88 protein-coding genes and 6 pseudogenes are annotated in these 92,619 nt (G+C 72.3%); 29 read left to right on the top strand and 65 right to left on the bottom strand.

What is annotated here, in order from left to right; translation table 11 throughout:
• From BN2279_RS24530 to BN2279_RS24520, 3 genes are all read right to left on the bottom strand, one after another.
• Positions 1-919, bottom strand: a 919-nt coding sequence (locus BN2279_RS24530) for a DUF3492 domain-containing protein (RefSeq protein ID WP_159037324.1), incomplete at its 3' end; no start/stop codon positions are given.
• A 202-nt stretch (positions 920-1,121) separates the two neighbouring features.
• Positions 1,122-1,898 carry a DUF3152 domain-containing protein gene (locus BN2279_RS24525; protein ID WP_059013223.1) on the bottom strand — a complete coding sequence of 259 codons (777 nt, stop codon included), beginning with the start codon at positions 1,896-1,898 and terminating at the stop codon, positions 1,122-1,124.
• A 317-nt stretch (positions 1,899-2,215) separates the two neighbouring features.
• A complete protein-coding gene (locus BN2279_RS24520) occupies positions 2,216-3,181 on the bottom strand; it encodes an alpha/beta fold hydrolase (RefSeq protein ID WP_079032471.1) in 966 nt (321 codons plus the stop codon).
• Positions 3,182-3,316: 135 nt separating this feature from the next.
• Here BN2279_RS24520 and BN2279_RS24515 point away from each other — a divergent pair, with 135 nt between their 5' ends.
• The 7 genes from BN2279_RS24515 (at position 3,317) to BN2279_RS24485 (ending at position 7,922) form a co-directional block, all read left to right on the top strand.
• Positions 3,317-3,559 carry a hypothetical protein gene (locus BN2279_RS24515; RefSeq protein WP_059013222.1) on the top strand — a complete coding sequence of 81 codons (243 nt, stop codon included), beginning with the start codon at positions 3,317-3,319 and terminating at the stop codon, positions 3,557-3,559.
• A gap of 129 nt (positions 3,560-3,688) precedes the next feature.
• Positions 3,689-4,315, top strand: a complete 627-nt coding sequence (locus BN2279_RS24510) for a TetR/AcrR family transcriptional regulator (protein WP_059013221.1) — start codon at positions 3,689-3,691, stop codon at positions 4,313-4,315.
• 168 nt (positions 4,316-4,483) lie between these two features.
• Positions 4,484-4,711, top strand: a complete 228-nt coding sequence (locus BN2279_RS24505; protein ID WP_059013220.1) for a DUF3107 domain-containing protein — start codon at positions 4,484-4,486, stop codon at positions 4,709-4,711.
• A 126-nt stretch (positions 4,712-4,837) separates the two neighbouring features.
• Positions 4,838-5,776: a DMT family transporter gene (locus BN2279_RS24500; protein WP_059013219.1), complete on the top strand. Its 939-nt coding sequence runs from the start codon at positions 4,838-4,840 to the stop codon at positions 5,774-5,776.
• Positions 5,773-6,375, top strand: coding sequence for a suppressor of fused domain protein (locus BN2279_RS24495; RefSeq protein ID WP_059013218.1), 603 nt, complete (start codon positions 5,773-5,775; stop codon positions 6,373-6,375). The genes BN2279_RS24500 and BN2279_RS24495 overlap by 4 nt, the downstream gene beginning before the upstream one ends.
• Before the next feature lie 42 nt (positions 6,376-6,417).
• Entirely contained in the window at positions 6,418-7,056 is a 639-nt protein-coding gene (locus tag BN2279_RS24490) for a DUF6758 family protein (RefSeq protein WP_059013217.1), read from the top strand.
• Positions 7,057-7,079: 23 nt separating this feature from the next.
• Positions 7,080-7,922: a PHP domain-containing protein gene (locus tag BN2279_RS24485; RefSeq protein WP_059013216.1), complete on the top strand. Its 843-nt coding sequence runs from the start codon at positions 7,080-7,082 to the stop codon at positions 7,920-7,922.
• Here the strand turns inward: BN2279_RS24485 and BN2279_RS24480 are convergent.
• Together BN2279_RS24480 and BN2279_RS24475 are read right to left on the bottom strand one after the other, a co-directional pair.
• Entirely contained in the window at positions 7,912-8,796 is an 885-nt protein-coding gene (locus tag BN2279_RS24480; RefSeq protein ID WP_059013215.1) for an alpha/beta fold hydrolase, read from the bottom strand. The genes BN2279_RS24485 and BN2279_RS24480 overlap by 11 nt on opposite strands.
• Positions 8,797-8,927: 131 nt before the next feature.
• Positions 8,928-10,619, bottom strand: a pseudogene (locus tag BN2279_RS24475) (DEAD/DEAH box helicase); the annotation flags it as partial.
• Positions 10,620-10,929: 310 nt separating this feature from the next.
• Here BN2279_RS24475 and BN2279_RS24470 point away from each other — a divergent pair.
• Positions 10,930-11,667 (top strand): ferritin-like fold-containing protein, encoded by a 738-nt coding sequence (locus tag BN2279_RS24470; RefSeq protein WP_059013214.1) that lies wholly within the window; start codon positions 10,930-10,932, stop codon positions 11,665-11,667.
• Positions 11,668-11,701: 34 nt separating this feature from the next.
• Positions 11,702-12,163: pseudogene (locus BN2279_RS30860) on the top strand (hypothetical protein); the annotation flags it as partial.
• A gap of 117 nt (positions 12,164-12,280) precedes the next feature.
• Here the strand turns inward: BN2279_RS30860 and BN2279_RS24465 are convergent.
• The 3 genes from BN2279_RS24465 to BN2279_RS24455 all read right to left on the bottom strand — a co-directional run bounded on the left by BN2279_RS24465 (position 12,281) and on the right by BN2279_RS24455 (position 15,107).
• Complete coding sequence (locus BN2279_RS24465) at positions 12,281-12,712, bottom strand: sec-independent translocase (protein WP_079032470.1); 432 nt, start codon at positions 12,710-12,712, stop codon at positions 12,281-12,283.
• A 100-nt stretch (positions 12,713-12,812) separates the two neighbouring features.
• Positions 12,813-14,024 carry a S1C family serine protease gene (locus BN2279_RS24460; RefSeq protein WP_079032469.1) on the bottom strand — a complete coding sequence of 404 codons (1,212 nt, stop codon included), beginning with the start codon at positions 14,022-14,024 and terminating at the stop codon, positions 12,813-12,815.
• Between the two features lie 300 nt (positions 14,025-14,324).
• Positions 14,325-15,107 (bottom strand): hypothetical protein, encoded by a 783-nt coding sequence (locus BN2279_RS24455; RefSeq protein ID WP_104531111.1) that lies wholly within the window; start codon positions 15,105-15,107, stop codon positions 14,325-14,327.
• A 116-nt stretch (positions 15,108-15,223) separates the two neighbouring features.
• Between BN2279_RS24455 and BN2279_RS24450 the strand changes: the two genes are divergently transcribed.
• The gene (locus BN2279_RS24450) at positions 15,224-16,402 is read left to right on the top strand and encodes an Mrp/NBP35 family ATP-binding protein (RefSeq protein ID WP_059013213.1); all 1,179 of its coding nucleotides are present in this window, start codon (positions 15,224-15,226) and stop codon (positions 16,400-16,402) included.
• Positions 16,403-16,484: 82 nt separating this feature from the next.
• Here BN2279_RS24450 and BN2279_RS24445 read toward each other — a convergent pair whose 3' ends face one another.
• From BN2279_RS24445 to sigE, 3 genes are all read right to left on the bottom strand, one after another.
• Positions 16,485-17,153: a hypothetical protein gene (locus BN2279_RS24445; RefSeq protein ID WP_059013642.1), complete on the bottom strand. Its 669-nt coding sequence runs from the start codon at positions 17,151-17,153 to the stop codon at positions 16,485-16,487.
• A gap of 565 nt (positions 17,154-17,718) precedes the next feature.
• Positions 17,719-18,552 (bottom strand): anti-sigma factor family protein, encoded by an 834-nt coding sequence (locus tag BN2279_RS24440; protein WP_059013212.1) that lies wholly within the window; start codon positions 18,550-18,552, stop codon positions 17,719-17,721.
• Positions 18,549-19,349 carry an RNA polymerase sigma factor SigE gene (gene sigE, locus BN2279_RS24435; protein WP_199827789.1) on the bottom strand — a complete coding sequence of 267 codons (801 nt, stop codon included), beginning with the start codon at positions 19,347-19,349 and terminating at the stop codon, positions 18,549-18,551. The genes BN2279_RS24440 and sigE overlap by 4 nt, the downstream gene beginning before the upstream one ends.
• Positions 19,350-19,452: 103 nt before the next feature.
• On the opposite strand from sigE, the gene BN2279_RS24430 reads away from it, so the two are divergent.
• Positions 19,453-20,163 carry an O-methyltransferase gene (locus tag BN2279_RS24430; protein ID WP_079032467.1) on the top strand — a complete coding sequence of 237 codons (711 nt, stop codon included), beginning with the start codon at positions 19,453-19,455 and terminating at the stop codon, positions 20,161-20,163.
• 87 nt (positions 20,164-20,250) lie between these two features.
• Here the strand turns inward: BN2279_RS24430 and BN2279_RS28160 are convergent, their stop codons facing one another.
• Positions 20,251-20,418 carry a DUF3117 domain-containing protein gene (locus tag BN2279_RS28160; RefSeq protein WP_019434894.1) on the bottom strand — a complete coding sequence of 56 codons (168 nt, stop codon included), beginning with the start codon at positions 20,416-20,418 and terminating at the stop codon, positions 20,251-20,253.
• A gap of 207 nt (positions 20,419-20,625) precedes the next feature.
• On the opposite strand from BN2279_RS28160, the gene BN2279_RS24425 reads away from it, so the two are divergent.
• Complete coding sequence (locus BN2279_RS24425; protein ID WP_059013640.1) at positions 20,626-21,411, top strand: enoyl-CoA hydratase-related protein; 786 nt, start codon at positions 20,626-20,628, stop codon at positions 21,409-21,411.
• Positions 21,412-21,436: 25 nt separating this feature from the next.
• On the opposite strand, the gene BN2279_RS24420 is transcribed toward BN2279_RS24425, so the two are convergent.
• Complete coding sequence (locus BN2279_RS24420; RefSeq protein WP_324612862.1) at positions 21,437-21,799, bottom strand: DivIVA domain-containing protein; 363 nt, start codon at positions 21,797-21,799, stop codon at positions 21,437-21,439.
• A 153-nt stretch (positions 21,800-21,952) separates the two neighbouring features.
• Here BN2279_RS24420 and folP point away from each other — a divergent pair, with 153 nt between their 5' ends.
• Complete coding sequence (gene folP, locus BN2279_RS24415) at positions 21,953-22,813, top strand: dihydropteroate synthase (RefSeq protein ID WP_059013210.1); 861 nt, start codon at positions 21,953-21,955, stop codon at positions 22,811-22,813.
• Positions 22,814-22,837: 24 nt separating this feature from the next.
• Here the strand turns inward: folP and BN2279_RS24410 are convergent, their stop codons facing one another.
• Together BN2279_RS24410 and dapE are read right to left on the bottom strand one after the other, a co-directional pair.
• Complete coding sequence (locus BN2279_RS24410; RefSeq protein ID WP_059013209.1) at positions 22,838-23,581, bottom strand: LOG family protein; 744 nt, start codon at positions 23,579-23,581, stop codon at positions 22,838-22,840.
• 59 nt (positions 23,582-23,640) lie between these two features.
• Positions 23,641-24,753, bottom strand: coding sequence for a succinyl-diaminopimelate desuccinylase (gene dapE / locus BN2279_RS24405; RefSeq protein ID WP_059013208.1), 1,113 nt, complete (start codon positions 24,751-24,753; stop codon positions 23,641-23,643).
• A gap of 58 nt (positions 24,754-24,811) precedes the next feature.
• Between dapE and BN2279_RS24400 the strand changes: the two genes are divergently transcribed.
• Both BN2279_RS24400 and BN2279_RS24395 read left to right on the top strand, forming a co-directional pair.
• Entirely contained in the window at positions 24,812-25,744 is a 933-nt protein-coding gene (locus BN2279_RS24400) for a VldE C-terminal domain-containing protein (RefSeq protein WP_079032465.1), read from the top strand.
• 284 nt (positions 25,745-26,028) lie between these two features.
• Complete coding sequence (locus BN2279_RS24395) at positions 26,029-26,439, top strand: hypothetical protein (protein WP_059013207.1); 411 nt, start codon at positions 26,029-26,031, stop codon at positions 26,437-26,439.
• Positions 26,440-26,509: 70 nt separating this feature from the next.
• On the opposite strand, the gene dapC is transcribed toward BN2279_RS24395, so the two are convergent.
• Both dapC and fdxA read right to left on the bottom strand, forming a co-directional pair.
• Positions 26,510-27,607: a succinyldiaminopimelate transaminase gene (dapC, locus tag BN2279_RS24390; protein WP_059013206.1), complete on the bottom strand. Its 1,098-nt coding sequence runs from the start codon at positions 27,605-27,607 to the stop codon at positions 26,510-26,512.
• Positions 27,608-27,699: 92 nt separating this feature from the next.
• Positions 27,700-28,026, bottom strand: coding sequence for a ferredoxin (fdxA, locus tag BN2279_RS24385; protein WP_059013205.1), 327 nt, complete (start codon positions 28,024-28,026; stop codon positions 27,700-27,702).
• A gap of 127 nt (positions 28,027-28,153) precedes the next feature.
• Here fdxA and BN2279_RS24380 point away from each other — a divergent pair, with 127 nt between their 5' ends.
• Entirely contained in the window at positions 28,154-29,125 is a 972-nt protein-coding gene (locus tag BN2279_RS24380; RefSeq protein WP_079032464.1) for a GNAT family N-acetyltransferase, read from the top strand.
• A gap of 15 nt (positions 29,126-29,140) precedes the next feature.
• On the opposite strand, the gene BN2279_RS24375 is transcribed toward BN2279_RS24380, so the two are convergent.
• The 21 genes and pseudogenes from BN2279_RS24375 to BN2279_RS24270 all read right to left on the bottom strand — a co-directional run bounded on the left by BN2279_RS24375 (position 29,141) and on the right by BN2279_RS24270 (position 54,662).
• On the bottom strand, positions 29,141-30,061 hold the full coding sequence (locus tag BN2279_RS24375; protein WP_059013204.1) for a hypothetical protein: 921 nt from the start codon (positions 30,059-30,061) through the stop codon (positions 29,141-29,143).
• Positions 30,062-30,559: 498 nt separating this feature from the next.
• Positions 30,560-30,937 (bottom strand): DUF6113 family protein, encoded by a 378-nt coding sequence (locus BN2279_RS24365; protein ID WP_059013202.1) that lies wholly within the window; start codon positions 30,935-30,937, stop codon positions 30,560-30,562.
• Positions 30,934-31,812, bottom strand: coding sequence for an N-acetyl-1-D-myo-inositol-2-amino-2-deoxy-alpha-D-glucopyranoside deacetylase (mshB, locus tag BN2279_RS24360; protein ID WP_059013201.1), 879 nt, complete (start codon positions 31,810-31,812; stop codon positions 30,934-30,936). The genes BN2279_RS24365 and mshB overlap by 4 nt, the downstream gene beginning before the upstream one ends.
• Before the next feature lie 37 nt (positions 31,813-31,849).
• Entirely contained in the window at positions 31,850-32,038 is a 189-nt protein-coding gene (locus BN2279_RS24355; protein ID WP_059013200.1) for a hypothetical protein, read from the bottom strand.
• 183 nt (positions 32,039-32,221) lie between these two features.
• Positions 32,222-33,250 carry an ABC transporter ATP-binding protein gene (locus BN2279_RS24350; RefSeq protein WP_059013637.1) on the bottom strand — a complete coding sequence of 343 codons (1,029 nt, stop codon included), beginning with the start codon at positions 33,248-33,250 and terminating at the stop codon, positions 32,222-32,224.
• Between the two features lie 51 nt (positions 33,251-33,301).
• Positions 33,302-34,366: an ABC transporter ATP-binding protein gene (locus tag BN2279_RS24345; protein ID WP_059013199.1), complete on the bottom strand. Its 1,065-nt coding sequence runs from the start codon at positions 34,364-34,366 to the stop codon at positions 33,302-33,304.
• A gap of 11 nt (positions 34,367-34,377) precedes the next feature.
• Positions 34,378-35,364, bottom strand: a complete 987-nt coding sequence (locus BN2279_RS24340; protein WP_059013198.1) for an ABC transporter permease — start codon at positions 35,362-35,364, stop codon at positions 34,378-34,380.
• Between the two features lie 84 nt (positions 35,365-35,448).
• Positions 35,449-37,254, bottom strand: coding sequence for an ABC transporter substrate-binding protein (locus tag BN2279_RS24335; protein WP_059013197.1), 1,806 nt, complete (start codon positions 37,252-37,254; stop codon positions 35,449-35,451).
• A gap of 53 nt (positions 37,255-37,307) precedes the next feature.
• Positions 37,308-38,285, bottom strand: a complete 978-nt coding sequence (locus BN2279_RS24330) for an ABC transporter permease (protein ID WP_059013196.1) — start codon at positions 38,283-38,285, stop codon at positions 37,308-37,310.
• A 373-nt stretch (positions 38,286-38,658) separates the two neighbouring features.
• Complete coding sequence (locus BN2279_RS24325; RefSeq protein ID WP_059013195.1) at positions 38,659-39,702, bottom strand: ABC transporter ATP-binding protein; 1,044 nt, start codon at positions 39,700-39,702, stop codon at positions 38,659-38,661.
• Positions 39,695-40,805, bottom strand: a pseudogene (locus BN2279_RS31630) (ABC transporter ATP-binding protein). The gene BN2279_RS24325 and the pseudogene BN2279_RS31630 overlap by 8 nt, the downstream one beginning before the upstream one ends.
• Before the next feature lie 14 nt (positions 40,806-40,819).
• Complete coding sequence (locus tag BN2279_RS24315; protein ID WP_059013194.1) at positions 40,820-41,764, bottom strand: ABC transporter permease; 945 nt, start codon at positions 41,762-41,764, stop codon at positions 40,820-40,822.
• On the bottom strand, positions 41,757-42,680 hold the full coding sequence (locus BN2279_RS24310; RefSeq protein ID WP_059013193.1) for an ABC transporter permease: 924 nt from the start codon (positions 42,678-42,680) through the stop codon (positions 41,757-41,759). The genes BN2279_RS24315 and BN2279_RS24310 overlap by 8 nt, the downstream gene beginning before the upstream one ends.
• Before the next feature lie 5 nt (positions 42,681-42,685).
• On the bottom strand, positions 42,686-44,329 hold the full coding sequence (locus tag BN2279_RS24305; protein ID WP_059013192.1) for a peptide ABC transporter substrate-binding protein: 1,644 nt from the start codon (positions 44,327-44,329) through the stop codon (positions 42,686-42,688).
• Between the two features lie 191 nt (positions 44,330-44,520).
• On the bottom strand, positions 44,521-45,555 hold the full coding sequence (locus BN2279_RS24300) for an ABC transporter ATP-binding protein (protein ID WP_059013191.1): 1,035 nt from the start codon (positions 45,553-45,555) through the stop codon (positions 44,521-44,523).
• The gene (locus tag BN2279_RS24295; RefSeq protein ID WP_059013636.1) at positions 45,548-46,585 is read right to left on the bottom strand and encodes an ABC transporter ATP-binding protein; all 1,038 of its coding nucleotides are present in this window, start codon (positions 46,583-46,585) and stop codon (positions 45,548-45,550) included. Before BN2279_RS24295 ends, BN2279_RS24300 begins: the two co-directional genes overlap by 8 nt.
• Positions 46,586-46,613: 28 nt before the next feature.
• Complete coding sequence (locus BN2279_RS24290) at positions 46,614-47,606, bottom strand: ABC transporter permease (RefSeq protein ID WP_059013190.1); 993 nt, start codon at positions 47,604-47,606, stop codon at positions 46,614-46,616.
• Positions 47,599-48,528 (bottom strand): ABC transporter permease, encoded by a 930-nt coding sequence (locus BN2279_RS24285; RefSeq protein WP_059013635.1) that lies wholly within the window; start codon positions 48,526-48,528, stop codon positions 47,599-47,601. The genes BN2279_RS24290 and BN2279_RS24285 overlap by 8 nt, the downstream gene beginning before the upstream one ends.
• 94 nt (positions 48,529-48,622) lie before the next feature.
• A complete protein-coding gene (locus tag BN2279_RS24280) occupies positions 48,623-50,239 on the bottom strand; it encodes a peptide ABC transporter substrate-binding protein (RefSeq protein ID WP_059013189.1) in 1,617 nt (538 codons plus the stop codon).
• A 333-nt stretch (positions 50,240-50,572) separates the two neighbouring features.
• The gene (gene typA / locus BN2279_RS24275; RefSeq protein WP_059013188.1) at positions 50,573-52,441 is read right to left on the bottom strand and encodes a translational GTPase TypA; all 1,869 of its coding nucleotides are present in this window, start codon (positions 52,439-52,441) and stop codon (positions 50,573-50,575) included.
• 223 nt (positions 52,442-52,664) lie between these two features.
• Positions 52,665-54,662 carry an ABC transporter family substrate-binding protein gene (locus BN2279_RS24270; RefSeq protein ID WP_234348077.1) on the bottom strand — a complete coding sequence of 666 codons (1,998 nt, stop codon included), beginning with the start codon at positions 54,660-54,662 and terminating at the stop codon, positions 52,665-52,667.
• A gap of 228 nt (positions 54,663-54,890) precedes the next feature.
• Between BN2279_RS24270 and BN2279_RS24265 the strand changes: the two genes are divergently transcribed.
• From BN2279_RS24265 to BN2279_RS24255, 3 genes are all read left to right on the top strand, one after another.
• The gene (locus tag BN2279_RS24265; RefSeq protein WP_059013186.1) at positions 54,891-56,207 is read left to right on the top strand and encodes a hypothetical protein; all 1,317 of its coding nucleotides are present in this window, start codon (positions 54,891-54,893) and stop codon (positions 56,205-56,207) included.
• A gap of 61 nt (positions 56,208-56,268) precedes the next feature.
• Positions 56,269-56,475 carry an SPOR domain-containing protein gene (locus BN2279_RS24260; RefSeq protein ID WP_059013185.1) on the top strand — a complete coding sequence of 69 codons (207 nt, stop codon included), beginning with the start codon at positions 56,269-56,271 and terminating at the stop codon, positions 56,473-56,475.
• A gap of 160 nt (positions 56,476-56,635) precedes the next feature.
• Positions 56,636-59,035 (top strand): SpoIIE family protein phosphatase, encoded by a 2,400-nt coding sequence (locus tag BN2279_RS24255; RefSeq protein ID WP_059013184.1) that lies wholly within the window; start codon positions 56,636-56,638, stop codon positions 59,033-59,035.
• Between the two features lie 19 nt (positions 59,036-59,054).
• Here BN2279_RS24255 and BN2279_RS24250 read toward each other — a convergent pair whose 3' ends face one another.
• On the bottom strand, positions 59,055-59,807 hold the full coding sequence (locus tag BN2279_RS24250; protein WP_059013183.1) for a GntR family transcriptional regulator: 753 nt from the start codon (positions 59,805-59,807) through the stop codon (positions 59,055-59,057).
• Between the two features lie 227 nt (positions 59,808-60,034).
• Between BN2279_RS24250 and BN2279_RS24245 the strand changes: the two genes are divergently transcribed.
• Positions 60,035-60,979 carry a cation diffusion facilitator family transporter gene (locus BN2279_RS24245; protein ID WP_059013182.1) on the top strand — a complete coding sequence of 315 codons (945 nt, stop codon included), beginning with the start codon at positions 60,035-60,037 and terminating at the stop codon, positions 60,977-60,979.
• Positions 60,980-61,276: 297 nt separating this feature from the next.
• Positions 61,277-61,438: pseudogene (locus BN2279_RS24240) on the top strand (dienelactone hydrolase family protein); the annotation flags it as partial.
• A gap of 14 nt (positions 61,439-61,452) precedes the next feature.
• Here the strand turns inward: BN2279_RS24240 and BN2279_RS24235 are convergent.
• The 3 genes from BN2279_RS24235 to ychF form a co-directional block, all read right to left on the bottom strand.
• Positions 61,453-61,707 carry a Txe/YoeB family addiction module toxin gene (locus BN2279_RS24235; protein ID WP_059013180.1) on the bottom strand — a complete coding sequence of 85 codons (255 nt, stop codon included), beginning with the start codon at positions 61,705-61,707 and terminating at the stop codon, positions 61,453-61,455.
• Positions 61,704-61,985, bottom strand: a complete 282-nt coding sequence (locus BN2279_RS24230; protein ID WP_059013179.1) for a type II toxin-antitoxin system Phd/YefM family antitoxin — start codon at positions 61,983-61,985, stop codon at positions 61,704-61,706. Before BN2279_RS24230 ends, BN2279_RS24235 begins: the two co-directional genes overlap by 4 nt.
• 176 nt (positions 61,986-62,161) lie before the next feature.
• The gene (ychF, locus tag BN2279_RS24225) at positions 62,162-63,250 is read right to left on the bottom strand and encodes a redox-regulated ATPase YchF (RefSeq protein WP_059013178.1); all 1,089 of its coding nucleotides are present in this window, start codon (positions 63,248-63,250) and stop codon (positions 62,162-62,164) included.
• A gap of 216 nt (positions 63,251-63,466) precedes the next feature.
• Between ychF and BN2279_RS24220 the strand changes: the two genes are divergently transcribed.
• A complete protein-coding gene (locus tag BN2279_RS24220) occupies positions 63,467-63,943 on the top strand; it encodes a DUF6542 domain-containing protein (protein ID WP_059013177.1) in 477 nt (158 codons plus the stop codon).
• Here the strand turns inward: BN2279_RS24220 and BN2279_RS24215 are convergent.
• Complete coding sequence (locus BN2279_RS24215; RefSeq protein WP_059013176.1) at positions 63,940-64,923, bottom strand: 4-hydroxy-3-methylbut-2-enyl diphosphate reductase; 984 nt, start codon at positions 64,921-64,923, stop codon at positions 63,940-63,942. The genes BN2279_RS24220 and BN2279_RS24215 overlap by 4 nt on opposite strands.
• 71 nt (positions 64,924-64,994) lie before the next feature.
• Between BN2279_RS24215 and xseA the strand changes: the two genes are divergently transcribed.
• The 3 genes from xseA to BN2279_RS24200 all read left to right on the top strand — a co-directional run bounded on the left by xseA (position 64,995) and on the right by BN2279_RS24200 (position 67,207).
• Positions 64,995-66,227, top strand: a complete 1,233-nt coding sequence (xseA, locus tag BN2279_RS24210) for an exodeoxyribonuclease VII large subunit (protein ID WP_059013175.1) — start codon at positions 64,995-64,997, stop codon at positions 66,225-66,227.
• 5 nt (positions 66,228-66,232) lie between these two features.
• Positions 66,233-66,499, top strand: coding sequence for an exodeoxyribonuclease VII small subunit (locus BN2279_RS24205; protein WP_059013634.1), 267 nt, complete (start codon positions 66,233-66,235; stop codon positions 66,497-66,499).
• 114 nt (positions 66,500-66,613) lie between these two features.
• Positions 66,614-67,207, top strand: coding sequence for a malonic semialdehyde reductase (locus BN2279_RS24200; RefSeq protein WP_059013174.1), 594 nt, complete (start codon positions 66,614-66,616; stop codon positions 67,205-67,207).
• 27 nt (positions 67,208-67,234) lie between these two features.
• Here the strand turns inward: BN2279_RS24200 and BN2279_RS24195 are convergent, their stop codons facing one another.
• The gene (locus BN2279_RS24195; protein WP_234348076.1) at positions 67,235-67,822 is read right to left on the bottom strand and encodes a DUF4245 domain-containing protein; all 588 of its coding nucleotides are present in this window, start codon (positions 67,820-67,822) and stop codon (positions 67,235-67,237) included.
• A 178-nt stretch (positions 67,823-68,000) separates the two neighbouring features.
• Between BN2279_RS24195 and glpX the strand changes: the two genes are divergently transcribed.
• Entirely contained in the window at positions 68,001-69,032 is a 1,032-nt protein-coding gene (glpX, locus tag BN2279_RS24190; protein ID WP_059013173.1) for a class II fructose-bisphosphatase, read from the top strand.
• Between the two features lie 115 nt (positions 69,033-69,147).
• Here the strand turns inward: glpX and BN2279_RS24185 are convergent, their stop codons facing one another.
• The 5 genes from BN2279_RS24185 to BN2279_RS24165 form a co-directional block, all read right to left on the bottom strand.
• Positions 69,148-69,510 (bottom strand): WhiB family transcriptional regulator, encoded by a 363-nt coding sequence (locus BN2279_RS24185; RefSeq protein ID WP_407702315.1) that lies wholly within the window; start codon positions 69,508-69,510, stop codon positions 69,148-69,150.
• Positions 69,511-69,698: 188 nt separating this feature from the next.
• A complete protein-coding gene (locus BN2279_RS24180; RefSeq protein ID WP_059013171.1) occupies positions 69,699-70,355 on the bottom strand; it encodes a DUF1707 SHOCT-like domain-containing protein in 657 nt (218 codons plus the stop codon).
• Between the two features lie 33 nt (positions 70,356-70,388).
• Positions 70,389-72,326 (bottom strand): ATP-binding SpoIIE family protein phosphatase, encoded by a 1,938-nt coding sequence (locus tag BN2279_RS24175; RefSeq protein ID WP_407702301.1) that lies wholly within the window; start codon positions 72,324-72,326, stop codon positions 70,389-70,391.
• Positions 72,327-72,604: 278 nt separating this feature from the next.
• Positions 72,605-73,333 carry a cytidylyl-2-hydroxypropylphosphonate hydrolase gene (fomD, locus tag BN2279_RS24170; RefSeq protein WP_059013169.1) on the bottom strand — a complete coding sequence of 243 codons (729 nt, stop codon included), beginning with the start codon at positions 73,331-73,333 and terminating at the stop codon, positions 72,605-72,607.
• A gap of 66 nt (positions 73,334-73,399) precedes the next feature.
• Positions 73,400-74,797, bottom strand: a complete 1,398-nt coding sequence (locus BN2279_RS24165) for a class II fumarate hydratase (protein WP_059013168.1) — start codon at positions 74,795-74,797, stop codon at positions 73,400-73,402.
• A 727-nt stretch (positions 74,798-75,524) separates the two neighbouring features.
• Between BN2279_RS24165 and BN2279_RS24160 the strand changes: the two genes are divergently transcribed.
• Positions 75,525-77,267 (top strand): alpha/beta hydrolase, encoded by a 1,743-nt coding sequence (locus BN2279_RS24160; protein ID WP_059013167.1) that lies wholly within the window; start codon positions 75,525-75,527, stop codon positions 77,265-77,267.
• 36 nt (positions 77,268-77,303) lie between these two features.
• Here BN2279_RS24160 and BN2279_RS24155 read toward each other — a convergent pair whose 3' ends face one another.
• The 7 genes and pseudogenes from BN2279_RS24155 to BN2279_RS30850 form a co-directional block, all read right to left on the bottom strand.
• Entirely contained in the window at positions 77,304-78,848 is a 1,545-nt protein-coding gene (locus tag BN2279_RS24155; RefSeq protein WP_059013166.1) for an AI-2E family transporter, read from the bottom strand.
• A gap of 145 nt (positions 78,849-78,993) precedes the next feature.
• Positions 78,994-79,701, bottom strand: coding sequence for an aggregation-promoting factor C-terminal-like domain-containing protein (locus BN2279_RS24150; protein WP_059013165.1), 708 nt, complete (start codon positions 79,699-79,701; stop codon positions 78,994-78,996).
• A 521-nt stretch (positions 79,702-80,222) separates the two neighbouring features.
• Positions 80,223-81,560, bottom strand: a complete 1,338-nt coding sequence (locus BN2279_RS24145) for a PhoH family protein (protein WP_059013164.1) — start codon at positions 81,558-81,560, stop codon at positions 80,223-80,225.
• A gap of 296 nt (positions 81,561-81,856) precedes the next feature.
• Positions 81,857-82,624, bottom strand: coding sequence for an isoprenyl transferase (locus BN2279_RS24140; RefSeq protein ID WP_059013163.1), 768 nt, complete (start codon positions 82,622-82,624; stop codon positions 81,857-81,859).
• A gap of 333 nt (positions 82,625-82,957) precedes the next feature.
• Positions 82,958-83,731, bottom strand: coding sequence for a prepilin peptidase (locus tag BN2279_RS24135; RefSeq protein ID WP_199827805.1), 774 nt, complete (start codon positions 83,729-83,731; stop codon positions 82,958-82,960).
• A 370-nt stretch (positions 83,732-84,101) separates the two neighbouring features.
• The gene (locus BN2279_RS24130; protein WP_059013161.1) at positions 84,102-84,644 is read right to left on the bottom strand and encodes a DUF1990 family protein; all 543 of its coding nucleotides are present in this window, start codon (positions 84,642-84,644) and stop codon (positions 84,102-84,104) included.
• 196 nt (positions 84,645-84,840) lie between these two features.
• A pseudogene (locus BN2279_RS30850) lies at positions 84,841-85,056 on the bottom strand (DUF6174 domain-containing protein); the annotation flags it as partial.
• Between the two features lie 236 nt (positions 85,057-85,292).
• Here BN2279_RS30850 and BN2279_RS24120 point away from each other — a divergent pair.
• Together BN2279_RS24120 and BN2279_RS24115 are read left to right on the top strand one after the other, a co-directional pair.
• On the top strand, positions 85,293-86,477 hold the full coding sequence (locus BN2279_RS24120; RefSeq protein WP_059013159.1) for a serine/threonine-protein kinase: 1,185 nt from the start codon (positions 85,293-85,295) through the stop codon (positions 86,475-86,477).
• On the top strand, positions 86,386-86,859 hold the full coding sequence (locus BN2279_RS24115; protein WP_159037323.1) for a hypothetical protein: 474 nt from the start codon (positions 86,386-86,388) through the stop codon (positions 86,857-86,859). Before BN2279_RS24120 ends, BN2279_RS24115 begins: the two co-directional genes overlap by 92 nt.
• A 5-nt stretch (positions 86,860-86,864) precedes the next feature.
• On the opposite strand, the gene BN2279_RS24110 is transcribed toward BN2279_RS24115, so the two are convergent.
• The 9 genes and pseudogenes from BN2279_RS24110 to BN2279_RS24070 form a co-directional block, all read right to left on the bottom strand.
• Entirely contained in the window at positions 86,865-87,608 is a 744-nt protein-coding gene (locus BN2279_RS24110) for an OmpA family protein (protein ID WP_059013157.1), read from the bottom strand.
• Between the two features lie 9 nt (positions 87,609-87,617).
• Positions 87,618-88,229 carry a hypothetical protein gene (locus BN2279_RS24105; protein WP_059013156.1) on the bottom strand — a complete coding sequence of 204 codons (612 nt, stop codon included), beginning with the start codon at positions 88,227-88,229 and terminating at the stop codon, positions 87,618-87,620.
• A 35-nt stretch (positions 88,230-88,264) separates the two neighbouring features.
• Positions 88,265-88,780 (bottom strand): hypothetical protein, encoded by a 516-nt coding sequence (locus tag BN2279_RS24100; RefSeq protein ID WP_159037322.1) that lies wholly within the window; start codon positions 88,778-88,780, stop codon positions 88,265-88,267.
• A 62-nt stretch (positions 88,781-88,842) separates the two neighbouring features.
• Entirely contained in the window at positions 88,843-89,046 is a 204-nt protein-coding gene (locus BN2279_RS24095; protein WP_059013154.1) for a hypothetical protein, read from the bottom strand.
• A gap of 339 nt (positions 89,047-89,385) precedes the next feature.
• A complete protein-coding gene (locus tag BN2279_RS24090) occupies positions 89,386-89,709 on the bottom strand; it encodes a hypothetical protein (RefSeq protein ID WP_059013153.1) in 324 nt (107 codons plus the stop codon).
• Between the two features lie 14 nt (positions 89,710-89,723).
• The gene (locus BN2279_RS24085; protein ID WP_059013152.1) at positions 89,724-90,365 is read right to left on the bottom strand and encodes a hypothetical protein; all 642 of its coding nucleotides are present in this window, start codon (positions 90,363-90,365) and stop codon (positions 89,724-89,726) included.
• A 24-nt stretch (positions 90,366-90,389) separates the two neighbouring features.
• Positions 90,390-90,686, bottom strand: coding sequence for a WXG100 family type VII secretion target (locus BN2279_RS24080; RefSeq protein WP_079032459.1), 297 nt, complete (start codon positions 90,684-90,686; stop codon positions 90,390-90,392).
• 83 nt (positions 90,687-90,769) lie between these two features.
• The gene (locus tag BN2279_RS24075) at positions 90,770-91,657 is read right to left on the bottom strand and encodes a DUF5936 domain-containing protein (RefSeq protein WP_059013150.1); all 888 of its coding nucleotides are present in this window, start codon (positions 91,655-91,657) and stop codon (positions 90,770-90,772) included.
• Between the two features lie 10 nt (positions 91,658-91,667).
• Positions 91,668-92,474: pseudogene (locus BN2279_RS24070) on the bottom strand (type II secretion system F family protein); the annotation flags it as partial.
• Positions 92,475-92,619 lie beyond the last annotated feature (145 nt).

The following is a 92,619-nucleotide window of genomic DNA, read 5'->3' as shown; positions in this document are numbered from 1 at the left end:
CCGCCCGCCCGGCCCAGAGCAGCCCGGGCACGCCCTCGCCCGCCGCCCCCCGGAACCGCCCGGCACCGCACCGCTCCGCCCGGCGCCGGACCGGCGTGTCGCCCGGGGTGACGAACGCGGCCCTGGCGTACGCCTCCCGCGCCAGCCGCGCCTGGAAGGCGGTCAGCAGGGCACGCACGGCGGCGCCCGGCGCCGAGGGCGCCAGCCCCCCCGCGGGGAGGCGCGCGGCGTGCCGGGGGGCGCCGCGGGGGACCGGCGGCGGGGCGCGGGGGAGGGGCGGGCCCAGGCCCCCCGGCGGCGGGGGGGGCCCCCCCCCCCGGGGGGGGCCCCCCCCCCCGCCCGGGCCCCCCCGGGCCCCCCGCCAGTCCAGGGAGAGCGGGCGCAGCGCCCGCTCCAGCCGCCCGGCGACGGCCAGCAGGTCCGCGATCCGCGCCGCCCGCAGGGCGCGCGGCGCGCCCGGGGCGAGGCAGGCCGCCTCCAGGATCCGCACGGCCTGCTCCGAACCCAGCCACGCGCCGAGGCCGCCGTGCTCCGCCGCGAGCGCGGCCAGCCCGTACAGACCACGGGCGAAACGGTCCCCTGGCGCTCCGCTCCTCTCGTCCCCGGGCGGCTGCGGCCCGGGGACCAGCGCGGCGGTCAGCTCGGCGAAGCAGTCGGCGAACCGCCGAGCGAGCGCGGGCGGCACCGGCCCGGTGCCCACCGGCGGCCCCCAGAGCGGGGCCGTGCGCACCCGCCGCACGGCCGGGGGCAGCGGACGGCGGGGGCCCTCCGCCTGCTGACGGCTGCGGCTGAGGGCGTGCACGTCGAAACGGAGCCCGGGGTCGTGGCCGGCGAGCCCGTGCAGCAGCCGGTCGCACCAGGCCACCGACTCGCCCTGCGCGTACGGGTATCCACCCTCTGTGAGCAATGCGACGCGCACTCACGCACCCCCTGGTCTCCGTGTCCGTGACGGCAAGACGTTATGTCTACATGTGCCGGTCACGGCGGACGGTTGTCCGTCACACCACCGGAAGGGGTGAAGATTCGTGTCTTTCCACGGAGCTCAGTCGTTAACGCGCCGGACGCGCCACAAGTGGCCGCGCCCGGCGCCGTCGCTCAGGGGATTGCCGCTGGACTTCCGCTCAGTTCTCCGGATGCGGCCACGGGTTGGGGCGGCATGTCACGCCGTCCGACTCCAGGAACTTGGTCTGCTGCATCATCACCGGCGCCGGCTCCCCCTCGCCGGGGCACAGCACGTGCTGGTAGCCGAGCCGGTGGCCCACCTCGTGGTTGACGAGCATCTGCCGGTATCCGCCGATGTCGTCGCCGTAGGTCTCCGAACCCTGCGCCCAGCGCCAGGCGTTGATCATCACGCGCTCGGTGCTCGACGAGTTGCAGGAGACGTTGTCCTCGGTGATGTCCAGGCCCGAGCGGGCGCACCAGTCGGCCGTCGTGCCCGGGCTGGCCAGGGTGATCACGAAGTCGTACTCGCCCGCCGAGACCCGGGCGAAGGAACGCTCGCCGTCGTTGCCCCAGCCGCGCTCGTCGTTGAGGGTGCGGTGGACGACGTCCGCGAAGAACTCGGGGTCGAGTCCGAGCCCCTCCTCGACGTCCACCCGGTACCGCAGCACCGTGGCCGCGTCCGGATCGGGCGCGGGATCGCTGCCCGCGACGGGAACCAGCTCCCCCGAGCCGGTCAGCTCGGGATCCATCGCGAACTTGGTGCTCATCAGCTCCTCGAACGTCGGCTCGGCGCCCGCGGCTCCCGAGGGCGCCCCCTGCCCGGGCTCGGTGAGCACCTCACCGTCCCGCGGCTCCACGGCCTCCGCCGAGGGGCGCTCGCCGTCGGTCACGTCGCCGCCCGCCGCCTCCGGACCGGCCATCCGCACCGCGATCAGGACGGCCAGCGCCGTCACCACCGCGGCGGCGGCCCCCGTCAGCTTTCCGCCCCGGCCCCGCTTCCGCTCGGCGCGGTGCCGCGGGCCCGGCCGCCTATCCCCGGGCCCTGGCCGGCGGAGCGGCGCCTGGCCGCTCCCCCCGGCCGCCGCCGGAATCTGCCCCACAGGCGGGGGGTCGTGCCACCACCCTGGGTTCCGCTGTCCGGGGACGCGGCCTGGGTGGTGCGGATCGTCGAAGGCATCGAGGTACTCCTGACGAGGTCCATGGACAGGTGCGGGTGCCGCCGCTCCGGGCGGCGGTATCGGGGGGTCGCGGTGGTCCATCCGGCCGGCCTCCCCTAGCCGCCCTCTGCCGCGGCGGTCGCGACGACGAACTCCCGGAAGGAGCGCGCCACCTCGGCCGGGTACTCCATCATCGCCACGTGCCCGGCCTCGGGCATGACCACCAGCCGCGAGGATGGGAACGCCCGGCTGGCCCGCTTGGCCATCCTGAACGACACCAGCCGGTCCCGCACCCCGTACACCAGCAGCGTCGGCGCGAGTACCCGCTGGGCCTGACGCCACAGCGAGTGCTGCCCGGTCAGCGTGTAGGTGTTGACGATGCCGCGCGCGGTGCGGCTGAGCGAGTCCCAGAAGTACGGCAGCGCCTGCCGCCGTTCCAGCTCCGCCTCGGCCGCCGCGAACTCGTCCAGCGTGATCCGCGCCGGGTCGCCGTAGCAGAGCCGCAGCACCTGGCGGGCGCGGTGCGCGGCCGGCAGGTCCCGCGTCACGCGGCGCATCAGCCGCGGCATGCCCGGCATGCCCAGCAGACCGGTCGGCAGCGCGGTGCGCTGCGGCGGCAGCTCGGGGAGCGCGGGCGAGATCAGGGTGACGGTCCGCACCAGATCGGGCCGGAGCGCGGCGACCCGGGTGACGGCGGCGCCGCCGAGCGAGTTGCCGAACAGGTGGACCGCGCCGCGCCCGCTCGCCTCCAGGCAGCGGATGACGGCTCTGGCGTGTCCGTAGACGGAGTAGTCGCCGTTGTCGGGCGGCGGCGAGGCGCCGAAGCCCGGCAGGTCGAGGGCCTCGCACTCGACGTCGCCGGAGAGCAGCTCCATGAGCGCCGACCAGTTGCGCGACGAGCCGCCGAGGCCGTGGACGAAGAGGGCCGGTTCGAGGCCGTCGCACGCCGCGGCGCGGCGGCGCACCGCCAGCGTCATCCCGGGCAGCGCGACGGTCCGCAACGTTTCTCCGTCCCGGACCCCCGGCCAGCCCTCCGCGGCGGCGAGCGCGGCCTGGGTCCGCAGCTCCTCGGTGGTTGGCATGGGCGCAATATTACGAGCCCGTCACGCTCCTGACACGCACCCGTCGGCGTCCGGCGGCGATTCGTGAGTTCGCCTCCGCCCCGCCACCCCCCTACGCTTGGGTTTCCCCACCTGTTCCGCGGAGGTTCCGACGCCATGACCCAGGATCCGAAAGAGCCCGAGTCGTACGACGAGTTCCCCGACGAGGAGCGGGGGGACGAGCTGTTCGGCGAGGAGCTCGGCGACGAGGCGCCCGAGGCGGACACCGCCGAGCAACGCGCCGACCTGCTGCGACCGCGCGACACCCCGCTGACGGGCCCCGGGCCGGTCGAGGCGGATCCGGCCGACGCGGCCGAGCAGGCGCGGGAGGTCGACCCCGGTGACGACGAGTACCGGTGAGGCGCGGGCTGTCCACGGAGTGAAATCCTCCCTTCGCGCAGCACCCCGCGCGACTACTCGAAAGTAGGATGTCGCGAGGCGTTCGATCGGACGCCTTGTTCGCGCACACCACGACCACCGGGAGGCGGCGTGACAGCCACCGAGCACACGGAGGCGCGCCCACGCGGAACGCGCCTGCCGCGCCGGGCCAGACGGAATCAACTGCTGGGCGCGGCTCAGGAGGTGTTCGTCGCGCAGGGGTACCACGCGGCGGCGATGGACGACATCGCGGACCGCGCCGGCGTCAGCAAGCCGGTGCTGTACCAGCACTTCCCCGGCAAGCTCGAGCTGTATCTCGCGCTTCTCGACCAGCACTGCGACGCGCTGGTGCAGGCGATCCGCAAGGCGCTCTCCTCGACCAGCGACAACAAGCAGCGCATCGCGGCCACGATGGACGCCTACTTCGGGTTCGTCGAGCACGAGGGCGGCGCGTTCCGGCTGGTCTTCGAGTCCGACCTGACGAACGAGCCCGCCGTGCGCGAGCGCGTGGACCAGGTGTCGGTGGACTGCGCCAAGCTGGTCTGCCCGCTGATCGCCGAGGACGCCGACCTGCCCGAGGACCAGTCGATGCTGCTCGCGGTGAGCCTGTGCGGCATGGCCCAGATCACCGCGCGTCACTGGCTCCGCTCGGGACAGAAGCTGCCGCGCGACATCGCGAAGTCGCTGACGACGTCGCTGGCGTGGCGTGGCATCGCGGGCTTCCCGATGCAGCACTGACCGGCCACGGGCGCCGTACCGACGCCGCGCCGACGCCGTACCGGCGAGAGGCGAACTGTTCGCTCTGGGCGTGGCCGTCCGTCACCGGGCACGGGAAACGCGCGGCTAACCTGTGATCGGTACGGCGCGGACCATCGCGCACGTCATGGACCAGCGGAGGGACAAGCCGTGGAGATCAAGATCGGCGTTCAGCACACGCCGCGCGAGATCGTTCTCGAGAGCGGGCAGTCTGCCGAGGAGGTGGAGAGCTCGATCGCCGAGGCGCTTTCCGGTTCCGGCAAGCTGCTCACCCTGGTCGACGAGCACGGCCGGAAGGTCCTGGTCCCGGCGGACCGGGTCGCGTATGTGGAGATCGGCCAGTCGGCTCAGCGCCGGGTGGGCTTCGGGGCGCTGTAGGACTCGTTCCCCGCGACATCGGGACGGCGGCCGGCGGGTGCCGGCCGCCGTCCCGTTTCGCCATGACGCGGCTCGCGGCCCGCGCATGACGTCCCGTCACTTCCGGCATCCGGGGGAGGAGGAGCCGTGTTCGCCACCGGTACCCGCCGTGCGGGCGGGTCGCGGGTTCCCGCGCCGGCCGCGCGGACGCCCGGGACCCGGCTCGACGTGACGCTGCTGGCGGTGGCGGGGGCCGGCGTCTCGTTCTCCGGCCCGCTGATCGCCGCCACCGCCGCGCCCGCCCTGGCCGTCGCGTTCTGGCGCAACGCCCTGGCCGTCGCCGGAATGGTCCCCGTCGTGGCGCTGCGCGGGCGGCTGCGGGCGGAGCTGGCGGGCGTCGGCCGCCGCGCGTTCACGCTCTCCCTGGCCGCGGGCGCGGCCCTGGCGGCGCACTTCGCGCTGTGGCTGCCCAGCCTGCGCCTCACCTCCATCGCCTCGTCCGTCGCCCTGGTCACCACGACCCCCGTCTGGACCACGCTGCTGCTGAAGCTGTCCGGCCACCGGCCGCCGGCGGGCGTGTGGCTCGGCTCGTGCGTCGCGTTCGCCGGGGTGCTGCTGCTCACCGGGGTGGACCTGTCCGTGTCCCCCGAGGCGCTGGCCGGGGACGCGCTGGCGCTGGGCGGCGGGATCGCCGCGGCCGGATATGTGCTGATCGGCGCCGAGGTCAGGCGCACGGTCGGCGCCACCGCCTACACGTTCCTCTGTTACGCCACGACCGCCGTCCTGCTGCTCGCCGTCTGCCTGGTGGCGGGCGTGTCCCTGGGCGGCGGCTACAGCGGCGAGACCTGGCTGAAGCTGGCCGTGCTCACCGTGATCGCCCAGTTCCTCGGCCATTCGCTGCTCAACCGGGTGGTGGGCGGCCTCGGCCCGTCGATCACCTCCACCGCGCTGCTGCTGGAGACGCCGGGCGCCGCCCTGGTCGCCGCCGTGTGGCTCGGCCGGCTCCCGCCGGCCGCCGCCTTCCCGGCGCTCGCCGTGATCCTGCTCGGCCTCGCTCTCGTCATCCGAGGTGAACGGACGTCATGACCGACCCGACCGACCTGCTCTCCCGCGTCGAGGAGCGGCTGCGCGCCGCCCTCGGCGAGCCCGACGCCCGCGCCTCGGTGACGTTCGTCGGCACCGACCGGATCCAGGTGCTGCGCTTCGCCGACGCGGAACAGGGCCTGGTCCGGTACGCGACGCTCGGCATGTCCGCCGCGCCCATGACCGACCCCACCGCCGTCCTGGCCGACCCGGTCCGTGGCCCGCGCGCCGAACTGGTGCTGTCGCTGCGCGCCGGGCGGGCTTCCACCGACGAGGTGCTGCGCCCGCTGGCCGTCCTCGCCGCCTCCCCGCAGGTCGAGGGGGTGGTGGTGGCGCCCGGCGGCTCCCTGGAGCTGGGCGGGCCGCTGTGGCCGGGCGCGCCGTTCACCTCGGTGCTGGTGGGCGAGCCGGGCGGGCTGGTGCCCGACCTGGAGCTGACCGAGCCGTACGAGCCGGTGCGGTTCCTGCCGCTGCTGCCGATGACCCCGAACGAGGCCGCCTGGAAACGGGTGCACGGCGCCGCCGCGCTGGAGGAACGCTGGCTGGCCCACGGGACGGACCTGCGCGACCCGCTCCGCGCCGCGGTCACCCTCGACGGCTGATCCGCTTGACGGACGGGCGGCACGGAGGGACTGTTGTACCCCATGAGGGGCGAACCGAGTTGCCCGAAATGCGGCGGTCGGGTGCGAGCACCCGGTCTCTTCGCCGACTCCTGGCAGTGCGCCCTCCACGGCGCCGTCCACCCGCTCCAGCCGATCGTCCCGCCCGGCGTCAACGCCCTGACGGTGGCGGTCGACCGCGCGAAGGTCCCGGTCTGGATGCCCTGGCCGCTCCCGGTCGGCTGGTTGTTCACCGGCGTCGCCTCCGCGGGGGACGACCGCGCCGGCGGCCGGGCCACGGCCGTGGCCTGCTCCGGCCCGGGGCCGCTGGGCGGCCCCGGTGAGCTGCTGCTGATCGCCGAGGAGCTCGGCGTCGGCCTCGGCGCCCGGTACGCGGGCGTGGACGGCCCCGACCCGGCGCCGCACCTGGACATGACGGAGGCGCCGCCGGTCAAGGTGCTGGCCGGGGGCCGCCCGACCCCGCTGTGGCTGGCCCGGGGCACCCCCGAGGACCGGGCGGTGTTCGCGGGCGAGGCGATGGGGCTGTGGCTGTGGGCCGTGGTCTGGCCGCAGCAGTGCGGGCTGCTGATGTACGACGAGATCGTGCTGGCCGACCTGCGCGACGCCGGCTCGGAGATGGACCTCGTGCCGTGCGGGGCCCTGTCCCCCCGGATCCTGTCCTGAGCACGCCGGGTACCCTGGGCCGCGTGCGCATCGATCTGCACACTCATTCGACGGCCTCGGACGGCACGGACTCGCCCGCCGAGCTGGTGCGGGGTGCCGCGGCGGCCGGGCTCGACGTGGTCGCCCTGACCGACCACGACACGGTCACCGGCTGGCCGGAGGCCATGGCGGCGCTGCCCCCGGGACTGACGCTGGTCACCGGCGCGGAGATCTCCTGCCGCCTGGGCGACATCAGCCTCCACATGCTGGGTTATCTCTTCGACCCCGACGAGCCGGAGCTGGCCCGCGAGCGGGACCTGCTGCGTGACGACCGGGTGCCCAGGGCCCAGGCGATCGTGGCCAAGCTGCGCGAGCTGGGCGTGCCGGTCACCTGGGAGCGGGTCCGCGAGCTGGCCACCGGCGCGGTGGGCCGGCCGCACATCGCGGCGGCCATGGTGGAGACGGGCGTGATCCCGGACGTGTCGGCGGCGTTCACCGCCGAGTGGATCGCCGACGGCGGCCGGGCGCATGTGGAGAAGCACGAGCTGGACGCGCGCACCGCCGTCCGCCTCATCCGTAACGCGGGCGGTGTCGCTGTCTTCGCCCACCCGCTGGCGGCCCGGCGCGGCCGGATCGTCCCGGACGAGGCGATCGGCGAGCTGGTGGCCGCGGGCCTGGACGGTGTCGAGGTCGACCACATGGACCACGACGCGGCCACCCGTGACCGGCTCCGCGCGATGGCCCGCGATCTGGGCCTGCTGACGACGGGCTCCAGCGACTACCACGGCACGCGCAAGACGTGCGTCCTGGGCGAGCACACGACCTCGCCCGAGGTCTACGAGGAGATCGTCGCCCGCGCGAAGGGCACCCGCCCGGTCACCGGCTGACCTCCGGCGGGCGCGCGACCGCGCGCGGCCGGACGCCGTGCCAGAAGTCGATCATGGCCGCGGCCGTCGCCTCCGGACGCTCGGCGTTGGGCGAGTGCTCGGCGTTCCTGATCACCGTGCGGCGGGCGTTCAGCCGGGCCGCCATGCGGTCCAGCAGGGGCACCGGCCAGGCGCCGTCCCGCTCCCCGGAGAGCACGTGCACGGGCACGCCGGCGGCGGCGAGCCGTTCCACCCGGTCCGGCTCGTACCGCAGGGTGCGGCCCGTGGCGCGGAGCTGGGCGGGGGCGTTCGCCAGCCAGCGGCGCATCAGGAACTCGCCGATCTCCCCGGCCTCCGCGCGCGGATGCCACACCCGCCACACCACGCGCGGGCCGAGCACCGGCAGTCCGGCCGTCAGCGCCCGCACCTTCCAGCGCGGCCAGCGCGCGACCCGCCCGGGGCCGGAACCGATCAGTGTCAGCGACGCGAACGGCGACCGCCCGGCCGCCACCGCCCGCAGCACCGCGCCGCGCGAGATCAGGCCGCCCAGCGAGTGCCCGACCAGATGGACCGGGCCGCTGTCCGCGACCGCCTCGGCCTGCGCCAGCACGTCCTCCGCCAGCGCCCCGAGCCCGAACGCCCGCCGTCCGTCCGCGCACAGCGACTCGTACTGCCCGCGCCCGTCGACCGCGACCGCCCGGAAGCCCGCGCCGGCCAGCGGCGCGAGCAGCCCGATGAAGTCTTCCTTGCTGCCCGTGTACCCGGGCACCAGCAGCGCCGTCCCGGCGGGCGCGCCCGCCGGAGCGGCGTCAAGCACGGCGAACTTCCCGCGCCGGGTGGCGAGCGGATAGGCCCGCACCCCGGCGGGCGGCATACAGAACGGCGGCCTGCTCACCCTTCGACAGTAACCGAGGGGGAACCGGCCGCCGCCGGGCGGGACCGCCACCGGTCACGGCGGCGGCGACGGCTGTCCGCCGCGCGGACGGGCAGCCGTCGTGCCGATCAGCCCTCCGCGCCCGCGGCGCCCGCCGACTGGCCACCGCGGGTGCGGCGGCGACGGCGGCGCGGGGTGCGCGGCGTACCGGCGTGCTCCTCGGTCGCGGCCGGGGCCGCTCCCTCGGCGGCGACCGCCACGGCCGGCTCGTCCGCCGCGGCGGACGCGGCCGGCGCCTGGGCGCCGCCCTCGCCCTCGGCGAGGGTCGCCCCGCCGCGGGTGCGGCGGCGCTGGCGCGGGGCGCGCGCCTGCCGCTGCGGCTCCGGACGGCTCTCCCGCCCGCCGCGGCGCCGGCCGCCGGGGCCGCCGAGGTCCTCGACCTCTTCGGCGTCCAGACCGGCGCGGGTCCGCTCGGCGCGCGGCAGCGTGCCCCTGGTCCCCTCCGGGATGCGCAGCGCCTCGAAGAGATGCGCCGACGTGGAGTACGTCTCCACCGGGTCGGGGAACGCCAGGCCCAGCGCCTTGTTGATCAACTGCCAGCGCGGGATGTCGTCCCAGTCGACCAGCGTCACCGCGATGCCGGTGGCCCCGGCCCGGCCGGTGCGGCCGATGCGGTGCAGGTAGGTCTTCTCGTCCTCCGGCGTCTGGTAGTTGATCACGTGCGTGACGCCGTCCACGTCGATGCCGCGGGCCGCGACGTCGGTGCAGACGAGGACGTCGACCTTGCCGTTGCGGAAGGCCCGCAGCGCCTGCTCGCGCGCGCCCTGGCCGAGGTCGCCGTGCACGGCGGCGGCGGCGAAGCCCCGGCGGCCGAGCTGCTCGGCGACATCGGCCGCGGTGCGCTTGGTGCGGCAGAAGACCATCACCAGCCCCCGGCCCTCGGCCTGGAGCATGCGCGCGAGCATCTCGGGCTTGTCCATCGAGTGGGCCCGGAAGACGTGCTGTGTGGTGTTGGCCACAGTCGCGCCGTCGTCGTCGGGCGCGGTGGCGCTGATGTGCGTGGGCTGGTTCATGTAGCGGCGGGCCAGGCCGATGACCTGTCCCGGCATGGTCGCGGAGAAGAGCATGGTCTGCCGCTTGGCCGGCAGCCGCTCGATGATCTTCTCGACGTCGGGCAGGAAGCCCAGGTCCAGCATCTCGTCGGCCTCGTCGAGGACCAGGCAGCGGACCTCGGACAGGTCCAGCTTGCGCTGCCCCGCCAGGTCGAGCAGGCGGCCCGGGGTGCCGACGACGACGTCGACGCCCCTGTTCAGCGCCTCGACCTGCGGCTCGTAGGCACGGCCGCCGTAGATGGACAGGACCCGGACGTTGCGGACCTTGCCCGCGGTGAGCAGGTCGTTGGTCACCTGCTGGCACAGCTCGCGCGTGGGGACGACCACGAGGGCCTGGGGCGCGTCGGTGAGCTGCTCGGGCCGGGCGCGCCCGGCCTCGACGTCCGCGGGGACGGTGACGGTCTCCAGCAGCGGAAGGCCGAAGCCGAGCGTCTTGCCGGTGCCGGTCTTGGCCTGGCCGATGACGTCGCAGCCCGCGAGGGCCACGGGGAGCGTCATCTCCTGGATGGGGAAGGGTGTGATGATGCCGACGGCCTCAAGGGCTTCGGCGGTCTCGGCCAGAATCCCGAGATCTCGGAATGTGGTGGTGATCGCGGACAGGGTGATTGCCTCTTCTGTGTGACGCGGCGCACGGCGGCGAGGCGGGTCGTGCTTACCGCGCCAGGTACCGGTGGCCCCCTGGGAAGGGGCCGGCCGTCCGGCGCGGGACCCGGTCGTCTCGCTCAAGCGCATGCACCGCGCGAGCGGGTCCCTCATGCGGGGCCTGTGCGAGGGCCTCGGACACCGTCCGGGGCTCCCTCACCGCACCGCGCGGAGGGCTGGTCAGGTCGGAGCCGATCGGGCCACCGACCGGGCATCCGCGGGGGGCCCTGGGCTTCCGTGCTTACCGGGCCCAGGAACTCCAGCATGGGGATGGACCCACCACATACAAGCGGGCCTCTATAGCACTGTACCCCGGAATGACGCACATGTGGCAGGCCCTGTGCGGGAACGATCCGGCCGCGGTCGGCACGGGCCTGTCGCCGGGCTATTGTGCACAGGCATGGAGACGCCGCAGACGCCTGAGACCGCACCCGTTCCCGACACCGGGATCGCCGCGACGGACTGGGCGGCGGCGTCCGCCGACCCGCGGTACCGGGCGGCCGTGGTCGATCTGCTGGGTGCCCTGGCGTACGGGGAGCTGGCGGCGTTCGAGCGCCTCGCGGACGACGCCAAGCTGGCCCCGAGCCTCGCCGACAAGGCCGCGCTGGCCCGGATGGCGACGGCCGAGTTCCACCACTTCGAGCAGCTCACCGAGCGGCTGCGCCGGATCGACGAGGACCCGACGACGGCGATGGAGCCGTTCGCCATGGCGCTGGACGAGTTCCACCGGCTGACCGCGCCGTCCGACTGGCTGGAGGGCCTGGTCAAGGCGTACGTCGGGGACGCCATCGCCGCCGACTTCTACCGCGAGGTCGCCTCCCGGCTCGACGCGGACACCCGGTCGCTGGTGCTGAGTGTGCTCGACGACACAGGGCACGCGTCGTTCGCCGTGGAGAAGGTGCGCTCCGCGATCGAGTCCGACCCCCGCGTCGGCGGGCGGCTGGCCCTGTGGGCGCGCCGCCTGATGGGCGAGGCCCTGTCGCAGGCGCAGCGGGTGGTCGCCGACCGGGACGCGCTGTCCACGATGCTGGTGGGCGGCGTGGCCGACGGCTTCGACCTGGCGGAGATCGGCCGCATGTTCTCCCGCATCACGGAGGCCCACACCAAGCGCATGGCGGCTCTCGGCCTGTCCGCCTGACCCCGGCCGGGGCCGCGGGGCCTATGCTCGGGCCATGGCTACCGGGTTCGATCTGGCTCTGATCGAGGAGTCCGCGAAGAAGTCCTCACTGGTCTGGGTGCGCGGCCCCGAGGGCCCGGCGCGGGCGCTGTGGCACGTCTGGCACGACGGCGCGGTCTGCCTGGTCGGCGGCCCCGGGGAGCAGCCCCTCGACGGGCTCGGGCTCGTGGACGGCGGCACGGCGACCGTGACCTGCCGCGGCAAGGACAAGGGCGGCCGGCTGATCGTCTGGCCCGCCCGGGTCACCGAGGCGGCGCCGGACGGCGACGCGTGGCGGGAGGCCGTGGAGGAGCTGCGGGCCAAGCGGCTGAACGCGCCCGAGACGGCCGAGGCGCTGGCCGCCCGCTGGGCCGGTGAGTGCCGGGTGCTGCGCCTGGAGCCGAGCGGCGAACCGCTCCAGCGACCGGACACGATGCCCACCGCCTCGGGCGCCGCCGCGCCGCCGCCGGCAACCCCCCGCCCCGGTGAGTGTGGTGGGCATCTAGACATGTGGCGGTGGTTGGGATGCGGTCTCGTTGGGTTTGCAAGAGCCGAGCGCTTCCGAGGATCTCCCCTATCCTCTTCGTCGGCAGCGTCAGATGTGTATAAGGGACGGGGCGGGGCGGGCGGCGGCGTCGCCCGCCTTGCCCAGGCCGACCTTGCCACCCGGTTCCTTGGCGAGGGAGGTCCGGCCGGCTGCCGGACGGCCGTTGACCGCGTCGGTGACCTCGGACAGCTCCTTGCGCATGTCGAGGCTGCTGGTGAGTTCCCTGAGACCGAGGTCGTCGTTGTCCAGCAGGTGCTTGCGCGCGAACGTCCTGGGGTTGAGGTCCTGGAGGTCGAAGTCCTCGAACTCCGGGCCCAGCTCCTTGCGGATGTCGCGCTTGGCGCTGTCCGAGAACTCGCGGACCTTGCGCAGGAATCCGGCGGCGTCCTGGATCATCTTCGGGAGCTTCTCAGGGCCGAAGACGAGGATGGCGAGGACGATCAGCGCGATGAACTCCAGGGACCCTATATCGAAGAACACCTGACAGCTCCCTTACGCATACGGTAGATGGCCACGGTACCCGCCGGGGGCGGCCGATGGGAGACGGCGGGGAGCACGGCGCGGTGAACAGCGGCCGTCGTCATTCCCCGGCCGACTCCCCCAGCACCACCGTCAGTGAGCGCTCCTCGCCGTCGCGTTCGACGGTGAGCGTCAGCTCGTCGCCGGGCCGGTGGCTGCGGATCCTGACGATCAGCTCGTCACTGCCGCGCACCGGGGCGCCGTCGACCTCGGTGATGACGTCGCCCTCCTCGACCCCCGCCTCGTCCGCCGGGCCGCCCGGCACGACGGCCGGGTCGCCGGTCGAGCTGCCGACGCGGGCGCCCTCCCCCAGGTAGCCGGTGTCGAGGGTGACGCCGATGACCGGGTGGGTGGCGCGGCCGTGGTTGATGAGCTGCTCGGCGACGTCCTTGGCCTGGTTCACCGGGATGGCGAAGCCCAGGCCGACGCTGCCGGACTGGCCCGCGTCGAAGCCGCCGCTGTCGGCGGTGCGGATGGCGCTGTTGACGCCGATGACCCGGCCGTTGAGATCGACCAGCGGGCCGCCGGAGTTCCCCGGATTGATCGGGGCGTCGGTCTGCAACGCGTTGACGTAACTGATGTCGGAGCCGTCCGCCTCCTCGCCACCCGCCGTGATGGGGCGCTCGGTGGCGCTGATGATGCCCGAGGTGACGGTCCCCTCCAGGTCGAACGGGGCGCCGATCGCGACCACCGGGTCGCCGACGCGGACCGCGTCGGAGTCCCCGAGCGTCAGCGGGCTCAGCCCGGCGACGCCGGTCACCTTCACCACGGCCAGGTCGTAGCCGCTGTCCTGGCCGACGACCTCGGCCCGCGCCCGGTCGCCGCTGCTGAAGGTGACCTCTATGACGCCGCTCTCGCCGGCCGGGCGCACCACGTGGGCATTGGTGAGGATGTGCCCCTCGTCGTCGAGGATGAAGCCGGTGCCGGTGCCGGCCGAACCGCCGCCCGAGACGTGCAGGGTGACCACGCCGGGCAGCACCGCGTCCGCGATGCCCGCGATGCTTCCCTCCGGCCGGGGCGTGTCCTCCCCGGAGACGGCCTGCGGCAGCCGCACCTGGTCGAACGCGCCCTCGCGCTCCAGCAGGACCCCGATGCCGCCGCCGAGGATGCCGGCGAGCAGCGCGATCACAGCGGCCCCGACGATCAGCTTCGCGGTCCGCGCCCCGTCCCGTGCGGGACCGGCCGGGGCCGGGGTGGTGGGCGGCCGGTCGGCGCGGGGGTCCGGCGTCGCCGTCGCGCCGGTCGCGGCCCACGGGTCGTACCGGCGGGGCACTTTCTTTTTCCTCCCTTCCTGCCCCCCCCCCTAGCGGCGATAGCCTCTCGTACCGTGCTGCTCGGTTAGCTTGCGCGTACGGATTCGTTACTTCGCCGTCGAGACCCCCCGCCGAGACCTCAGTTTCCCTCTGCTGCGGCGGCGTCAGATGAGTAGAAGCGACAGGGGCCCGGTGGGGCCGGGCTCGCCCACGGCGGTAGGCCCGCCCCACCGGCACCGACCGCACGGGCGAGCCGCGCCCCACGGGCCCCGGAGGTGTGGGGTTGTCCTCGCCACACGCCGGGACCGGCGTGTGGCGGGTCACTCCGTCTCGTCCTGCGGCGTGATGATGTCGTCGCCGTAGTCGACGATGTCGTCCTCGCCGGGGGCGCGCAGCTCGAACTCCTCGCCCCAGTCGTCCATCGTCAGCTCACCGGCCGCGCCGCCGCGCTCCAGCCGCATCGGGTAGGGCACGCCGTCCAGCGAGACGTCCATCGCGCCGCCCACGCCGCCGTCCGCCTCGACGCGGATGGTGCGCACGCCCTGGATCTCGCCGCGGTCGCCGGTCTCCCGCTCGCCCTCCAGGGTGAGCAGTCCCTCCAGCAGCGTCTCCTTGTCGGTGAAGCCGCTGAGCTGCGCGTAGGCCGGGTCCTCGGGGGCGACGCGGACGTACTTGCCGTCCAGCTTCTCGGCCGGGTCGGTCTCCAGCTCCTCCGGGATGCCCTCGCTCTCCCAGAACGCCTCGTCGGCCTTGAGGAACAGCTCGTCGCCGACCCGCAGCAGTTCGAAGGTCATGCCCTCGGCGGACACCTCGCCGACGCCGCCCTCCTCGCTGAGCCGGACGTCGAGCCGGTACGACCGCCCCTCGCTGGTGACCGTGCCGGAGAGCCGGACCGCGGACGCGTCCACCGCCGCCTGCCTGGCCCGCTCCTCGATCTCGGCGGCGGGCAGGTCGCCTATGCCGTTGGTGCCCTCGTCCGGGTCGGCGGAACCGCCGCAGGCACCGAGCGTCAGGGCCAGCGCCCCGGCGCAGGCCGCGGCCGCCGTGGCCGCCGGAATCCTGCGCCACCTGACGAGGAGCGGTGCGGAGGCGGGTGGTGTCACGTCGGCTGCTCTCCTCGGCGGTGCGCGGCTGCTCGCCCCGCAGCGTACCCGGAGCCGTACCGCGCGCTCCAAGGCCCGGTCCCCTCCAGTTGCTACCGAGCCGTACCATCGGGGGCATGGCTACCGACACTCCCCCAGCCTCGGGCGCGACGACCGGCACGGTCCCCACCGAGGAAGCCGTGCGCAACGCGCTGAAGCGGGTGAACGACCCCGAGATCCACCGCCCGATCACCGAGCTCGGCATGGTCAAATCGGTGGACATCGCCGCGGACGGAACGGTCACCGTGGGCGTGTACCTGACGATCCAGGGCTGTCCGATGCGCGACTCGATCACCGCGGAGGTGACCAGCGCCGTCCTCTCGGTCCCCGGGGTGACGGACGCGCGGGTCGAGCTGGACGTGATGAGCGACGAGCAGCGCAAGGAGCTGGCCGTCGCGCTGCGCGGCGGGCAGGCCGAGCGCGAGGTGCCGTTCGCCAAGCCCGGCTCGCTCACCCGCGTCTACGCGGTGGCGTCCGGCAAGGGCGGCGTCGGCAAGTCCTCGGTGACGGTCAACCTGGCGGCGGCGATGGCGGCCGACGGGCTGAAGGTCGGCGTCGTGGACGCGGACATCTACGGCCACTCGGTGCCGCGCATGCTGGGCACCGACGCGCGGCCCACCCAGGTCGAGAACATGATCATGCCGCCCACCGCGCAGGGCGTGAAGGTGATCTCGATCGGGATGTTCACGCCGGGCAACGCCCCCGTGGTGTGGCGCGGCCCGATGCTGCACCGGGCGCTCCAGCAGTTCCTCGCCGACGTCTACTGGGGCGATCTGGACGTGCTGCTGCTCGACCTGCCGCCGGGCACCGGCGACATCGCCATCTCGGTCGCGCAGCTCGTCCCGGGCGCGGAGATCCTGGTGGTGACGACCCCGCAGCAGGCGGCGGCCGAGGTCGCCGAGCGGGCCGGCTCGATCGCGGTGCAGACGCACCAGAAGATCGTCGGCGTCGTGGAGAACATGGCGGGCCTGCCCTGCCCGCACTGCGGCGAGATGGTGGACGTCTTCGGCACCGGCGGCGGTCAGCGGGTGGCCGAGGGCCTGACGCGGACGACGGGCACCGACGTTCCCGTGCTGGGTTCGATCCCGATCGACGTGCGGCTCCGGGAGGGCGGCGACGAGGGGAAGCCGGTCGTCCTGTCCGACCCCGACTCCCCGGCCGGGGCGGCGCTGCGCCGGATCGCGTCCTCGCTCGGCGGGCGGACGCGCGGCCTGGCGGGTCTGTCGCTCGGCATCACGCCGCGCAACAAGTTCTGACGGCGGGCCCGGAGCGGCGCCCGGTCGTGAGGGGTGGGTGGGCAGCGGAACACCGCCCACCCGCGGGCACGCGGCCGGGCCGCTACGCGTAGCTCTCGATGTCGGAGACCACGGCGAAGCCCAGGCCGTAGGCGCTCATGCCCCGCCCGTAGGCGCCGATGTGGACGTCGTGCTGCGCTGCTCCGGCGAGCACCCAGCCGTACTCGGACTCGCGGTAGTGGAAGTCGGTCGGCACGCCGTCGACCGGCAGGGACAGGGCCGACCAGCCGCCGCCGTGCAGGTCGTCGGCCAGCTCCCAGGCGATGGCGGTCTGCTGTTCCAGCCAGTCCTGCCGCAGGGCCCGTTCCATCTGGGGCGGCCAGGTGCACGACAGCAGGCCCGAGCCGGCCAGCCAGGCGGCGGAGGAGACCGAGGTGGCCTCCAGCACCCCCATACCGTCCGGGCTGCGCCGCACCGGGCGGCTGGCGACGGTCACCACGACGGCGAACCGCTGCTCCTCCTGGCCCAGCTCACCGCGCAGCGACGGCTCGTCCCCGTGGCCGGTGGAACCGTACTCGACGGCGCCGTCGGCCGCGGTCCCGACCTGCATCAGCCAGCGGGGGCCGGTGAACGCCTCGTCCAGCCCGTACCAGGGGAATCCGGCCCGCAGATAGCCTTCGACCGCGCGGCGCGCCCCGGGCACTCCCTGGCCCCCGGACGCGCCCGAGTCGCCTGTGGCGTCCTCCGGCTCTGCCCGACTCGTCGTCTCCATGTAACGCGACGCCTCCTCCATGCCCTCGTCCTGGGCTCACCCCGGACATAGGGAGGATAGCCATCCCCACCGGAGGCATCGGGCAGGCCAGGAGATCGGACGCGATCATATGCCCGCGAAGAGGAGCGTTTCCACTCAGGTGGCGTCGGGGTCTCAGGTATGTCTCTTATGTCTCTTATACACACATGACGCTGCCGACGAAGGAGATATCGGAGAGGCGAGGAGCAAAAAAAAAAGAAGCACGAACAGAGGAGAGATCATAGGTATGAATTGGTATTCACATTGTGTGGCGTATGTGGGGTGTGTGTCGTTGTTTTTATAATAAGACGACGTGTTGGGGCAGGAGTACGATCCTGTACGGCGGCAGCGTCAGATGTGTAGAAGGGGCTGACCGTAGGGCGGGGTGCCGTAAGGGTCGTGGCCCGGCCGGGCCTCGGGGTCCTCCCCCTGGCTCTGCCCGGAGGGTCCCCAAGAGGCGCCGTTCCCCTTGTCCATAGCCGCTTTCCGCATCGTGTCCGCGTCGTCCTGTCCCGGTGGTGCATTCAACCAGATCAGTCGGCCGAAATCAGCGCGGGTTCACGGCTCCGAACAGGCTCGGGCCCGATGTGGTGGCCGCCGCCCCCGGCGAGATGGCCGGCTGGACCTCCAGACCGGACCGGAAGAGCGGGAAGAGCTGTCCGCTGGGCGCGATCGGCCCGGCCGGGGCGCTCAGCACCGCGAGACCGGCCGCCTGCGCCGTGGTCACGACGGCGGGCAGCCGAGACTCCTCGTCGGAGCGGCCCGTCACCGTGCGGGCCCCGCTCAGCGGTGTCGCCCCGCTGCCCGCGGCGACACTGCTGGCCGTCGCGGAGCCCGCGGTGGCCGGACCGCCGGTCCCCGTGGTGGTCATGGCGCCGCCGATGGCGAACGCCGCCAGCGAGACCGCGCCCGCGGCGGCGAAGGCGAGCCGGTGGCCCCGGTGCGCCCGGAGAGCCCCGGGCTCGTGTATCCGGAAGCCGCGGGCGGATCCGAGGCCGTGCGGGGCGAGCAGCGGCGGGCGCTGCCTGCCGCCGGGGAGCAGCCCGAGGCCGAACGGGGACGACCGGCCGCCCGGCGCGTCCGCCGGCGGACCGGCGGGCCCCGGGGGCTCCTGCGGCTCGCCGGACGCGCTCTCGTCGGCGGTGGACGGCAGACCCTGGAGCCGGGCGAGCAGCCCGTCGGAGGGGGCCGGCAGCGGGCTGGCGGCGAAGACGCTCTTCAGCTCCCGCTGGGCGTCCACCTCCGCCTTGCAGCTCGGGCAGGTGGCCAGGTGCGCCAGCACGCGATCGCGGCTGTCGTGGGACAGCTCGCCGTCGACGAGGGCGGCCAGGCTCTCCCCGAGGTGGTGGTCGGCCGGGCCGGTGTCAGCGGCACTGGTCACGCCGACCCGCCTTCCCCGGCACACGGCGCCGCGGGCACCGCGGCGAGAACGGCGTCGGCCCGCTCGCCGCGCACCCGCGGGGAGCGGTGGCGCAGCGCCTTGCGCAGGTGCGAACGCCCGCGGTGGATCCGGCTGCGGACGGTGCCGAGCTTCACCCCGAGGGTGGTGGCGATCTCCTCGTAGCTCAGGCCCTCGATGTCGCAGAGGACCACGGCGGCCCGGAAGTCGGGGGCGAGGGTGTCCAGCGCCTGCTGCACGTCGGCGTCGAAGTGCGTGTCGTTGAAGTACTGCTGAGGGGTGGGCTCGCGGCTCGGCAGCCGGTCGGCCGCGTCGTCGCCGAGGGCGTCGAAGCGGATCCGCTGCTTGCGGCGCACCGAGTCCAGGAACAGGTTCGTCGTGATGCGGTGCAGCCATCCCTCGAACGTGCCCGGCGTGTACGTGGACAGGGAGCGGAAGACCCGGACGAAGACCTCCTGCGTCAGGTCCTCGGCGTCGTGCTGGTTGCCCGTGAGGCGGTATGCCAGCCGGTAGACCCGCGCGCTGTGGGTGTTGACGATCTCTTCCCAGGACGGCGGGGCCCACGTCGTGCCGTCGGAGCCGTCGTTGAAGGTGGCGACGGCGGTGGTGGTGCCGTCGGCCGCGTCGGTGGTGGCCTGCGCGCGGTCGGCGTCAGCGATCTCGGTCACGGAATTCGGCCCGCCTGAAGACCTCAGAAGGCGTTTCAGCACCCCCCGGCCAGTGGACGTGGCCGCACCTCCCCTGTCGGCTCTGGTGGTGTCCAGTGGAGTCCCTACCATAGCCACCTGCCCCGTCAGCTCCGGATAAGCATTTCTGTCGGACTTAACGCGGCCGGCGCGTCCCGCGGCGGCCCGTATCGATCCAACGTCCGGTCCGGGCGCCCTGTTCCCCGGCGGAGTCGATACAGTCAAAGCGCGTGAAAGACGGGGACAGGAGAGGGTCATTACCGGCAACCGGCTGACGAGCTGGGCGTTCGCCGAGGCGTACGGCGCGCCGGACGCCGAGACTCCCGTAGGGGTGGCGCTGCGCTGGGCCCGTGACCGGTCGCGCGAGGCCGGGGTCCGTCCCGTCTCGCCGGGCACCGGGGACACCCTGCGCCTGCTGGCCATCGCCTCCGGCGCCCGGGCGGTCGTGGAGATCGGGACGGGCACCGGGGTGTCCGGGCTCTACCTCCAGGCCGGGATGCGGCCGGACGCCGTGCTCACCACGGTGGACATCGAGCCCGAGCGGCAGCAGTTCGCCCGGCAGGCGTTCCGGATCGCGGGCTTCGCCGCCAACCGGGCGCGCTTCATCCCCGGCCACGCCCTCGACGTCCTGCCCCGGCTCACGGACGGCGGCTACGACCTGGTGTTCTGCGACGGCGACCGTCTGGAGTACCTGGAGTGCCTCGCAGAATCGTTGCGGCTCCTGCGGCCCGGCGGGCTGCTGTGCTTCGCGGGGGTCTTCGCCAACGGCCGCACCGTGGACTCGGCGGCCCAGCCGACCGAGGTGCGCCGGCTGCGCGAGCTGCTGCGGGCGGTCCGGGAGAACGGCGATCTGGTGCCGGCGCTGCTGCCGGTCGGCGACGGCCTGCTGTGCGCGGCGCGGGCCTGAGACGCGCGGCGACAAGACGGCGCTGCCCCGGAACACCGTCCGGGGCAGCGCCGAAAGGTCGAGCGGATCAGCTCGGAGTGCGGCGGCTCAGCCGGTCACCTTCTTGAGCTCCTCGTCGAGCGCGACCGCCTCGTCCGGAGTCAGCTCGACGACGAGTCGGCCACCGCCCTCGAGCGGAACGCGCATGATGATGCCCCGCCCCTCCTTGGTCACCTCAAGCGGACCATCGCCCGTCCGCGGCTTCATGGCCGCCATGCTCGTTCCCCTTCCTGGACCAGCTCGTCGCAGCCGGCGAACGCGAGCGCCACCGGCGTCGAACACATTGCTTCAGGTCATTATCCCGCATGGAACGTCCTGATGACCAACATAGGGCGGTATCCCTTCGGCAACACGCCCGCGCAAAACCACTCAATTCGCCGATTGTCTCGCCGCGCCGAGGCCCTCTCGGTCATGCTGACCGCCATGAACGACACCGTGCTCTACGAAGTGACCGACGGTCTCGCGACTGTCACCCTGAATCGCCCCGAGGCGATGAATGCCCTGAATGTCGCGGCGAAGGAAGCGCTGCGGGACTCCTTGCGGCGCGCGGCGTCGGATTCCGGGGTGCGGGCCGTTCTGCTGACGGGCAACGGTCGCGCGTTCTGCGTCGGACAGGATCTCAAGGAACACATCGGGACGCTCGAAGGAGAAGGCGACCCGCTGGGGACCGTGGCACTCCACTACAACCCCATCGTGAGCGCGATCACCGGAATGCGGAAACCGGTCGTGGCGGCGGTGAACGGAGTGGCCGCGGGCGCCGGATTCGGCTTCGCGCTGGCCGCCGACTACCGGGTGGTGGCCGACGGCGCCACCTTCACGACGGCCTTCACGGACATCGCGCTGACGGCCGACTCCGGCCTTTCCTGGACGCTGCCCCGCGTGATCGGGGCCGGGCGCGCGGCGGATCTGCTGCTGTTCCCCAGGAAGGTGGACGCGGCCGAGGCCGAGCGGCTCGGCATCGCCCAGCGGGTGGTCCCCGGCGCGGAACTGGACTCGGTGGCCCGGGAGATCGCGCTGCGGCTGGCGCAGGGCCCGACCCGGTCCTACGCGGCGGTCAAGGAGGCGCTGGCGTTCGCCGCGGACCACTCGCTGGAGGAGACGCTGGAGGTCGAGGCCAGGCTCCAGGGCGAACTGGGCTCGTCGGCCGACCACCGGGCCGCCGTCACCGCGTTCGTCCGCAAGGAGCGTCCCGTCTTCCGCGGCGAGTGAGCCGCCGCCACGACCGGGCGGTGGCTCACTCCTGCTCGGCCGCCGGGGCCTCCTTCTGCGCCGGTGCCAGCGCCTGGGCGCCGGCCAGCGCCGTCTCCAGCTCGGTGATCCGCGCGTCCCGCTCGGCCAGCTCGGCGGCGAGCCGGTCCAGCACGTCGTCCACCTCGGCCATCCGGTAGCCGCGCGGGGCCACCGGGAGCCGCACCCGCACCACGTCGGACGGGCCGCCCGGCCGGTCCATGGGCAGCGGGTCGGCCAGCCGGCCCGGCTCGGCGCCCGCGAGCCCGCCGGTGGCCGGGCTGCCCGAGCCGTCGGAGCTGCCCAGCACCGCCAGCGTGACGGCGGCGATCACGATCACCATCGCGGCCATCAGAAACCAGAACAACACCCATGCCTCCCCTGGGCTCCACCATTCCCGTGCGGTTTCCCGCGTCCTCCTGCTGTGCCGATCGTCGCATGCCGGGGTGACACCGGGCGCGGGGAACGGGCGGTAGGTTCGGTGGAGAAGACGACGCCACGCCGGAACGGAGACCTGAGCGGGATGCTGCGCCTTGGCACGCGGGAGTTCGCGGCGGACGAGCCGGTGATCATGGCCATCGTGAACCGCACCCCCGATTCCTTCTACGACCAGGGCGCCACCTTCCAGGACGCCGCGGCCCTGGCGCGGGTGGAGGAGGCGGTGGCCGAGGGCGCCGCGATCATCGACATCGGCGGGGTCAAGGCGGGCCCGGGGGCCGAGGTGGACGTGACGGAGGAGATCCGCCGCACGGCCGGCTTCGTCGCGGAGGTGCGCCGCCGGTACCCGTCCGTGGTGATCAGCGTGGACACCTGGCGGCACGAGGTGGCCGAGGCGGTCTGCGCGGAGGGCGCGGACCTGCTCAACGACGCCTGGGGCGGCGTCGATCCGAAGCTGGCCGAGGTGGCCGCCCGGCACGGCGCCGGGCTGGTCTGCACCCACGCGGGCGGCGCCCGGCCCCGTACCAGGCCGCACCGGGTGGCGTACGACGACGTGATGGCGGACATCCTCCGGGTCACGGTCGGCCTGGCCGAGCGGGCGGTGGCGCTCGGTGTGCGGCGTGACGCGGTGCTGATCGACCCGGGCCACGACTTCGGCAAGAACACCCGGCACTCGCTGGAGGCGACGCGGCGGCTCGGCGAGATGACGGCGACCGGCTGGCCCGTGCTGGTGTCGCTGTCGAACAAGGACTTCGTCGGCGAGACGCTGGACCTGCCGGTCAAGGAGCGGCTGATCGGGACGCTGGCGACCACCGCCGTGTCGGCCTGGCTCGGCGCCCGGGTCTACCGGGTGCACGAGGTGGCCCAGACCCGGCAGGTGCTCCAGATGGTCGCGTCGATCGCCGGCCACCGCCCCCCGGCCGCGACCCGCCGCGGCCTGGCGTGACCCGGGGCCCCGGAGGGGAACCTCCTACGGCTTGGTGACCAGTTCGATCGCCTCGTCCACGTCGTCCGTGACGTGGAACAGGCCGTCGTCGCGCGGTGACGCCTTGCCCTGGGCGATCACCGTCTCGCGCAGCCACGCCGCCAGCCCGCCCCAGTAGCCGGTGCCGACCAGCACGATCGGGAACCGGGTCACCTTGCGGGTCTGCACCAGCGTCAGGGCCTCGAACAGCTCGTCCAGCGTGCCCAGGCCACCGGGCAGCACCAGGAAGCCCTGGGCGTACTTCACGAACATCGTCTTGCGCACGAAGAAGTACCGGAAGTTGACCCCGATGTCGACGTACTCGTTCAGCCCCTGCTCGAAGGGCAGCTCGATGCCGAGGCCGACCGAGACGCCGCCCGCCTCGCTCGCGCCCCGGTTCGCCGCCTCCATCGCGCCCGGGCCGCCGCCGGTGATGACCGCGAAGCCCGCGTCGGCCAGACCCCGGCCGATGCGCACGCCCAACTCGTACTCCGGCGAGTCCCGCCCCGTACGGGCCGAGCCGAAGACACTGACGGCCGGGCCGAGTTCGGCCAGGGCGCCGAAGCCCTCCACGAACTCCGACTGGATGCGCAGGACCCGCCACGGGTCGCCGTGCACCCAGTCCGACGGTCCCCGCGTGTCCAGCAGCCGCTGGTCCGCCTGGCCCGCCGTCACCTGGCCGCGCCTGCGCAGCACCGGGCCGAGGCGCTGCTCGCGCCGTTCGCCGGGGTCGGGGGTGCCGTCGCTCATGCCGTGCTCCTCGTCTCGTGCGTCCGGGACCACCGCCCGGCCTGTCAAGCAGCGTAAGGTCACGCGCCGCGGGGGCCCGTCAGCCAGGCGCGCAGCCGCTCCTCGCAGCGCAGAACGGTCGCGGTCGCCACCCGCTCGTCCCGCTTGTGGGCGAGATTCGGGTCGCCCGGGCCGTAGTTGACGGCCGGAACGCCGAGGGCGCTGAAGCGCGAGACGTCGGTCCAGCCGTACTTGGGGCGCGGCTCGCCGCCGACCGCCTCGATGAACGCCCGGGCGGCGGGGTGCGTCAACCCGGGCAGCGCCCCGGGCGAGTGGTCGTCCACGGTGAACGCGGCGACACCGCAGTCGGCGAATACCTCCCGGACGTGGGCCACGGCCTCGTCCTCGCCGAGGTCGGGCGCGTAGCGGTAGTTGACCGTGACCACGCACTCGTCGGGGATCACGTTGCCCGCCACCCCGGCCTCGATCCGGACGGCGTTGAGGCCCTCGCGGTACTCCAGGCCGTCGATGACCGGGCGGCGCGCCTCGTAGGCGGCCAGCCGGGCGAGCACCGGGGCCGCCGCGTGGATGGCGTTGGCGCCGGTCCAGCCGCGCGCCGAGTGCGCCCGCTGGCCGGCCATGCGCAGCAGCACGCGCAGCGTGCCCTGGCAGCCGCCCTCGACCTCGCCGCCGGACGGCTCCAGGAGGACGGCGAAGTCCCCGGCCAGCCAGTCGGGGTGGGCGGCGGCGACGCGGCCGAGGCCGTTGCGCGCGGCCTCGACCTCCTCGTTGTCGTAGAAGACGAAGGTCAGGTCGCGGTTGGGCGCGGGAACGGTGGCGGCGATCCGGAGCGCGACGGCCACGCCGGACTTCATGTCGCTGGTGCCGCAGCCCCACAGCACGCCGTCCGCGTCGAGGCGCGAGGGCACGTTGTCCGCGATCGGCACGGTGTCGAGGTGCCCGGCGAGGACCACCCGCTCCCCGAGGCCGTGTTGGGTGCGGGCCACCACGTTGTTGCCGTACCGGTCGACGCGCAGCCACGGCAGGGCCCGCAGCGCGGCCTCGACGGCGTCGGCGAGAAGCCGCTCGGAGCCGCTGACGGAGGGAATGTCGACCAGCCGCGCGGTCAGCGCGGCGGCGTCGAGGCCGAGGTCGAGGGGGAGCACGCCGGTTCCGGCCGCGGGGGATCGCATGGCCCTCACGGTACCCGGGCCACTCCCGACGGCCGGGGGGACCCGTTACCCTCGTCGCGTGCCCGAACGGACGTCCGCTCCCCGAAGCCGCCGCGTCGCCCGCGGCCTCTTCGTGGTGCTGTTGCTCGCCGGGCTCGGCGCGGGCGGGTACGCGGTCGTGCGGCTCGGCGAGGACGGTCCGGACGCGCCGCACTGCTCGGTGGCGCGGGCGGACGGCGAGCGGGCGTTCACGCTGGAGCCGCAGCAGGCCGCCAACGCGGCGACCATCGAGGCGGTGGCGTCCTCCCGCGGCCTGCCGGAGCGCGCGGTGACCATCGCCCTGGCCACGGCGATGCAGGAGTCCGCCCTGCGCAACGTGGACTACGGGGACCGCGATTCGCTGGGCCTCTTCCAGCAGCGGCCCTCGATGGGCTGGGGCAGCGAGGAGCAGGTCATGGACCCGGTGTACGCGGCCGGCGCGTTCTACGACCGGCTGGTCGAGGTGCCCGGCTACGAGACGATGCCGCTCACCGAGGCCGCGCAGGAAGTGCAGCGCAGCGCCTACCCGGACGAGTACGCCAAGCACGAGGACGAGGCGGAGCTGCTGGCCGGCGCGCTGACCGGGCGGGCGGCCGGGGCCCTGAGCTGCGTCTGGGAACCCGGTGAACCCGGGGAACCGGACGAGGTGTCGGGCGACCCGGAGGAGGTCCGGGCGCGGATGGTGCGGGAGTTCGGCGAGGCGGTGCGCCCGGTCGGCGAGGGCGCGGGGCTCACCGTGCCGGTGGCCGGGGAGGACGCGGACGGGCGCGGCTGGGAGCTGGCGCACTGGGCGGTGGCGCACTCCGCCGGGCTGGGCATCGAGCGGATCGTCTACGGGGACCGGATCTGGGAGGCGGACCGTTCGTCGGACGGCTGGCGGGAGTTCTCCGGGGACGACGCGGAGAACCCCGGCGCGGGCGGGGCGCCTTCCACCGAAGAGGTGCGGCTGTCCGTCCTGGTGCCGGAGGGCTGACCCTCCTTGCACAGGTGTGCGGGGAATTGTCCCTCGCCCCGGCAACTCCCTTTATCGCGGGCGCCTTTCCGGCGTTTTCCCGGACCGCCGGAATCGGCTTCGGGTGAATGGCGCGGATATGACGTTACGTCAAATGCCTCTGCCGTCCCGTCAATTCCCGGGAAGCGCACCCCAGATAATGCGATGCATTACCAATCCTTTACCATCTCCGGCCGCAACCTCACCGTGCCCGCGACCGATAGGCACAGCGTCCGAAACGCGCAACACTCCGGTAAAGGAGCATCATGTCCAACTCGCTGAAGCGCCACCTGGCCAAGGCCGCCCTCCTGCTCGCGGCGGGCGCCGCCCCCGTCGTCGCGGCGGCCGGCCAGGCGGGCGCCGCGGAGCAGCCGCAGTCCTCGGGGCTGAGCGGGCTCACCTCGTTGGACAACGGCGGGCTCGACGCCACGGTGGACGATGTCGCGGACACCGCCGTCGACGCGGCGGAGCAGATCGGCGGCGGAGCCGTCGAGGCCGCGCTGCCGATCCTCGCGCCCCTGGCCCACCAGGTCGTCGCGGACACCGGGCAGACGACCGGCTCCCTGGCGCAGGACGTCAGCCACACCCTCTCCGAGCGGGGCGCGGACCCCGAGAGCCTCGACGCGCTCGTCCCCGACCTCGCGGACCAGGACCTCAACGGCTTCCGTCTCCTCTGAAGGCGCGAGGCGGCACCAAGCCCCGGCACCGCGCGGCCCCGGAGCCCGGACGCACCGGCCCGGGGCCGGCTCACGCCAGGCGGCGCACCGCCTCCGCCACCCGCTCGTCGGTCGCCGTGAACGCCACCCGCACGAACCGGTCCCCCACTGGGCCGTAGAAGTCACCGGGCGCGACGAGGATGCCCAGCTCGCTCAGCGTCCCCACCGTCTCCCAGCACGGCTCGTCCCGCGTCGCCCACAGGTACAGCGACGCCTCGCTGTGCTCCACGCGGAACCCGCGCCCCAGCAGCGCGTCCCGCAGCGCCGCGCGCCGCGCCGCGTACCGCGCGCGCTGCTCCGCCACGTGTCCGTCGTCCCCCAACGCCGCGACCATGGCGGCCTGCACGGGCGCCGGCAGCATCATCCCGGCGTGCTTGCGGATGCCCAGCAGTTCCGTCAGGACGTCCGCGTCGCCGGCCAGGAACGCCGCCCGGTACCCGGCGAGATTGGACCGCTTGGAGAGCGAGTGCACGGCGACGACCCCCTGGGTGTCACCGCCGCAGACCTCGGGACGCAGCACCGAGGCCGGCTCCGCCGTCCAGCCCAGCTCCAGGTAGCACTCGTCGCTGACCACCAGCACCCCGTGCTCGCGGGCCCACGCCACGATCTCCCGCAGCTCACCGGGCGGGACGACCCGGCCGCTGGGGTTCGCCGGCGAGTTGAGCCAGAGCAGCCGCAGCCCGGCCGGGTCCAGCTCCAGCGGCGACCCCCGGTACGGCACCGGCTCCGCGCCCGCCAGTCGCGCCCCCACCTCGTACGTCGGATACGCCGGCTCGGGGAACGCCACCCGGTCGCCCGCGCCCAGACCGAGCTGCGCGGGCAGCGACGCCACCAGCTCCTTGGAGCCGATCACCGGCAGCACGTTGCGGTGGCCGAGACCACGGGCGCCCGTACGGCGCTCGCACCAGGCGACGATCGCGTCCCGCAGCTCCGGCGTGCCCCACACCGTCGGATAGCCGGGGCTGTCGCTCGCGGCGGCCAGGGCCTTCTGGATCACTTCGGGGACCGGGTCCACCGGGGTACCGACCGACAGGTCGACGATCCCGCCGGGGTGCGCGGCGGCGGTGGCCTTGTACGGTTCCAGGCGGTCCCAGGGGAAGACCGGAAGGCGGGCGGAGACGGACGGCACGGAAGGCTGCTCCTCACCTCAACGATTCGGTCCCGTACGGCGGGATGCCGCACGGGACCGGTAACGGGTGTCAAAGGCGGTGACGCCGAGCGTCACTCGTCATGCTCCTGCGGCGGCATCGCGGCGATCATCGGGTGGTCACGCTCGATGAGGCCCAGCTTGCTCGCCCCGCCCGGGGAGCCCAGCTCGTCGAAGAACTCGACGTTCGCCTTGTAGTAGTCCTTCCACTCCTCGGGAGTGTCGTCCTCGTAGAAAATCGCCTCGACGGGGCAGACGGGCTCACACGCGCCGCAGTCCACGCACTCGTCGGGGTGGATGTACAGCGAGCGCTGCCCCTCGTAGATGCAGTCGACAGGGCACTCCTCGATGCATGCCTTGTCCTTCAGGTCGACACAAGGCTCCGCGATGACGTAGGTCACGCTTCAGTCCTCCTCGTTGGGGGCGGTGATCCGCCATGATGCGCGCGGGAGCGCGGCGTCGTCGATGCTCAGCCTTAGTATCGCCGGTTGAGCATGGTAGGCGTACACGAGGGGGGAGCGGAAGACGGTGGAATTCTCCGGGGGCGCACGTCTCTCCGTTCGCATCACCGCCGCTGACGTGGGCAAACGCGTCTCGGTCCGGACCCTTACGGGGCCGGAGGCCCATCCGGCGCGTTTTACCGACACGATCGGTGTTCTCACATCGTGGACGGGTGGTGTGGTGAGCGTCACACGGCGCGACGGGCGGGTGGTGCGGCTGGCGGAGTCCTCGCTGGTCGCGGGCAAGGTCGTGCCCCCGACGCCGGCCCGTCCGCGCGGCATGCCGGCCGCGGGCGTGGCGGAGCTGACGGCGGTCGCCACGCGGAGCTGGACCGCGCCGGAGCGCGAGCGGATCGGTGACTGGCTGGCGCGGGCCGGTGGCGGCTGGACGCGGCGGGCCAACTCGGCGGTCGCGCTGGGCGAAGCGCCGCCCGACCTCGGCCGGCTGACGGACTGGTACGCGCGGCGCGGCATGCCCGTGAGCCTCCAGCTCATGACCGGCGCGGAGCTGCTCGCCGCCGACCTCGACCGGCGAGGCTGGGCCGCGTCCGGCCACACGCGGGTCATGGTGGCGCCGCTCGCGCCGGTGGCCGATCGTGAGCCGGACGAACGGGTGAGCGTGGGCCGCGAGTTGACCGCGCGCTGGCTGAGCGGCTGGCCCCGGGCCGCCGAGGCCCCCGAGGTGGCGCGCCAGGTCCTGACCGCCGGGCCCTCGGTGTGGTTCGCGACGGCCACCGGCCCGGACGGCCGTCCGGCGGCCGTCGGCCGCTGCGTGGTGGACGGCCGCTGGGCGGGTTTCTCCGCGGTGCGGGTGGACCCGGCCCACCGCCGCACCGGCCTGGCGACGGCGGTCATGGCCGCGCTGTCCCGGGCCGCCCTGGCGGACGGCGCGAGCGCCGCCCACCTCCAGGTGGAGACGGACAACGCCCCGGCCGGCGCCCTCCACACCCGCCTGGGCTTCGCCGAACATCACCAGTACCACTACCGGACCGCCCCGTAGGAACGGTCCCGGCGGTCAGCTCGGGTCGAGCTCGATGACGCCCACCCGCAGGGCGGGGTCGGTCTCGCGCAGCGCCTGGCCCAGCGCGCCGGCCACGTCCTGCGGAGTGACCGGGGTCCGGCTGCCGTCGCCGCGCTGGACCGTGATGCCGTCGAACGTCGAGCCGTAGAGCTGCTCCAGCACGTCCAGGTCGTAGGTCTCGACGAGCCTGCCGTCCACCGCCTCCATGCCGAGGAACTGGTACAGCGAGCCCTCCGGGCTGAACATGATCTCGACAGGACCGGCCACCACCGTGACCATGCCCGACATCGCGGGAACGGCAAACTCCTCCATCGCCCGCTCGACTTCCGCCTCGTCGACCAGGGGCTCCCGGCTCTCCATGGGCAGCTCGATCGCGGGGTTGCGGCCGGTCGTCGCCCGTTCCCTGAACGCCGCCTCCACCGCGTCGGCCGCCGCCTCGACGTCCAGGGTGAGCCCCGGCCGGCCGATGTGCGCGACGGGGCCCGCGCTCTCGAAGGTGACGCCGCCCTCCACCGGGCCCGTCCCCGCGCCGGCGGCGACATCCTCCAGCGCCACGGTCAGCTTCTCGCGGTCCACCGCGAACACCGCCTCCTCGGTGCGCTCGGCGCCGAAGAGGGAGCCGATCACCGAGACCGGGCTGTAGTCCTGGCCGGAGGTGCCCCGGACCGTGGCCTCGGTGTCGACCGCCAGGCCGGCCACGCTCGGCTTGAGCTCCACTTCCTCCTCGCCCAGCAGCAGCGTCAGCGGCTCGTTGTTGGCCGCCTCCAGCTCCGCGTTGAGGCGGTTGAGCGCGTCCTGGGAGTCCAGGCCGCCGATGTCGATGCCCAGGATCGTGGTGCCCTTCGGCACGTCCTCCGGGCTCAGGAACAGGCCCGCGCCGTAGGCGATCACGGAGACGCCCACGACACCGGTCACCAGCGGGCGCAGCAGCCGGCCGGGGCTCCTCCGCCGGGCCGCGGGCGGCGCCGGCTTCGGCTCGGGCTCCGGGGTCCCCTGTCCGCGGCCGGCGCCGGGGCGGCGGGGGTCGCCGCCGGAGGCGACGGGGCCCGGGAGGTGTCGCGGGCGGGCGGCTCCTCGACGGTCTCCCGCACGACGATCGGCGGAATGGGCCGGGACCCGGGGATGTTGATCCGGGCGCGCGTCGTCAGCGTCGTCTCGGTCTTCTTCTCCTCCGGGCGCGGGGCTCCGGTGGCCCCGGGACGGAGTTCACCGTCCGCGGCGCCGCGCTGGGGCTCTCCCCACCCCAACGGACCGGGGGGCGGATTGTCTGTTTCACGACTCAAGGCAGGGTCTCCCGGTTGGGCTTCACCGGCCGGCCTGGGACTCGGGTCAGGACCGGGCGGCGGGCCCAACGATACTGGGGCCGGTGCGTTCGTATGCCGCCCCCACAGGATTGCCACATCGAATCACGCGTCAGGAGCGGGCCCCGGGACGCGGTCGCGGCTCGGGGACGGCGAACAGCGGCCGTTCGCTGGGCGCCACCGTCGAACAGACCACGGCGATCGCCATGCCGCCCAGCAGGAACAGGTAACTCCCGGCGTCCGCCGCGAAGACGAAGTCGCCCTGCGGCCGGGTGATCGTCAGCAGCAGCACGGCCACCGCCCAGCCGCCCGCCGCGGCGGCGGCGCCCATGCGGGAGCGCGTCGCCAGGGCCGCGCCCCAGAAGAGCCCCCCGGCCGCCGCCAGCGCCAGCAGCAGCCCCCACGGGAACCAGCCGGCCTGGACCAGGGCCCCGGCCACACCGACCAGCAGGCCCAGCGCCCCCAGCCCGCCGTACGCCGCGATCCTCACCGCGTCACCCCTCCCGGCTCCTCGTCCAGTCCCGCGAAGATATCGCGCGCCCCCGCCGGGAACGGCTCCCCCGCCGCCAGGCGGTACCACTCCGTCTCCCACAGCGGCTGCGCGAGGCCGTTGGACAGCGCGAACCCCCGGCCCTCCACGTCGATCTGGGTGGCGTGGGCCGTCATCGCGGCGGCCTTCGCGGCCACCTGCGCCGCGGTGCCGGCGACGGCCAGCGCCACCTCGTGGTCCGCGACGACGCCGGGCACCGCCTCCTCCTCCGCGACGCCGCGGAACCGGCCGGGGCCGTCGGCCCGCAGCTCCGCGAGGCGCGCGCGGACCACCGAGCGGGGCGCGCAGTTCCACAGGACGCGGGCGATCCGGTGCCGGGGGGCGGCGAGCCGGGCGCCGCGCATGGCGACCCGGTGGGTCTGGATGTGATCGGGGTGGCCGTAACCGCCGTTCGGGTCATAGGTGATGAGAACCCGGGGCCTGACCTCCGCGATCACCTCGGCCAGCGCCGCGCCCGCCTCGTCCACGTCGGCGCGCCAGAAAGCGGACGGCCGGTCGTTCTGCGGCGCGCCGCTCATGCCGGAGTCGCGCCAGCGGCCCGCGCCGCCGAGGAACCGGTGGTCGGTGACCCCCAGTTCGCGCAGGGCGGCGGCGAGTTCGCCCGCGCGGTACGGGCCGAGCGCGTCGTCCCGGTCGGCGGCCAGGTGGGCCAGCGAGGCCGGGATGACTTCCCCCTCCTCGCCGAGGGTGCAGGTGACCAGGGTGACCAGGGCCCCGGCGGCGACACAAGCGGCCATGGTCACACCGTTGTTGATCGACTCGTCGTCGGGGTGCGCGTGCACCAGCAGGACACGTCCCGCCTCGCCGGATGTCATGCGGCGAGCTTACGACGCCCGCCGCACGGGTCCGGGCTCAGAAGCTCAGCGAGTTGATCATGTCGGCGATCCCGTTGGAGAAGTCGTTGATCGTCGGCGCCATGTTGGAATCCGCGAGATAGAAACCCAACAGCACGCACACGATCGCGTGGAGCACCTTCAGCCCGGCTTTCCTGACCAGCAGCACGGTAATGACCAGCAGCAGCAGAGACGCGGAGACGGACACGCGAGATCACCTCCATGAAGTCGTGCCCGTGTCAGGGCAGGCCGAGGGAGACCCTTCCCAACTCGGGAGAGTCATACCCACGTTGCGTCAGGGATCATAACGAGGAGCCGGGTCGGCACCAGTCGGTGCATGGGAGCAGAACAGGGGCGCACGCGCGGCGAGTTCGCCGGATCGAGGGGTGGTTCAGCGGGCAAGAGTGGTCCCCTCCTCGGGAAAGTGGCAGGCCGTGAGGTGTCCCGCGGCGTTTCCGGCGATCCGCGCCAGCGGCGGCTCCTGTGTGGCGCATTTCTCCTCCGCCTTCCAGCAGCGGGTGCGGAACCGGCAGCCGGAGGGCGGGGACGTGGGCGACGGCACATCGCCCTGGAGCCTGATCCGCTCCCGCCTCGGCGACGCGGACCGGGCGATCTCGGCGACCTCGGGCACGGCCGACAGCAGCGCGTGCGTGTACGGGTGGCGTGGCCGCTCGTAGATCGCGGTCCGGTCACCGACCTCGACGATCTTGCCCAGGTACATGACGGCGATCCGGTGTGAGAAATGCCGCACGACGGCCAGGTCGTGGGCGATGAAGAGGAACGCGATGCCCAGCTCCCGCTGGACCCGCCGGAGCAGGTTGACGACCTGGGCCTGGATGGAGACGTCCAGCGCGGACACCGGCTCGTCCGCGATGATCAGCTTCGGTTCCAGGGCCAGCGCCCTGGCCACCCCGATCCGCTGGCGCTGACCGCCGGAGAACTCGTGCGGGAAGCGGTTGTAGTGCTCGGGGTTGAGGCCGACGGTCTCCAGCAGCTCCCTGACCCGCTTCTCGCGGCCTCCGGGCGGGTCGACGCCGTTGATCTCCATCGGGCCGCCGATGATCGTGCCCACCGTCTGGCGCGGGTTGAGCGACGAGTAGGGGTCCTGGAAGATCATCTGTATCTCGGGGCGGACGGGGGCCATCTGACGCCGCGTCGCGTGGGTGATGTCCCGGCCCCGGTAGGTGATGGTGCCCGAGGTGGGCTCCAGCAGCCGGGCCAGCAGCCGCCCGGTGGTGGACTTGCCGCAGCCCGACTCCCCCACCAGGCCGAAGCTCTCCCCGGCGTGCACGGTGAAGTCGAGCCCGTCCACGGCCTTCACGGCGCCCACGGTCCGCTTGACGGGGAAGCCGCCCTTGACCGGGAAGTGCTTGGTGAGCCCCTCGACGGTCATCAGGGGCGCCCGGCCGGCCTTGCTCATGTCGGTACTGGTCACGCGTCGCCTCCATGCGTGGGCGGCCCGGTCTCCGGTCTAGCGGAGCCGGGGCTGGATCCGTTCGGTGAAGAGGGCCCGCTTCTGTTCGGGGTCGAGGTGGCAGGCCGCGTCCCGTGTTCCGGACAGGGCCGGGCGGTCGGTGGCGCAGGAGACGTCGCCGGTCACCTCGGTGGAGAACGCGCAGCGTGGCTCGAACGGGCAGCCCGGTGGCGGCGCGAGCAGGCTGGGCGGGGTGCCGGCGATGGGCACCAGGTCCTGCCCGACGTCGCCGCGCAGCCGGGGCATGGAGGTGAGCAGCCCCCACGTGTAGGGGTGCCGCGGGGCCCGCAGCACCTCGCGGACGGTGCCGCGCTCGACAGCGCGGCCGGCGTACATCACCACGAGGTCGTCGGAGACGCGGGAGACGACGCCCAGGTCGTGGGTGATCATGATGATCGCGGAGCCGAACTCCCGCTGGAGGTCCAGGAGGAGGTCGAGGATCTGGGCCTGCACGGTCACGTCGAGGGCGGTGGTCGGCTCGTCGGCGATCAGCAGGTCCGGGTCGCAGACCAGGGCCATGGCGATCATCACGCGCTGCCGCATGCCGCCGGAGAACTGGTGGGGGTAGTCGTCCACGCGCAGCCGGGGATGGGGGATGCCGACCTTGCCGAGCATCTCGACGGCCCGGTCCCTGGCCTCGCGCCGGGACGCTACCCGGTGCTTGCGGAACGACTCCCCGATCTGCCGGCCGATCGTGTGGTACGGCGAGAGGGCGGTGAGCGGGTCCTGGAAGATCATCGCCACCTTGTCGCCGCGCAGTCGCTCCAGCGCGCGTTCCCCGGCGGTGATCAGTTCCTGGCCGTCGAGGTCGATCGTGCCGGAGACGGTCGTACGGGCCGGGTCGTGCAGGCCGAGGACGGCCTGCGTGGCCACCGACTTGCCGGAGCCGGACTCGCCGACGATGCCGAGGGTGCGGCCACGCCGGACGTCGAACGACAGCCCGTCGACGGCCCGGACGACGCCGTCCTCGGTGGAGAAGTGGACCCGCAGGTCCCGGACCGACAGGAACGGCGCGCCGTCCCCGGTCGTCCCGCTGCCCGCGGCCGGGCTCGTGGTGGTCACGTGAATCGCTCCTAGGCCAGCCTGACGCGCGGGTCGATGAGCGCGTAGCAGGCGTCGACGAGGATGTTGAACAGGACGATCATCAGCGCGGCGAAGAGCATCACGCCCATCAGCATGGGCAGGTTGGACTGCGTCACGGAGTCGACCGCGAGCCTGCCGAGGCCCGGCAGGGTGAAGGTGACCTCGGTGATCATGGCGCCGCCGAAGAGCGAGCCGAGGTCGATGCCGAAGATGGTGACGACGGGGATCAGCGAGCCGCGCCAGGCGTAGCGGAAGAAGACGGTGGACCGGGACATGCCCTTGGCGCGCGCGGTGCGGACGTGGTCCTCCTGGAGCTGTTCGATCAGCTCGGCGCGGGCCATGCGCGTGTAGTTGGCGGTGAAGATCGTCGACAGCACGAGCCAGGGCAGCAGCAGCCCGGCGAACCAGCCGCCGGGGTCCTCGGTGAACGGCACGTACTCGGGCTGGGAGAAGAGGTGGAAGTCGCCGTCGTTGTAGACGAAGACGGCCAGGGCCAGCGGGCCGATGAAGTAGATCTGGAGGGAGCTGAGCACCAGCGAGGCGGAGCTCATCGTCTTGTCCAGCAGGGTGCCCCGGTGCCAGGCGGCGAGCATGCCGAAGGCCAGGCCGAGGGTGAGGAAGACGACCGCGCCGCCGAGGGTGAGCGAGACGGTCGTCGGCAGCCGGTCCAGGATGGTGTCCAGCACGGGCTGGTTGTTGGTGAAGGAGTAGCCGAGGCAGGGTGCCGGGCAGTCGCCGGCGGGGAAGTCGCGGCCGGCGAAGATGCCCGTCATGTAGTCCCAATACTGGACGGGAACGGGGTCGTCGATGCCCAGGTTCCGTTCCACGATGGCCAGTTGATCGGGCGTGCAGCTCTTTCCGCAGGCGAGCAGGGCCGGGTTGCGCGGGATCGCGTAGAAGAGGAAGAACGTGACGGCGCTGATGATCAGCAGGATCGCGACGGCGCCCAGTGAGCGCCGCAGGAGGAATCGGAGCATCGCGTGGCAGCCTTCGGGTGAGTCGGCCGGGGTCGGCGCGCGGGCGCCCGCCGCGCTGGGCGGGCGCCCGCCGGGGCGTCGGCCCTATTCCTGGATGACGAACAGCCGGTTCATGTCCACGGTGCCGAGGTCGTCGTTGAAGACCGCGCCGCCGACGAGCGAGCCGTGCAGGATGTTCTGCTTGTAGTAGAAGAGCGGGACGGCGGGGAGGTGATCCTCCATGATCGTCTTGTTCAGCTCGAACCAGGCGGTGGCGGCCTCGGCCGGGTCCACGATGCCCCGGATGCGGTCGATCTCCGCGTTCACCTCGTCGCTGTCGAAGTGGCTGTAGTTGCTGGCGCCGTCCTGGATCTGGCGGCCGTCGAACAGCGGCGGGAGCACCGTGGAGCTGGAGAGCCAGTCGTGGCCCCAGTTGCTGCGGTAGATGTCGTAGCCGTTGTCGACCACGCTGATGGTGTCGTAGTAGGTCTCCTGCGGGACCTCGGTCTCGTTGACCTCGAACCCGGCCTGCTCCAGGGCGTCCGTGATGGCCACGGCCGCGCGGGAGTCCTCGGTGCCGGTGTGGTGGACGTAGTTCAGCTCGTAGCCGACCGCGTCCGCCTCCTCCAGCAGGGCGCGCGCCCCCTCGGGGTCGCCCTGCGGCGCGGCGAGTTTGCCGTACGGGTCGTAGCCCGCCTCGTAGCCGGGCAGCAGCGGGCTGATGAAGCCGCCGGCGTACTCGCCGCCGAACGTGCCGCCGTAGGCGTTCAGCACGCCGTTGAGGGGCACCGCGAGGGCGATGGCCTCGCGGACGCGTTTGTCGGTGACCCGCTCGGTGTTGATGGCGAGGGTGGCGACGTAGGGCTGGTAGCCCTGGACCAGCCGGTCGGAGTAGGCGGGGTCGGAGGCGACCTCGGGCGCGTTGGCCGGGTCGACGCCGTTGTTGAAGCTGATGGCGTACCGGTCGTCGCCGTTGTCGGCCATCAGGCGGCGGGTGGAGTCGTCCGTGGTGTGGCCGAAGGTCAGCTCGTACCGGTCCGGGTAGGCGTTGCGGGCCGAGTCGCTCTCCGGCTCCCAGTACTCGTTCCGGGTCAGCGTCATGGACCGGCCGGGCCGGTGCTCCTCGATCTGGTACGGGCCGGTCGTCAGCGGCGCCTCGTCGTACGCCTCGCGGGTGTCGCCCGCCTCGGAGACGATCGCGTAGCCGACCATGGACAGCGCGTACGGCAGGTCCGTCTGCGGCTCCTCGAAGTGGAAGACGACGGTATCCTCGTCCGGCGTCTCCAGGACGGTGTCGGGCAGGTGATCGCCCTCGTACGGCCCGCCGGGCAGCAGTTCGCGGTAGTCCGCGCCGCCGGTGTTCGCCAGCCACTGCTGGACGAACGTCGGCCCCTGGGTGATGAAGTCCGCGAACTGCCGCTCGAAGGTGTGCCGGACGTCGGCGGAGGTCACCTCGGAGCCGTCGTTGAAGTAGATGTCGTCCTTGAGGGTGTACGTCCAGGTGCGGCCTCCGTCGGACACCTGGCCCGAGTCGGTGGCCAGGTCGCCGACGACCGTGTACTCGCCGTCGTTGTCCAGCCGGACGGTGGTCAGGCCGCGGTGGAGGAGCCGGGCGACGGTGGCCTCGTCGGAGACGTAGATCTGGGCCGGGTCCAGGTGGTTGGGGCCGGTCTCCTGGAGCACGTGGATCGTGCCGCCCGGTTCCGCGCCCGGCACGGCCTCGGCCGGTCCGGCGGACGCCTCGGCGTCGCCGAAGGCTATGGAGTCGAGCGTGCCGGCGCCCTCGGGCTCGTTCACGCCGTCGCCCTCGTCCCCGCCGCCACCACCGCTGCACGCGCCGAGGATCAGCGCCCCCGCGAGCGCGAGGGAGACGCCGGCGGCGCGCCCTCCGCGCAGAGTTCTCTTGCCCATGATTCTTCTGGCACCTGCCCTTCGTGGACGGGAAAAGCTGGGACCGAGCGTTGTCAGCGGCGGCCGGACTTCGGGTCGAAGGCGTCGCGGACCGAGTCCCCGAGGAGGTTGAAGGCGACCACGAAGATCACCATCGAGACCCCGGGGAAGAACATGTAGGTGATGTCGGCTTCGTAGACCTCCGCGCCGATGGCGAACATCCGGCCCCAGTCGGGTGTCGGCTCGACCAGGCCGACACCGAGGAAGGACAGGGCCGCCGCGGTCGTCACGAAGTTGGGCAGCATGTAGGTGGCCTGGACGAGGACCGGCGAGACCACGTTCGGCAGCAGTTCCTTGCGGATGACGCGCCAGGGCGACGCCCCGCTCACCTTCGCCGCCTCGACGAACTCCCGCTCCCGCAGGGCGAGGGTGGCGCCGCGCAGGATGCGGCCCAGCGTCATCCAGCCCAGCACCCAGAGCACCACCACGATGGAGACCACCCGCACCCAGGTGGGGGTCTCCTCGCGGGGATCGACGAACAGCGTGGCCACGATGGGCAGGAACGCGACGAAGAAGAGCTGCTGCGGGAAGGCCATCAGCAGGTCGATGAACCGGCTGATGAGGAAGTCCCAGCGCCCGCCCAGATAACCGGCCGCGATACCGAGGAGAATGCCGGTCAGCGTGGCCAGGACGGTGACGGCGAGGGCGATCAGCAGAGATGTGCGGATTCCGTAGAGAAGCTGCGTGAAGACGTCCCGGCCGAGGAACGGTTCGAGGCCGAACCAGAATTCGCCGTCGATGCCGCCGTTGGGCTTGACCGGGTAGCCGAATCCGTTGAGCAGGCCCGGCTCGATCTGCCCGTAGCGCGTGTAGGGGTCCTTGCCGTAGAGCTTGGAGATCAGCGGCGCGCACAGCCCCACGACGAAGAAGAACAGCACGACGAAGCCGGATATGACACCGACCCGGTCACGACGGAAGCGACGCCAGATGAGCTGCCCCGGCGAGCGGCCGACCGGTCCGGCCTCGGCGGTCCGGGTCTCGCTGGGCACCATGTCTCCCCCCCATGTCTCCCCCGACTTCCCTGCGCCTGCGTGAGCATGCCGTGTGATGCGAGTAGAGCGCGACTCTGGCAAGGGGGAGAGATTCCCGTCAAGAGTTAGTGATGGTATAAACCTATGACGGTCATTCGGTGAGCCAAGGGTATGCGAATTGACACGCAAACGTGCTTGACGTGATCTCAAGCCATCGGAAATGTGGCGATAAGGCGGGACCGCGCCTGTTTACACATCGGCAACATCCCAGACCCTACACCGATATGCGAACGGCCCAGACTGAGGCGGTACGGCCGTGCGGGTGCCGTAGACCGGGGCGGCGCGGCCATTGGGTCCGCGTCGCCCCGGTGCGTTCCAAGGCGCTCGCTCCCTCTCAGGGTTGGGCCACGCGCGGCTTCTCCTCCGCGAAGTGGCAGGCGGAGGGGTGTGCCACGGGCCCGGTCGCCCTTTCGAATTCGGCCGGCACCGCAAGCGGCGGCTCCTCATCGGCACAGCGTTGTCGCGCCTTCCAGCAACGGGTCCTGAAACGGCAGCCGGAGGGCGGATTGGCCGGAGAGGGCACATCTCCGGCCAGAATGATGCGCTCCCGCCGGTGGCTCAGCGTGGGGTCCGGCACGGGAACCGCCGACAACAGCGCCTGGGTGTAGGGATGCGTGGGGTGCTCGTAGATCTCGCGGTCCGTCCCGATTTCTACGATCTTCCCCAGGTACATCACTCCGACCCGGTCGGAAATGTGCCGCACAATGGACAGATCATGGGCGATGAACATATAGGAAAGGTCGAATTCGCTCTGCAAGCGCTCCATCAGGTTGATCACCTGGGCCTGCACCGAGACGTCGAGCGCGGAGACCGGTTCGTCGGCCACGATGATCTCCGGGTTGAGCGCCAGTCCCCGGGCGATGCCGATGCGCTGCCGCTGCCCGCCGGAGAACTGGTGCGGATACCGGTTGACGTACTCCGGATTCAGCCCGACCACGTCCAGCAGCTCCCGCACCCTGCGGCGCCGGTCGCCCTTGGGCGCCACCTCGGGGTGGATGTCGAACGGCTCCCCGATGATGTCGCCCACCGTCATCCGCGGATTCAGTGACGTATAGGGGTCCTGGAACACCATCTGGATATTGCGCCGCACGGCCTTCAGCGCCCGCCGGGACAGCCGGGAAATGTCCTCGCCCTTGTAGAGGATCGCACCGGCCGTCGGCCTCTCCAGACTCGCCATCAGCCTGGCCACGGTGGACTTGCCGCACCCCGACTCCCCCACGATCCCCAGGGTCTCCCCCGGCCGGAGGTCGAACGACACCCCGTCGACCGCCCGCACCGCCCCGATCTGCCGCTTGAACAGGACGCCCTGCGTCAGCGGGAAGTGCTTGACCAGGCCCCGGACCTCCAGGATCGCCTCGCGGCGCGGGCCGTCACTCACCGATCGTCTCCTTCCAGAAGTGGCAGGCGCTGGAACGACCGGGTCCCGCCTCCTCGTACAGCGGCGGTCGCGGGTCGTGCCGGCAGACGTCCCGCGCCCGCGGACAGCGCGGGGGGGAGGGGCAACCGGCCGGGACGCGCAGCAGGTTGGGCGGCAGGCCCTTGGAGGGGGGGAGGTCCCTGGCCCTGTGGGCCAGGGGCGGGGTGGGGGCCAGCCGGGCCCTGGGGGTAGGGGCGGTCCCTTTGAACCACTGGCGCCGGCGGCGCGGGGGGTGAAAGGACGAAGATCACGTTACGGCGTGGAAAGCTGTATATCTTTCAAGAAGAAGGAGGCATACGAGATTTCGGCCTGTCGCGTGGGCTCGGAGATGTGTAAAAGGGACAGTCGCGCACCGGGGCGTTCTCCACGATGCGGCCCGCGTACATGACGGCGATCTTGTCGGCGACGTCCGCGACCACGCCGAGGTCGTGCGTGATGAGGATCAGGCCCATCCGGTACTCGCGCTGGAGTTCGGCGAGCAGGTCCATCACCTGGGCCTGCACGGTCACGTCCAGGGCCGTCGTCGGCTCGTCCGCGATGATCAGCTCGGGTTCCAGGGCCAGCGCCATCGCGATCATGATGCGCTGGCGCATACCGCCGGAGAACTGGTGCGGGAAGTCGTTCACCCGCTCCCGTGCCGCCGGGATGCGGACCCGGTCCATCAGCTCCACGGCCTTCGCCTTCGCGTCCTTGCGGGACATGCCCCGGTGGACGCGGAACATCTCACCGAGCTGATAGCCCACCGACAGCACCGGGTTCAGGGCCGACAGCGCGTCCTGGAAGATCATCGCCATCTTCTCGCCCCGGATACGCCGCCGTTCCTCGCGGTCCAGCGTCAGCAGGTCGCGGTCCCGGAAGAGGATCTCGCCCCCGGCGACGCGGCCCGGCGGCGTGTCGAGGATGCCCATCACGGCCTGCGCGGTCACCGACTTGCCGGACCCGGACTCGCCGAGCACGGCGAGCGTCTCGCCCGCGTCCACCGAGTAGCTGACCCCGTTGACCGCGTTGACGACCCCGTCCCTGGTGTGGAACTCCACGCGCAGGTCGCGCACGTCGAGGAGCATCTCGTTCCCTTCCGTCAGCGGAGCTTGGGGTCGAGGGCGTCCCGGACCGCGTCGCCGAGCATGATGAACGCCAGAACGGTGACGCTGAGCGCGGCGGCCGGATAGAGCAGGATGTGCGGCGCGTTGCGGAACTGCATGCCGTCCGAGGCGGCGGAGATGTCCACGCCCCAGGAGACGGTGGGCGGGCGCAGGCCGACGCCGAGGTAGCTGAGGGTCGCCTCCAGGGCGATGAACGTGCCCAGCATGATCGTCGCCATCACGATGACCGGCGCGACGGCGTTCGGCGTGATGTGGCGCAGCAGCATCCGGGTGTTGCCGGCGCCGAGCGCGCGGGCCGCCTGCACGTAGTCGTTCCGCGCGACGGTGATCACCGAGCCCCGGGCGATGCGGGCGATCTGCGGCCAGCCCAGCGCCGCGATCACCAGGACCACGGGCCAGATCCCGGACAGCGTGATCATGCTCAGGAAGACGATGGCGCCGAGCACCATCGGGATGCCGAAGAAGACGTCGGTCAGCCGCGACAGCAGCGTGTCCCAGAAGCCGCCGAGGAAGCCCGCCAGGCCGCCGACCACGGCGCCGAGCAGCGCGACGCCGAGCGTGGCGCAGACGCCGACCGCGATGGAGGCGCGCGCGCCGTGCACCGTGCGGGTGTAGACGTCGCACCCTTGCGTGTCGAAGCCGAACCAGTGCCCGGACGAAGGGCCCTGGAGGGAGCGGCCGAGCTGGCAGCGCTGCGGGTCCTGGCTCGCGATGAGGCCCGGCCAGAGCGCGATCAGGACGAGGAAGACGATGAGCAGCGCGGAGACGAGGAAGACCGGGTTGCGCCGCAGGTCGTGCCAGGCGTCGCTCCACAGGCTGCGGGCCGCGTCCGGCTCCGGCGTCGCGGCACCGACGGTCACGGCCCGGGTGGCGGCGTCCTCCTGCGCCCCGAGCGGCGGCGGCTGCTCCTGGTCAGGCATAGCGGATCCTCGGGTCGAGCACGGCGTACATCAGATCGACGAGCAGGTTGGCGAGCAGGAAGATCAGCACCAGCACGACCACGAACCCGACGACGGTGGGCGAGTTCTGCCGCAGGATGCCCTGGTAGAGCTGGTAGCCGACGCCCTGGATGTTGAAGATGCGCTCGGTGACGATGGCCCCGGCCATCAGCGTGCCGACGTCGGCGCCGAGGTAGGTGATCACCGGGATCAGGGAGTTGCGCAGCAGGTGCCGTACGGTGACGCGGCGGCGCGGCAGTCCCTTGGCGACGGCGGTGCGGATGTAGTCGGCCCGGGTGTTCTCGGCGACGGAGGTCCTGGTCAGGCGGGTGACGTAGGCGAGCGAGACGAGGGAGAGGATGAGGCCGGGGACGATCAGCTCGTCGAGCCGCGCGTCGGGGCTGACGGCCGGGTCGATCCAGCCGAACTCCACGCCGAGGAAGTACTGCGCCGTGGTGCCGAGCACGAAGGTGGGGACGGCGATGACGGCGAGGGTGAGGACGAGGACCGAGGTGTCGAGGGAACGGCCGCGCCGCAAGCCGGTGATGACGCCGAGCGTGATGCCGATGAGCATCTCGAAGACGAGCGCGGTCACCATCAGCCGGAAGCTGATCGGGAAGGCGCGGTCCATCAGGGCGGTCACCGGCTCCCCGTTGAAGGCGGTGCCGAAGTCGCCGGTGAGGATGTCCCCCATGTACAGCAGGTACTGCTGCCACACGGGCTTGTCGAGGTTGAACTCCTCGCGCAGCGCCTTGGCCGTGGCCGGGTCGGGGCCGCGGTCGCCGAAGAGCGCGGAGACCGGGTCGCCGAGCGCGTACACCATGACGAAGATCAGGAAGGTGGCGCCGACGAAGACCGGGATCATCTGGATCAGGCGTCGCAGGACGTAGCGCCCCATGGCGGTCAGTCCACCGTGATGTCGGTGAAGACCGGCACCGAGAAGGGGTTGAGCTTGACGCCGTCGAGGCGCTCGGAGTACCCGGCGGTGCCGTTCTGGTACCAGAGCGGGATGGCGGGCAGGTCCTCGGCGAGGACCTCCTCGGCCTGCTGGAACTTCTCGATCGCCTCGTCCTCCTCGCTCGCCGCGTTGGCCTCGTCGATCAGGCGGTCGAACTCCTCGCTGCTGTAGCCGGAGTCGTTGGAGGAGGCGTCGGTGTAGTACAGCGGCTGGAGGAAGTTCTGGATGAGCGGGTAGTCCATCTGCCAGCCGGTGCGGAACATGCCGGTCATCTCGTGGCCGGTGACGCGGTTGCGGAAGTCGGCGAAGGTGGGAACCGGGTTGACGGTGCAGGCGCCGGTGTCGTTCAGCGCGTTGTTGATGCTGTTGCAGACCGCGTCCATCCACTGGCGGTGCGAGCCGGTGTCCACGTTGGAGGTGAGGGTGACCTTGCCGCCCGGCAGGCCGCCCGCCTCCTCGATCAGCTCGCGCGCGCCCTCCGGGTCGTAGTCGCAGGCGTCGCCGCACAGCCCTTCCTTGTAACCGCCGGCCTCGCCGAGCACCGGTGAGGTGAAGTCCCCGGCGGGGGTGCGGGTGTCGTGGAAGATCTGGGAGGTGATCTCCTCCCGGTCGATCGCCATGGACAGGCCCCGGCGCAGCTTGGCGCCGTCCTCGCCCTTCCAGTCCTTGTCGTACAGGGGGAAGGAGACGGTCTGGATGATGCCGGCCGGCTGGTTGATGTAGCGGTCCCCGAGGTCGTTCCCGATGTTGGCGAGCTGGGAGGCGGGCACGTCGTCGATGAGGTCGAGGTTGCCGGCCTGGAGGTCGGTGTAGGCGGTGTTGTTGTCGGTGTAGACGCGCAGTTCGACGCCGTCGTTCTTCGCCTTGTCGTCCCCGGCGTAGGCGTCGTTGCGCACCAGCCGCATGCTCTGGCTGCGGCTGTAGGAGTCGATCTTGTAGGGCCCGTTGCCGATCGGCTTGTCCAGCCAGGCGTCGTGGTCGTCGAAGAACGCCTGGGGCAGCGGGGCGTAGGCGGCGTAGCCGAGGGTCTCCGGCCACAGGGAGAACGGCTCGGTGAGCCGGACGGTGAAGGTGTGGTCGTCGACGACCTCCAGGCCGCTGAGCGTGTCGGCGGTGGCCTCGGCGCCCTCGTCCACCGGGTGCACCTCGTCGTAGCCCTCGATGAACTGGAAGAAGTAGCTGGCGATCTGCGCGTTGTCGATGTGGGCGCCGTAGTTCCAGGCGTCCACGTAGGACTTGGCGGTGACGGGGGTGCCGTCGCTGAACGTCCAGCCGTCCTCGATGGTGACGGTGAACGTCCGCTGGTCGTCGGTCTCGATGGACTCGGCCATGGCGTCCTCGGCCTCGCCGGTCTCGGGGTTGTAGCGCTTGAGACCGCGGAAGATCATGTCGAGGACCTTGCCGCCCTGCACCTCGTTGGTGTTCGCCGGCTCCAGCGGATGCTGCGGGTCGCCCCAGGAGGCGCGGACGAACGAGCCGCCACCGCCGCCCCCGGAGCCGTCCCCTCCGCCGCAGGCGGTGACCGCCAGCGCGACGGCCATGACGCCGGCGACGGCGCCGGTCAGGCGGTTCCGGGTGCTTCCGCGCATGCAGGGCCTCCTTGGGCTACGGAAAGTCACATTCCCGCACCCATAAGACCGCTTATGTCACTGGATGACCGCCAAGCGTCCGTCTCACCCCGCGGAGTGTTGCCGGAAACCCCCCGAATGCCGGACGTGCCGCGGCCCCGGGCCCGACCGGGCTCCGGGGCCGTTCGCCGCCGACCGCGCGGCCGGCACGGTCACGCGTGGACGATGTCCTTCTCCTCCGCGAAGTGGCACGCCGAGGCGTGGCGGGCGCCGCTGTCGCTGTCCCGGTACCGCTCGGGCACGGCCAGCAGCGGCACCTCCTTCGCGCACTTGTCCTGCGCCTTCCAGCAGCGCGTCCGGAAGCGGCAGCCCGAGGGCGGGTTCGCCGGGGACGGGACGTCGCCGGTGAGGATGATCCGCTCCCTGGTCGCCCGCGCCGCCGGGTCCGGCTGCGGCACGGCGGACAGCAGGGCCTGGGTGTACGGGTGGGTGGGGTGGTCGTAGATCTGCGCGTCCGTCCCCACCTCGGCCAGCTTGCCCAGGTACATCACGGCCACCCGGTCCGAGATGTGCCGCACGATGGACAGGTCGTGCGCGATGAACAGGTACGACAGCTCGAACTCGTCCTGCAAGCGCTCCATCAGGTTGATCACCTGCGCCTGCACCGAGACGTCGAGCGCGGAGACCGGCTCGTCGCAGACGATGATCTCCGGGTTGAGCGCCAGCCCCCGGGCGATACCGATGCGCTGCCGCTGCCCGCCGGAGAACTGGTGCGGATAGCGGTTGATGTACTCGGGGTTGAGCCCGACCACGTCCAGCAGCTCCCGCACCTTGCGGCGCCGGTCGCCCTTGGGCGCCACCTCGGGGTGGATGTCGAACGGCTCCCCGATGATGTCGCCCACCGTCATACGGGGGTTGAGCGAGGTGTACGGGTCCTGGAACACCATCTGGATGTTCCGCCGCACCGCCTTCAGCGCCCGTCCCGACAGCCTGGCGATGTCCTCGCCCTTGTAGAGGATCTGCCCCGCCGTGGGCTGCTCCAGGCGCATCAGGAGCTTCGCCACCGTCGACTTGCCGCAGCCGGACTCGCCCACGATGCCGAGGGTCTCGCCCTGGTACAGCTCGAAGGAGACGTCGTCCACGGCCTTGACCGCGCCGACCTGCCGCTTGAACAGGATGCCCTGGGTCAGCGGGAAGTGCTTGACGAGATTGCGTACCTGGAGGATCGGCTCTCCCCGGTCAGCCATGGATCGTCTCCTTCCAGAAGTGGCAGGCGCTGGACCGGCCGCCGATCGGCGTGCCGTCCGGCTCGGTGACGTCCGCCAGCGGCGGCACCTCGGTACGGCAGATGTCGCGCGCCCTCGCGCAGCGCGGGTTGAACGCGCAGCCGCCGGGGATCGCCATGAGGCTGGGCGGCAGGCCCTTGATGGCGTACAGCTCCTTGCCCTTGTGGTCCAGGCGCGGGATGGAGTCCAGCAGGCCCTTGGTGTACGGGTGCGCCGGCCGCTTGTACAGCTCCTCCACGGGGGCGCTCTCCACGATCCGGCCCGCGTACATGACGGCGATCTTGTCGGCGACGTCCGCGACCACGCCCAGGTCGTGCGTGATGAGGATCAGCCCCATGGTGAAGTCGCGCTGGAGCTCGGCGAGCAGGTCCATCACCTGGGCCTGCACGGTCACGTCCAGGGCCGTCGTCGGCTCGTCCGCGATGATCACGTCCGGCTCCAGGGCCAGCGCCATCGCGATCATGATGCGCTGGCGCATGCCCCCGGAGAACTGGTGCGGGAAGTCGTTCACCCGCTCCTTCGCGGCCGGGATGCGGACCCGGTCCATCAGCTCCACGGCCTTCGCCTTCGCGTCCTTGCGGGACATGCCCCGGTGGACACGGAACATCTCACCGAGCTGATAGCCCACCGACAGCACCGGGTTCAGGGCCGACAGCGCGTCCTGGAAGATCATCGCGATCTTGTCGCCGCGGATGGTGCGCCGCCGCTCCTCGGACATCGTCAGCATGTCCTCGCCGCGGAAGAGGATCTCGCCGCCGGTGATCCGGCCGGGCGGGGTGTCGAGGATGCCCATGATGGTCTGGGCGGTCACCGACTTGCCGGACCCGGACTCGCCGAGCACGGCGAGCGTCTCGCCCGCGTCCACCGTGTAGCTGACCCCGTTGACCGCCTTGGCGGCGCCCTCCCGGGTGCGGAACTCCACGTGGAGGTCGCGGACTTCGAGCAGCGGCACGCCGGGGGTGTCCGCCTCGGTCACATCGGTCTTGTCCATGTCGATCGGCACGGTCGTCACGCCTCCCTCAGCGCAGCTTGGGGTCGAGGGCGTCACGCACGGCGTCACCCAGCATCAGGAAGGACAGGATGGTGATGCTCAGCAGGATCGACGGGTAGAGCAGGATGTGCTCCGCGACCCGGATGCGGTCCTGCGCCCGGTTGATGTCGCCGCCCCACGAGATGGCCGGCTCGGTCAGGCCGATGCCCAGGAACGACAGCACGGCCTCGGCCGTGATGTACCCGCCGAGGGCCACCATCGCGACCACGATCACCGGCGCCAGCGCGTTCGGCAGGATGTGCCGCAGCATGATGCGCCAGGTGCCGGCGCCCAGCGAACGGGCGGCGGCCACGTAGTCGGCCTGCTTGACGGAGATCACCGAGCCGCGCATCACGCGGGCGATGGTGGTCCAGCCCAGGAACGCCAGGGCCATGATCACCGTCCACTCGGTCCTGGTGTCGAAGGAGACCAGGATGACCATGGTGCCCAGCAGGAAGGGGATGCCCAGGAAGACGTCGACGATCCGGGAGAGGATCGCGTCGATCCAGCCGCCGAAGTACCCGGCCAGCATGCCGACCAGGCCGCCGAAGACGAGCACGATCGCGGTCACCGCGACACCGATGATGATCGAGGCCCGGGTGCCGTGGACCATCCGCGCCCAGATGCTCTGGCCCTGCTGGTTGTAGCCCAGCCACTCGGGCGAGAAGAAGTGGGTGAGCTGGGGCTCCTTGAGGTAGTTCGTGGTCAGGTCGGCCTCCCGGGGGCTCACCGAGGTGAACCAGCCGGGGAACGCGGCCATCACGAACAGCACGAGGATGATGGTGGCCGCGATCAGGAAGGTCGGCCTGCGGCGCAGCTCGTGCCAGGCGTCGGACCAGAGGCTGCGCGGCCTGCCCGGAGCCGGCCCGGCCTCCACCACGGTCGCGGGGGCCGCCGCCGTGGGGATCGCTTCCTTCTTCAGTGTCTCGGTCTCGCTCAGTGCCCCGGACTTCTTCAGGGCCTCGGGAGCCTGGTCAGGCATAGCGAATCCTCGGGTCCAGGACCGCGTACAGCAGGTCGACGAGCAGGGCGACTACGAGGTAGACGAGGATGATGAAGCTGACGATGCCGACGACGGTCGCGCCCTCACGGGACTTGAGCGCCTCGAAGACGGCCCGGCCGAGCCCGTGGATGTTGAAGATGCCCTCGGTGACGACCGCGCCCGCCATCAGGTTGCCGATGTCGACGCCGAGGAAGGTGACCACGGGGATCAGCGAGTTCCGCAGCAGGTGGACGCCGACCGCCCGGCGCTTGGTGAGGCCCTTCGCCCGTGCGGTGCGCATGTAGTCGGCGCGCCGGTTCTCCACGATGGACGTGCGGGTCAGGCGCGCCACGTAGGCCAGCGAGAGCGACGCCAGCGCCAGGGCGGGCAGGAACAGCTCGCCCAGATCCTCGGAGTCCCGGACGGTGGGGCTGATCCAGCCCCACTTGACGCCGAAGTACGTCTGGTAGAGGTAGCCGATGACGAAGACCGGCACCGAGATCAGGAGCAGGGTGAAGAAGAGGATGCCGGCGTCGGTCTTCCCGCCCGCCCGCAGACCCGCGATCAGGCCCATGGCGATGCCCACCACGGCGGTGATGACGAAGGCGAGCAGCGTCAGCCGGATGGTCGCGGGCAGCGCCTCCGAGATGACGTCGATGACCTCGCGTCTGCTGGCGATCTGGGTACCGAAGTCGCCCTGGAACAGGCCGGTCAGGTAGTTCCAGTACTGCTGCAGGATCGGCTCGTCGAGGCCGAGATCCGCGCGCAGGGCGTTCATCTGCGCCTCGTCGGGGGCGCGTTCGCCCCCCAGGGCCCGGACCGGGTCACCGGGCAGGGCGTACATCATCATGAAGATGATGAACGTCGACCCGATGAACACCGGGATCATCTGGAGCAGTCGCCGCACGACATAACGCCCCATCATTCCTCCATGTCATTCGGCGGGGCCGACGGGCCGCTCCGGTTCGCGGAACGGGCCGTCGGCCCCCCTCGCACTCCTGATACCCGGCCCGGTCCTAGTTGTTGACCGTGACCTCGGACAGCACCGGCTGGCCGGCGCTGTCGAAGCGGACGTTGCTGACGTTCTCGCTCCAGCCGCCGTTGACGTTGTTGAACCACAGCGGGATGGCCGGCATCTCCTCGAAGAGGACCTGCTCCGCCTCGGCGTACGCCTGCGCGGTCTCGTCCAGCGTGGCCGCCGCGTCGCCCTCCTCGAAGAGCGCGTCGACCTCCTCGTTGTCGAAGCGGCCGTAGTTGCTCTGCGCCTCGGAGTGGTACAGCTCCTTGAGGAAGTTGACGTTCAGCGGGTAGTCGGCGAACCAGCCGCCGCGGTACATGCTCTGCACCTCGTCGGCCTCGCGGGCCTCCAGGTCGGTGTCGAAGTCGACCTTGGCGTCACCGACGCACTCGACGTCCAGCGTCTCGATGATGCTGTTGCAGACGGCCTCGACCCACTCCTGGTGACCGCCGTCGCTGTTGTACTGGATGGTGATCTTGTTGTCCGGGATGCCGCCGCCCTCCTCGACGAGCCGGCGGGCCTCCTCCGGGTTGAAGTCGGTGATGCCGTTGGCGGCACCCTCCTGGTACCCGTAGACACCCGGGGGCACGAAGCTGTCGGCCGGCGTGCGGGAGCCGTCCAGCACCGTCTGGGTGATGGTCTCCCGGTCGATCGCCATGGAGACGCCCTGGAGGACCCGGGGGTCGGTGTCCTCCCACTCGTACCAGACCGGCACGATGGTCTGGATGCCGTTGTACGGCTGGGCGACGGAGTGGTCCTCGCCGAGGTCGTCCCGGTACAGCGGCAGGTCGCGCGGGGCGACCTGGCGGATGATGTCCAGGTTGTTCGACCGCAGGTCGGTGTAGGCCGCCTCCAGCGAGTCGTACGACGTGATGTGGACGCCGCCGTTCTTCGCGGGCTCGCCGGCGTAGTCGTCGTAGCGGGTCAGCTCGATGGACTCGCCGTGGTTCCACGCGGTGAACTCGTAGGGGCCCTGGCCGATCGGGTGCTCGCCGAACGCCTCGGGGTCGTCGTAGAAGCTGTCGGGCAGCGGCGTGAACGCGTCGTAACCGAGCTTGTAGTCGTAGTACGACACGGGCGTCGTCAGCTCGATCGTGAAGGTCAGCTCGTCCACGACCTTCAGGCCGGACATCGCGTCGGCGGTGGGCTCGGCGCCCTCCTCGGCCGGGTGGACGTCCTCGTAGCCGACGATGTCGGCGAACCAGAAGCTGTTGTTCTGGTTGTTGTCGATGTTGGCGGCCCAGTTCCAGGCGTCCACGTAGTGCTGCGCGGTGACCGGGGTGCCGTCGTGGAAGGTCCAGCCGTCCTTCAGCGTGACCGTCCAGGTCCCGTTGTCCTCACTCGGCTCGACCGACTCGGCGGCGACCATGAAGATCTCGCCGTGGTCGTCGAAGTCGAGCAGCTTGGAGAAGACGTTCTGGACGACCAGCGCGCCGAACTGCTCGTTGGTGTTGGTGGGGAGAAGCGGGTTCTGGGGCTCGCCGCCGTCGACGCGGACGATGCCGTCGGGGTTCCCCGCGCCGTCGCCACCGTCATCACTGCCACCGCAGGCGGTCGCGGCGAGGGCCACGACTATCGCAGTAGCGACCCACTTGGCGCTGCGTGCACCACGCATGGGGTTGCCTCCTTGGGAGTCCACTTTCGCTGCACTGGGAACCCCGGAGCGCGAAGACATCTACCCGCGTCAACACGCGTCCGGTTTGCAATGCCCACAACTATTGGGCATGAATCTTCGGTGAACCACCGATCCCCGATTTCATTTTGATGAAGATGAGGAGAGTGGATCTCGCAAAACCGGACAAACCCCCTGTAATACTCTCCGGTATCCGGACTGATACGACACGGAGCAAGTGTCGCGGTCCGGATACCGGACGCTTGACCAGACTTCCGGGCCAAAACGAATTTGACATGGACCGGCCGTCCGGTATTCACCCCAAAACGGGCGGAATCAGTTCCTCTTGGCCCGTGCCGTGGCCCTCGCGCGGTCCCGCTGGTCCAGAACGACCTTGCGGATCCGCACCTCGGAGGGGGTGACCTCCACGCATTCGTCCTCGCGACAGAACTCCAGAGATTGCTCCAGCGAAAGCTTGCGCGGCGGGATCAGGTTCTCCGTGGTGTCCGAGGACGCGGCGCGCATGTTGGTGAGTTTCTTCTCCTTCGTGATGTTCACGTCCATGTCGTCCGCGCGGGAGTTCTCGCCGACGATCATGCCCTCGTAGACCTCGGTACCCGGTTCCACGAAGATCGTGCCGCGCTCCTGGAGGTTGAGCATCGCGTAGGGCGTCGCCGTGCCGGCCCGGTCGGCGACCAGGGAACCGCTCATGCGCGTCCGCAGCTCGCCCGCCCACGGCTCGTGCCGCTCGTAGATGCTGTGCGCGATGCCGGTGCCGCGCGTCTCGGTCAGGAACTCCGTCCGGAAACCGATGAGTCCGCGGGACGGCACCAGGAACTCCATGCGCACCCAGCCGGAGCCGTGGTTCGTCATGGTCTCCATGCGGCCCTTGCGTCCGGCCATGAGCTGCGTGATGGCCCCGAGGTGCTCCTCGGGCGCGTCGATCGTCATCCGCTCGACCGGCTCGTGGACCGACCCGTTGATCTCACGGGTCACCACCTCCGGCTTGCCGATGGTGAGTTCGAAGCCCTCGCGGCGCATCGTCTCGACCAGGATCGCCAGCGCCAGCTCACCTCGGCCCTGCACCTCCCACGCGTCGGGACGCTCGGTCGGCAGCACGCGCAGCGACACGTTGCCGATCAGCTCGCGGTCGAGGCGGTCCTTCACCAGCCGGGCGGTGACCTTGTGGCCCTTGCCGCCACGGCCCACCAGCGGCGAGGTGTTGGTGCCGATGGTCATGGAGATGGCGGGCTCGTCCACGGTGATCAGCGGCAGCGCGACCGGGTTCTCCGGGTCGGCCAGGGTCTCGCCGATCATGATCTCCGGGATACCGGCCACCGCGCAGATGTCCCCGGGGCCGGCCTCCTCGGCGGGCTTGCGGGTGAGCGCGTCGGTCATCAGCAGCTCGGTGATGCGGACGGTCTGCGAGGTGCCGTCGCGCCGGAGCCAGGCGACGCTCTGGCCCTTGCGCAGGCTGCCCTGCCGGATGCGGCACAGCGCGATACGGCCGAGGAAGTTGTCGGCGTCGAGGTTGGTGACGTGCGCCTGGAGCGGCGCGTCCTCCTCGTAGACCGGCGCGGGGACCGTCTCCAGGATGGTGCTGAAGAACGGCTCCAGGCTGTCGCTGTCGGTCGGGACCGTGCCGTCGGCGGGCTGGGTCAGCGAGGCGATACCGGCCCGGGCGGAGGCGTAGACGATGGGGAACTCGATCTGCTCCTCGTCCGCGTCGAGGTCGAGGAAGAGGTCGTAGGTCTCGTTGAGCACCTCGGAGATGCGGGCGTCGGAGCGGTCGGTCTTGTTGACGCACAGGATGACCGGCAGCCGCGCCTGGAGCGCCTTGCGCAGGACGAAACGCGTCTGCGGCAGGGGCCCCTCGGAGGCGTCCACGAGGAGGACGACCGCGTCGACCATGGACAGGCCGCGCTCGACCTCCCCGCCGAAGTCGGCGTGGCCGGGGGTGTCGATGATGTTGATGACGACCGGGCTGCCACCGCCCTTCGGGTGGTAACGGACCGCGGTGTTCTTCGCGAGAATGGTGATGCCCTTCTCGCGTTCCAGGTCGTTGGAGTCCATGACCCGGTCGTCGACCTGCTGGTGTGCGGCGAAGGCGCCCGCCTGCCGGAGCATGGCGTCGACCAGGGTGGTCTTCCCGTGGTCGACATGGGCGACGATGGCGACATTGCGGATGTCATGGCGCGTAGGCATGGCTGGGGGGTATCTCCCGAGATCGTGACTGAGACGGCTCGGCAGAGAGCGCCTGCCTCGGGGCAGGCCGCGACACCGGCCTCACGGGCCATCGTACGGTGCCTCGCCTCACCCGGTCGGGCGCGTCCCCGCGCCACGGGCCCCGCGCGGACGCGGCGGAGATCACCGCGCCCCCGCCGCGGGCCCGCGTTCCGGGCGTCCCCGGAGTGCCAGGGGACGCCGGTCAGCGGCGGTAGCCGATGTCCTGGTAGCGGGGGGTGGCCAGGCCATAGGCCCCGACCCCGGCCAGGGTGCTGGGGGCGGCGACCAGTTGCGGGCGCTGGAACAGGGGGATGGAGCCGGCGGCGGCCCAGATGCGGGCGTCGGCCTTGTTCAGCAGCCGGTCGTGTTCCTTCTCGTCCAGTTCGCCGGCGGCCTGTTCCAGGAGCTGGTCGATGTGGTCGGTGCCGACGCGCGTGTAGTTCTGCTGGATCAGCGCATCCCCGCCGGGGACCGGCCGGGGCTTGGCGAACAGCGGCCTCGCGTCCGTCGCCGGGTAGGCCGTCGCGGGCCACGAGAAGAGCGCCAGGTCGAACGCGCCCTCCGCGATGTGCCGGGTGAAGTAGCCCGCCGCGTCGCCCTTCGTGATCTCCGCCGCGACCCCGATCCCCGCGAGCACCCCGGCGCCGCCCCGGCCCCCCCGCCGCACCTGCTCCCCCTCGGTACCGGACGGGAGCACCAGCCGCAGTTCGAGCGGCTCGCCGTCCTTCGCCCGGACCGGCGCGGCCACCGCTCCGGCGCCCGCCTCGCCGTCGTCCGCCCCGGCGTCCGCCCCGGTGTCCGCCCCGGTGTCCGGTTCCGTCTGCCGCCAGCCCGCCTCCTCCAGCGACGCCCTGGCCGCGTCCGCGCCGGTCTCCCCGAGCGCGTCGCTGTTGTCGTGGTAGCCGGCCTGGCCCAGGACGCGCAGGTGGTTGCCGAGCGGCCGGGCGGGCAGACCGGCCGGTTCGTGCACCTCGGCGGCGAGCGCGTCGCGGTCCAGGGCCCGGGCCACGGCGGAGCGGACGCGTTCGTCGCTCAGCGCCGGGGAGGAGCCGTTCATGGCGAGCTGGGTGTACGTCGCGTCGTAGGCGCGGTGCACGGTGAAGCCGCGCAGCCGTTCCCTGGCCGCCTCCTCGCGGGGGGCGAAGGCCCGTTCGCGGGCCCGTTCGGACTCGGCGAAGGAGCGGGCGAACCGTTCCCGCGCCGCCGCCTCGTCGCCCGTGCCCGCCAGCCGCGCGGCGGCCAGGTCGTGCAGCGCGTCGAGGGTGGCGGGGGGGCGGCGGCCCGGCTCGCCCTTCCCGTCCTCGCTCACGCCGCCCGGCTCCGCCGCCGCGGTGACGCGGTCGGCGTCGGCGGGACGGATCTCCGCGACGTCGAGCGTGCCGTCGACGAGCGCCGCGCGCCGCCGGTCGAGCGGGACGGCGGCGAAGACCAGCCGGTCCAGCAGGGCGGGGTCGCCCCACCAGGCGTCGTTGCGGACCAGGGTGACCGTCGACTTCCCGGGGTCGAGCTTCTTCAGCTCGAACGGCCCGGCGGCGGCCGGGAGTCCGGTGCGGGCCTTCTTCTCGAAGGAGTCGGCGTCCCCGGTCACTGACCGCGGGTAGAGCGGTGTGAACAGGGACTTCCAGTCGGCGTAGGGCTGGGCGAAGGTCACCTCGACCTGATGCCGCCCGGGGCCCTCGGTCACCTTCTCGATACGGTCGTAGCCCGCGTTGCGCGCGGGCCGGAAGGCGTCGTCCTCGCCGTTCAGGGCCTTCCACTGGGCGATGAAGTCGGCCGCGGCGATCGGTTCGCCGTCGCTCCATCTGGCCTCGGGGTGGAGGGTGTAGACGACGGTCTGCCGGGGCTCCCGTTCGGTGATCTCGGCCGAGCGCAGATAGTCGGTGTTGAGCTGGGGACGGCCGTGGGCGTCGACCGTGAAGAGCGCCGGCAGGATCGCGCCGACCACCTGGTCGGTGACCCGGTCGGCTCCGGTCTGGAACGCGTTGAGCGTGGCCGGGAGGTGGTCGACGCCCCAGGTGACGGAGCCGCCGCTCTTCAGCTCGGCGCGCCGCGCGGTGGCCACGGACTGCGCCGCGGCGGCGATCGCGGCGTCGTGCTCGTCCTGGCCGGTGCAGCCGGCGAGGAGCGGGAGGAGCAGGACCCCCGCGAGAAGCGCCGCCGCGCAACGGGCCGCCCGGATCCGGCCTGGTCTCGCTCGCACCCCTGACATGCTGTTACCTCCAGCTCCACCGGTGCGCTGATCACACGTATGCGCCCACTGAAGGGGAGGCCCCGGACGGGAGCGCGGCGACACGGCGGCCGGGCGAGGCGAGGCCACCCGTCCGGCGGTGCGCGGACGGGGCCGGTCGGCGCGGGTCGCGGGGCCGCAGGGGCTCGCCTACCGTCGACAGGAGGACCGTTCTCCCGCACGGCGAAGGGCGGAGACGACATGAACACGGCTCGTGAACCGGACGCGGTCGCCCTCGTCCTGCCGATCGCGCTGGTCGTGGCCGCCCTGCTGGTGGTCCTCTACCGCGCCGTCCGCGGGCCGGACCGGGACGGCGGCTACCGGAGTGTGCCGCTGCGCTGGAAGGGGCGGCCGACGGCGCCGCCGTCGGAGGCGCGGGCGCAGGCCGCCGAGCCGACCGTGGAGCAGCTCGACGCCGAGGCGCGAGGGCTCCTGGTCCGGCTCGACGACGCGGTGCTCGCCCGGAGCGAGGAGCTGGAGTTCGCCGCCGGGCAGGCCGGTGAGGAGGCCACGCGGCCCCTGCGCGCCGCCGTGGCGGACGCCGGGGCGGAGGCCGGGGAGGCGTTGCGGCCCCACCACCGGCTGGAGGACCCCGCGCTGCGGCGCAACGAGACCGAGCGGCGCCGGCGGCTGCGCGACATCATCGGCCGCTGCGCCGGCGCCCGCGCCCGGCTCGACGTGGCCGCCGGCTCGTTCGCGCGGGCCCGCGGTCCCCCCGGGCGGGCCGCCGAGGCGCTGGACCACGCCCGGCGCCGGGCCCGCGGCCTGCCCGCGCGGATCGACGCGGCGCGCGACGTGTGGCACGAACTGGCCGGACGTTATCCGGAGTCCGCGCTCACCCCGGTCCGCGACCACCCGGCCGCCGCCGCCGAACGGCTCACCGCCGCCGAGGACGCGCTGCGCCGGGCGGAACGGTCGCTGGCCGCGGGGGACGAACGGTCCGCCGCCGACGCCGTCCGCCTGGCGGAACGGGCCGTCGGCCAGGCGGAGACCCTCGCGGACGGCGTGCCGCGCTGGGCGCGGGAGCTGGCGGCGGCGGAGAACGCGCGGGCCGAGGCGGGGCGGGCGGCCGGACGCGACCTCGCCGAGGCGCCCGGCGCGCCCGGCCTGCGGGACGTCGTGGCCCGCGCGCGGGAGGGGCTGGCCGGGGCGCTGCGCGAGGACGACCCGTTCGCCGCGCTGCGCCGGCTCGCCGAGACGGGCACCCCGCTGGCGCGGGCGCTGGCCCCCGACCGGGGCCGGGAGGCCGGGAACCGGCGGATCCGGGTGCTCCTCGACCAGGCCGTGCTGACCTCGGGCAGCACCCTGTCGGCGGCCCGGGATTTCGTGACGACCCACCGGGGCGCGGTGGGCAGCGCGGCCCGCGGCCGGCTGGCCGAGGCGGCGCACCAGCGTGACCGCGCCCTCGCCATGGCGCCGCACGACGCGGCGGCGGCGCTGCCGTTCGCCTGGCGTGCGGACGCGCTGGCTCGCGAGGCGCGCGAGGCGGCGGCCGGGGACGCGGGTCCGGTGGCTTGAACCCTGTGCGGTGGGTGAGGCGCTGGCGTATGGTCTGGCATATGCAGAAGGGGGGTGATGAATGAACAGCAGCACCCTGCAGCCCTGGCAGGTGGTCCGCGAGGACGCGAACGGCGGCCGTTACCGCATAGGACATTGCGCCACGCGCGCCGAGGCGCAACGCCTGATACAGCGCCTGCGTCTGAGCGGTGCGGCGGACCCCGCCGACGACGGGGCGAGCTATCTCGTGGAGCGCGTCGACCTGGGCAGCCGCGCTCACCCGCAATAGAGGGCACAATCGGGTATAAGGGATATTCAGCCCTGTCTCGCCGGACCCGACCCGGCGAGGACACCCGACGGGGGCGTGGAGCTTGCGCACAGAACCTTCCGGGCCGAGAGGCGAGGAAGACGCCTCCGACCGCCGCCCTGCCCGGCGTTCCCTTCTCGACGTGTTGCGCGTCGCCACCGTTCTGCTGACCGTGGACGGCGACATCGCCCTGTGGCCACCGATGGCCGAGGAGATCCTCGGCTGGCCGGACGACCGCGCGGTGGGCCGCCCCCTGACCGACTTCACCCCCGACGGCCGCGCCTGGGCCTTCGAACCGGCCCCCGGAGATCGGCACTGGCGCGGCACCTTGACCCTGCGCCACCGCGACGGACATCTGGTCGAACTGGCCTGCCGCGCCACGCGGCTGGACGGCGCGGGGCTCGGGCGGTTCATTCTGGCCAATCTGGTGGAAACCAGCCGGATGACCGCCGTCGAGCAGGACCTCGCCGCCGTTGACTCCCTGTTCACGGCCTCGCAGCTCGGCGTCGCGCTGTTCGACGCCGAGCTGCGGTACACCCGCGTCAACGACGCCCTCACCCGGCTGCACGGCACGCCCGCCGAGGCCGTGCTCGGCAGGACCGTCCTCGACGTGCTGCCGCCGCCGATGGCGGGGGAGATCCACCGGCTCCAGCGGGAGGTGCTGCGCTCGGGCCGCTCGGTGACCGATCTGGTCACCGCCTCCCCCGACGGCCGGGGCGCCCAGTCCGTGTCGTTCGGCCGCCTGACGGACCACTCCGGGCGGGCGGTCGGCGTGAGCTGCGTCGTGCTGGACATCACCGAACGCCGGGACGCCATGACCCGCGTCGAGCGCGCCCGGCAGCGGCTCGCCCTCCTCGACGACGTCGGCATCGCCCTCGGCGACCTGCTGGAGGTCCGGCTCATCGCCGAGACCCTCTGCCAGTCCCTGGTGCCCCGGTTCGGCGACTACTGCAGCGTCGAGATCCTGAAGTCCGTCGTCCACGGCGAGGAGCCGCCGCCCATCGGCGAGCTGGCCGACGTGGCACTGATCCAGCTCGGCACGGCGGCGAAGGACCACGGCCCGGCCGTCGAGATGATCTTCGAGTCGGGCCGCGACCTCGGCACCCAGCACGAGACCGTCTTCGAGAACGTGCTGACCACGGGCGTCCCCCATCTCGCCGCGACCCCGCGGGAGCTGGGCGCCGCCGTCGGCGAGGACGACCCCCGGGTCGGCGCCGCGCGCGAGCTGGGCATCCACTGCCTGCTGACCGTGCCGCTACGGGCCCGGGGCACGGTCCTGGGGCTGATGGCCGTCAGCCGCGCCGGGCGGCGGACCGCGTTCGACCGGGAGGACCTGACCCTGGCCATGGAGGTGGCCAACCGGGCCGCGATCTCCCTGGACAACGCGCGCCTGTACGTCCGGGAGCGGGAGGGCGCCCTGATGCTCCAGCGCAGCCTCCTCCCCCGGTCGCTGCCCGACATCGCCGGGGTGGAGGTCGGCCACCGCTACCTGCCCAGCGCCACCGGGACCGAGATCGGCGGGGACTGGTTCGACGTCATCCCGCTGACCGGCGGCCGGGTCGCGTTCGTGGTGGGCGACGCCACCGGCCACGGCCTCCGCGCCGCCACGGTCATGGGCCGCCTCCGCACCGCCGCCCGAACCCTCGCCGGCCTGGAGCTGCCCCCCGCCGAGGTGCTGCGCCGGCTCAACGACCTGGGCGCGGACATCGCCCAGCACCCCGACGACCCGCTGCTGGCCACCTGCGTCTACGCCGCCTACGACCCGGCGACCGGGATCTGCGCCCTGGCCACGGCCGGACACCTGCCGCCCGTACTGGCCGGGCCGGATCCGGCGGCCGGCGGCTGGACGGCCACCGCGCTCGACCTTCCCCCGGGCACCCCGCTGGGCATCGAGGGCGCCACCTTCACGGAACACCGGATCGACGTGCCGGAGGGGTCCCTGCTCGTGCTCTACACGGACGGGCTGATCGAGAACCGCGGCGAGGACCTCACCTCGGGCATCGACCGGCTGTGCGCGCTGCTGACACGGACGACCGGGCCCGGCACCACGCTGGAGGAGGTCTGCGACGGCGTCATCCAGGCGCTGCGCCCCCGCGCGGCGGAGACCACCACCGCCGACGACATCGCCATGCTCGCCGCCCGCCTCGGCCGCCTGCCGGGGAACCGCGCCGCGTCCTGGACCTTCCCCGCCGAACGCGCCCAGGTCCGCCGCGCCCGCCACGCCGTGGCGGACACCCTGCGCGCGTGGGGCCTGGACCCGCTGACCGAGACGGCGCGGCTGCTGGTCAGCGAACTGGTCACCAACGCGGTGCGGCACGCCCACGGCCCGGTCGAGGTGCGGATGGCGCTGGGCGCCTCGCTGCTGATCGAGGTGACCGACCCGGTCACCGACCCGCCGTGCGAACGGTCCGCCGCCCCCGACGACGAGGGCGGCCGGGGCCTGCCGCTGGTGGCCCGGGTGTCGCGCGGCTGGGGCACCCGGCGCCGGCCCGTGGGCAAGACGGTCTGGTTCGAGCTGGACCTCCCCGGCGGCCCGGACTGACCCCGCGCCCGGCGGGCCGTCAGCGCACCGGCAGGTGATACGCCAGACGGAACCGGTCCGCCGGCACCACCACGTCCGCCGTCTCCACCGGGACTCCCCCGGCGCGGAAGGTCCTGGCCACGACGAGCACCGGATGGCCCGCCAGCCCGCCCAGCAGCCGCGCCTCCGCCGCCAGCGCGGGGCGCGCGCCGACCTCCTCCGACATGTTGTCCACGACGACGTCGATGGCCGCCATCCGCTCCACCACCCCGCGCCCCGCCAGCGGGCCCTGCTCGGGCAGCATCACGGGCGTGCGGCCGGTCAGCCGCAGGGGCTCCCAGGAGGTGGAGAGCATCGTCGGCTCGCCCGCGACACGGAACACGTACTGCGTGCACATCACCGGCTCCGCCACCTCGATCCGCAGCCGCTCGGCGACGGCCACGGACGCCTCGGCGCGGTCGCTGCGCCCCTCCCACGTCCCCCGCACCCGCTCGTCGGCCTGCTCCTGCCGGAACGGCGAGCACTCCCCCAGCGTCCGGTACCCGCTGCGGCAGATGGCGCGCTGCACGGGCCGCTCCCGGACATACGTCCCCGAGCCGGACCGGCCCTCGACCAGCCCCTCCGCCATCAGCACCTTCCGCGCCTCCAGGGCCACGGTGTCGGACACGCCGTACCGGGCGCGGATGGTGGCCTGCGAGGGGAGCCTGGTGTGCGGCGGCAGGGTGCCGTCGGTGATCTGCTGTCGAAGGTCCTCCGCGACGCGTAGATACGCGGGCTGCTCACCGAACGGCACGGGCCCCTCCCTCGGGGTGCTCCCCGGATCACCCGGAGAGCGGCGCGTGTTGACAATCGGCAACAGCTTGGCGACTCACCGTTGCCAACCGCAAGGAACGGCCAGAGTTTCACCCGAAGTGATGAGCGTTTCCGGTCTGCCGGGGAAAGCGTGCAGGCGGGCCACGGCCTGACAGAATGTGCCGCCGGAGCGGCCGGCGAGAGCGACGGAAGGAACCCCGGACAACGATGAGCGCGTCAGGCGGAACAAAGGCGATCGTGGCGGCCCTGTGCGCCAACCTCGCGATCGCGGTGAGCAAGTTCACCGCGGCGGCGTTCAGCGGCTCCTCCTCCATGCTCGCCGAGGGCGTGCACTCGGTGGCCGACTCGGGGAACCAGGCACTGCTCCTGCTCGGCGGCAAGCGGGCCAAGCGCGCCGCGAGCGAGGAGCACCCCTTCGGTTACGGCAGGGAGCGGTACATCTACGCGTTCCTGGTCTCCATCGTGCTCTTCACGGTCGGCGGCGTCTTCGCGCTCTACGAGGGCGTGGAGAAGATCCGGCACCCGCACGAGCTGGAGCACTGGTACTGGCCGGTCGGCGTCCTCGTCTTCGCGATCATCGCCGAGGCGTTCTCCTTCCGGACGGCCATCAAGGAGTCGAACGAGGTCCGCGGCGGGCAGTCCTGGACCCAGTTCGTGCGGACCGCCAAGGCCCCCGAGCTGCCCGTGGTGCTGCTGGAGGACCTCGGCGCGCTCGTCGGCCTGGTCCTGGCCCTCGGCGGCGTCGGCATGGCCCTGGCCACGGGCGACGGCGTGTGGGACGGCGTCGGCACCCTGTGCATCGGCGTCCTGCTGGTGGCGATCGCGATCGTGCTGGCGGCCGAGACCAAGTCGCTGCTCCTCGGCGAGGCGGGCAGCAAGGACTCGGTGGCCCGGATCCGGGAAGCGATCGTGGACGGCGACCGGGTGACCCGGATCATCCACATGCGCACCCTGCACCTGGGTCCCGAGGAGCTGCTGGTCGCCGCCAAGATCGCGGTCCGGCACGACGACGACGCGATCACCATCGCCCGGGCGATCGACGAGGCCGAGACCCGCGTCCGCGCGGCCGAGCCCATCGCCCGCGTGATCTACCTGGAGCCCGACATCTACCGCGAGCAGCCCACCGAGACCCCCACCCCGCCGCAGGCCTGACCGGCTGCCGGGCCGGTCGACGCGATCCCGTCCGATCCCACCGATCGGGCGGGACCACGCGACGCGTTCTCCCGTTCCGGCCAAGGCCGTTTCCGCGAACCCGCGGGGCCATGCTGTGCCGCATGATCACCGGGATGGCGTCGCGCCGCGCACGGATGGGTGACCCGGTGCTTCCCTGAGCGCCGTACGGGCCAGTGCGGGCCCGCCGTTCGACCGGGAACCTCGCGCCTCGGCGCGGGCTCCCCCCTCCGTCGTGTTGATCGCGGACTCACCGCGTCAACCACGACAGGAGAATCCATGCCCACCACCATGCCGCGGATCCCCACCCCGGACGGCCTGGCCGACGCGTTCGCCGCCTTCCCCGACCGTGGCGGGCCGCACCCGGGGGTGCTGCTGTACTCCGGTGCCTTCGGGGTGCGGCCGGTGCCGCGGGAGATGGCCCGCGAACTGGCCGAGCACGCGCCCAACCGACATCAGTAGTGGTAGCGGGCCGCCAGGATGATGATCTCCCGGTCCGTGACGAGATAGACGAGGCGATGTTCGTCATCGATCCGCCGCGACCAGGCCCCGGGCAGGTGGTACTTCAGCGGCTCGGGCTTGCCGATCCCGGTGAAGGGGTCCCGCAGGACGTCCTCGATGAGCTTGTTGATCCGGGCGAGCATCTTGCGGTCGTTCTTGAGCCATGACGTGTAGTCCTCCCAGCCGCCCTCTTCGAAGACGAGCCTCACACGGCACCCTTCTCGGCACCCGACGCATCAGGGTCGATGAGCTCCCGTTCGGAGAGCCCCATGTCACCAAGCGCGTTCTCGTACGCCTTGAGCAGCCGGCGGGCGTTGGCCGGCGAGCGCAACAGGTAAGAGCCTTCACGCAGGGCGGCGTAGTCCTCGGCCGAGACGAGCACGGCGTTCCCGTGCTTGGAGACGATCTCGATGGCCTCGTGATCGTCGTTGACCTTCTTGATCAGCGGGAAGAGAGCCTTGCGCGCCTCGCTGGCAGTGATCGACATCGACGGAACTCCCTCCAGGACTGGTACCACATAACGTACCACTGGGAAGAGGCGCGGGGGGCGGAACAATCAGCACCAGGTCAGCACGGAAAGGAGAACGGGGCCCGCCTCAGGAGAGGCGAGCCCCGTTCGACCTGCGTATTTGACAGGTCAATCCAGCTCAAGTAATCGAACGGTCACACGTTGAAGCGGAACTCCACGACATCGCCGTCGCGCATCACGTAGTCCTTGCCCTCCATCCGGGCCTTGCCGCGGGCGCGGGCCTCGGTGACGGAGCCGGATTCGATCAGGTCCTCGAAGGAAATGACCTCGGCCTTGATGAAGCCCTTCTGGAAGTCGGTGTGGATCACCCCGGCCGCCTCGGGGGCCGTCGCGCCCTTCTTGATCGTCCAGGCGCGGGCCTCCTTCGGACCCGCCGTCAGGTAGGTCTGGAGGCCCAGGGTGTCGAAGCCCACGCGGGCGAGGGTGGCCAGGCCGGGCTCGTTCTGGCCGACGGTCTGGAGCAGCTCCAGGGCTTCGTCCTCGTCCAGCTCGGCGAGGTCGGACTCCAGCTTGGCGTTGAGGAAGATCGCCTCGGCCGGGGCGACCAGGGCGCGCTGCTCCGCCTTGAACGCCTCGTCCGTCAGCTCCTCCTCGTCCACGTTGAACACGTAGAGGAACGGCTTGACGGTCAGCAGGTGCAGCTCGTGCAGCGGCTCGGCGCGTTCGGTGCCCTGGGCGATGCCCGCCGAGAACAGCGTGCGGCCCTCCTCCAGGATGGCCTTCGCCTCCTCGACGGCCTTGACGACCGGCTGCCTGTCCTTCTTGATCCGGGCTTCCTTCTGGAGCCGGGGCAGCACCTTCTCGATGGTCTGGAGGTCGGCCAGCATCAGCTCGGTGTCGATGGTCTCGATGTCGCTCTTGGGCGAGACCTTGCCGTCCACGTGCACGACGTTCTCGTCCCGGAAGGCCCGGATGACCTGGCAGATCGCGTCGGACTCGCGGATGTTGGCCAGGAACTTGTTCCCCAGGCCCTCGCCCTCGCTGGCGCCGCGCACGATGCCCGCGATGTCCACGAAGTCCACCGTGGCCGGGATGACCCGCTGCGAGGAGAAGACCTCGGCGAGCCGGGCCAGGCGCGCGTCAGGGACGCCGACGACGCCGATGTTGGGCTCGATGGTGGCGAACGGATAGTTGGCCGCGAGCACGTCGTTCTTGGTCAGGGCGTTGAAAAGAGTCGACTTGCCGACATTCGGCAGGCCGACGATTCCGATCGTGAGCGACACGTGAGACTTCCCTGAGCGAGAAACGGGACGGGGGCCGGTCCACCAGTCTACGGGCGCCGCGCCCCGGGCCCGGCCGGTGCGGGCGGACAGTCATACGGCCCGCACGCGTGTCCATCACCCCGCGCGCCGCCGGGCGGCGCTTACCGTGGTCCCGTGGATCACACAACGCGCACAACTCGTCACACAGGGCGTCCGCCCGCCGTGGTGCGGACGAGGGTGCCTCGCCCCTCGTCCGGCGGGGCGGCCGGGCGCGGGCATCCGCGCCGCCGTCCGGCGGCCGGTCCCGGCGCGCGGGGCGGACCGCCCCGGCCGCGTCTGACCGGCCTCGGCTGCGGCGTGCTGACCACGGCGGGCATGGTGGCCGCCGCCTGGTTCTGCGACCTGCTCGGCGGGGCCCCCGCGCTCTACGGCACCCTGTCCGTCCTGACCTCGGCCGCCGCGGCGCTGTGGGTCCGGCGGGCCGACCTGATCTGCGCCCCGATCGCGGCGCCCATCGCGTTCGCCACCGGCCTGGTCACCACGGACGGGCCGGTGAGCACCGTGACGGAGCTGGCCCTGCGGGCCCCCTGGCTGTTCGCCGGGACCCTGACGGCCGCCGCGATCGTGCTGCTGCGCAGGGGCCGCGCCCTGCTGCGGGACCGGCTGCGCCGCCGCCGCGCCGACCGCCGGGCCCGCCCCGGTACGACCGGCTAGCCCCGCACCTTGGCGGCGGCCTCGGCGCGCAGGTCCCGGCGGAGTTCCTTGGGCAGCGAGAACTGGATGTGCTCCCGCATCGGCTGGACGACCTCGACGTCGCCGAAGCCGCGCTCGGCCAGCCACGCCAGCACGCCGTCCACCAGCACCTCGGGGACCGAGGCGCCCGAGGAGAGGCCGACGGTGGAGACGCCGGCCAGCCACTCCTCCCGGATCTCCTCCGCGTTGTCCACTAGATGGGCCGCGCCGGCGCCCGCGCCGAGGGCGACCTCGACCATCCGGACCGAGTTCGAGGAGTTCTTCGAGCCGACCACCAGCACCAGGTCCGCGTCGGCGGCGACCTGCTTGATGGCGGTCTGGCGGTTCTGCGTGGCGTAGCAGATGTCGTCGCTGGGCGGGCTGACCAGCAGCGGGAAGCGCCGCCTGAGACCCTCGACGGTCTCCATCGTCTCGTCCACCGAGAGGGTCGTCTGGGAGAGCCAGACCACCTTCTCCGGGTCGCGGACCTCGACGTTCGCCACGTCGTCCGGGCCGTCGACCAGAGTGATGTGGTCGGGGGCCTCGCCGCTGGTGCCGATGACCTCCTCGTGACCCTCGTGGCCGATGAGGAGGATGTCGTAGTCGGCCTCGGCGAAGCGGACGGCCTCCTTGTGGACCTTGGTGACCAGCGGGCACGTCGCGTCGATGGTGGCGAGCCGGCCGCGCTCGGCCTCACGGTGGACCTCCGGGGAGACGCCGTGCGCGGAGAAGATCACGATCTCGCCCTCGGGCACCTCGGCCGTCTCGTCCACGAAGACGGCGCCCTTCCGCTCCAGGGTGCGCACCACGTACTTGTTGTGCACGATTTCGTGGCGGACGTAGATCGGCGGGCCGTACTGCTCCAGGGCGCGCTCGACGGCGATGACGGCGCGGTCGACGCCCGCGCAGTAGCCGCGGGGGGCGGCGAGCAGGACGCGGCGGCGCCCGGGGTCTTCAGCCATGCGTCCCATGGTACGGCGGCGGCCGGGGCCGCCCGGACCGCGTTGTCGGTGCCCGGCGCTAGCGTTGCGGCATGGCAGTGCAGACGTCGTCGGAGGCGCCGATCCCGGTCGGCGAGGTGTCCCGGCTCATCGGGGGCTGGATCGACCGGCTCGGCGCGGTGTGGGTCGAGGGTCAGATCACCCAGCTCTCCCGCCGCCCCGGGCTCGGAGTGGTGTTCCTGACCCTGCGCGACCCGTCGCACGACGTGTCGGTGCGGGTCACGTGTTATCGCGCGGTCTTCGACAAGGTGGCCGACGTGATAGCGGAGGGCGCCCGGGTCGTGGTGTTCGCCAAGCCGGAGTGGTACGCGCCGCGCGGCGAGCTGTCGCTGCGGGCGACGGAGATCCGCGCGGTGGGGATGGGCGAGTTGCTGCTGCGGCTGGAGCGGCTGAAGCGGGCGCTGACGGCGGAGGGGCTGTTCGCGGCCGGCCGCAAGCGGCGGCTGCCGTTCCTGCCCGGCTGCGTGGGCCTGGTGACGGGCCGCGCCTCCGCGGCCGAGCGCGACGTGCTGGAGAACGCGCGGCTGCGCTGGCCCGCGGTCCGCTTCGCGGTGCGGAACGTGGCGGTCCAGGGGGTGCACGCCGTTCCGCAGGTGATCGAGGCGGTGCGGGAGCTGGACGCGGACCCCGAGGTGGACGTGATCGTGGTGGCGCGGGGCGGCGGCAGCGTGGAGGACCTGCTGCCGTTCTCCGACGAGCGGCTGGTGCGCGCGGTCGCGGAGTGCCGCACGCCGGTGGTCTCGGCCATCGGGCACGAGCCGGACGCGCCGCTGCTGGATCTGGTGGCGGATCTGCGGGCCTCGACGCCGACGGACGCGGCCAAGCGCGTCGTGCCGGACGTGGGCGAGGAGCTGGCCCGGGTGCGGCCGGTGCGGGGCCGGGCGCGCTGGGTGCTCCGGGCCCGGCTGGACCGGGAGGAGCGCGGGCTGGCGGAGACCCGCGGCCGGCCGGTGCTGGCCGATCCGCGCCGGATGACGGACGGCCGCGCGGAGGAGATCGCGGCGCTGCTCGGGCGCTCCCGGCGCACGCTGGCGCACCATCTGGACCGCGCACGCGGGGACCTGGAGCACACCCGGGCACGGGTGATCGCGCTCTCCCCGGCGGCGACGCTGCGGCGCGGGTACGCGGTGCTGCGGCGGGCCGACGGTTCGGCGGTGCGCGCGGCGGACGAGGTGGCGGCCGGCGAGTCGCTGCGCGCCCGGGTCGCGGACGGGGAGTTCGGCGTGACGGTCGCCGGGCGGGCGGAGGAGGCGGGCATAGGGTGACGGCCATGACGGAAGCGGACGCGGGGACCGCGCTCAGCTATGAGCAGGCCAGGGACGAACTGATCGACGTGGTGCGGAGGCTGGAGGCCGGCGCGGCGACGCTGGAGGAGTCGCTCGCGCTGTGGGAGCGCGGCGAGGAGCTGGCGCGGATCTGCGGCCAGTGGCTCGACGGCGCGCGGGCCCGGCTGGACGCGGCTCTGGCGGCGGACGAGCCCGCCCGTGCGGGCGATTCGGGGGCGGAGGAGGACGAGGCGGAGCGGGAGCGGGAATAGCCCGGTGGGGGGCCGGGTTGGCACCGGCCGGAGCCGGTGCCGGAACGGCGCCGCTCCGGCACACCCCGCGCTCGCGTGCCCCGGGCGCGCTCCCTGTCAGAAAGGCCACGCATCATGTCCCTCGCCCTCGACGCCGCCGCCCAGGATCTCCTCTTCCGCGAGGCCCACACGGCGCGTGCGTTCACCGACGAGCCCGTGACGGACGAGCAGGTGCGCGCGATCTACGACCTGATCAAGCTCGCCCCCACCGCGCACAACTCGTCGCCGCTGCGCGTCACCCTGCTCCGTTCCGCCGGGGCGAAGGAGCGGCTGCTGCCCCTCCTCACCGAGAAGAACCGGGCGCAGACGGCCGCCGCCCCGCTGACCGCGATCCTCTCGGTCGACCTGTGGTTCCACGAGAGGCTGCCGAAGCTGTTCCCCGTGGCGCCGGCCCTGAAGGACGTGGCCTACGCCGACGCCGGGGAGCGCGAGCGGGCGGGGGTGCTCAGCGCGGGGCTCCAGATCGGGTACTTCCTGCTGGGTGTCCGCGCCGCCGGGCTCGCCGCCGGACCGATGTCGGGCTTCGACGCCCCGGGCGTCGACAAGGAGTTCTTCGGGGACGGGCGGCAGAAGGCGCTCGTCGTGATGAACATCGGCAGGCCCGCCGCGACCGCCTACAACCCCCGGCTGCCCCGGCTGGACTTCGAGGAGGCCGTCACCGTCCTGTGAGCCGGCCGGGCCCCGCGGCCCACGTGCTCAGGTCCGGTCGGCCCTGACCTCCAGGGCGTTCGCCAGGTGCATGAGCCGGTCCCAGGGCGCGGTGCCCATGACGACCGTCGTCACGTCCGGCTCCCGCAGCACCAGGGCGTCGTACTTGGAGCCCTCGTACCGGGCCCAGTCCCGGCCGTCGATGCGCTCGACGTCGCCGGTGTCCTCCGCGCCGCGCGTCACCTCGGCGACGAACCGGACGGCGTCGCCGTCGGCCTGGGTGAGCGCCGCGTACTCGTCGTCCGGGTCGAGGAAGCCGAGCCGCCAGGTCGCGCCGAACTCGCCCTGCGCGTCGTACCGCACGGAGGTGGCCCGCCAGCGGTCGGACAGTCCCTCGGGCGACAGCAGGTCGTACGGCGCGGCGCGGGCCGCCGTGGCGGACGCCACGTCGTACTCCATCGACCGGACCGCGTTCTCCGGCGCCTCGTCGGGGTTGAGGACGAACAGGGCGAGCACGGCCGCGCAGAGCGCGATCATGGACAGCACCATGTTCCGCACGGACTCGAAGCGCTGCCGCCGGTCCGGCCGCGCGTCGGTCGCCGCCTGGGTCGCATCGGTCGCCACGTCGTTCGCCACCCTCCCATGGTCGCTCATCCCGGAACCCGGCCCGCACCCGCCCCCGGCGCCGTGTCCGCCCGGGATCCGTGGCCCCCTCAACCATGGCTCAAAAGAGGGCCGATCAGCTCATGTGTACGACAGCCGGATAAAGTCGAAGGCACCCTCCGCGCGACTCGGCACAGAAAGGTCGTCCCCGATGACTGATCACCACCTTCCGCACCCGCTGAACGTCGCCCCCGAGAACCCCGACCGCAACCTGGCCCTGGAACTGGTCCGGGTCACCGAGGCCGGCGCCCTCGCCTCCGGCCGCTGGGTCGGGCGCGGCGACAAGAACGGAGCGGACGGCGCGGCCGTCCGGGCCATGCGCACCCTCATCTCGACCGTCTCGATGAACGGTGTCGTCGTCATCGGCGAGGGGGAGAAGGACGACGCGCCCATGCTGTACAACGGCGAGCGCGTGGGCGACGGTTCGGGCCCCGAGTGCGACGTGGCCGTGGACCCGGTGGACGGGACCACGCTCACCGCCAAGGGCATGGGCAACGCGGTCTCCGTGCTCGCCGTCGCCGAACGCGGCGCCATGTTCGACCCGAGCGCCGTCTTCTACATGGACAAGCTGGCGACCGGTCCCGAGGCCGCGGACTACGTCGACATCGACGCGCCGCCCGCCGTCAACATCCGGCGGGTGGCCAAGGCGAAGGGCGGCTCACCGGCCGACGTGACCGTCTGCATCCTGGACCGGCCGCGCCACTCCAACCTGGTCAAGGAGGTGCGGGAGAGCGGCGCCCGCATCAAGTTCATCTCGGACGGCGACGTGGCCGGCGCGATCATGAGCGTGCGCGACGGCACCGGCGTGGACCTGCTCCTGGGCATCGGCGGCACGCCCGAGGGCATCATCGCGGCCTGCGCCATCAAGTGTCTGGGCGGCACGATCCAGGGCAAGCTGTGGCCCAAGGACGACGCCGAACGGCAGGCCGCGCTCGACGCGGGCCACGACCTCGGCCGGGTCCTGCACACCGACGACCTGGTCCGCGGCGAGAACGTCTTCTTCGTCGCCACCGGCATCACCGACGGCGAACTGCTGCGCGGCGTGCGCTACCGCGCGGAGACGGCCACGACGCAGTCGCTGGTGGTCCGCTCCCGCTCCGGCACGATCCGCCAGATCGACTCGACGCACCGCCTCACCAAGCTCCGCGCCTACAGCGCGATCGACTTCGACCGCGGGCAGTAGGACTCACCGCTCGGCGCACCCGGCGGGGCTCACCCGCCGGACCCGGCGGAAGCCCCGCTCCCCAGCCCGTCGCGGCCGGCTGGGGAGCGGGGCGGGCACCCGCGGGCCCGCGGTCTCACGCGATACGGCCCATGTCCGCCGGCCGGCCGCCGGAGGCCGCCTCACGGCGCCGCCTGCGGCTGAGGACCACACGGCGCTCGGCGGCCGTCAGACCGCCCCACACGCCGTACGGCTCGGGCTGGAGCAGCGCGTGCTCCCGGCACTCCAGCAGCACCGGGCACCTGGCACACACCGACTTGGCCGCCTGCTCACGGGACAGCCTGGCCGCGGTGGGCTCCTGGGACGGGGCGAAGAACAGCCCCGCCTCATCCCGCCGGCAGGCGGCCTCCGAGTGCCAGGGTCCACCCAGATCTCTCGAACTGCGCGTGGCAGGAACGGGCGGAGACCACTGGGACTCCTGGGGCGGTGACGATTGCAGCACGGTCAACTCCTGACGACGGCTACCGGGGGTCGCTTTCGCTGATGGACCCTCACCCGACAAAGGGGATGCCGCAGATCACCCTTTCCGCCATGCGGCCATACGAGTGACGGTCCCCCGAGCCCTACCCGCTGTGCGCACGCTTATGCACGGAGCGACAACGCAGCCCGCCGGATCAGCCGTTCCGGTCATCCGTCCCGCAGGTCACGCACCCGTTTCCCCGGCACCGGCTTGGCCTCGACGCCGCCCCAGACCGCCACTCCGCGCACCAGCACGACCGGGGCGCCGGGGTCGGCGGACTCGGACTCCCGCACCTCGAAACCGCCCATGACACCGCTGCCGCCGCTGCGCAGGCTCACGTTCTCCGGGACCTTGATCTCCACTCCGCCGCAGACCGCGGTGACGTTGATCACCACGTACTGCTGCTCGAAGATCGCCTCGGTCAGGTCCAGTTCGACGCCGCCGAAGACGGCTGTCACGTTGATCCTGGCGCCCACCCGCCAGCGTCCCTGCCGGCCGGCACCGCTGAAGACGGCCACCACGTTCTTCGCGTTGGCCACCTTCAGACCGTGCCCGCCGCGCCCCGAGGCGGGGCCCGGCGCGGGCACCGCGGCAGGCGCCAAGGGCCGCTGCCCGGCCGGGAGGTCCTGGATCAGCGGCTCCAGCTCGGCGAAGGTCTTGGCCCGGTACGCCGCCTCGACCCGCTCGGCGTGCTCCTCGGGGTCCAGCCGCCCCTCGGCCAGCGCCTCGCGCAGGATGTCGGCGATCCGGTCACGGTCCGCGTCGGAAGCCCGGACGACCGGCTGCTTGTCCAGCGGCACGGCGGGCGGATTCTCAGCGCTCACACGCCCAGCCTACAGACACGCGATACATCGCGACTAGGAGGTGGGCAGCGCCATCTCGAACCAGACCAGCTTTCCGGTGCTCAGCCGCGTCGCGCCCCACTCACGGGCCAGCCGCTGCACGAGGTACAGGCCGCGCCCGCCCTCGTCCGCCGGCCCGGCCTGCCGCAGCCGCGGCAACTGCGGTACGTCGTCGCCGACTTCGCAGCGCAACGCGTCGGTGCGCAACAGCCGTACGGACACGGGCCGTTCCGCGTACCGCACGGCGTTGGTGACGACCTCGCTGACCAGCAGCTCGACCGAGTCCTCCAGCTCCAGCAGCTCCCAGCGCGTCAGGCTCTCGCGGACCAGGCGACGCGCCTCGCGCACCGACTCGGCGCGCGGGTCGAGGCGGCAGTACGCGACGTTGTCGGGCGCGATGCCCTCGAACCGGGCGGCCAGCAGCGCGATGTCGTCGTCCCGGTCGCCGGGGCCGACGATGTCCAGCACCTCGTCGCACAGCGGCTCCAGCGGGGCCGCGGCGTCCGGGCGGGTCAGCCGCGAGACCTCCGTCAGCTTCTCCCGCAGATGCTCGACCCCGGTCCACACGTCGCGGGTCCGCGACTCCACCAGACCGTCCGTGTACAGCACCAGGGTGGCCCCGGCCGGGGCGGCGACCTCCACCGTCTCGAAGTCCACACCGCCCACGCCGATCGGCGCGTTGGGCGGCAGGTCCACCAACTCGGTCGAGCCGTCGGTGTGGAGCAGCACCGGCGGCGGATGACCCGCGTTGGCCGCCGTGATGCGGTGCTCGACCGGGTCGTACACCGCGTACAGGCAGGTCGCCATCCGGTCGGTGCCAAGACGCTGCGCCTGCTCGTCCAGGTGGTGCAGCACCTCCTGCGGCGGCAGATCCAGACCGGCCAGCGTCTGCACCGTCGTCCGCAACTGCCCCATGATCGCGGCCGAGGTCGTCGAATGACCCATCACATCACCGACGACCAGCGCGACCCGGCTGCCCGGCAGCGGGATCGCGTCGTACCAGTCGCCGCCGACGCGCGCCGACTGCGCCGCCGGGAGATAACGGCTCGCCAGCCGCACCCCGGTGACCTGCGGCAGGTCGTCCGGCAGCATCGTGCGCTGCAACTCGTCCGCGATGGACGCCTCCCGCCCGTACAGCATCGCCTTGTCGACACCGAGCGCGGAGTGCGTCGCCAACTGCTGGGCGACCTGGAGGTCCTCGTGCTCGAACGGCTCGCGGTGCGGCTCCCGCAGGAACACCGCCGCGCCGATGACCCGGCGCCGGCCGCGCAACGGGGCGACAATCGCCCGGTGGTCGTCCGGCGGGCACAGCGCGCCGGTCAGCTCGCGCAGCGCCGCCCTGGGCACCTGCGACTCGGTGAACACCGGCCGCACCCCGCGCATCACCTCGGCCAGCGGCCCGTTCCCGCGCACCTCCACCCGGGGCGTCGCGTCGATCAGCAGCGCCTGCAACGGGCCCGACCCGTCGGTGCGCAGGTCGCCCAGGGTGCCGAGGGTCAGCGCCTCGGGGATGCGGTCGGTGCGGCGCAGCCGCAGCACCCACGGCGTGACCGGCTGCTCGTCGCCGACCGGCAGCGGATCCCGCAGGTAGACGAGGATCGCGTCGGAGAACGTCGGCACCGCGGCCCGGCACAGACCGAGCACGATCTCGTCCAGATCGATGCCCCGCGCGATCCGGCGTGTGGCCGCCCCCACGAACCGCAGCCGGTCTGTCTCGGGCATCCCGCCGTTGAGTCCCTCGCCGCCCCTCGCCGGGCGGACGGGCGGGTGCTCCACGGAATCGGGCTCGGAGCGAGCGTGCGGCAGCGCGGAGCTCTCGGCGAACGCGGGTACGTCCGCCGTGCGAGCCACGGGCTGCGATGGGGTCGGGTCCGTCACGAGGGGCTGTCCATCCAGGCGGGGAACTGGCGTGCGGGGCGGGGGCGTTGTCGGGTACCGGTGTCCTATAGACATCTGAAGCGGGCGGGGGAAAGGATAGTGGGGACAGTAGGGGGGCCGACCGTAGTAAATATAAATAGAAGCAGGGCACATTAGCCGTGACACTCAGTGTGGACATACGCATACTATCCAGCGCGCTGTGTTGGGCTGTACAGGTAGGTGTATGTGCTGATGTCGTGTGTTAGACGGCGGAGAGAGCCGTGGTACTCATTAGCCTGTTGGTCGGCAGCTTCAGATGGGCATGAGAGACAGGGTCGTGGGGGTCGATCCTACGTTTGGTGCCAGGGGGGCTATCAAGAGGCTCTCGGGTGATCCGGCAGGCGATGTGCCCCCGGCGCGGTGGCGACGACGGTCGCGGGCCGGGCCCAGTCGGCCGGCAACTGCGGGGTGCGCCAGCGCGGGTCGGGCCGCCAGGACGCCCAGTTCTCGCAGAACGGCCGGCCCCACGCGCGGATCAGCCGGGTCGCCTCCCGGCCGGCCGCGCGGATCCGCTCCGCCTGTCCGGCGTCCAGCAGCCCGGCCTGCTGCGCCTGGGCGAATTCGTCCTCGTCCCGCCACTCCCAGCTCCGGTCGGGATAGACCGCGATGTCGAGGAAGTGATCCTCGGAATCCACCCCGCCCGACCAGCGGCTCCGGGGCTCTTCAAGATTGACGTACCAGTTCTTGAAGCGCCAGCCCCGGTCCCAGAAAAGCCACACGGACCACGGGAGGCCCGGAGCCGCCAGCTTGAGCACGCCCGCGCCGAACCAGCGGGAGCGGACGGTGGTGCGGGGCTTGGTGTAGCGGGTCGCCAGCGGCTCCTGGTGGATGGGGGTACCGTCGGCCAGCTCCGGCTTGATGCACTCGGTACCCGGCGCCATCCAGACGGCCAGCATCTCGGGCGTGTCCCGCACAACGGTGACGGGCCGGCAGATGTGGAAATCGCTCAGGCCACGGGAGCCGTTCGCCCGGTAACGCCACAGGATGTGGTCACCGGGCCGCCACGGATGCGCACCGCCGCTCGTGTCTTTTCCCGTTGTCATCTACACATGGTATTCGGGCCGACGCGGACAGCGGGCGCATCCGGGTGTGACGTGCGCTCGGGGCGTTCAGGGGCGCGTCATGCGCAGCACGTCCAGGGCCTCGTCGAGCTGCTCCAGGGTCAGGTCGCCGCGCTCGACGTACCCGCCGTCGAGGACCGTCTCGCGGATGGTCCTGCGCTCGGCGAGGGCCCGCTTGGCGACCTTGGCGGCCTCCTCGTACCCGATGTAGCGGTTGAGGGGGGTCACGACCGACGGCGACGACTCCGCGTACTCGCGGGCGCGTTCGACGTTCGCGGTGACGCCGTCCACGGTGCGGTCGGCGAGCAGGCGGGAGGCGTTGGCCAGCAGCCGGATGGACTCCAGCAGGTTCTTCGCGATGACCGGGAGCATCACGTTCAGCTCGAAGTTGCCGGAGGCGCCGGCCGTGGCGACGGTGGCGTCGTTGCCGGTGACCTGGGCGGCGACCATCAGCACGGCCTCCGGGATCACCGGGTTGACCTTGCCGGGCATGATCGAGGAGCCGGGCTGGAGGTCCGGCAGGGCGATCTCGGCGAGGCCGGTGCGCGGTCCGGAGGACATCCAGCGCAGGTCGTTGCAGATCTTGGTGAGCGAGACGGCGACCGTCCGGAGCTGGCCGGACGTCTCGACCAGGCCGTCGCGGGCGCCCTGCGCCTCGAAGTGGTCCCGGGCCTCGGTCAGCGGCAGACCGGTCGCGCGGGCGACCTCGGCGATGACGGCGGCGGAGAAGCCGGGCGGGGTGTTGATCCCGGTGCCGACGGCGGTGCCGCCGAGCGGCAGCTCGGCCAGGCGCGGCAGCGAGGCGGTCAGCCGCTCGACGCCGTAACGGATCTGCGCGGCGTAGCCGTTGAACTCCTGGCCCAGGGTGACCGGGGTGGCGTCCATCAGGTGCGTGCGGCCGGACTTGACGACCTCGGCGAACTCGGCGCCCTTGCGCTCCAGGGACTCGGCCAGGTGCGTGAGGGCCGGGATCAGCTCGCCGGTCACGGCGGCGGTGGCCGCGATGTGGATGGAGGAGGGGAAGACGTCGTTGGAGGACTGGCTGGCGTTGACGTGGTCGTTGGGGTGGACCGGGCGGCCGAGGCGCTCGGTGGCCAGCGTCGCCAGCACCTCGTTGGTGTTCATGTTCGAGGAGGTGCCGGAACCGGTCTGGAAGACGTCGACCGGGAAGTGCTCGTCCCAGCGCCCCTCGGCCACCTCCTCGGCCGCGGCGACGATGGCGTCGGCCATGTCCTTCTCGATCACGCCCAGTTGCGCGTTGACGGTGGCTGCCGCCGCCTTGATCCGGGCGAGGGCGGCGATGTGGGCCCGCTCCAGTCGCTGGCCCGAGATCGGGAAGTTCTCCACGGCCCGCTGGGTCTGCGCCCGCCACTTGGCGTCCGCCGGCACCCGCACCTCGCCCATCGAGTCGTGCTCGACGCGGTATTCGTTCGTCCCACTGCTCATGGGCACGAATCTACCCGCCGCGTTCCGCCGCCCGGCCACCCGGCCGACCCAGCGGGAACGGGACCGGCCGGACGGCCGGATCCCGGCATGCCCCGGCCGGGAGACGCCGGGTCCGCCACCTCGCGCCACCCGCCCGGCGGCGCGGAACCCGCGCGGGCGTGGACCGTGCCGGGGCGCCGGCGGACCGGCCCCGGCGATGACGAACATCACACCGGCCGCCCCCGTGAACGGCCCTCCACGTCTCCCCGGCAGCACGGAAAGGACCCAAGGTCGCAACGTCGTCCACCGCGTCCGCGTCTGATCCCCTAGCGTGAGGTCCAGGCGGTCGGGTCTGATGGGGCGGAGACGAAGTGAGCGAGCAGACAGGGCCCGGTGCGGAGCCCGGTGGCGTGCCGGCACCCGGGGGCGGGACGGCCGCCCCCGCCACCGCCCTCACGCCCACCGCCGTCTCTTATACCCCTCTGACCCTGCCGACGAAGACGATAGTGTAGTCCTCGGGGGGCGCCGCTCTCCTTAAAAAAATAATACACTAACATAGTAACAGCGTGTCACTGCAGGAGCGTCCATTGTGTATGTTTTTCTGTCCCGGAAGAGGGCGCGCTCGTGTTTTTCCTCCCTGGCACCGGGGCATGTATCATGAGAGAAGGCCCCCCCGGCGGCGGCCCCCCCCCCCCCCGCCCCCCCCCCCCCCGCCACGCCCGCCGCCCCCTGGCCCGCCGGGGCGTCCGTGCGCCGGACCGCGCTGCGGGCCCGCGCGCTGGCCGTGGCGGTGGCCCGCAAGCCGGACTGGGAGCGGCCCGGCTCCCCCTGGGTCGTCCGCCGCTGGCCCGACCTGACCGCCTGCCTGGCCGCCACCTTCTTCTTCTGGCTGTCGCTGACGCCGTCCCTCGTCCCGCGCCCCTGGTACTACCAGGGGGCCATCGGCGGCATCACCGCCGCCATCGGCTACGGCCTCGGCGCCCTGCTGAGCTGGCTGTTCCGGCTGCTGTCCCCCTGGCTGCCGGACGAACGGATCCGGGCGCGCGGCTGGCTGGCGTATCTGGTGCTGCTCCCGGGCGCCGTGGCGTTCATGCTGGGCCGCAGCGCCGACATGCAGCGCGAGCTGCGCCGCCTCCAGGGGATGCCGCCCACGCTCACCTGGCACTCGCTGATGATCGCGCTGATCTCCCTGGCGGTGCTGGCGCTGCTGCTGGTGGTGGCCCGGTCCATCCGGCTCGGCACGCGTCTGCTCACCCGGCTGCTGAACCGGTTCGTCCCCTGGCCCGTCGCGGTCGCCCTCGGGCTGGCGCTGAGCACCACCATCGTCGTCGTCGGGACCCGCGACGTCGTCTGGGACCGGGGGATCCTGGAGGTCGCCGACCGCATCGCCGCCGCCAAGGACCGCAGCACCGACCCCGGGGTGATGCGGCCCTACTCCCCCATGCTCTCCGGCAGCCCCGACTCGCTGATCTCGTGGGAGGACCTGGGCAACAAGGGCCGGACGTTCACCGGCACCGCGATCTCCGCCGAGGAGATCGCCGACTTCACCGGCGAGGAGGCGCTCGACCCGATCCGCGCCTATGTGGGCCGGGCCGCCTACGACGACTACGCGGACGGCGCCGAGCTGGCCGTGCGGGAGCTGGAGCGCACCGGCGCCTTCGACCGCGAGGTGCTGGCCGTCACCGGCACCACCGGCACCGGCTGGGTCAACCCGACGACGGTGGAGGCGCTGGAGTACATGAACGGCGGCGACACCGCCGTCGTCACCATGCAGTACTCCTACCTGCCGAGCTGGGCGTCGTTCATGGTGGACCGGAACGAGGCCGGGACCGCGACCGAGGCGCTCTTCGACGCCGTGTACGCGCGCTGGGAGCAGGAGCCGGAGGACGAGCGGCCGACGCTGCTGGTGTTCGGCGAGAGCCTGGCCGTCGCGGCGATCGAGTCGGCGTTCGACGGCCTGGACGACATGATTGCCAGGACCGATGGCGCCCTGATGATCGGACCGCCCGACTTCAGCCCGATCCACTCCGAGCTGACCGAGAACCGCGATCCGGGGAGCCCGGTGTGGCGGCCGGTGTACGACGAGGGCCGGCATGTGCGGTTCGCGCAGTTCCCCGAGGAGGACCTGGCGCGCCCGGCCGGGGAGGTGTGGGAGGAACCGCGGATCGTCTACCTCCAGAACGCCTCGGACCCGGTCGTGTGGTGGTCGCCCAGCCTGCTGTTCCAGCGCCCGGAGTGGATGGACGAGCCGCTGGGGCCGGATGTGACGTCGTCGATCGACTGGTTCCCGTTCGTCACCTTCTGGCAGACGACGGTCGACATGGCGGTCTCCTACGGGGCGCAGGCCCCGCACGGGCACCGCTACGGCTCGAACCCGGTCGACGCCTGGGCCGCGATCGCGCCGCCCGACGGCTGGACGGAGACCGACACCGAGCGGCTCGGCTGGCTGCTGGAGGTCCGTCACCCGCCGAAGCACGGCTGGGCGGGCTGACGGCCGGGCGCCGCGGGGCGCCCGGCGGTCCGCCGTCTACTCCCGGGGTCCGGCGCTCTCGTCGCTCCCGTTCACCGGGGTCGCGTCGCCAGGGCCGGTGCCCGTGCCGCTGCCTGTGCTGGTGCCGCCCGTGGCGGGGGGCTCGGCCGCCGAGGGCACCGGCGGCGGGTTCGGCGCCAGTTCGGCGACCGTCGCACCGCTGCTCACGGCCCCGGCCCGCCGGTCCGCCTCGTCCTGGTACGCCCGCAGATAGCCGACGACCGTGTTGGTCACGGCGATCAGCGGCACGGCGACGATCGCGCCCGGGATGCCCGCCAGCATCGAGCCGGCCGCCACGCCGAGCACCACGGCCAGCGGATGCACCCGAACCATCCGGCCCAGGATGAACGGCTGGAGGACGTGCCCCTCGATCTGCTGGACCAGCAGCACCACGCCGAGCACCAGCGCCGCGTCCACCACACCGTTGGTGACCACCGCCACCAGGACCGCCAGCGCCCCCGAGGCGATGGCGCCGACCAGGGGCACGAACGACGAGACGAAGACGATCACCGCCAGCGGAACGGCCATCGGCACATCGATCACGAACAGCCCGACGCCGATGCCGACCGCGTCGATCAGCGCCACTATCACCGTGCCGCGCACATATCCGGTGAGCGTGATCCAGGCGCGGGGCCCGGCCCCGGCGACCCCCTCGCGCGCCGCGCGCGGCACCAGCCGCAGGAACCAGTGCCACACCCCCGGCCCGTCGTAGAGGAGGAAGAGGACGACGAAGAGGGTGATGCCCGCGCCGGAGACGAACTCCACCACGTAGTTGACGCCTTCGAGCCCGGCCGAGGTCAGCGTGTCACTGTTGTCGCTGATCCACTCGTTGATGTTGTCGACCCACTCGTTGAGGTTCTCCTCGGTGATGTCGAACGGCAGCGCCAGGATCCAGTCCCGCAACTCCTCGATGCCGTCCTGCACCTGGTCCACGAGCCGGTCGGAGTTCTCTATCACCTGCCAGACCACGAACCATCCGATCAGGCTCATCACCGCGAAGCCGCCGAACGCGGTGACCACCGTCGCCGCGCCCCGGCTGAAGCCCACGCGCTTGAGCCAGCCGACCACCGGCTGGAGCAGCGCCGTGATGAGCAGACCGGCCGTGAAGGAGATGACGAGCAGGCTGACCGAGCTGACCACCTGGATCAGCACCCAGACCACGCCGGCCAGCACCAGCGTCCGCCACCCCGCCTCGGCGGCCACCCGCACGCCCCACGGGATCACCTCCGCCGGCTCGGACCGGATCCGGGGCACGTCGGGACCGGCTTCCCCGGGGAGCGGTCCGGTGTCCGTCCCGCCGCCGGCGGCCGGGGGCGGCGACGGCCCGTCGGCGAGGACGGCCTGACGGACCCTCGCCTCCAGCGGGCGCTCGGCCGGCTCCGGACGCCGCCGCCCGCGCACCGCCTCCACGGCCTCGGCCTCGCCGCGTTCCCCGGCCTCCTCCTCCAGGCGCTCCTGCTCACGCTCGGCAGCGGCCCTGGCACCCAGCACTCGTCTCCCGGCACGCGAGAGACCGGCCTTGAACCGGTCCAGTCGTGACATCCCGTTTCCCTCCGCCCCCGTATGACTCACCGCCGTGCGCGGGATGACGTTACCGTGCGCGGCGCCCGGGTGCCCGGCACTCCCCGGGAACGCCGAAGTCCCCGTGCCGGCAGCGGCACGGGGACTTCACAGCGCGAGGAACGGGTCAGTACCAGCCGTTGGCGGTCCAGAAGTCCCAGGCTCCGCACGGGCTTCCGTAGCGGTCGTTCATGTAGTTCACGCCCCAGCGGATCTGCGTGGCCGGGTTGGTCTGCCAGTCGGCTCCCTCCGAGGCCATCTTCGAACCCGGCAGGGCCTGCATCAGGCCGTACGCACCCGAGTACGGGTTCGTCGCCGTGTAGTCCCAACCGCTCTCGTGGTCCACGATGTTGGAGAAGCACTGGAACTGGTCGGCCGCCACGATCTGCGCGGCCATCGCCTGGACGTCCGCCTTCGTGTACGACGCCTGCACGGGGAAGTCGGTCTCGGCCGGGGCAGCGGCTGCCTGCAGCTCGCGCTCCGCCTCCTCCGCCTCGCGCTCCGCCTGCTCCTGTGCCTCGCGCTCGGCCGCGGCCTTCCGTTCGGCCGCGTCCTCGGCCGCCTGGATCCGCGCCGCCTCCTGCGCGGCCCGCCGGGCCTCCGCGTCGGCCGCGTTGGCCTGCGACTCCGCCTGCTGCGTCAACGACGCGGTGTGCAGCTGGGCATTCGTGCCGGCGGGTATCTCAGCGAGCAGCGTCGCATCCGCCGCGACCACCTCGATGGCGTCGGTGGGACGAGCCTGCTCGTCTCCCGAAGCCACGCCGACGGCAGCGCCGACGGTGGTCACCGCGGTGGCGGACGCCACTGCGAATCCCCGGACCGAAATCCCGGTCACACGGTTTCCTTCCGACATCGCCCACTCGGATGACCCTGCGGGCGCAATCGTGCCCCTGACACGGACCTCCCCTGGTGTGTTCACAGGAGGCACTGGCCCGGTCGCGGTCTCGCGCGGTGAGGCGCGGGACCGACGTGGAACTTCGGGCGGCATACGGCGAGCGGCTGTTCAGTTGTGAAACGCAGTCCTTGCGGTGCCCTTGGGGGCATCGGGGCCGTATGCGGGGCCTGACAGACGCACACACTGCCGGACACGGATGCTCCGAGGCAATTCAGCCTGATGTGGGAAAGCTCACAGGCCGTTTGGGGTTGCCAAACGAAGGATAACCCTTTTCAAGGCCCTCACCTGCGCCTCCACCGGCCCCGATGCCCCCAAGGGCACTACTTGTCGACGCGCGTGAACAGACCACAGCTCGCCTATCCTCTTCGTCGGCAGCGGCAGATGTGTATAAGGGACGGCTGTTGATGATTCCGCCCGCCCGTCCCTTTCGGGCCGGGCGGGCGGAGGGGCGATCAGGGCCGTCAGATCCTGCCGTCCTCCAGCATCTCCGTCACCAGCGCGGCGATCGGCGACCGTTCCGAGCGGGTCAGCGTCACATGGGCGAAGAGCGGATGCCCCTTGAGCTTCTCCACCACGGCCACCACACCGTCGTACCGCCCCACCCGGAGGTTGTCCCGCTGGGCGACGTCGTGCGTCAGCACCACCCGGGAGTCCTGCCCGATCCGGGAGAGCACCGTCAACAGCACGTTCCGCTCCAGGGACTGGGCCTCGTCCACGATGACGAACGCGTCGTGCAGCGAGCGGCCCCGGATGTGGGTCAGCGGCAGCACCTCCAGCATGCCGCGCGCAACCACCTCCTCGATGACCTCCCGGGTGGTCACCGCCGAGAGCGTGTCGAAGACGGCCTGCGCCCACGGGTTCATCTTCTCGGCCTCGGTGCCCGGCAGATAGCCCAGGTCCTGGCCGCCGACCGCGTACAGCGGCCGGAAGACCATCACCTTGCTGTGCTGCCGCCGTTCGAGCACGGCTTCCAGGCCCGCGCACAGCGCGAGCGCCGACTTGCCGGTGCCCGCCCGGCCGCCCATGGAGACGATCCCGACCGACGGGTCGAGCAGCAGGTCGAGCGCGATCCGCTGCTCGGCGCTGCGCCCGTGGATACCGAACGCCTCCCGGTCCCCGCGCACCAGCTTCACCCGCCGGTCCGGCGTGACCCGCCCCAGCGCCCGGCCCCGCTCCGAGGAGATCACCAGCCCGGTGTGCACGGGCAGTTCGGCGGCCTGCTCGTCGTGGACGCTCTCGGTGGCGAACAACTCGTCGACCGTCTCCCCGGTCAGGGTGATCTCCACCATGCCGGTCCAGCCATCGGCGTCGGTGATCGCGAGCTCCGCCCGGTACTCCTCGGCGGCGAGCCCGACCGACGACGCCTTGATGCGCAGCGGCAGATCCTTGGAGACGACCGTGACATCGTGACCCTCGGCCTGGAGATTGCGCGCCACCGCGAGGATGCGGGAGTCGTTGTCCGTCAGGCGGCCCCGCTCGTTGAGCATGGCGGCCGGCAGGACCGCCGGATCCGAGTGGTTCAGCTCGACCCGCAGCGTGCCGCCGAGATCGTTGATGGGCAGCGCGGTGTCGAGCCGCCCGTGCCGGACGCGGAATTCGTCCAGACGACGCAGGACCTCCCTCGCGAAGTACCCGAGTTCGGGGTGGTGCCGCTTCGCCTCCAGTTCGGAGATGACCACGACCGGCAGGACCACCTCGTGCTCGTCGAAGCGGGTGATGGCCGCCGGGTCGGCGAGCAGGACACTGGTGTCGAGGACGTACATGCGCCGGTCGTTCGAACGCTTCTTGCTGGTGACCACGTGTGGACGAACCCCCTCGGAAGAGGTGCGGAATCAAGGCGCCCGAGGCGCCGGGGGTCAAGAACGCCGGCCCCGGCCCGTACGCGCGCACGGGCCCGGTACCGGCCCTGATCCCCACCTGAGACAGGGGGTGTCGTGGTACGCAAACGGGCCTCCCGGCGGACAGCGACGCCGCGCTGTCCGCGAGGAATATGCCCGCTGTCTGCACATCTCATGCGAAGAACGGGCTGGCCGGGCGGACCCTCGGGTCCGCCCGGCCGGCGACGTGTTTCCGCGCGGGACGCCCCGCGGCGCTCTCAGATGCCGTAACGCCGGTGCCTGGCCGCGTAGTCGCGCAGCGCCCGCAGAAAGTCGACTTTGCGGAACGCGGGCCAGTGCACCTCGCAGAAGTAGTACTCGGAGTGGGCGCTCTGCCAGAGCATGAAACCCGACAGCCGCTGCTCCCCGCTGGTGCGGATCACCAGATCCGGGTCCGGCTGGCCGCGGGTGTAGAGGTGCTCGGAGATGTCCTCCACCTCGAGCCCCTCGGCGACCTGCTCCAGGGTCTGCCCCTCGGCGGCGCGCTTGGCCAGCAGGGAACGGACGGCGTCGGTGATCTCCTGCCGGCCGCCGTAGCCCACGGCGACGTTGACGAGTATGCCCTCGCGTCCCCGGGCCAGCTCCTCGGCCTCCCGCAGCACCCGGCGGGTGCGCTCCGGCAGCACGTCCAGGGCGCCCACGTGGTTGACGCGCCAGCGGCCGTCCTCGGCCAGGCCGCGGACCGCGCCCTCGACGATCGACAGCAGCGGGGTCAGCTCCTCCGGGGCGCGGTTCAGGTTGTCCGTCGACAGCATCCAGAGCGTGACGACCTCGACGTCCGTCTCCTCGCACCAGCCCAGCAGCTCCTGGATCTTCGCCGCCCCGGCCTCGTGCCCCTGCCGGGTGGTGCTGCCCGCCGCCTTCGCCCAGCGGCGGTTGCCGTCCAGGATGACCCCGATGTGCTTGGGCCCGCGGTCGGTGTCGAGACGGCCCTCCACCCGCCGGGCGTACAGCCTCACGGCCAGGCGGCGCAGCTTGTTCCTCATGGTGTGTCAGCCCCTCCGGTGCCCTCTGCCCGACCCCGGCACTCTACTGCCGGTCATGGGACCCGCGGACCGGAACGGAGTGATCCGGCCGCCACGCGCCTTCACACGGCGGGCACAAAAAAGCGGGCCGGTCCGTGGGGGGGGTGACGGACCGGCCCGAGGGGGGGATTCCACCGTAACGCATGACCGGGCGTGGTGGCTGCACCTCCCACAGAATCAGACCGCGAGTCCACCGAGGAGCAGCGCGACCAGGGCGCCCAGCGCCATGAACGGACCGAACGGGATGGTCCGCCCGCGTCCCCGCCCGTCCCTTATACACATCTTGGTATGGAGCTAGGCGCCGCAGACGATCCAGAGCGTGGCCGATTGGTCGGAAGCGCCAGAGGTGAATAAGAGACAGAGGGCGCCCAGCGCCATGAACGGACCGAACGGGATGGTCCGCCCGCGTCCCCGCCCACCCGCGATGACCTGGGCGAACCCGTAGCCGGCCGCGAACAGGAAGCCGGCGAACGTGCCGAGGAACACGGCGGCCCAGCCGTACCAGCCCATGGCTACCCCGATCGGGGTAGCCAGTTTGACGTCTCCGAAGCCCATGCCGTTCGGGTTGACGAGAAAGAGGACGAAGTACACCCCCGTCAGCACCACCCCGCCCAGCAGCGCCCGCCGCCAGCTCCCGCCGGCCCCCGGCAGCAGCGCCGCCACGCCGAGCCCGGCGACCAGGGCGGCGGCCAGCGGAAGGGTGAGGACGTCCGGCAGCCGCTGCACCGCGAAGTCGACGGTGGCCAGCAGCACCGCGACCGGCGCGGCCAGCAGCCAGACGGCCAGCTCCGGCCTGGCCCCGGTGGCGGCGGCCAGGACCGCGCAGACCCCGGCGGTCCCGGCGGCCATCCGGACGGGCGGGGCGCCGGAGGAGGGCGCCGCCGCGCACGCGGCGCAACGCCCGGTCCCCAGCCAGCCGCGCGGACGCACGGCCAGCGGATGTCCGGCGGGGCACGCGGACCGCCACGGCTCGTCCGGTTCGACGGCCAGCCGGTACCCGGGCCTGACCAGCAGCGGCCCGGCCAGCGCGCCGTAACCCGCGGCGGCGGCGATGAGGAGGGGGTGCACGGCCCGAAGCGCGTCTGTTATACACATCTGGCGACGGCGCCGAAGGGGGGAGTGGGGAGCGCCGTGGCTGGCGGGTGGCTTAAACAAAAGAAAGGGGAAGTGACCGCGTGCCAGTCCTCGCCGGCGTGGCCGCGGTGGCACGCCGGGCGGGGCCGGGGGCGGTGGGGGAGAAGGCGGGACACGGGCGGCGTACCCGGGGGGGGGGGGCGGGGGGGGGGGGGGGAGGCCGGAAAGGGAGGGGCGGGGCGGACGCCCCCCCGGCACCCCGGCCGCCGCGGGTTACGGCGCGCTGGCCGCAGTAGATGTCGGCAGGTGCCAACGTTCGGAACACTACCGCACATGACGGGAGCACGTGCCCTCCGTGCGGCGGTCAGCCCCCGGCGACGCGGCGCAGCGCCCGGCCGTACCCCCGGGCGACGAGCCGCTGCCCCGCCCGGCCCACGGGCCCGGCGGCCCGCGCGTACCAGGCCGAGGGGCGGCTGAACGCGGTGACCACCAGCCAGACCGAGTCGTCCGGCAGCCGCTCGACGACGAATGCTTCTTCACCGGCCTCGGGATGTCCGGACAGCGTGCCGTAGGCGAACCCGATCCGGTCCGGCTCCCTCACCACCCACACGACGCGGCACGGCGCGCGCAGCCGCAGCGGCCCGACACCGATCCCGACGGTGACCTCGACCCCGGGCGCCGCCTCGGCGGCATCCGCCTCCACGGTCATCCCCACGCCCCGGTGCATCCGCCACTCCAGCAGGGCCCGCCCGGCGGCGTCCCGCGCCGCCGGGCCGGTGCCGAGGCGGGTCCGCCGCCGCAGGAGGTGGAACCCGGGCGGCGGCAGCGCCGCTCCGGCGCCGCCGTCGCGGGTGGCGCCGACATGCGGGTAGGTGAAGCCGTCCGTGTGTCCCTCGGTGCCGCTCATGAGGACGTCGTACCCGGCCCGGCACTGCCCCCTCTACAACTCCTGCGCTGCCGAAGCACACGCCATTGCCGTCGCCTGTGCCGCACCGCCCTCGGTTTTTCGGCCTGCCTCGTGGGCCAGGATGTGTGTAGAGGATGATGGTGTAGCAGGCCTCGTCGTCGATGGTCATCTCGTCGGGGTCGATCTCGATCGCGGACGGCGGCCCGTCCGCCGCGCCGGAGCCCTCCGGGTACGTGACCACCACCCGGTGCGCCCCGTCCTCCCGGGCCCGTTCGGCCTCCGCCAGCAACTCCCCGATCGTGGGCACCCCGTCGTCCGGCTCCCGCCACGGCTCCGCGGCCGTCGCCTCCACCACCCGGCCGCCGACGACGGAGACCTCGAAGACGCCGATCAGACTCCGTTCCCCGCACATGGATTCGAGGGTGTACCGGTAGTCGTCCGGCTCCCGCCACTCCTCCGCGCCGCCGGACGGCGTGGAGTCGCCGCAGGCGACCGGCGCGGCGAGCAGGAACAGGGCGCCGACCACGGCGCGGGGCGTCTTCACACCACTGGGACGGGCGCCGGCGCGGTCCGGTTCCCCGCGCGGACGGCACTAGGATGCGCACGGACGCACGCCGCCGCCACGACCGCGATCCGCCGGGGGGATGCATGGCAGGGCAGCAGGGCACACCGCCGCAGTTCGGCGCGCTCGAACCGGGCGACCCCCGCGAGGTCGCCGGCTACCGGCTCCAGGCCCGCCTCGGCGCGGGCGGCATGGGCAGCGTCTTCCTCTCTTATACGCGCGGCGGGCAGCCGGTCGCGGTCAAGGTGGTGCGCGCGGAGTTCGCGCGGGACCCGGAGTTCCGGCGGCGCTTCGAACTGGAGGTGCGGGCGGCGCGGCGGGTGCAGGGCGTGTACACGGTGCCGGTGCTCGACAGCAACACCGAGGGCGAGGCCCCCTGGCTCGCCACCGCCTTCGTCCCCGGCCTCTCCCTCGCCGACGCGGTGCGGACGCACGGCCCGCTGCCGGTGGAGACGGTGCTGCTGCTGGTGGGCGGGGTGGCCGAGGCGCTCCAGTCGATCCACGCGGCCGGGATCATCCACCGCGACCTGAAGCCGGGGAACGTCCTGCTGGCGTCGGACGGCCCCAAGGTGATCGACTTCGGCATCGCCAGGGCCGCCGACACGACCGCCCTGACCGGCGCGGACGTCCGGGTCGGCACACCGTCCTACATGGCCCCCGAACAGATCACCGGCGCCCCGGCCACCCCCGCGACGGACGTCTTCGCCCTGGGCCTGATCGCCCACCACGCGGCGACCGCCGCCCACCCCTTCGGGGAGGGGACGGCCCACGCGGTGATGTACCGGATCGCCCAGGAACCCCCGGACCTGTCGGCGGCCCCGCCCGCGCTCCGCGACCTGATCACGGCCTGCCTGGCGAAGACCCCGGCCGCGCGCCCCACCCCGGCCGAGGTGATCGAGACCTGCCGCGCCCTGTCCCCGGGACAGACCCTGCGCCCCGCCTCTTATACACCTCTGACGCCCCCCCCCAACCGCAGCGGGGAGAACCGGGAGGCCCGCCCACCCCCGGCAACCACACCACGCTTCCCCCCCGACGACCAACCAGCCCCCGGACACGAACACCCCGGGGGAGGACCGGGCGGAGGAGCAGAACGACGACGGGACCGGGGACGACACCGGGTCACCACCGCCGACGCCCGACCCCGACGCTCCTTACACGCTGACGCGAAGCGATGTGGAGGTGGACATCGTCGCCCCGGTCTTCATCGCCGACACGGATGTGGCCCTAGATCGCTGCGTCGGAGCCAACCGCACCCTGGTCGATCTCGATGAGCTGCGCGTGGAGCCCGACATCATCTCCGGGGCCAGCGGCCCTTTCGGCGACTACGAATTGCAGTACATCCACTGCGACGACCCGAACCTCCTGGGTCAGGGCATCGAGTTCCATCCGCAGACTTTCACGGGAATCATCGACGACCCGGACGCCACCGCGGAGGAGTGCCACGAAGCGGCCAATGCCGCGACGCTGCCCGATGTCATTCCGGTGGAAGACATTCTGGAGGACTCCACCCTGCACGAAGGCGTCGGTATCTGTGCGGAAACCGTGGAGAACAATCTGGTCCTGCTGTGGATCGATGACGTCACCGTCGACCCGTACAACGAGAACCTGCGGACCTACCTCACGACCGCGACCCAGTGGAGGATCAACGACTGAAGGACTCAGTCACTGGTGGGCCACGAGATCTCCACCCGCCGGTTCCGCTGGCGTCCTTCCTCGGTCTCGTTGTCGTACAGGGGATAGTCCTCGCTGTATCCGCGCACGTTGAACTGGATGCCCGTGGGGTCCGCGATGAGTTCCAGCAGCGCCTGGTGCGTGTTCCTGGCCCTGCCCTCGGAGAGGTCGACGCCGCTCTCGTACGAGCCCTGGTCGTCGGTGAACCCGAAGATGTTCACCTGTGTCGGCTGGTACTCGTCGATGGCTGCCGCGACCTCCATGAGCGCGCCTCGCGAGTCCTCGGAGAGTTCGTCGCTGCCCTCTCCGAAGAGGACGTCCGTCTGCAGCGTGAACTTGTGCTGTCCGCCGGTCTGTTCCTCGCGCTGCTCACCGCCTCCGCCACCATTGGGCTCCTGCCCACCGGTGTCGTCGTCGTCCTCGCCGCCCGCGCCTTCCTCACCGCTCGGGTCTTCCTCGCCACCCGTGTCGCCACTCTCGCCGTCACCGAGGCTCTCGGTGACACTCTTGACGTCCAGCACGCGCGGCTCGGCCAGGGTGGCTCCGTCACCGAGCATGAGCCCCGCGGCGTCCGGATCGATCTCCGGCGGAGGTGGGGCCTCGTAGCCCGGAGGCTGTTCGACTTCTTCGCTCTCATCGGCGGCTGCCACCGGCACGGCGAATGCCCCGACGACCAGGGCGGTCGTCAGAACCGCGGCGGCCCGGCCCGATTGGTGCAGCAGGTACCTCATCAGGTCCCCTCAATGAATCTCGATGGTGGCGTGAGGCATTTGCCCGATCTGGAAATCGACCTCCGTGGTCCCGGGGTCGGGCTCGGGGAACTGGGCGAACCACGTCTCCGTGGCTCCGGCGTCGATCTGCAGCCCGAAGTTGGTGCACAGGCAACGGCCCTCGGTATCCCGCAGGATGAGGTACCTCTTCTGCTCCTCCCGGGCGACAAGTGTCGCTCCCGCCATTGAGAAGTCGTTGCCCGCGAGTTCGTTCTCCTCGCCGGCCCAAGCCGAAGTGCCCCAGCCGTCCGAGCCGCCGTTGTGGATGGTTCCCTCGATCGTGAGGAAACCACCGGCCTCCCGTTCGGCGCGGGTGATGGTCAGTGTGATGTCCTCCTCGCCTGTGACCTCGGCGAGGGGCTCCTGCTCCGACGGCTCCTCCCCGCCCGACGGTTCGTCCTCGGACGAGCCGTCCCCCTCCGCGTCGCCGCCGTCCACCTGCTCCGTGGGGGTACCGCCGGCGCCGTCCTCTCCCCCGTCGTCACCACCTCCGCCGCCACAACTCGCGACGGCGACGACGAGCGCGGCGCCCAGAGCGACAACAATCAGGATCAGGCGCGACTTGCTATCACGGAGGTCCATCGGGGGCTGTTCCTTTGCGTTCAACTCGTCGTCGGTCAGTCGTCCAGATAGATGTAGAACAGATCGCGTGCCTCGGGCAGTTCGTCCTGGTCACCCGGGTCGAAGGCCACGTCCCGGTCGTCCTCACAGCGAAGCTCCACTCGGTCCTCCTCCTCCGACTCGCGTTCGCACAGACTCCGGATGACGGCCGTTGCCTCGGCACGCGCTGTCTGGTCCTCCGTGCCGGGGAGGAGGGACTCCCCTACAGTGTCGCGGGTCCGCACCTCGACGGTGTACCCGGTACGGTCGTAGTCGGGTTCGCAGGAGATGACGACGGCGTCGTTGCGATCGGCCAGCTGGGGCGCGGCGTCTTCGCACGCCTCGGGCACGTGGAAGTCGTCGCCCGACAGGATGTTCTCGATGTCCCCACCGTCATCGATCGTGTGGAGGAACTCCTCGAAGAGATGGTCCCTGCTCTCCCGGGCAGCGGCGAGAGCCGCCGCGTCGGCCGCGGATTGACCGCTGCTGCGCGTGACCGCCGCCTGGGCGAAGACGAAGAAAAGCAGAGCCACCGTCAGCAGGCCACTGATCATCCATATGTACAGCGGGAAAACGGCGCCCCGGCTCCGGTCCGTCAGCCGCCGGTGATACTTCCCACCGCGTCCCGAACCGAGTCGGCCACAGTGGTGTCGATGTCCAGCGCCATCACGGCCACCACCACAGTGGCGATCAAGAGCAGCAGCCCCGCGTATTCCACGAAGCCCGCGCCGCGGTCGTCGAGGCGGTGGTGGAGGCGGTTGGTGATCTTGTGGCTCCAGGTCGACAGCAGCCTGCTCATGGCGTCCCTCTCCTCCGGCTGACGCCGGTTCAGCCGGCCTCTCTTGGCCCCTGTGCCGCCGCGTCCCGCCGTGCTGCGGGACGTGGGTTCCGGGTATGGGGGACGGCGGGCCGCTCTGCCGTGATGGCACCCGTGTGTGCGCGGGACGCGCCATGCCCGACCCCCTCCCAGCGGGGCAACCCGTACAGCTATCGGCACTGACTGTGCCACACCGAGCGCGAGTTGGGCAGGGAGACCCAGGCGATCCGTTGGCATTCCGTAGTGCCGTGGATAGCTGAGCGCGACCTTCCGCTCGGCGCATGAGCACCCGTGCCCATCGGAGGGGGCGGGCAAACGCCGTCACACCGGCTGTTGGCCGCCGCCTTCTCCGCCGCCGCCGTCCTGGAGGGAACGCTCCAGCTCGGCCTCGAACTCGTTCACGGTGCGGATCACCGTCTCGGCCATCTCGGCGAGGCCGGTGAGCTGTTCGCTGATGTCGCCGCGGCCGTCGCGCCAGCCGCTGACGAAGCTGTCGAGGGCGTCCACGATCCGGCCGTCCCCGAACGAGTCGTTGTACTCGTCGAAGGTGTCCCCCGTACGGTTCATGTACTCCTTGACCGCGCGCAACTGCGGGGCGAACTCGCCCAGCGCGTCCAGCGGAATCGCGATCCGCTCGTCAGACATGGTTCCCCCGGCTCTCAGATGAAGCGGAACGTGGACGTGATGGCGTCGAACACGTCGAAGAACGAGTCGGCCAGGTCCAGCACCTGGCTGCTGCCCGACACCAGGGCGACCGCCTGGGCGTCGTCCGGTACGGGGATGAACGTCTGCATCAGCACCGCGCGCACGTGCCGGGTGTCACCCGGGACGGAGATGTCCTCGATGCCGCGCGTGCGGGCGGCCACGCCGACGTCCTTGATGTCCACCGTCGACACCTCGCGCCACGCGTCGCCCTCCTTCCGCGCCGTCCGCGTGCCCAACTGGGCCGCGATCGAGGCGGGATCGGGCGGCAGGGGCCCGCCGGCCGCGGGGCGCGCGCCGATCACCGAGACGGTCACGGACGCGGTGACGGGCGGTCCGCCGCCGAAACTCTGGGCCATGCAGCCGCAGTAGACCGCGCCCGAGTCCCATGCCTCGCGCGCCTGGCGGCGCAGGAACGACGTGATCAGCTCCCGGTGCTGGGCCATGTCCGGCTGGCCCTGGATCCGCTCGTCGACCATGCGGCGGATGCTGTTGTCCCTGGTCTCCGGGCGCAGGTCGAACTCCCACCAGGAATCGGGCACGGATATCCGGAAGCCCTGGCGTTCGATGGTGACCGCGTCGGTCCATTTGTCGGCCATCGCCACTCCCCTCGCGGGGCCCGCCTATTCGCGGAGCCCTTCTTCCAACTGCCGGTCCAGATCGCGGAAGCCGTCCGCGGCGCCGTCCAGGAAGTCGCCCAGCCCCTGGAGGGACTCGACGGCCTGCTTGCCGCCGGTCGTGAACTCCTCGTAGGACTGGTCGAACGCCTGCGACGAGCGGCTGGTGACATAGCCGTCCCGGACCAGGTCGCTGACGTACACCCGCAACTGGTCCAGCTTGACCGTCAGCTCCTCCTTGGCCGCGTGGAGCCGGTCGGCCGCATCATGCATGTCCTGATAGGTAACGTCGAGATCTGCCATCGGCGGCACCCCCTTCCGGCCCAGCGTACGCGGGGTCCGGTCGTCGTCGCGCTACGGGTTCGCAACAGGTCGGTCCCCGTCGCTCAGTCCCCGAGGACCTGGCCGAAGTCCGTGCCGGAGCCCAGGATCATGCCGGTCACGATGATGATCATCGTGGCCGGGACCATGAACACCAGCGTCGCCATCGTCGCCATCGGGATCGCCCGCGCGGCGCGGCGGCGGGCGTTCTGGGCGTCCGTGCGGCGCATGTCCCGGGCGATCTGGATCAGGGTGTCGGCGATCGGGGCGCCGAGTTCCTCGCCCTGCTGGAGGGCGGAGACGAACTGGTTGACCGGCTCCGAGTCGTTGCGGCGGCGCAGTTCGTCGAACGCCTGCCGCCGCGGGACGCCGACGTCCATCTGGCGCAGCGCGATGCGGATCTCGTCGGCCCACGGGCCCTCGTACCGCGCCGAGACGCGGTCCAGGGCCTGCCGGAAGCCGAGTCCGGCCGAGACGACGACGGCGAGCACGTCGAGGAAGTCCGGCAGCGTGCGGTCGATGACGTCGCGGCGGGTCCGGACGCCCTGCCAGATGGCGAGGTCCGCGGCGAACGCGCCGAACCCGAGGCCGAACAGCGCGAAGAGCGGGAAACCGGCGCTGATGAAGATCAGGGTGGTCAGCAGCCCGAAGATCCCGTAGACCGCGCGGCGGGCCGCGTACCGGTCGATGGTCAGGCCCTGCGGGTTGCCCGCCTGGTCGATCCGCTTGCGCTTGCGGTCGACGGCCTTGCGGCCCATCAGCCGCAGCACCAGCGGCGCGAAGCGCATCCCGAGCCGGTCGACGGCGGAGCCGCCCGCCGAGACGCGGGTGGAGCCGACTTCCAGGGCGAGTTGGAGGTCGGCGGGGAGCGGGGTGCCGGAGCGCAGCATGCGCACGGCGGTGACGATCCCGAAGACGGCGGCGCCCATGGCGAGGCCGAGCAGCAGTCCCATGCGGCGCTCCCTACACGTCGATCCGGCCGAAGCGGCGCACGACGACGAATCCGACGACGTACAGGCCGAGCGCCACCAGCATCGCGATCTGCCCGCCGGGGCTGCCGGTGACCCGGCCGAGCGCGCCGGGCGACATGGCGTTGATCATCAGCAGCGCGCCGAGGCCGAGCACCGGGACGGTGACGGCGGTGGCGTTGATCTCGGCGAGCATGGTGCGCACTTCGCGCCGGGTCTCCTTGCGTTCCTCCAGGGTGGAGGTGAGGTTGCGCAGCGACGCGACGATGGTGCCGCCGGCGCGGTTGGCGAGGATCAGGGTGGTGACCAGCACGTTCAGCTCGCGGGACGGCAGCCGGGTGCCCAGTTCGTGCAGGGCCTCCTCCAGGGAGCGTCCGACGGCGAGCTGGTTGGCGACGATGGCGAGTTCGGCGCCGGCCGGCTCGTCCATCTCCTCGGCGGCCATGGACAGGGCGGTGCGCATGGCGAGTCCGGCGGCGGTGCCGTTGGCGATGAGCCGGGCCAGCTCGGGGAGTTGGTTGATGAACTTCTCGGTGCGCCTGGTCCGCTGCCAGGTGAGGAAGAGGTTGCCGCCCCAGAGGGCGACGAGCGCGAAGACCGGGCCGAAGAACGGCGCCAGCACCGCCGAGCCGATCAGCCAGAGCGCGGCGACCGCGCCCAGCACGTACGCGGCGTACTCGCCGACGGTCAGGTCGAGGCCGGTGGCCTGGAGCCTGAGCTTGATCCGCCGGCCCAGCCGGGTGTCGCGCAGCCGCCGGTCCAGGGCCTGGAAACGGCGGCGGCGCCCCGGTGGCGGGGCGGCGCCGCCGTTTCCAGGACCTGGACCGGGCGTCTCTTATACAAATATGAAGCTGCCGGCGAAGGGGGCAGGGGACGAATCGGTCGCTAGTCCACAAGTGTCAGGACAGAATCACAAACGGCATCCACTGCTGTCGGACACTTCTCGA

The sequence above is a fragment of the Streptomyces specialis genome (assembly GCF_001493375.1).
Lineage (GTDB): Bacteria > Actinomycetota > Actinomycetes > Streptomycetales > Streptomycetaceae > Streptomyces > Streptomyces specialis.
This window is presented reverse-complemented; position numbering and strand designations above follow the sequence as displayed.

Excerpts from the sequence above, each read along its gene's own strand:
- BN2279_RS24520 (WP_079032471.1), bottom strand. The coding sequence starts at position 3,181 with ATGCCAACCACCGAGGAGCTGCGGACCCAGGCCGCGCTCGCCGCCGCG.
- BN2279_RS24340 (WP_059013198.1), bottom strand. The coding sequence starts at position 35,364 with ATGCTCCGATTCCTCCTGCGGCGCTCACTGGGCGCCGTCGCGATCCTG.
- BN2279_RS24245 (WP_059013182.1), top strand. The coding sequence starts at position 60,035 with ATGAGCGCGTCAGGCGGAACAAAGGCGATCGTGGCGGCCCTGTGCGCC.
- BN2279_RS24175 (WP_407702301.1), bottom strand. The coding sequence starts at position 72,326 with ATGTCTATAGGACACCGGTACCCGACAACGCCCCCGCCCCGCACGCCA.
- BN2279_RS24350 (WP_059013637.1), bottom strand. The coding sequence starts at position 33,250 with ATGAGCAAGGCCGGCCGGGCGCCCCTGATGACCGTCGAGGGGCTCACC.
- BN2279_RS24130 (WP_059013161.1), bottom strand. The coding sequence starts at position 84,644 with ATGAGCGGCACCGAGGGACACACGGACGGCTTCACCTACCCGCATGTC.
- BN2279_RS24215 (WP_059013176.1), bottom strand. The coding sequence starts at position 64,923 with ATGGCTGAAGACCCCGGGCGCCGCCGCGTCCTGCTCGCCGCCCCCCGC.
- BN2279_RS24315 (WP_059013194.1), bottom strand. The coding sequence starts at position 41,764 with ATGCCTGACCAGGAGCAGCCGCCGCCGCTCGGGGCGCAGGAGGACGCC.
- BN2279_RS24280 (WP_059013189.1), bottom strand. The coding sequence starts at position 50,239 with ATGCGTGGTGCACGCAGCGCCAAGTGGGTCGCTACTGCGATAGTCGTG.
- sigE (WP_199827789.1), bottom strand. The coding sequence starts at position 19,349 with ATGGTAGGGACTCCACTGGACACCACCAGAGCCGACAGGGGAGGTGCG.
- BN2279_RS24290 (WP_059013190.1), bottom strand. The coding sequence starts at position 47,606 with ATGCCTGACCAGGCTCCCGAGGCCCTGAAGAAGTCCGGGGCACTGAGC.
- BN2279_RS24300 (WP_059013191.1), bottom strand. The coding sequence starts at position 45,555 with ATGGCTGACCGGGGAGAGCCGATCCTCCAGGTACGCAATCTCGTCAAG.
- BN2279_RS24295 (WP_059013636.1), bottom strand. The coding sequence starts at position 46,585 with ATGGACAAGACCGATGTGACCGAGGCGGACACCCCCGGCGTGCCGCTG.
- BN2279_RS24395 (WP_059013207.1), top strand. The coding sequence starts at position 26,029 with ATGTCCAACTCGCTGAAGCGCCACCTGGCCAAGGCCGCCCTCCTGCTC.
- BN2279_RS28160 (WP_019434894.1), bottom strand. The coding sequence starts at position 20,418 with ATGGCGGCCATGAAGCCGCGGACGGGCGATGGTCCGCTTGAGGTGACC.
- BN2279_RS24305 (WP_059013192.1), bottom strand. The coding sequence starts at position 44,329 with ATGCGCGGAAGCACCCGGAACCGCCTGACCGGCGCCGTCGCCGGCGTC.
- BN2279_RS24105 (WP_059013156.1), bottom strand. The coding sequence starts at position 88,229 with ATGGACCTCCGTGATAGCAAGTCGCGCCTGATCCTGATTGTTGTCGCT.
- BN2279_RS24425 (WP_059013640.1), top strand. The coding sequence starts at position 20,626 with ATGAACGACACCGTGCTCTACGAAGTGACCGACGGTCTCGCGACTGTC.
- BN2279_RS24230 (WP_059013179.1), bottom strand. The coding sequence starts at position 61,985 with ATGTCGATCACTGCCAGCGAGGCGCGCAAGGCTCTCTTCCCGCTGATC.
- BN2279_RS24165 (WP_059013168.1), bottom strand. The coding sequence starts at position 74,797 with ATGAGCAGTGGGACGAACGAATACCGCGTCGAGCACGACTCGATGGGC.
- BN2279_RS24080 (WP_079032459.1), bottom strand. The coding sequence starts at position 90,686 with ATGGCAGATCTCGACGTTACCTATCAGGACATGCATGATGCGGCCGAC.
- dapE (WP_059013208.1), bottom strand. The coding sequence starts at position 24,753 with ATGCGATCCCCCGCGGCCGGAACCGGCGTGCTCCCCCTCGACCTCGGC.
- BN2279_RS24310 (WP_059013193.1), bottom strand. The coding sequence starts at position 42,680 with ATGGGGCGCTACGTCCTGCGACGCCTGATCCAGATGATCCCGGTCTTC.
- BN2279_RS24140 (WP_059013163.1), bottom strand. The coding sequence starts at position 82,624 with ATGAGGAACAAGCTGCGCCGCCTGGCCGTGAGGCTGTACGCCCGGCGG.
- BN2279_RS24515 (WP_059013222.1), top strand. The coding sequence starts at position 3,317 with ATGACCCAGGATCCGAAAGAGCCCGAGTCGTACGACGAGTTCCCCGAC.
- BN2279_RS24285 (WP_059013635.1), bottom strand. The coding sequence starts at position 48,528 with ATGGGGCGTTATGTCGTGCGGCGACTGCTCCAGATGATCCCGGTGTTC.
- BN2279_RS24085 (WP_059013152.1), bottom strand. The coding sequence starts at position 90,365 with ATGGCCGACAAATGGACCGACGCGGTCACCATCGAACGCCAGGGCTTC.
- BN2279_RS24335 (WP_059013197.1), bottom strand. The coding sequence starts at position 37,254 with ATGGGCAAGAGAACTCTGCGCGGAGGGCGCGCCGCCGGCGTCTCCCTC.
- folP (WP_059013210.1), top strand. The coding sequence starts at position 21,953 with ATGCTGCGCCTTGGCACGCGGGAGTTCGCGGCGGACGAGCCGGTGATC.
- BN2279_RS24330 (WP_059013196.1), bottom strand. The coding sequence starts at position 38,285 with ATGGTGCCCAGCGAGACCCGGACCGCCGAGGCCGGACCGGTCGGCCGC.
- BN2279_RS24205 (WP_059013634.1), top strand. The coding sequence starts at position 66,233 with ATGACGGAAGCGGACGCGGGGACCGCGCTCAGCTATGAGCAGGCCAGG.
- BN2279_RS24090 (WP_059013153.1), bottom strand. The coding sequence starts at position 89,709 with ATGTCTGACGAGCGGATCGCGATTCCGCTGGACGCGCTGGGCGAGTTC.
- BN2279_RS24075 (WP_059013150.1), bottom strand. The coding sequence starts at position 91,657 with ATGGGACTGCTGCTCGGCCTCGCCATGGGCGCCGCCGTCTTCGGGATC.
- BN2279_RS24110 (WP_059013157.1), bottom strand. The coding sequence starts at position 87,608 with ATGAGGTACCTGCTGCACCAATCGGGCCGGGCCGCCGCGGTTCTGACG.
- BN2279_RS24450 (WP_059013213.1), top strand. The coding sequence starts at position 15,224 with ATGGCTACCGACACTCCCCCAGCCTCGGGCGCGACGACCGGCACGGTC.
- BN2279_RS24470 (WP_059013214.1), top strand. The coding sequence starts at position 10,930 with ATGGAGACGCCGCAGACGCCTGAGACCGCACCCGTTCCCGACACCGGG.
- BN2279_RS24490 (WP_059013217.1), top strand. The coding sequence starts at position 6,418 with ATGAGGGGCGAACCGAGTTGCCCGAAATGCGGCGGTCGGGTGCGAGCA.
- fomD (WP_059013169.1), bottom strand. The coding sequence starts at position 73,333 with ATGACAACGGGAAAAGACACGAGCGGCGGTGCGCATCCGTGGCGGCCC.
- BN2279_RS24410 (WP_059013209.1), bottom strand. The coding sequence starts at position 23,581 with ATGAGCGACGGCACCCCCGACCCCGGCGAACGGCGCGAGCAGCGCCTC.
- BN2279_RS24265 (WP_059013186.1), top strand. The coding sequence starts at position 54,891 with ATGAACACGGCTCGTGAACCGGACGCGGTCGCCCTCGTCCTGCCGATC.
- BN2279_RS24120 (WP_059013159.1), top strand. The coding sequence starts at position 85,293 with ATGGCAGGGCAGCAGGGCACACCGCCGCAGTTCGGCGCGCTCGAACCG.
- BN2279_RS24200 (WP_059013174.1), top strand. The coding sequence starts at position 66,614 with ATGTCCCTCGCCCTCGACGCCGCCGCCCAGGATCTCCTCTTCCGCGAG.
- BN2279_RS24155 (WP_059013166.1), bottom strand. The coding sequence starts at position 78,848 with ATGTCACGACTGGACCGGTTCAAGGCCGGTCTCTCGCGTGCCGGGAGA.
- glpX (WP_059013173.1), top strand. The coding sequence starts at position 68,001 with ATGACTGATCACCACCTTCCGCACCCGCTGAACGTCGCCCCCGAGAAC.
- typA (WP_059013188.1), bottom strand. The coding sequence starts at position 52,441 with ATGCCTACGCGCCATGACATCCGCAATGTCGCCATCGTCGCCCATGTC.
- BN2279_RS24095 (WP_059013154.1), bottom strand. The coding sequence starts at position 89,046 with ATGAGCAGGCTGCTGTCGACCTGGAGCCACAAGATCACCAACCGCCTC.
- xseA (WP_059013175.1), top strand. The coding sequence starts at position 64,995 with ATGGCAGTGCAGACGTCGTCGGAGGCGCCGATCCCGGTCGGCGAGGTG.
- mshB (WP_059013201.1), bottom strand. The coding sequence starts at position 31,812 with ATGACATCCGGCGAGGCGGGACGTGTCCTGCTGGTGCACGCGCACCCC.
- BN2279_RS24495 (WP_059013218.1), top strand. The coding sequence starts at position 5,773 with ATGACCGACCCGACCGACCTGCTCTCCCGCGTCGAGGAGCGGCTGCGC.
- BN2279_RS24445 (WP_059013642.1), bottom strand. The coding sequence starts at position 17,153 with ATGGAGACGACGAGTCGGGCAGAGCCGGAGGACGCCACAGGCGACTCG.
- BN2279_RS24260 (WP_059013185.1), top strand. The coding sequence starts at position 56,269 with ATGAACAGCAGCACCCTGCAGCCCTGGCAGGTGGTCCGCGAGGACGCG.